The sequence below is a fragment of the Acanthopleuribacter pedis genome, assembly GCF_017377855.1.
Classification (GTDB): domain Bacteria; phylum Acidobacteriota; class Holophagae; order Acanthopleuribacterales; family Acanthopleuribacteraceae; genus Acanthopleuribacter; species Acanthopleuribacter pedis.
Window position 1 is genome coordinate 173,014 of record NZ_JAFREP010000016.1, and the last position, 115,343, is coordinate 288,356.

Genomic DNA, 115,343 nt, shown 5'->3' on the forward strand with positions numbered 1-115,343 from the left:
CTTTCGCTTTCATGGACAGTGCGACCCTTGCTGTTCCCTCGGACGGTGCCAAGGAGTGTTTCCGTGTCTGAATTACTGGGTATGGATCGCCTTCCACGCCGCATGGATGGTGCCGGTCTGATTGGCCTCGTGACCGTGGTGGTGTGTGTGCTCCTCACAAGTTATTGGGAAAACAACCACGGTCCCGCCGAGTTCTTCCTCTTCGCTTTGCTGGTTGTGACCCTGGCTGTTTTTGTTCAGCTTTCCCACATCTGGATGGGCCTGTTTCGCGATGAGCGCCTGGGGTTGGTCGTGCTTTACCTGGTGCAGGTCATCCTCTCCATGAAAGCGACCCATATCGAGTTTCTGGGCGACGACGCCGGCATGATTTGGGTGCTCAACATGCCGCTCATCGTGTTTATCTGCATGTTTCGTTTGCCCTTATGGCTGACGATCCTCGCCGTTGCCGGTTTGTTCGGTTCTTTTATGTTTGCGCACCTGACCGCACGCGGCCTCGTGCGGACCCAAAGGATGCTCGTTGAGCTGTTACCGCTCTACATCTTTATGACCGCCTTCGCCAAGGCGGTTGCCCGCGAAACCCGTTTGCGCCATGAGAAGGAACAGCTTGCTGAACAGTTGGAAGCCGCCAACCAACGGCTGCGCGCCTACGCTGTCGAGGCCGAGGCCTGGGCCGCCATGCGCGAACGCAACCGCCTTGCCCGCGACATTCACGATTCGCTGGGTCATTACCTCACCGCTGTCAACATGCAGGCTGCCGCCGCCGCGGCCGTATTGCCGACCAAGCCGGAGCAAAGCGCCGCCATGTTGTCCCAAATTCAGGACATGGCCAAACGCGGCTTGCGCGAGGTACGTGGGTCCGTCGCGGGCCTGCGCGAAGATCCCGTCACCGGCAAGTCACCCACCGAGTTTTTGACCGAGTTGGCCGAAATCACGCGCCGCCAAGGGGTGGTCGTGAACCTTTCCATCCAAGAGGGGATCCACGTCCTACCGCCCGTGCTAAACCAGGTGGTTTACCGTGCCGCCCAAGAGAGCTTGACCAATGTGCGTAAGTACGCCGATGCCGACACCGTATGGCTTGAGCTCCGGGCCGACGCCGCGACCTTGACCTTCACCTGCCGCGACAATGGGCGCGGTGCCGAAACCCTTTCCGGCGGCTTTGGTTTAACCGGCCTGCGCGAGCGCGCTAAAATGGTCGGCGGCGAGGTGCAGTTTGCCACCGCACCGGGCCAGGGTTTTACCGTCACTTTGTGTTGTCCGCTTGCGGAGACCGAGAGACAAGGAGAGGCGCCGTGATTCGCATCGTGCTGGTTGATGACCAACCCCTTTTTCGCGAGGGCCTTAAAACCCTCATTGGTTTGCAGGACGACATGACCGTGGTTGCCGAGGCCGCCGACGGCCGCCAAGCCGTTCTTTGTTGTGAGGCTGAGGCGCCCGACGTGGTGTTGATGGACATCAACATGCCGCAACTCAACGGCGTGGCCGCGACCCGACAGATTAAAGCGCGTTTTCCCAAGGTGCAGATCTTGATGCTGACCACCTTCGACGACAACGATTCTATTTTCGACGGCTTGCGCGCCGGTGCCGTCGGTTACCTGCTCAAGGACGCCGATTCAACCACACTGTTCGAAGCCGTGCGCTCCGCGGCGCGCGGCCAATCCGTGTTGGCGCCGTCTGTCGCCTCCAAGCTGATCAGTGAATACACCCGCCTGGCGCAAGCACCCGGCTCGGAGACGCCGGCGGCAACCGCGACGCCCGACCCGGCCCCGGCCCAGCCGGCTGTCGATCTTTCCAAACGGGAAATGGAAATTTTGCAACAGTTGGCCAAGGGTTCCGGCAACAAGGAAATCGGCGCGGCCTTGTTTATTGCCCAAGGCACGGTCAAGAACCATATCACCAATCTTTTTGCCAAGCTGGAGGTCAACAGCCGTTTGGCCGCCGTTACCAAGGCAAGAGAGTTGGGTTTGCTGTGAGGGTGGGCCGCTTTGCCTAAGGGGTCGTTGCTACATGGGAAAAACTTCCAGGGTGACGAAGAGGCTGTACCAGTGTTCCTGCATGCCGGAACCCGGGCGACCGGGGACCATCACTTCCGTTTGGAGCAGGTAGAAACCCGCCTCTGGAAACACCACCTCGAAGGTGCCGGTCGCGTCCGTTGTTGCTTCGATTTTGTCGCGTTGGTTGCGGTGTCGCGTACCGCCGCGCACCAACACCACCTCGGCCGGCTTGGCCAAGGGTTTGCCCGCGTGGAAAAGTTGGAAGGAAACCGCTTCCCCGACGAACAGGTCGTTGGGATGAGCGCTTCCCGCCAGTTCCAGCAGGTGGCCGGTGGGTTGGATCGCCGCGCGGTTGGCGTTGTTGCGGGTGACGAAGGTTTCTACCCGTGACGCCGTCGTTTTGCGCACCACCTTGGTGGCGCCCTCGGGAACCCGCGCCTCTTTTCCGAATGCCCGGCCGAAGGAACCGTCGGCTTTGGTGAAGGTCACCATCGGCGCCTCGTCGTGAACCAGGCTGATGCGGTAGGTTCCGTCCTGCTTGAGTTCCAAGTCACCGGCGGAAAACCGGCGGAACGACTGCAGCGCAAAACTTGGGTCTTTGCTACCGTCCGGCAGAATCACCGTGGTTTCCATACGGTCGAAATAAGCTTTGAGGCTGGGCGGAACCCAGCCCTTGCCGTTATCGCCGAGGGGTCGGTCGGGGTGGAACACGTCATTGGAAATGCTGGCCGTGAGCGAAACGCTTTTGGTTTTTTCACCCGACAGAATCGTGTGGCTCGGCACGATAAAACGGTCGTGTGCGAACCCGACACAGGTGGTTAAGGCGAGGAACAGCAGGCTCATGCGGGATACAAGGTTCATGATTTGGCTCCGTGAATATGAATCTGGATCTTGCCCAACTCGTTTTTTCCTTCGAGCTGGTAGTGTTGTGATGCGCCGCCGATGGTTATTTTTTGGCGCATGAACTCGCGGCCGCCTTCCTCGCGGGCCGCTTCAAAATTGAGGAAATAGTCACCGGGCGGGACCGCTTTACCGTCCGCGTCGCGACCATCCCAGGTGATGCGGTGCGTGCCCGCCTTGCGGGTTGCACCCGTGACGCCGTCGTAACGGGCGCTGTCGGCGCGGCCCAACTTGCGCCACCACTGGCGCATATCTTTTAGCCAGGTGTCTTCTTCGTACCAAACCTCAATCGTGTGAACGCCCTGGCGGTCCGGGCTTTCCAACCAGATCGCGACGTAGGGGCGGAAATAAGGACTTACATCCAGTTTGGGCAACTCGATGTGCATGGTGGCGGTTGGCATGGCGGCCGGTCCGGCCCAGCACAGGAAAAAGCAAAAAAGGCCTGTCATTGTGACATCTCCTTGGAAATTAGGCGCCGACCGAGGGCACCCACAAAACGTAAATCAACACCGGAAGCAGGGTCCCCGCCACAACCAACCACAATCCGGTGACGCGCCACTTGGCTTGCTGAAACAGGATCACCAGACCCGTGAGCGCCGAAAAGCCGATGATCAAGGCGGAGAGGTCGATCACCCACGACCAAACCGGGCCGCTGTGCCGCCCTTTGTGCAAATCGTTGAGGATTGCGATCACCGTGCCCTGTTGGAACTCGACTTCTACCAAGCCGTCCTCGATAAAAACCGTGGCAAAGGCATAACCCGCCGGCACCGCGTAATCAAAGGTCCATTCGCCCAGATCACGGTCTAACGAAATGGTGCGCGGTTCCACCAGCCCGGTGCGTGCCTCGATAAAGGCAAGCAGACCGGGCGGTGGTGTATCCGGCATGGCGCGCAGGGCGAGCGCGGTTTTCGCCGGCAAGCTGTGTTCTTCCCGCCAATGGTGGCCGCGGCTTTCGAACCAGTCGAGGTGGTTCAGCAAGATCCCCGTCACGCAGAAAAACAGCAGCAGCGTCAATGCCAAGGTCGAGATCAGCACATGCAGCCAACGGCACCAGGCGAAGATGCGCCGCCAAAGCGCCGTTTTGGTCCAATCCCAAACGGCACTCGGCTTGCGCTTTGCTCGGCGACCGAGGTCCTGCATTTGCGAACGCGGGGTGCTGCCGATCATGGTTAAAACGAATAAGCCAAGGTGGCTTTGATATTGCGCCCCGGCTCGTAGTCTTGCAAATAGAGTTCCCCAAAACGCGGGTGGAAGGAGACGCCGGTCCGCGACGATTGCGATGCGTAGAATCGATCAAATACATTGTCAATCCCGAGGGTTAACGCCAATCCCGGCAGGTTTTTGGGCGACCAACGTCCTGAAAGATTGTGGACCGCGTAGGCCTTTTTGCTGTTGTCGAGGGTGGGGCCGTCCAGGTCAGGCGCCGCGTCGACACCGGCCACATAAAGGCTGTCCCAGTGCAGTTTGAGCGCGGTATTCGGCACCAGAACACCCAGTTCCAATGCGATGGTATCGCCCTGGGTACGGTCGAGTCGGACCCCGTCCAATTCGGCGTAGCTGTCGAAGGCGTCCAGGTCGCTTTGCGCGGTATCGAAGGAAAGCAAGGCGTCCCAGATTTTGGTCTGGAAACCAAGCGTGAATTCGCCGCCGTCCAATCGCATATCGCCGATGTTGTCTTTCCAGTATCGGCCGACGGGGTTGGGGGCGTAGTCGTAGATGTAGTCGCTAAGGGTGGTTTGGAACAGGGTCAAACCCACCGTAAAGCCGGTGCTTTCGCCAAGGCTGGTGGTGTAATTAAAGCCGATTTCCGTGTTGAGCCCTGTTTCGGCGTCGATTTCGTTGTTGGCCGTTTCGTACAAGCCGGCGCCGACAAACACCTCGCCGATTTCCGGTGCTTTGAACACCTGGGTGCCGCTGAGACGCCAGGCGAAGGCCTCGTTGACTTGGTGGTGGAAGGCGATGGCGGCGGAAACCCCGTCGAAACCTTCGTCGACCAAGGTTGCGCCCACATCCGCGTGGTCGTAGCGCAAGCCGGGGACCAAGGCCATTCCGTTTTGAAATTCAATCCGGTCTTCTACAAACAGGCTGGTTTGGGTCAGTTCCTCATCCGACCGTTCGTCGGCGTCGGTGCGGTATGCCGTATCGTATTGGTTGTGGCTCACCCCGTAGGTGAGGTTGTGGTTGATCGCGCCCTCAAGTGCCGTGCGGGCGGTGATCCGCAAACCCGTGTTAAGGGCTTCGCCGCGAACATCCGTCGCGCCGCCGAATACCGCGGCCACCCCGGACTCATCACGCACCAGTTCGCTTTGGTTGCGGTACAGCGTTGATTCAATACGGGTGTTGTCGCCGACCACCAACTGATGGTTCAGCGCGATGGTATCGCGGGAAAACTCGGTGGGATAAACCAGCGGCAGGCCGAGGTTGTCGGCGATGGCGATATCGGTCGCCAAACCCATGTCGGGCCGATAGCTGTAATCGCCTTCGTCACGGTACTGCTCGAACGAAACCTCGAAGCGCTGTTCGGGGGAGGGTTCCCAGCCGAACTTAAACAAGGCGTTGCCGAGCTCACCGGCTAGGCCGCGCACCGTGCCGTCTGTACCGGGCACGGTTTCGCCTGCCGCGTTGCGAATGGTATCGCCGCCGACGCTGAAATTGTCGCGGTCCACATAGTGATAGTAGGCGAGGAAATCGAATCCCTGTTGGCCGCGGCCGTAGGCCGCCGCGGTGGCGCCCGCCCGTTCGTTATCGGCGAGGTGGGTTTGAACCCGTGCACCGAAGGACTGGCCGGGTTTCAGCAAGTCGGCGGCGTCTTTGGTTTCCATCTGAACCGAACCGCCCAGGCCGCCGTGAATAACCGAACCCGCGCCGACTTCAATGTCCACCGCCTTAAGGATGTCGGCGTGGATCTGCAAGTTGCCCATATGGTGGTACATGTAGGAATTCTGTTGGGCGCCGTCGATGGCGATGTGTAGGTCGCGGTCGCCCAAGCTGCGAATGGTGATGCGCTGGTTCAGCGAGTGTGCGCCGCCGACATCCACGCCTGGCACGGTGCGCAACAGGTCACTGATATGGTCGGGTTGTTTGATCGCCACCACTTGGTCGTCGAATTTGACGGAGGAAATGCGAACCTCCGTCGCCCAGACCGTTAGGTTCTCTTCAACCGTGGTGCCTTGGTCGTCGGTGGTGGGGTTCGCTGTTTGGGCCGTGAGTGACAGGGGAATCAAGAAACAGGCGAGCCAAAGGGCGCGCTGAAAGTGGGTCATGGTGCCTTCTTGCGTCTGGCTTGCGGCCGAGAGGGAGGGGAGCGAGGGGCCGGAAGCGGGATGGGTCGCGACGCGGTCGATTGTAGCTAGGTGTAAATTGAAATTCAATCTCAATTTAAACAAATGCCCCAATGACGCCTCTAATTGTGTGCGAAATGCGCTTTTTTGACTTTGTAGCCAGCGTTTATGGTCGGTGTTTGCGCCTCCTGCGTCGTCACCAGCATGATCTGGTCTATGGACTAGGACTTTTTTCCTAGTTCCGTTCGTGACCTTTTCGTGACCGTCGGCCTACTGACCCATCGCCTTTCAGAACCTATCTTTAGGGGTAACAGAACGGACGATGCCGCGCACGGCGGTTTCAGGAGGTGACCCGTGTTTCATGTAAAAGGATTTGCTTGGATGCTGCCCTTGGTTTTGGTGTGGACCGCCTGGTTCGGGTTGGTGGCGCAAGCCGAGGACACCGCTTGGCAGGCGATTGAGGATCAAATCATTTATGATCCCCAGGCCGCGCTCCAGGCTTTAAGCAAGGTCGAGAAAGACCACGAGCCCGCTCGTGTTTTGTTCCTGCGCAGCCAGGCCTTGCTTAAGATGGGACTTGCCAAGCAAGCCATTGGCGCCGCCCGCGAGGCCGTGGGTTTGGATGCCGGTGTTAGCAGGTACCACACCCAATACGCCAAAGCTTTGCTGCGCCGGATTTCCAGCGAAACCATGTTCGCCATGACCAATACCGGTCGCTTTTTGAAGGCCCTGGACAAAGCCATTGAATTGGATCCCAAGGATCCCGAACCGCGCTTGTACAAAACGCTGTTTTTGTTGAATGCACCCGCCATTGCCGGGGGCAGCCGCGCCAAAGCCGAGGCCGAGGCGGCCAAGTTGGCCGAGGTGAGTGAAGCCTATGGGTTGCTTGCCCAATTGCAATTCCTGCGGGCCGACAAGAAATCGGCCGAGGCTCAGCCGCTTCACGAGCGCTTGGTCTCGCTGGACCCCGACAACATCGCCTTCGCCTTTGGTTACGCCCAATACCTGCGCCGTGCCGAACAAATCGATGCCGCGCTGGCCTTTACCGAGAACAAGCTCGCCGCCCATCCCGACGCCATGCGGTTGGTGTTCGCCCGTGCCGTGGCGCAAATTCACGGGGAGCGCGACCTTGCCGCCGGGATCGCGGGTTTGCAGCGCTACTTGCGCGATCAAAAACCCTTCGCCGTCGGCCCGCCGCCCGCCAACGCCTGGTACTGGATCGGCGTGGCCCACCAAAAAGCCGGCCAAACCAAAGAAGCGCGCGAAGCTTTCGAAAAAACCTTGGCCGAGAATCCCAAACACCGTGCCGCTGCAAAACGACTCGCCGAGTTGAACGGTTAACCCGGTCGTTCCAGGAGGGAATCATGAAATCGTCCGTCTCTTTGAATCGTCGTCAGTTTCTTTCGTTGGGTGCCGGGCTCGCCGCCCTCGGTTTGGCGCCGGCCGGGTTTGCCGCAAAAAACCAAACCGGCGACGCCGCGCGGCTCCACAAGGCGACCCGCCAAAACGCCGGCCGTGTCGGTCGCAAGCGGATCACCCAGATAGAGGGTTCCATTCCCAAGGCATTAAACGGCAGCGTCTACCGCGTTGCGCCCGGCCTCAATAACAAGTTCGGCAAACCACTGCGCCATTACTTTGACGGCGACGCCTTTCTCAGCGCCTTCCACTTCGAAAACGGTCACTGCACCCACCACGCCGATTACCTGGCCACCCGGGAACGGATCGCCGAACAAAAAGCCCAAAAAATGCTGTACCACGAGTTCGGCACCGCCGCGCCCATGCCCGAGGACCCGTACGCCGATCCGCCCGCTTTCAAGAACGTGCCGAACGTCAATGTCATGCACCACGACGGCAGACTTTTGGCGTTGAGTGAAGGCGGCGCGCCCATCGCCGTGGATCCCCAAACCCTTGCGGTCCAGGGCGAATGGCGTTTCAAAGGCACTTTGCCACGGATGGCCTCGTTCACCGCCCACCCCAAATTTGACCATCGCAGCGGCGAAGGTTTCGCATTTGGTATTTATCAGGGGGATCCTTTGGCGCTGGTCGCGTTCCGCATGGAAACCGACGGGCGCTTGAAGGAATTACACCGCGTGCCGCTGCCATACTACGCCATGATCCACGATTTCTCGCTGACCGATCAGTACATGGTGTTCAGTGTGCCCCCGCTGTACATCGACATTGCCAAGCTGTTCCAAGGTAGCGCGAGCTGCATCGCTGAAACCCTGACCTTTGCTGAAAAAACACCGGTTAAGTACCTGGTCCTGCGTCGCGACGGCACCGGTGAACCCATCTGGATCGAGGACCAACCCGGCATGGTGTTCCACAACGGCAACGCCCGTGAGGTGGACGGAAGCATTGTGATGGACAGCATTGCCACCCCGGATGATTCCGTCATGAAATTGCTTTACAGCGCCGCCAAGAATCGTTTGCCGGAATACACCCAAAACCAGTTGATGCGCCTGCGGCTCGACCTCGTCAACAAAGGCGTGACGCGCCGCGACATCATCACACGCGGTTTCGAGTTTCCGCGTTTCGACGACCGCCGTGTCGCCGGCGACACCAGGTACTTATACGGATGCGGCGACCACGCCGTCAACCACATGCTGGCCGGTCGCCTTCATGCTATTGATTTGCATCGCGGTGCCGTCAAAACCGAGGCCTACCAACCCCACCAAGCCTTGGAGGAAGCGGTTTTCGTCCCGCGCGCCGCGAAAGGAGCGGAAAACGACGGCTGGCTGTTGCTCCAGGGTTACGACGGCCGGCGCAACGAAAACTTCTTCGACATCCGCGACGCCGCATCGCTCAAACGCCAGGCCCGCCTGTGGCTCGGCACCCACTTCCCACTGGGCTTCCACGGCAACTTCGTCCCCGCCGGCTAGCTCTGGTTCAAGCGAAAAGGCGGCACCGCGCGAACGGAGCCGCCTTTTGCTTAGAAGATCTCTTCCAGGTCCGTGCCGATGGCGCGGAACTGTTTGGTTTGGAACTTGGCGGGCAGGGTATCGTCCGCGTATTGGTTGGTGAACACCTCGGCCTCGTCCAAATGGTAGAAGGTGTTGGTCAAATCGGTGTCGTTGACCTCGATCACGCTGAAACCATTGACGCCGGAACGGGTGTAACGCATTTGTTTCTCGCCCGTTTCCTCATTGATGACCGGGCTGGCATCGATCATTAAGGCTTCCATGTTTTCGACGAAAACAGCGGCACCGGGAATCGCGTCAAAGGGCGGACCTTGAACCACGGAACGCATAAAGCTTTTAAAGGAGGATGAGGAAATTCCGGCCGCGGTGAACTCGAACACACCGTTGCCGTGGTTGGCCGCGTGGGCGTTGTGAATGTCGCCCGCGATCATCACCGTGTTGCCGATACCACCCGCGGCCAAGGTGCCCAGGAAGGTCGCGCGTTTGTTGGGACAGCCGTCCCACTGGTCAATGTTTAGATAGAAGTTTTGGCGGAACTGGTCGGGCAGGAAATCGATGGTCGAAAGGTCGAGGTTCATCGATGTCATTGAGGTTGAATTGCCGATCACGCGCCACGTGGTTGTGGATTGGCTCAGTCGGCCCAGTAACCAGTTTTCTTGGTCCGCGCCCCAGACGTTTTCGCTCTGACCTTGGGTTAATTGGAACAATAAACCGGCGTACAAATCAAAGGCGGACTTGACCACGAAATAGCGAGAACCCAAGCCGGAAGGCGAGAAGAAGTCCGCTTTGCCCAGCATGAAATAGGCGAAACCAACCGGCAGGCCTTCTTCCTGAATCAAGGGCAGCGGTTGTGGGGAAACCTCGTTGAAGGCGGTCAGCATGGCGTTGGCGACGAAGGTTGCGATGTTGCCCTGAATGGTGCCGACGGCGCGTTGCTGCGCTTCCGCCTCACCCAAGCCGCCGCCGATCAACTGCTGGATCAGCACGCCGGTCAGCACTTGCTTGTAGGGTGCCAAATTGGGATCGTCGATGTTGACATAAGGGAAGAAGTTTTGCGCGACGGCTTCGAAAGGAACACCTTGCGCCGCAAAGACACCGGTCAAAGTTGCTTGGTCGGCAACCACGGTGCCGGGGAACGCGTCCTCGGGAATGATGTGGTCGGGACGGTAGGTGCGGTAGTCGGTGACCAGTAGGTGCAGGTTGCTGCCAAACTGGAAGTCACGGTAGATGCGGGTATTGGGGTACAAGGCTTCGTCGCCGACGATCAATTCGCCGTCCCCGTTGAGACCATAATCGGCGGGCATGTATTCGGCCCAAACCCGTTCCGAATTACGCTTGCGGTCCACATCGCTTTCATCCAAAACAGCGTTGAAGTAGGTACCGGTCACACCCCAGGAATCGTTGCTGAATTCGTGGTCGTCCCAAATACAAATCATCGGGAATTGCTCGTGCACTGCTTGGAGCGCGGGGTCGGCGCGGTAGGTCTTGTAAAGGTCGCGGTAGTTGCTAATCGAACGGGCTGCCAAGGTCGATGCGTCCACGGGAATCGCGGTTTGGGGTTCGCTGAAGCTGATCACACGGCCGCCCAGGTCGTCGGGCGCATCGAACTGGCCGGTGGTTTCGTAGATGTAATCACCCAGGTGCACCACAAAATCCACATCGCCGATGGTCGACAGGTACTGCAAGGTGTTGTACCAACGGCCGCGGTAATCCTGGCAAGACATAAAGGCGAATTTGACGTCAGCGTTGTCTTCCGGGGCGGGCGCCGTTTTGGTGCGGCCGGTGCGCGAGGCCAAGGTGTCGGTGCCGTTGTCAAATTGGAAACGGTAGTAATAGGTGGTGCCGGGGCTTAACGCGCCCAATTTCAACTTGGCCACATGGTCGAATTCCGGCATCGCTTCCAATTCGATTTCGGCGATGATGTTGGTGAGTTCGGCGTCCATGGCGACCAACAAGGTCAGTGGCACCGCCTCGGTCGGCGCGGCCGCATTGACGGCCCGTGTCCAAAAAATGACGCTGTCTTGGCGGGGATCGCCGGTCGCCACCGATTGCGGAAACGATTCGGGGCTGACCACGCCCTCCGGTGGGCTGGGCGGGTCGGGATCGGGTGTGGTCGGGGTATCGTCGTCATCGTCGCTGCAGGCCGTTAGCAGACCGACGGTGAGCATGCCCTGTGTGGTTAATTTCACAAACTGGCGACGGTTCATCGCGTGGGGGTTCCGGCTCGGTTCGGAACGGTGGTCATCGCGAGACATGGAAGGCTCCTTGGTTCTAATTCAAGGCAATCCCGCCGGCTCAAGGGACGGGTTGCACGAAAAACGCGGGTGGCGCGCGGAGGACAGGGCTGTATCACCTAGGACCGGGTCGCCGGGGCCTCTCCCCATCATAAACGCAGCCCTAGCGGCGCGCGTATGACCTAACGGTTAAAGACCGACCTCTCGCCTGTACCTCTTTTGAGTGGTTCCTCATTTTCAATGCCGTACTTTAACAAGAAGTAGGGCCGTCGCCGGTAATTAATTGGTCTGACCGGTGAGATTTTCACAGGCGGATCTGCTTTCGCGGGTTTAGCCCGCATTTCTCACAAGGGATTCTGCTACGGGGCAAATCATGCGATTCCGAGGGGGCGGCCTTCCGCGGGGCGGCCTCCCGCATTACTCCGTTGAGCCGCCTTCGCCTCAGCTGCTACGCCGAATGGTCGGACCCCGATAGGTCGGACCCCGAATGGTCGGACCCCGAATGGTCGGACCCCGATAGGTCGGACCCCGATAGGTCGAACCCCGAATGGTCGGTCCCCGAATGGTCGGACCCCGATAGGTCGGACCCCGATAGGTCGGACCCTTATGCCGTCTCTCGGTCGTAACCTTCGTAATCACAAGGCTTTCAGCTTCTCGCGACGAACCCTTGTGAGAAATGCGGGCTACAGGGCCGGCGTGCGCTGATTAGCTTTGGGTCAAAACCCTTTCGATCAAATACCTTCACCCATAAAGTGATCGCTGGGTAGGGGCGCGTCCCCTTCGTCACTTGCCTCGGCCGCGGCTTGTAAATGTTCCGGGAAGGGGTTGTTTTGGGCCATGCAAACGCGGTTGCGGCCGTTGCCCTTGGCTTGATAAAGCTGCTGGTCGGCTTCTTGAATCATCGATGTTAGGTCGGGTCCCAGGAAGGTGCAGACCCCGATGCTGACACTCACGTGCAGGTTGCCCTGTTCGCTGGGGATCGGCGTGTCTTGTACTTTTTTGCGCAGCTTGTCGAAAAGGGTGAAGGCTTGGTTTGGGGCCAAGTTCACACAGGCGATGCAAAATTCTTCGCCGCCGAAACGCGCGATGATATCGCTTTCACGAAAGAACGCTTCCAAAATTTGGGCAATGCCGCGCAGTACTTGGTCGCCTGCCTCGTGGCCGTAGCGGTCGTTGACCTTTTTGAAGAAGTCCACATCGATCATGGCCAGGGTTAAGCTGAAATGGCGGCGCGCACAATTGGCGTACCATTTTTGAACCGAACGGTAGAAGAATCGGCGGTTGTAGAGCGAGGTCAGGTAGTCACGGTTGGCGTTTTCCTGGATTTCCTGGGTGGTCTCCCACATTTCAATGTTTTGAATCAAGCGACACTGGAATTCTTCACTGGTGAAGGGTTTTTGCAAAAAATCGTTGGCGCCGCTTTTGAGAAAACGCGCCGAGTTCTTGCCTTCCGACTGGCCGGAAATCCCAATGATGACGAGATCCTGGCGCGCATAGGTTTTGCGCAGTTGTGCACAGAGATCGCCGCCGTTGCCGTCGGGCAAGATGTAATCCACGATGACCAGGCGGATTTGGCGGTTTTTGGAAAGTATGCCTGTCGCGGCCCCGGCATTGTCACATTCAAATACCTGGAACTGCAGAATGTTGAGGTGATCGCAGATAATGCGCCGTGCCGCGGCGGAGTCATCGATCACCAACACGCCGATGGCGGGATTTCGTTTGAGCCGAATCAACAACCTGACGAGGTAATCCACCTCGTGGAGGTTTTTCTTGAGGAGGTAATCGACGACCCCCATCTCGATGTAGCGGTCTCGAACAAGCTCGTTGTCTTGGCCGGTAAAGATCACAACCGGGATCTGTTTCGCTTTGACCATCGGAACGACTTCACCGTTGGGTGCGTCGGGAAGCTGGAGGTCAAGCAAGGCGGCAAAATACTGACCCTCTTGACTTTCGAGTAACTTGGCGGCCTCAGCCATTGACGGGGCGATCTCAACTTCATAACCAAGCTTTTTGACGATGCGGTGCGCCAACATTCTTGCGATCACGCGGCTGTCTTCGACCAGTAAAATTTTTTCCAACGAGGCGCCTCCCGTGGTTTGGGTGCCTGGGATGGGTTGTCCGTCCTGGATTCGGGCACCGAACGCGCGGTGATGAAGCCTGTCTTCGGTGCCGAGCGACCGTTGATTCCCACGCCGTGGCTGAGCTATGCCACGGTCCTTTCGGGGAATATGCGGTTGATAGATGTGTCTCACTAATGACCTTACACTATTCTTCGGTATTATTTCCTATTCATTTAATTTCACTTGCATATCCGGCGGTTGCCCCGAGGGGCCGCGCTTGCTCCCGCAACGGGGTTATGCCAAGATGCACGACACAATCGCTTTTGCGGGAGAAACCGGCTTCAATCCGGGGAGGTACGTGATGGAATGGTGCTGCGGTTCTTTTCGGTTGGACTTAACGCGTGGACCGCTTTTGATGGCGATCATCAATGCGACGCCCGACAGCTTTTCCGACGGTTATCCCGATCCCGAACGGGCCTGTGCGCGGGCCGAACGCCTCGTGGCCGAGGGCGCCGATATTTTGGATGTCGGCGGTGAAAGTACCCGGCCCGGTGCTGAAGCGGTCCCCGCGGCGGAGGAAATCGCGCGGGTGGTGCCGGTGATCGAACGCCTGGCGGATCGTTTCGCGGTGCCTATTTCCGTCGATACCCAAAAAGCGGCCGTGGCCGAGGCCGCGGTGGCCGCCGGCGCTTCGATTGTCAACGGGGTTTCCGCCAGCTTGGATGTTGCCTCGATGAAAGGGCTGTTGCAGCGGTACGACGTGGGTTATGTCGCCATGCACATGCGGGCGCGCCCGGCGGTCATGCAGCAAGCGGTTCATTACGACGATGTGGTGGCCGAGGTCACCGATTCCTTGGGTAAGGTGCGTGATGAACTGACCGAGGCCGGGGTGGCGTCGCGGCGGGTGTTGTACGATCCCGGCATCGGGTTTGGCAAAAAGTTGGCGCACAACCTTGCCTTGTTGCGTGCCGCGCCGTCCATGGCCGACGCTTTGGGGCGGCCCCTGTTGATGGGCATTAGCCGCAAATCCTGGATCCGCGATCTGTTTCATCGCGACATGGACAAAAGCGCCGCCTCGCTGGAATGGCGCGACGCGGTGACGGCGATGGCTTCGCTCCTGCTGCCTTTTCCCGCGGTGGCGGTTCACCGCGTTCACCAAGTGGAATGGCTCAAAGCCGGCCTGACCCTGCGCGAGGAACTCGGCGAAACCGCCCCGGTTTTGTCGGAATAAGTGTCGCTACGGGGTTTCGTCCTCGCGTTGAAGGTACCGGCTGGGCACCTCGTCGGTCAGCCAGACGCCGTTGGCCGAACAAAAGAAGGTGTAGCCGTCGGCGGCCATGGCGGCGCTGTCCACCACGAGCATGGCGAGTTTGCCATGACGCCGCCCGACCGCGTCGGCGGTGCGCCGATCCGGAGACAGATGCACGTGGTGGCGTTTGGCCCGTTGGATGCCGTCCCGGAGGATGCCGGCCACGTTGCGGGTAGCGGTGCCGTGGAACAGTCGGGCCGGCGGCTGTTGGGGTTCAAGCTTGAGGTCGACCTTGACGGAATGGCCTTGGTTGGCGCGAATCCGCGTGCCGTCCTCGCTAAAGGCGAAGCGTTGTTTGTCGTTGTCGGCGACAACCCGGTGGAGTTGGTCAAGGGTGGGGGCTTGGCGTCCGTAACGCGCCCAATGTTCGAGCAAGGTGTCCACCGCGACCCAGCCGTTGTCGTCCAGGGTGAGGTTCAGGGTTTGCGGTTGGTGGCGGAGCACCAGGGAGAGAAACTTGCTGGTCCGTTTTGCATTAAAAGACATGGTTTTTCCTTTGTCAGGTGAACCGCGAGGTGCAAAGCGCGGCAGGCGAGGGTGCCGCGGAACGGGTTGTCACAACACAGGCGGGCTCCTGTGCTCTGATAACCGTTTCAACGGCGGGTTCAGCCGAATGCCTGTTTTCATGGCGCGGTTCAAAGATGGGATCACCGCGAAAAGCGGCGTAAGTGTCGTTTTGACACAACCGCAATCTAGGTCATTGTGTTGCCGGATGCAAGTGAAAAGTGTGTTTTTTACACAGTGTCGCTCAGAATGAATTCGCCGTGTAATACACCGCCGGGAAAAAGGTGAGCCACGCCAAGGTGAAATCCTGAATCGCCAACAGCCACGCGTTGACCACGTGGAACAGGAGCAGCCCGCACAGAACCGCCACCACAACGTTTGGCGGTAGGAACAGTACCAAGGGCGCGACCAGCTCAAAAGCGATCACCGTCCAGGCCGCCACGTGGCACCACGGCGCCTGGCACAGGCCGCGCGTCGCGGCGAGATCACGCAAAACGCCTACCTCGTGAAGTTGGCCGAACACCTTGCCGCCGCGCCAGTTTGCGTCGACCACCTTGGCTAGGCCGCCCGTTGCGTAAGAAAGCAACACCATCGCCGTAAGGAACCACAGACAAAGGTGGGAAACCTTTTCGTCGGGAAACCACCAGGTACCGAGATGGACCAGGGCGAGGCTACCCCATAACAGCATGTGCATTTGGTCGTTGCCGTTGACCGCGAAGGGATCCTGGCGCCATTTCCACAGCAGGGTAAGGCAAAACAAGGCCGTGCAAGCCAGGGCGCTCGCGGCGGCCGGCAGGGAAGGCCACATCGTGAATCCGGCAAGGATGACCCGCAGCGCTAACTGAACGAGCACACCGTGGTAGCCGACCAGCGGGGTTACCGCTTCCGTGAGACGCGGTCGCCGTCGTTTGGCCGCGCGCAAGCGCAGGACCGACCAGGCCAACAAGCCGGGTTCCCGAAACAGCTTTGCCTGGGACAGCCAGCCGAGGGCGACTTGGATGGTGGACAAGGCGCCCAGCCAGGTTGTCCATTGGAGTGCCGTCGTCGCGTCCATTAGCGCGTTTCCCGGACCGAAAGGGATGGAGAACAAAAAACCACGGTAAAGGATGGATTGGCGGCATTCACCGGGGCGCGCTGCAGGCGAAAACGGACTTGGGTCGCGCCCTGCCGCGCCGCCTGTTCTCGGCAAAAAGCAGACAAGGCCGCGTAGGGCGTCCAGAGCAGGGCCCGTTCGTGGTGTTCGGTAACCGGTACCTTTTCGGCGAGTTCAATGAGGCCCACCACGTAGGCGGTCACCAGGTGATCGCGGCGACTCGCGCTGTTCCAAAGTGGGGTCCACCAACTGAAGCTGTTGTAGGCGGGGAGGGTTTGCCAGTGGCGGCCCTCGGGATCGTGGCTCACCTGGATGCGAATAATGGATTCGGTTTCGCTAAAAAAACGGAAACCGGGAATCAGACCGAAGGGGTCGCGGCGGCGCAGGGCACGGATCATCCGGTGCCGTGGGAAAAGTTGCGCCGCGAGCGAAACGAGAAACCAGCCCGACCAAAGCGCGGTACAAACGAGGGTCCAGGGTGCTTGGGAAAAAGGAAGCGCCATAGGCGAGCGACTGCCTCCAAAAAAACAAATCATGGTTGGATCGTGCGCTGAAACTAACCGATTCACGGGGACGCGTCAATGGTGGTGAGTCGGCTGATTTTGGGCGAAGGCTCGAATTCTATGAATTGCTTGATGGCGGTGAGGGTGTGGGCTTGGATTGAAGAACGGCTTTGATTCGTGAAACCCGGGGTGACTTGTAGTACTCGAGGATAATTAGTAATATGCGGTATTTTTTGGGGGAACTGAATATCAGGGTGCTACTAAATTGTAGGTGTTGTGGTAAAATTCCGAAACCCAATCACGAAAAACCAACCTATGGAAACGAAACCACCATGGTCGTGGTCCCGGAACCGCCGTGGTAATTGAGGAGTTGTTTGATGGACTTTCCCACCCAACCGAGCCCGGATCGGACCCCGACGAATCGAGCCACATCGGCGAATTCCGGCAAAAAGCCCTGGGTTAAACCGGTGCTGATTCGCGAACCGGTTAAAAATACCGCCACAACCCTCGGTCCCTCGGTCTTTGACAGTTCGCTAACGAGCTAGCCCGCAACCATGAACCGGTACCACCTACGCCACCGGCAGGTTTCCGGTTGAACCCAACGCCCATGAAGTTTTGACGGCCGCTTCCGCCGGTTTTTGCTCGGGTGGCAGTTGCCGAGCGGCGTTTCGCGGAATCTGAGGGACTATGACTGAGCCCGGCCTTAGCGACTATACCTTACTGATGCGTGCCGACGCGGCGGTATGGACGCAAAACGGCCAACAATTGTTTTTCTTTGATACCCGTCAAGGGATGTATTACGGCACGGAGGCGGTCGGCACCCGTCTCTGGGAGTTGCTGGCGGAACCCCAAACGCCCGCGGAACTGTACCGACTTTTGGCTGCCGAATATGAACTTGAACCCGAGTTGTGGCGGCGTGACGGCATCACTTTTCTTGAAGAAGCCGTTTCCGTCGGTATTTTGGAGAAGCGCACACCGGTGCGTGGCGAGGATGGGTTGGTGCCGTGAAATCGAATCTCTTCTTAGGATCTCACCGAGCGGCGTTATGTTTGTCGGCGTTTTAGCCAAAAAGGCCGATTACCGGGCCGATCATTTGCTGCGCTTGATGCTGGCAGGGTCGGCTGTTCCCGCCACGACCTCATTCCACGAGGGTGACTTTGCCGCCGCACTGAACCCGGTCGGACGCATCGATGCCTTCCAAGACGATGCCGGTGTGGTCGTGCTTGGTTCACTGTTGCCGACCCGGCGCGCCGATTTGTCGGCCGCTTGCCGGCTCCCTGAAACCACCTCGGCGATGGGTTTGGTTGCCGCCGCTTACCGCCGCTGGGGCCCGTCCTTTGTCGAACATCTTGCCGGCGAGTTTGCTCTGATCCTTTGGGACCCCGCGCGGCGGCGGTTGATTTTGGCCCGTGATCGGCTCGGTTTGCATCAACTCTATGTGGTCGAAACGACCGACTTGGTCGCCGTTGCGTTTCAACCCCAACCCTTGTTTGCGTTGCCCGGTGTGACCTGGGCGTTGGACGAGGCCTTTTTTGCCGATCATTTGGCGCTGTTGCTGCCGCCCGGCGACCAGACTTTTTATCGGGACGTGCGCCGGCTCGGCGCGGCCGAGGTCAAGATTTTTGAGGAAGGAAGGGTGCAGACGCGGGTGTATTGGGAACCGAATCGCGAGCCGTTGAACCCGCTTACCCGCGAGGAAGCGCACGAGGCCTTTCGCGAGTTATTGCAGCGTGCGGTGGTTACGCGGCTTGATCCGGCAGGTGTCACCGCGGTTTTTCTCAGTGGCGGCCTTGATTCCACCGCGATCACCGCCGCGGCACTGGCCTCCAGTGATCGGCCTGTCTTGGGTTTGTGCAGCGTGCCGCCGGAAACCTTTCGCTACCGCGATGCGCCGGGTTGGGAACCGGAGGAGCGCCGCTATGTAACCGCCTTAAAAAACCGTTATCCGCGCTTGGATTTACACTGTGAAGTGACGGAACGGTTGCACCCATTTGCAGGCCTCGACGCTTATTTTGAAGCGGTGCCGCTGCCACCGCACACGCCCAACAACCGGCCGTGGATGGCGGCCCTTCTACAACGGGCGCAAACCGCCGGCGCGGGCACGGTGATGGTCGGTCAACTCGGCAACTTGGCCATGACCTTCGACGGCCAGGGTTATGTGCCGGATTTGGTGTTCCAGCGGCGCTGGGGTGCCTTGTGGGGCGAGTACCGCAACCGGATCGGTTCGCGGCGGGCTTGGTTAAAGTCGGAACTGGTGTGGCCGCTGATGCCGCACCGGGCCAGGCAATGGTTTCGGCGGGTCAAGCACGGCCAGGTGTTTTCGCCGCTGGGTTTTTCCGCCGTCGATCCCGATTTGGCGCGACGCGTCGACCTGGAAAACCGTTACCGCGATCAGATGAAATTGGCCGCCAGGGATTGGGGTGTCTACGATCCCGAATGGGTTTGGTACGGGCTGCGCCTTTACGCCGCCAATGTGTCGACCGTGTGGGCCCCTCTGGCTTATCAACAGGGGGCCGCGTTTTGTGATCCCAGCGCCGATGTGGACTTGGTCAATTTTTGTTTGCGCTTGCCGCTGTCGTACCATCAACGGGCCGGCCGCAAGCGCTTGCTGGTGCGCGAGGCCATGGCGGAACTGCTGCCCGCCGAAATTGTGCAGCGGCAAAAGCGCGGGCGCCAATCGCCCCACCTTTTGAGTTACTGTCGCTCGATTTACGAGGAACTCTGTGCCGCCTACCAACGTTATGCGCGGTTGGAGGTCACCGCCGGGTGGATTGATTGGCCGCGCGTCGGTGCGGCGCTACCGCGTTTGGCCGGCGATCAGGCCGGCTTTGGTGATGTGTTGTTTGTGTTGCGTGCGCTCACCGCCGCTGCATTTTTAGAATGGCACCAAGAGCGCGCCGGGGTCGCGGAAACCGTTAACTAGGGTGTTTTTTTCTAGCCCGTATTTTTCACAAGGGTTCGTCACAAGAACTGAAAGCCTTGTGAGTACGAGGCAAAGCGCCGGAAGCTTGGAGGCAAGCCTTGCCGAAATAGGTTTAATGGTTGGTTGTGTAAATAGTATATTGGAAAGTAATTAGATTTTGCATTGAGTTTTAATAAAAATATACTTAGGTAAATCCCTGATCAAGCAGTAGATAACAACTGGTGGTGTCGTTTGTTCATTTGCGCGAGCTTGCAAAAAGAATTGAAAAGTTGAAGTTTGTAGAAAGATGACCCCCGTGGATTTGTGTACGTGAAGGATGGGTAATGGGCAATGAAGAAGAAATTCAGAAGAAGCCGTTATCGCCTGAGGAAGAAAAACGTCTGAGTGAAGGTCTTAAAAAAGACCATGTCGTCCATCTGGTTCTGTCGGGTCACGAAAACAAAGTGGTGATCTACAAGAATAGTCGAAAGCTGACCATTGAGCTGGATTAAAAGCGCTTAAAGAATGACCAGCTTGTGCGGATCGCTGCCGTCGGGGTTGGCGGTGATGATGATTTTTCCGCTTGCCATCTCTTTTTCGATGAAGAGGAAAAGCTTTAGCGCTTTGCGAACAATCTCAGCATTGGAGCGGTTGCTGGAGTTCGACTTGATTTCTTGGAGATCTGACTTCTCTTCATCGCTTAGCGTGACTTGTAAATTCATGGTCACCTTTCCGTGGGCAAGTCTTGTGCTAGGAAAAGGCGCAAGAATTGCATAGGGAATTAGGAGGTCCCCGTTAGGATAGGGGATTGGAACATGTGTCAAATTTAGGTTTTTTTAGAAAAGAAATCAAACTTATAAGGAAAAAAACATGGGTTCTTAATGCTTCTTATATAAGGTGTTGGATTTGAATTGTTTGTGGGATGCTCTTCATTTGAGCGGCTTTAAGCATTGGCCGGCAACCTTTGCGTAGTTAGAAAAAGGGTGCTGGAACGGAACCCTACGAATCGTTATCCGGCATTGACGGTGGGTTTTCCTCTTGGGTTTTGGCCAGGTAGTCGGCGAGGGCGTCGAAACGGGATTCCCAGAACTTTTGGTAGAAGGTGATCATGTCACCCGCCGGCGTGAGTGCTTCCGGGCGCAGGTCACAGCGGAAAATGCGCCCTTCTTTTTCCTTGTGAACCAGGCCGGCCCGTTCCAGGATTTTGAGATGTTTGGAGATCGCCGGCAGGGACATTTGGTGCGGTTCCGCCAGCTCGGAGACGGTGCGGGTGCCGCTGCACAAGGCCGACAAGATGGCGCGGCGGGTGCGGTCGGCAAGGGCGGCGAAAATGAGGTCGAGTTGTTTCTCTTCTTGCGGCGTACGCGGTGGTTTCACAAGGATCCCTTCGTTGGTGGTGGGAGGCCTCCCGAGGTTCATGTTCGGGAGGCCCTGATCTTATGCCGAGGCTGCTTGACTGAGCAAGTGTTCCCACATTTGGTCGCGAGCCGCGACCGCATCGGCGATGATTGGGTTTTTCAGCATGGTTTCACGCCAGCCCGCCCAGCCCGTGAAGGTGTCGAGGGGACTGCCGCGTTTGGCCAGTTGAGCGCAGCGGTGGAGCAGATCCAACTCGAACAGGGCGGTTAAATCGGCAATGGTCATCTGTTCGCCCGCGATGTAGGGGGCGAAGGCGCACACTTGGGCGGTTGCGGTGATGACTTTGCCGGCCTCGGCAAGGGTGGCATCGATGAAATCAGCCTCGGCCGGGGCGCCGAAGAAACAAGGCTTGATCAATTTGGCGGTGTGTTGGAAGCCGTAGAGGTTGAGCAGTTGGTGGATTTGCAGGGCGCGGCCCGCGGCAAAGGCGTCGGCGGGGAACAAGGCCGGCTCGGGTTGCAGGCGTTCGGCGTACAAAGCAATCGCCAGTGATTCGCTCATCGCGCCTTGATCCGTTTGGATGCAGGGGATTTTGCCAAGGGGGGACATGGCCAAAAAGGCCGGTGTTTTTTCGTTTGGGTGCAGGGGAATTTCTTCAAAAGCGAGCCCTTTCAGTTGCAGCGCGACTTTGGCGATGTTGTAGAAGTTGCTGGCGGGAACGCCGTGTAATTTAATCGTCATAAGGTTCATTCCTCCGTGTGATTTGTGCCGCTTAGGGGGCTGGTGCATCCGCTGTTTGTTTGGTGACGAAATGGGCCAGGTTCTCGAAACAACCCTGCCAACCTTCGTTGTGTTTTTCGCGTGCATTTTCAGTAGCCAAACCTTGGTGAACCAGGGTTAAGCGGGTTTGCGCACCCAGATCTTCGAACGAAACCGTTACCAGCGTGTCACTGACCGAATCCGAGTTCCAGGTGAAGCTGATACGGCGCGCTTCGACGATGTCGCGGTATTCGCCGTGATGGGGAAAGGCCTGCCCGTCTCGACCGCGCATATCGAGACGGTAGCGACCACCGACACGGAAATCGCAGGTCGCGGTACAGAGCATGTCGCCGGGAAAAAACCAGCGGCTCATCATCGCGGGATCGCGCCACGCTTGAAATACAAGGTTGACCGGGGCGTCGAAGACGCGGCTCAGGGTGATATCGCTCATGGTGGGAACCTCCAAGGGGATGATAGTTAACCGATAGGTTAAGTATAGCGATGAAGCAGCGCGTTGCAAGCTAAAACTTAACTAGTTGGTTAAATAAATGCTAAGTGATTGACTGTGCTGTGTTTGTGCAATGCATTAACGCATGTAGCCGGTATTCACAGAGGCGTCTTACGCTTGTTGAAGACAGGGTTTCGAAAAGAGGGGAGTCCCTGCTTTTTACGCGGGCCAGGTGTCCGTGGTTCTGAAGTGGTATGACTTTTTATCCGTACATTGATCGATAAATATAAAACAACAAAGGCCGCGCTTAAAAAGCGCGGCCTTTGTTCGGAACCGGCATCCCTGTCATGAAAAAATCTGGGCTAGCTGTTTTCCATGCGTAACCCGATGCTCTGGTCGGCGAGGTTGATGTGCGCCACCGACAAAGGGATTTCCGTGTTCATCGGCCAATCGCCTTGGAGCGTAATGCCCGAATCCAGGGCCAACTCGGGAATCAGCACCGTGTAGCGTTTGTCGCGCTGGTCGACCAAGACCCCCAGCCCCCGCCAAGCCTCACGCCGTTTCAGATAAAGCAGCAACCAGTGGCGGTTGGAGAGTCGTTCTACCTGGCGTAAATGGCCGGTAACGGCCTCGCTGGCGCCGACCCGTTCGGTCATTTGCTGGTCGTTGAGAATGGGTTCTCCCCGCAAAAAGGCGCGTAACTGTTGGTGGACCACCAGGTCCAAGTAGCGGCGCAACGGACTGGTGGCGCGCGCGTAGCTGTCCAAACCCAGGCCGGAATGGGGTTCGGCCACCCCTTTGATTTGGGTGCGCTTGAATTTCTTGCGGTAGCCAAACATCGCGGCCATGTCCTCGGGCGTTTCGTTGGCGTCGGGCGGGGCTTGGCCGGCAAAAGCAAAGGGGATTTGGTGTTCGATGGCGAATCGGGCCGCCGCCTCGCCCGCGATCAACATGGCGTCGGTCACCATGTCGCGGCTTTTGAGGGACGCAACCGGTTTGATGCGAATTTCGCCGTCCACCACGTTGATTTTCACCTCGGGCAGGCTGATGTTGGCGGCACCGCGCTCAAAACGCCGGGCTCGGTAACGTTCGGTGATCGCGGCCATCTCGGCAAAGGGCGCTTCATCCATGCGCCCGTTCGCTTGCTCGTAACTCAGTCGCGTCACCTTCACCCAACTGGGTTTGATCTCAATGTCCTCAATCTCCCCGTGCTGGTTGAGCACTACCCCGAACGACAGCGCGGGGGAGGTTTCCGTCAAACCCAGCCCCAACAAATCGGTGGCCGTGGTGGGCAACATTGGGATGGTTTTTTCCGGCAAGTACAGGTTGGCGCCGCGGCTGCGTGCCTCAAGGTCGATATCACTGTCGGGCTTGATGATCGCGGCCACATCGGCCACATGGATCCACAAACGGTTGCCGTCGATGCTGATGGCGTCGTCCGGGTCTTTGTTGCCCTCGTCATCAATGGCAAAGGCCGGCAGGTGGGTGAGGTCGAGGCGGTCCTCCTCGGGCAGTTCGGGCAAGACCAACTCGGGCGCCTCGGTGGGCAGGCTGAAGCGCACCGGGTAGGGATTTTTGGTTTCATCCCACAGGCCGAGCTTGAGCAATAAGTGGTGGGCCGCTTCTTTGGTTTCCTGCAGACCGAGCTGTTGCAGGATTTTACTGCGCGGGTTTTTGCTGAGCGCAACCAGCTCCACACTTTTGAGTTGGGTGTGATCCTCGGGAAGGATGCGGTTCTCGCGCACGCGGCTGATGAACGCGCTCCAGGCTTCCTCCGCCTCTTTTTTGGCGGCGCGTTCGGCTTTGTCGCGGGTGACCTTTTCCTCGGAACGCGCTTCAATAACGCCCGGCGTGCCCACAAAATACAAACCGTCTTCCACGATTTGCCAGGTCGACCAGGCCGTGACCGGCGTGTACTCCGAGAAAATGAGTTCGGTTAATTCCGCCAAATCCGTGCTTTCCCCCAGCAACAACCCCCAAGCTTCCTCGAGGTTGGCTTCCTGGGGTTCGAGCTGAGCAAAGCTGTGCAACGGGCCGGGGTGCAGGCAAACGATGTCCTTGGGACGGACTTTTTGGGCTTTGCCATTTTCGGTTTTGATTTCCACCTTCTCGCCGACGGAAAGGACCCGGGCAGGGCCGTTTTTGTAGAGGACCAAGGCGTGGGGAGCGAGCGGCGGGGTGGGCATGCAAACCTCTTTCGTTGGGTCGGGTCAAATTCGCAAGATGGGCGCAACCGCGCGGCGCGGCCGACGGGCCGGGGTTGTTCTAAAGGAATCGCGATGCCGCGTGGGGTGTGGCCGTCGCGACGCGCGTCCGAATACGCCGTTTTGCGCGCTATTTTACCTGAGCCCGCATAGAACAGCGAGGGGTTTTGTAGGACAAGCCCCTCGCGATGCGGGTGAAAATGCAAAAGAAACCAGATGAATAGGTTCGGAGTCGTCTATTGACCCTGTCCCTTTGTGCGAATTGGTGCCGCGACGGACGCATCAAACAAAAACCCGCATTCCATAAAGCCGATAAGCTTTGAGAAATGCGGGTTTCCTGGGTGAATGAATACCGGGGTGCCGGTACGGCTTACATTTTGTTGAGTTCGTCAATGACCTTTTGCGTCAAATCAACGCGTTTGTGGGAGACCAACACCAAACCGTCGACGCGGTTCAGGATCAAATCGAAGTCGCCTTCTTTTTGGATTTTTTCCAAGACGGGACCCAGTTGTTTTTCAATCGCGGCCAGACCTTCCGCCTGCATGCTTTTGCCTTCGTTGCTTTTGTCGGTCTCGAAACGCTTCAGGGCGACGCGAATGTCGTCCAGTTGTTTCACCAGTTCGTTGCGTTTATCCGCGCTGAGGGATGCACCTTTTTCCTGCAATTCTTTTTGCACGCTAATGGCGCCGTCGGTCATTTTTTGACCTTCGCTGGTGATTTTGGAACGGAATGCGTCAATTTTCTTTTGCAGGGCTTTGCCCGCGTTGGAATTGAGAACCGCGTAATCGAGATCGACCACACCGATTTTTTGGACCTGCGCGTGGCTGAAAGGAACCAACACAAAGGCGGCTGCCAAACACAAGCCGATAAAACGGGAAGATGGGGCGAAAAGGGACATGATAGGTGCTCCTGAACAAGTTGATCGTCCACATAAAAGGGGCGGACGCTTCACAATGGGTGAAGAAAAAGATGGGCGGTGTTGCACGCCGGCTAGGGTAGGGGACGCGAACGGAGCGCGCGCCTTGTGGATAAGCGGTCGCGCGATCAACCGAGGAATGACTTAGGTTGATAAAGTTGAAAAACGGATCGGCGTCCTCCGTGGTTCCGGCCGCGCCCCGCGGGGTCGGCCAAAAGTTGAGCGCGGGGCGCTTGAGCGTCCCGGTCCCGTGCGTTTGACGAGACCGGGTCATCATAAGCGATTGTGTCCAAGATTGCCAGCCGTGAGACGGCGGAAACGCGTGACTAAGGGCCGTCAACCCCGGCGCTGTTTTGTACGAAATCGGTGTTGGTGGAAGCGCCGCCCTGGACCCGTCCCGTGTTGACGATGCTGCCGGAAAGACCCGGGTCTTGGGTGATGTCCGGCTCGAGTTCGTCCGGGTCCTCTTGGCTTTCAAGATCTTGGCGCCAGTGGATTACCTCGGGGTGCTCCACTTCTTGAAGGTCGCCGGTTACTTGGTCCTGTAGATCTTTAAATTCTTCGGCCTCATCGGTCCGCCCTTGGCGGTTCAGCAGACCGACCAAGCTGCTCATGGTGGCGACGGCCGCCGGGTCCTGAGCGCCGCCCGCGGCGGTGCGCCAGCTAAGGGCTTGGCGGTAAAGGTTTTCGGCTTCTTCGACTTTATCTTGTTGTTCCAACAAACCGGCCAAGCGTTCGGCACTGGCGATCGTGGCCAGGTTGCGTTCGCCGAAGGCTTGCAAGCGCAGGCGCATGGCGGTTTGGTAGTAATCCTCCGCTTCGACCAGTGCGTTCATTTTGACGTGAACCCGGCCCAACCCGTCGTAGATGCCGGCGGTTGTCTGAGGCAACACCTTGCCGCGTTCGTTCTGTAAGGAGAGCATGTGGCGGTAAATGCCGACGGCGTGTGTGAAACGCCCTTGGCTTTCGTAGGTTGAGGCGAGGCTTTGCATGCTGGGCATGAGCTTTTCGGGATTGCCGCCGTGGTAGGCGTAGCGGTTGTTGAGCGCGCGCCAGCGCAGTGAATCCGATTCCTCGAAACGGTTTTGGCTTTCCAGGTTTTGGGCCAAGCTGTCCATCGCGGCCGCGACCGCTTGTTGTTCGTCGTGTTGGGTGCGAATCGCAAGCGCGGCACGCAACGCCGACTCACTGTCGTGAACCATCCCTTTTTTGCCAAGCACATCGGCCAGACCCATGTAAATGTCGGCCACCGCGGTGTGTTGGTTGCCGTGCTCGTTAATCGCTTGATCCAAGGCCTGACGGTACAGGCTTTCGGCTTCGTCGTAACGACCTTGCGAACTCAGGGCCCAGGCCTCGTAATCCATGCGCATCGCGCTGTCTTCGCCGGGCGCGGCGAAAGCGCCGACACCGCCTGATTGCAGTGCCGTGCTGTCGCGGTGTGACAGCGCCTTTTGGGCGTTGTGCGCGGTACCGGTTGGATCGTACTGAAACGAAGTCGGCCCCGCATGCCGGGTTTGGATCTGATCCTGACTCAAGACGTCGTCACGACCGGGCTTCGGCTGATTCGATGTCGATGGTACCGGTAAACCGGGAGTCTCGGGGGTTGCCGTTGTCGCGCCATCAGGGCCGTTACCCGCGATCCAAAGCGGCCGTGTTTCCGGGCTTGTGATCGGCTGTTCGCCGGGTTGGCCGAGGAACAGGTGTTTGAAAGCCTGCAGCAAGCCCGCGGACGACGTTCTCACCTCACCGGGCACTTGCTGGATGCGCACGTTTTTCTGGGCGTACTGCAGCACCGCCACGCCGGAACCGGCCATCATCGCCGCTGTCAAGCCCGCGCGAGCCAGGTGACGACGGTTTTTGTGCCACATTTTTTGGAAGTTGTAGAAGCGTTGCTGGCGCCGAGCTGTCACCGGACGACCTTTGGCAAAGTGGTCCAAATCTTCCAGCAGGGCTTTGACGTTGAGATACCGTTCTTCCGGCTTCTTGCGCAGCATTTTGAGGATGATGCTGTCGAGATCGCCGCGCAAGGTGCGGTAAAAACTCCGGCGCTCCCGTTGGGTGTAACGCGCCGTCTTGCCCTCGTGGGGGCTCTGTTCCAAAACCACCTTGCTGGGAACGGGTGGTTCTTGTTCACAAATGACCTGATGGACCGTCACCGGTAAGCGATCCTTAAAATAGTAGGGGCGCCGTTCGGTCAGCAATTCAAAAAGCAACACGCCCAGGGAGTAGATGTCGCTGGAGCGGGTGACACGGATGCCGGTCGCCTGTTCGGGGCTGGCGTAGTCGGGTGTCATAAAGCGGCACTGGCTGTTGGTCGCCGTTTCGACACCGTAAGGCGTGGCCTCGGTGTGTTTGGCGATACCGAAATCGAGTAGTTTGGGGGTGCCTTTTTCGTTGACAAGAATATTACCGGGTTTGATGTCGCGGTGAATGATGCCGCGGTCATGGGCGCAGGCAACCGCCTCGCAGACCTTGGTAAACAGGTCGATGCGTTTGTAAAGCGAAAGGTGGTTCTGACGGCAGTAATCGACAATCGAGGTCCCTTGCACGTACTCCATGGTGAAGTAGGGCCGTTTGTCCTCGGTTTCCCCCGCGTCGAAAAGTTGCGCGATGTGGGGATGCTGTAAATTGGCGAGTGTCTGGCGCTCGCTTTGGAACCGCTGCTGCAGTTCGTCGCTGTCCAGTCCTTTTTTGAGGACCTTCAGTGAAACAGAACGGGTAATTGGGTAATCTTGTTGGGCGAGAAAAACGCTGCCCATACCGCCCTCGCCCAAGGTGCGCACAATGCGAAAGGGGCCCACGAAAGATCCCGGCGTAAGGTCCTCGTCATACAAGCCTTTTTCGATGAAGTCGAGGCCGCCGCAGGAAATGGAAATGCGCGACATCACCTGGTTGCGAAGATCGAGGTCGTCGCCGCACTGCTTGTCCAAAAAGACGGCCACATGTTCGTCGGGCACGTCCATGGCGGCGTCCAGTAACTGCATGATTCGTTGTTCTCTCGCTAGGTCCATAAGTTACCTCTCAACCTCGAAGGGGTCGGTCTGGTCGATTGAATCTTGGTAGTTACCGTGTTTTAGCTCGTGGGAGAGCCAGTGTTTGGCGGTTTCGAAGTCGCGTTTGATGGTGCGGGTACTTACTTCTAAAACGACCGCAATTTCTTCAAACTTTAACCCTGTGAAAAAACGAAGCTGGATTACTTGCGCTTTACGTGTGTCCACATTTTCAAGTTTCTTTAGCGCTTGGTGTAGGGCGATCAGGGTTTCGGGTTCGATGGCGCTTGGGGCGTCTTGGTTAAGGGCTTCTTCGAGCGGGAGGTGAACCCCGCCGCTGCCGCGTTTTTTGCTCAATTTGGCGCGAGCGTGGTCGATTAAAATACGCCGCATCAGTTGGCAGGAAGCGCGGAAAAAATGTTGACGGTTGGCGAAGTGGAATTGTTCGCGGTTGATAAGGTTGACGTAAACCTCGTTCAGTAATGCGGTTGGTTGCAAAGTTAATGCCGCCGACTCTTTACGCAAGTAATACCGAGCGGCCTGGTGCAGATCGCGGTAGACCAGCGGGATGAGTTGGTTGATGGCTTCGGGATCGCCACTGTTCCAGCGGGCCAGCAAACCGGTAATAGGAACCTGCGGCGCTGCTTCCATCGGCGTTGGGTTCTGGGTCGGTTTGTCGTCCATGGGGTTCAGGGATCCTTTCCGAAATAAATCGAGATGTTGCATCCAAACGAAGCCGGAAATTAAGTGATCCTACTTCCTAAAAGCACGAAATCACTAAATTACCTATCAAAAAAATGCAGGTTGCGGGGTTTTGTCCCGTCGGGGTGCGATGCCAAGACAGCCTCGCAACCGAATCAGTTAAACAATGAAGGGGGGGAGACAGAAACCAAAAAGCACCGCCGGAAACCCGGGAAATGTTGTGGGGCGGTGAGGCGATTTGGCGGTCTAGGACACCCAATAGATGGCGTCATTCTATGTAGAAAGTGACCGAAATGCAAAACCAAATTGAAGAAAAGGTAAAAATAACTATTTTTATACCCTCATTGGAGGGCAATTAGGATGACACGGGAAAAAACGGCCGGGTTTGGGAGCGCCGCGGCGCCCGTGAAGAAGGCGCGAACATGAAGCCCCTGGCGGGTGTCCGTGTCATGAAAACGGGGCGAAATTAGCGGGCGAGCACGCAACCAAACAGAACGCCGAACGAACCAACGCCCCACCCACGGCTTTTTCAAGATCACCCCGCGCCGATGCCGGGCGACGGACGGGTTCCCGACCAAGCTGGAACCCATCCCCGCTTTATTTAAATAGTAAAGCCGCCGTCCACCGTGTACACGCCGCCGGTGCAGTAACCGCCCGCGGGGGAGGCCAGCATCAGCGCCAGCGAGGCTACCTCGTCCGGTTGGGCGATGCGGCCCAGCGGCAATTGGCGTTCAAAGGCTTCGCGGTGTTCATCGTTTTGCCATAAAGGCTTACTGAATTTGGTTTGGATTAGGCCGGGACAAATCGTGTTGACGCGAATGTGGTTTTCGCCCCATTCCTTGGCCAACACCTTGGTCATGCTGATCAGTGCCGTTTTGCTCATGCTGTACACGCCCAGGCCCGCCTCGGGCGAAATGCCGCCCACGCTGCTGATGTTGATCACGCTGCCGCCGCCGCGCTCGCACAGGATCGGATAGGCTTTTTGGCACAGTTCAAAAGGTGCGCGCACGTTCACCTTCATGATTTTGTCAAAAATGGTCAGGCTGGTGCGAACCGCGGGACCGAATACTGGGTTGGTCGCCGCGTTGTTAACCAAAATATCGAGGCCGCCGCATTGTTCCACGACCGCATCGATTAAGCGGCCCGCCTCGTCGTCGCCGCCCATTTTTGCGGCAATTGCGGTGGCTTGCAGACCTTCAGCGCGGAAGGTTTCGGCGACCGCGTCGACCGCGGCCTGTTTGCGGCTGGACACGACCACGTGGGCGCCCGCCTGGCCCAAGGCACGGGCGATGGCTTCGCCGATACCTTTACTTGCGCCCGTAATCAGGGCGACTTTTCCGGTTAAATCAAAACGTTGTTGCAAGGCTGCTTGCGTCACGGTGACTCCTTCTTTCATTCACGGATGAGTAGCCCGCATTTCTCACCTGAAGTTCTGCTCCGGCGTTGAAATTGCTGCGATTACTTCGGTTACTCGGTTGCACCGTTGCAAAGCAACGGTGGGACAGCCTCGACGGTGCGCTGCTACGCCGAATGGTCGGCCCCGCTGCGTTTTCCTTCGGTCGTAACCTGTGTACTCACAGCGATTTCAACGCCTCGCGACGAATTCTGGTGAGAAATGCGAGCTAGAACGCCGCCATTGTAACCCAAGTCGCCTAACTAGCCCGCGGTTCTCACAAGGATTCGTCGCAGAATTCCTCGTGAGAATTGCGGGCTAACGTGCCTGGCTGTCGACCCCGTCGAAGTAGTCGGAGGGCACCAAAATATCGCGAGCCTTCGATCCCACGTTCGGACCGACGATGCCGTCGTCTTCCATCATGTCGACCAGCTTCGCCGCGCGGGCGTAACCCAAGCCGAGCTTGCGCTGGAGGTAGGACACGCTTGCTTGGCCGCTGCGCACCACCAAACGCGCCGCCTTGTCGTACATTTCGTCCGTGCCTTTGCCTTTGCTTTTGCCGCGGCCTTTGGCTTTGCCGTCTGAAGCATCCGCTTCCTGTTCCTGCTCCACCGATTTGAGGATTTGGTGGTTGTAAATCGGCGTGCCTTGGTTTTTGAGGAAACGCACCAGGTCCAAGACCTCGGTTTCCGAGATATAAGGCGCGTGGATCCGCACCAAACGCGCGGTGCCCGGACCCAAAAACAAACCGTCGCCTTTGCCCAACAGCGATTCGGCGCCGTTGGTATCGAGAATAATCCGGGAATCGTTGCGCTGGGCCACGCGGTAGCTGAGGCGCGAGGGCAGGTTGGACTTAATCACGCCCGTGATGATGTCGACCGAGGGGCGCTGCGTCGCCAGCACCAGGTGAATCCCGATGGCGCGGGATTTTTGTGCCAAACGGGCGATGGATTCCTCGACCTCGCCGCGCGCGACCATCATCAGGTCGGCAAGCTCGTCGATCAGCACCACGATCAGCGGCAACACACTGGGTGGGTCGGCGCCTTCAATCGCTTCGATCTCGCCCGCCTGGGCCGCCTTATTAAACAGTTCGAGGTTGCGGAACTTATACCCAGCCAGCAGCTTGTAGCGTCGTTCCATTTCGCCGACCGCCCATTTCAAGGCATTGGCCGCCTCGTTGGGGTCGATCACCACCGGCGTCAGCAGGTGGGGAATGTCCGCGTAAATGCCCATTTCGACCATCTTGGGGTCGATCATGATCAGCTTGACCTCGTCGGGTTTGGCACGCATCAGAATCGAGCAGATCATGGCGTTAATCCCCACCGATTTACCCGAGCCGGTTTGGCCCGCGATCAACAGGTGCGGCATTTTGGCGAGGTCGGCACAGAAGGGGGTGCCGTCAATGGTCTTGCCCAGGGACAGCAACAGCTTGGACTTGCTTTTGGAGAAGGTGTCCGATTCGATCATTTCACGGAAGGTGATCAATTCGCGTTTGTCGTTGGGTACTTCCATCCCGATGGAAGAGCGGCCCGGCATGCGGTCGATGCGAATCGATTCGGCGCCCAGTGCCAAACAGAGATCATCGCTCAGGTTGACGATTTTGCTGTATTTGATGCCCGCGTCGGGGCGGAACTCGTAGGTGGTAACCACCGGACCCGGGTGGATCTCTTTCATTTGGCCGGTTACCGAAAATTCCGCCAGTTTTTCTTCCAACGCTTTGGCTTTGGCCACCAGTTCGGCCTCGTCGATGCGCATGTCGGCATTGGCTTTGTTAAAGAAGTAACTGTTGGGGTAAACCCAGTCGCCCTCGATTTCCTGCACAAACTGGAACGATTCCTGGGTGTTTCCCGGCGTTTGTTTCATGGGGTTGACCACGATGCCGTCGGTCTGTTTGGGTTTTTTGGTGGGGGTGACTTGGTGGCTCGGATCCACCGCGGCCGGTTCTGATTCCGGCATTTCTTCAAACTGTTCGTCGAGCGCCAAGGCGTCCAAATCTTGCGAACGCACCTCAATGTCCGCATCGTCGTATTCCGGTTCCGGCCCGTCGCGCAGCAGATCGGGATCGGCCGCCAGCAGCATCGGATCCTCGCGTTCGGGTGCCAATTCGTGTTGGGGTTCTGGTTCTGGTTCTGGTTCGTTGGCGGCCATTTTCTTGAGTTCGCGGCGGATGATGCGTTGACGCGATTGTTTTTCGCGGTAGCCTTCCCACAGGGCACGCGCCATTTCCGCCAGGCCGCCGAGAAATCCTTGCAAGCGCCAAAACCCTTGCAGCAGACGCATGCCGATATCTTGTAAACGCAGTTGGGTGGCCACCAAAAAAGCCAGCGAAGCCGTGCCGAACAAAAATAGATAGGTACCGAAGGGGTTGAGGTAACCGCTGAAGAAGTGCCACATCTCGACCCCGACCAGGCCGCCGGGCATGGTGGAAGCGCCTTCGATCAAGATCGGGCTAAAACTACCCAAAAAGGTTTGCACCACAAACAGAATGGTGCCGCTGCCGACGATTTGAAAAAACCAGTCCTCGACCTTGCGGGAGCGGATGCACAGGGAACCCAAGTACATCGCGGTGAGCGGGAACATAAAGCTGCCGAACCCGACCAACTGATAACAGAAGGCCGCCACATTGGCGCCAACCCGACCGATCAGGTTGTCGGGAATGTGTTTGGAGGTACCTTCCTGGAGGAAGGAGGGATCGTTGGGGTCGTAGGAAATCAGCGTGAGCAGCCAGGCGATGCCGATGAGAATGGCAACAAAACCAACCCCGTCCCGCCAGATGGAGGGATCCTGGTTGCGTTCTTTTTTGGCCTTGCGGCGGCGTACCGTTTTGCGGTGCTCCTTAAGGCTTTCAGTCGCTTCGCCGGTTTCGTTGTCAAGATCCTTGGTCGCACGTGTCAAAGTGATACCCCGTTTTTTTCGCAGCAGTCCAGTTAAAAACATGCATGAATCGCGCCGGATCTACCGTGCCGCGTGAAGCCCCGTGCGCCAAGGGCCGTCCCCGTGTCTCTCGGCTGTATACCACCCGGACCGTCGCCCTGATTCGAGGTGCGATGCGTTGCGGGTCAAAGTTTCCGGGGCGGGGACAGATCGTTGGCGGATAGCGCCCCAAATCCTTGGCGGAAGCGTGCTTTTTTGAGCGCTTTTTTAACCCAATCGTTCGACCCGAAACGGACGATTCACGGCGGCGCAATCACACAAATTGTTGGGCTGCAACGCTCAGTGAACATGCTCACCGTACTTTATTAAGTACGCTTCCGCTTTTCTCTAGCCGTTTCGCCTCAATCCTTTGCGCGATTTCATCCACCTGAATCGACCTTTTCAGGTTATGCTGCCTATGCCGCGCGTGTCGTCTGGGGGGATGACGCGATGCGAGACGGTCTGATTCCAAAGGAGTTCTCTTTGGTTTGCGTCCGCGTGACGCGCTGACATCGATTTGGGGGGCCTTCATGTCCAATGAAGGAACAGGCATCCGTGCAACCCTGCCCGGGCTGGGTCTGGTTGTCGGCATCGCCGTATTGATTCGCGGGGTCCACGGGATCCTGCCCGACGCCGTGGCCACCGTCTTGGGCGAGGCCGTGCTCGGCATGGCCGTGGGTTTGGCGCTCGGCAATTTTTTGACCTTGCCGGCCACGCTGGAGCCTGGCATTCGCACCGCCTTCGGGACCGTGCTCAAACTGTCCATCATCTTGCTCGGGGCGCGCTTGTCGCTGCAACAGATCGGCCAAATCGGCGGCGACGTTCTGATGCTCATCATCGGCCTCATTCTCACCGCCCTCGCGCTCACTTGGCTGCTCTCACGCTGGGCGGGGATTTCGCCGAAATTGGGATTGCTGATCGGGGTGGGGACCTCGATCTGCGGCAACACCGCCATCACCTGTACCGCGCCGGTCATCGCCGCCCGCGACGAGGAAGTTTCCTTTGCGATTGCCACCAACACCTTGTTTGGGACACTGGCCGTGTTTTGCTATCCCTTGCTCGGTCACATGCTGCACCTGTCCGAACCCTTTTTCGGCGTTTGGGCCGGCACCGCCGTGAACGATACCTCGCAGGTTGTCGCCGCCGGTTTTAGTTACGGCACCGTCGCCGGCGAATTGGCGACCACCGTCAAACTCACCCGCAACGCCCTGATGGCTTTTGTGATTGTTGCTATCGGGCTGCTGGTTAACGGTGGCGGCGCAACCTCGCCGTGCGGCAAGGTCAGCCTGTTGGCGAAATTCCGTAGCGCGGTACCCGGTTTCGTTATCGGGTTTCTGGTGATGACGCTGGCCAACACCCTCGGTTTCTTCGACCTTCTTTCCGATCAGCTCGGCCGCAATGTGGTCGGGGATTTTACCTGGGTCGCTAAGTTTCTGATTCTCAATGCCTTAATTGGGGTGGGTTTGAACACGCGGTTTGACAAGCTAAAATGTCTGGGTTGGAAACCCCTGGTTATCGGATGCGCCGCCTCCCTGGTTTCGGCGGTCGCCAGTTTTAGCTTCATCCGTTGGGTGCTTCATCTATAAACCACGAGGAAAAAGGGGTCGGATTTGGATATCGTCACGCTAACCCAACAATTTGAACAACTTACCGAATACTGGTCACCCCGAGTCGTGGCCGAGTGCAACGGGCAACTCGTCAAAGTCGCCAAGGTCAAAGGCGAAATGGTGGCCCACGACCACGAAAACGAGGACGAAATGTTCCTGGTCGTCAAAGGCCGACTCCATCTGGAAATGGCCGACCGCGAGGTGGTGCTCAACCCCATGGATGTGTTTGTTGTTCCCAAGGGCGTGCGGCACCGGCCCCATTGCGAAGAGGAAACCTGGATTGTGCTGTTTGAACCGCGAAGTACGGCTCACACCGGCACGGCGCAATCGGAGCACACCAAAACCCTGGCAGAGCAGTACGGCCACCATGCCGACTGACCGCGAGCCACCCGCGGCGCGACTGGTTGCCCTCCACGACCGTGTCAACCAAAAAGCCGATGCGCTTTACCAACACCACGGCGCCCGTTTGTTGTGCAAGCGGGGATGCCACGATTGTTGTGTCGACGAACTGACCGTGTTTGCCGTGGAGGCCGACCGCATTCGCGATTGGGCCGGCGACCAGTTGCGCGGTGCCGCGCCCGCGGCCCCCGGCCGGTGCGCCTTTTTGGATGGGGAAGGCGCCTGTCGTATTTACCCGGCGCGACCCTACGTGTGCCGCACCCAGGGTTTACCGCTGCGCTGGATGGTGGAGGAGGATTGGGAATGGGTCGAGTACCGCGACATTTGTCCGCTGAACGAGGCCGGTCCCCCGCTCGAAACCCTGGAAGAAGACGCCTGCTGGACCATTGGCGAAGTTGAGGGCGAATTGGCCGCGCTCCAGGCGGAACGAACCCTGGCCGATCAGCGCATCGCCCTGCGCGATCTGTTTGCGGAACTGGCCGCGCACAACACCGAGGGAGAACGCTGAGATGTTGCCTTATTTTGCCTATGGTTCCAACCTACTCGATGCGCGCCTGAGCGCACGCACGCCCTCGGCGCGTTACCTGTGCAACGCGCGGTTGGCCGCGCATCGCCTCGCGTTTCACAAGGCGGGCAGCGACGACTCAGCCAAGTGCGACGCATTTTTTACGGGTGACGCGGCGGATGTGACCCACGGCGTGCTGTACCAAATTTCACCGCAAGACAAAACCGTGTTGGATGCGATTGAAGGCGTGGGTCACGGCTACGAACTAAAAACGGTGGCGGTGCGTACCGAGGCCGGCATGCAAGAAGCCTTCACCTACGTCACCCAACCCGAATACATCAATCCCAAGCAAAAACCTTTTGCTTGGTACCACCGTTTCGTGTTGCTCGGCGCGCTGGAGCGGGGGTTCCCGCCGGCGGTGATCGCCGCCATCGAGGCGGTGGAAACCCAAGCCGACCCGAACCCGGATCGCGCCGCCGCCAACCGCGGCATCGGCGGCTAGGCGCCTCCCGGAATACCGCGATCAGCGGCAATGGCCTTGACCCGGCGAACCCGAACGGGGTTCGCAAACCGCCATGACGAAAAATATGGAAGGGCATTGACCCGGCGAACCCGAACGGGGTTCGCACACCGGCATGACGAAAAAAATGGAAGGGCATTTTCCGGCGAACCCAAACGGGGTTCGCAAACAGGAATGGCGAAAAATATGGATGGGCATTGATCCGGCGAACCCAAACGGGGTTCGCACACCGGAATGGCGAAAAATATGGAAGGGCATTGATCCGGCGAACCCAAACGGGGTTCGCAAACCGGAATGGCGAAAAATATGGTCGGGCATTGATCCGGCGAACCCGAACGGGGTTCGCACACCGGAATGGCGAAAAATATGGACGGGAATTGATCCGGCGAACCCGAACGGGGTTCGCACACCGGCATGGCGAAAAATATGGAAGGGCATTGATCCGGCGAACCCGAACGGGGTTCGCACACCGGAATGGCGAAAAATATGGAAGGGCATTGATCCGGCGAACCCAAACGGGGTTCGCAAACCGGCATGGCGAAAAATATGGAAGGGCATTGATCCGGCGAACCCAAACGGGGTTCGCACACCGGAATGGCGAAAAATATGGATGGGCATTGACCCGGCGAACCCGAACGGGGTTCGCACACCGGCATGTGTGGGCCACCACTGATTTAAACGTGAGCCAAAGGCGAACCACCTCTGGTTGCTCTGAAGGAGCTTAGGCGCCGGCGGCGCCGGTGATTTCAGCCCAGATCAAATGGTTGTGGAACAACCTAAAAGAACCAAGGTTAAGTAGTTGAATTTATTTCGCTTATAGATGTCTTGAAGCTCGTTGCCGACATTTTTTCCTACATCTCGTCAGTTTTCACTGAGTTGATTGTTTTACACAATGTTTGCATAGATTGTGGCGTGCCGGGAACATTTTCGTTAAAGATGGGTAGGTGATTACCTGGAAATGGCGGTTCTAGGGGAAATGCGGAACCTTTTTAATCCTTCGGTTGCCTGTCAGTTGATGGTTGTACCGATGACTCAGTCTCGCCCCGTGACCGCGCGACGCCGGTCAGTTCCGCGCGCTTCCGTCCTCCCGACCCCGAACTTTTTTGGAGGAACCCACCGACTTAGCGGTAGAACTCGGCCCCCGCCAGTGCTATTCCTGAGCTGTGGCGAGCCACGCGGCAACCGTTGCTTGGCCGGCGCAAGTGTTCGGTTCACCAAGGTGCTCGTTAGCCGCGAACAGCGAAGCCGCAATCGTCGCTTGGTTGGCGCGAGCGCCCGGTTTAACCCTGTGCTCGTGAACAGCGACGCGTCACCCTGCGCCGGATGCGTCCTCGGCGCGATCACGCGGTAAAGTGGGGTACCCGTGAGCGCGACACCGGTCGGTTCGATGCGCTTCCGTCGTCTCGGCCCCGAACTATTGTAGGTGGAAGCCACCGACTCAGCGCTTGGACTCAGCCCGGGTCTTAGCAATTCATGAGCAGTGACGCGCCACCCGCCACCCGTTGCATTGACGAGCCACGCGGCAACGGCCGCTCGGTCGGCGCGAGTACAGGGTTGACTACGGTTTTCGTTATCAACGACCAGCCCTCGGTTTACCACGGTGCTCTTGAATAGCGACGAGTCACTCGGCTACGGCCGCTTCGTCGACGCGAGTGCTCGGTATATCCTGGTGCTCGTGAGAAGCGTCGCGTCACGCGGCACCGGTCGCTTCCTCGGCGCGATTGCGGGTTAAAGCAGGGTACCCGTGAGCGCGACACCGGTCGGTTCGGCGCGCTTCCGTCGTCTCGGCTCCGAAATGTTATAGGCTGAAACCACCGACTCGCCAGTGGAACTCGGCCCCGCCGTTGCTATTCATGAGTAGTGACCCGGCACGCGGCAGCGAGTGCTTGGTCTACGCGAGTACTCGGTATATCCCGGTGCTCGTGAGAAGCGACGCGTCACGCGGCACCGGTTGTGTCCTACGCGCGATTGCGCATTGAAGAAGGGTACCCGTGAGCGCGACACCGGTCGGTTTGACGCGCTTCCGTCGTTTCGGCCCCGAACTGTTTTAGGTGAAAGCCAGCGACTCGCCAGTGGAACTCGGCCCCGTCGTTGCTATTCATGAGCAGTGACGCGCCACGCGGAACCCGTTACTTGATTGACGCGCGTACAGGGATCACCAGGGTGCTCGTTACCAATGACGAGCCAGGCGGCAACGGCCGCATAGTTGGCGCGAGTGCTCGGTTTACCACGGTGATCGTGAGCAACGACCCGGCACGCGGCAACGGTCGCTTCCTCGGCGCGATTGCGGGTTAAAGCAGGGTACCCGTGAGCGCGACACCGGTCGGTTCGGCGCGCTTCCGTCGTCTCGGCTTCGAACTGTTTTAGGTGAAAGCCAGCGACTCACCAGTGGAACTCGGCCCCGCCGTTGCTATTCATGAGTAGTGACCCGGCACGCGGAATCCGTTACTTGGTTGGCGCGAGTACGGGGATCACCAGGGTGCTCGTTACGAACGACGAGCCACGCGGCAACGGCCGCTTGGTTGGCGCGAGTGCTCGGTTTTCCAGGGTGGTCGTGAGCAACGACCCGGCACGCGGCAGATGGTGCTTGGTCTGCGCGAGTACTCGGTATATCCCGGTGCTCGTAAGAAGCGACGCGTCACGTGGCACCGGTTGCGTCCTCGGCGCGATTGCGCGTTGAAGAAGGGTGCCCGTGAGCGCGACACCGGTCGGTTCGACGCGCTTCCGTCGTTTCGGCCCCGAACTGTTTTAGGTGAAAGCCAGCGACTCGCCAGTGGAACTCGGCCCCGTCGTTGCTATTCATGAGCAGTGACGCGCCACGCGGAACCCGTTACTTGGTTGACGCGCGTACAGGGATCACCAGGGTGCTCGTTACCAACGACGAGCCAGGCGGCAACGGCCGCTTGGTTGGCGCGAGTGCTCGGTTTACCACGGTGATCGTGAGCAACGACCCGGCACGCGGCAGCGGGTGCTTGGTCGGCGCGAGTACTCGGTAAATCCCGGTGCTCGTGAGAAGCGGCGGGTCGCGCGGAAACAGCCGCTTCCTCGGCGCGATTGCGCGTTAAAGCAGGGTTCCCGTGAGCGCGACACCGGTTGGTTCGACGCGCTTCCGTTGTCTCGGCCCCGAACTGTTTTAGGTGGAAACCACCGACACACTAGTGGAACTCGGCCCCGGTCGTTGTTATTCGTGAGCAGCGACGAGCCACGCGGCACCGGTTACGTCCTCGGCGCGATTACTCGGCTCATTCCCGTGCTCGTGAGACGCGATCAGCCGCGCGGCAGCGGGTACCTGGACGGCGTGAGCACGCGGTTCAACAGGGTGCTTGTTATCAGCAACCAGCCGCGCGGCGCCGGTTACTTGGTTGGCGTGAGCACACGGTTCACCACGGTGCTCGTGAGACGCGTCGAGCCGCGCGGCGCCGGTTACTTCGCCGGCGCGAGTACTCGTCTTGTTCCGGTTTGGGAAAGGCGAGGAACCACGCCGCAACGGTCAGTTCTCGGCTTGATCGTCATCCCGGCCCCGCCCGTTTCGAGGAGAAAACCGCCGATTTGCCGGTGGAACACCCCGCCCAGTCGTTGGTATCGCCGCAAAAGCGAGGCCGAGGCCCCGCTATCCCAGGTAAAGACCACCTTTTTGATGGCCAGGCCCGTACATTGTCACTTAATAGAAAAGGATTAGGATGATATCCCACAGCATGATCAGCACGATAAAGGAGACCATGCCAACAGGCAGTAAATAGTCAATGAATGAGGATGGGGCGATCATTTCCCAGTCGCCGGTCATCCCTTTCTGAAGAATGCGACCAATGAAAAATGGGGAAATCATGCGGTAACAGCCAAATGTAAAAAACTCCAGTAAAAGGTATTTGAAGAACGGGATAACCATAAGCTGGTAAAGGAGATAGAGCGGGCCAAAGATAAAGAACATCGTCATGGGGAGCGTGAATTCACGTTGAAGATTGGCGTCTCGGTTCACAAAAATCATGATTGCACCTCGAAAAAGGGCGGACGCGGCCGCCCTGCTTTGGTTAGGCCATATGCCCGAAAAAAGGTGATCGTTTAGCAGCGTTGGGGAATGGGATAATGTTCGGGTTAATGGTGGCCGCGATGAGTTCCTGTTCATCGAAAAGACAGGGCTGTGATTCGCTTGCGAAGGTCATCGACTTTGCTTCCTTGGGTTTACGTTTAGCTTGCTTGGGCTTGGTCTTGGTCTTGGTTTTTGGCTTTTGAGGCAGTTGGGAGGCCACCACAACCGGCTTTGGCGCAAACGCTCGTTTCTTTGAGGCCGCAACGCTTTGGGCGGCGGTCGCCGTATTTTTGACGGGTTGGGGCGGTGCCGGGACAAGGCGCAGCTTGGAAACGGCACGGTTCCCAGAGGCCCCCTTTGGTGTTTCCTGTTCTACCCGCGCGGGTTCCTCGACGAGGCGAAGCTTGGCACTCGACTTTTTGCGCGGTGCCACCGGTTTCGCTTCTTTTTCCGCCGTCGCGTTCACTTTCGCCGCGCAAGGTTTGACCTCTTTTGGAAGCTTCGCCGGTGTTGGTTCTTGCTGCGCCATGACAACCTTTTTTTCGGGTCGATGAACGGAACCGATCAATGTCGGTTTCTCGGTCGGTTCCACCTGCTGTTTTGCCGGTTCGGTCACTTCTATCGCGGGAGCAGCCGCGCCGATCAGTTCCGGTTTCTCGGCCGGTTCCACCTGCTGTTTGGCCGTTTCGGTCACCTCAACCGCGGGAACCGCGGCGCCGATCAGTTCCGGTTTCTCGGTCGGTTCTACCTGCTGTTCGGCCGGTGCGGTCACTTCAACCGCGGGAACCACCGCGCCGATCTGTTCTGTCAATGCGGCCGGGTGTGCTTTGCTCGCTTCAAGCGCGGCGGCTTGATCCCCGTTCGTCCCCGTTGCTCTCGATTCGGTATCGATGACCACCAGCTTTAAGGACGGCCCCGAGGATGCCGGCGCAAAAATCGTCGGCTGATCCCTTGCCGGGCACACATCCCCAAAAGTCTCGGGGAACGTCGGTAACGTCTTAAATAACTCGGGTTTAAGGTAGCCTCCAAGTTCCGGGAAATGCCAGGACATCAGCCCATCGCCATCCACGTTGATGGTAAAGGCGTCCGTGCTGTCGCCCATGTACGACACCTCGTTAAAGCTGGTTAAAGCCGTGTCATCCTTAACCCATCGTGTCCAATTCTTGAAGCGTGCCCGGTCTTTGATGCGTGCATCGTGCAGGAACGCCAAGGCTTGAACCCGTTGAATCCCTTCAGAAACAAGGTTTTCCGGGAGGAATTCCAGCTTTTTCAGCTTGGCTTCATACCGTTGCATGATTTCCAGGGCGGTTGTGCGTGTCTGGGGATTCGCGAATTGCAACAGGGTGCGGAACAGTTTTTCCGCTTTATTGGCCTGCTTGACGAGTTCTTTGTCGCGACGACGTTCTCTCAAAACTTCTCGAATTTCAGCCGGATTCAGCGCAAGCGCACATAAAAACTCATCATCCAAGGGATCAGAGAAAACACCTTGATCCAAGGTGTTTGATTGCGTCTTGCGAAGAGCGTCACCCCAGTGGGTTTTGTTAGAAATGGTCAAAAAGCGGTAGTCGTCGGTACTCCCCGAAAGCAAGTAATAGTAGACAAAAACCCGGTCGTTGCGGTTCCCCTGGCGGATTAAACGCCCTTTCCGTTGGTGAATGGTGCCGCCTTCCCAGGCCAAGTTAACGAAGTGCGCCGCAATCGTGTTTTCTTGTAAATCGATGCCTTCAGAGATCACCTTGCCGCCAATGGCAACGCGGTATTCGCCGCGGTTGAAGGCTTCCTGAATGGCTAGGCGGTCGCTTGCATCGGGTGCCGTATCCGCGTTGATAATAACGATCTGTTCAAGGGGAACCCCTTGGGCTACAAGGCGGTCGGACAAGGCTTGTTGCACGTCTTTCTGATCGGCGAAAATGATTTGCTGACCTTCGTGACTTTGGTAATGCTGCAACACATTGCGCGCCACCTGATCAAATTTAGGGTTGCTTTTAATGCCGCATTGAGGCGGGAAGCAGGCCACCTTATCGAGCATGCCGATAATGCGCAGCATGCCCACCGTTTCAACCGTGTCTTTGTCTTCCTCGGCGTCGTCGGCACCATGACAGAAACCTTCAATGTCACCTTTTTTGATAAGCTTGTCTAACATGCTTTTCCAGTGATCCATATATTCCTTGATGGCTTCCGTGGGTTCCACCCGCTCAATGATTTCTTGGTACGCGGGTAAGGGCAGGTTAACGTCTTGGGCGGTTTTGGAAATCATGCAGCTATCCCACATTCGCTGTAAGGCGTCGACATTGCGAAAGCCGGTAATGGTTTGGCCTTGCTTGACTTGGCCGGTCAATGAAACCGTGGTGATGGGCTCAATGGTGCAAAAATAATCCATTAACTGTTGTGTGTTCTTGATACCGCGATGCTTCAAAGCTTGCGGTGCGAACACCCGCAGCATGTTGTAAATCTCGGCCACGCTGTTGTTGATCACCGTTGCCGTCAAGGCGAGGGTTTTGCCGCCGCGCGCCCGCACAATGTCTAATTTGACCTGCATATCATAGGCACGGCGGCTTTCCCCGCATTGCCCGGCCATGATCAGCGATTCACCCCAACCGCTGTAGGGCATCCCAAACAAACCCTTGTAGTTATGTGCTTCGTCCACGACCACCAGCAGGCCCTTGGGAAGATCGGAGAAAGTAATCTCGCCGCCGTTGTGGTAGGTTCGTTGGCCTGCTTGTTTGATGAAGACGGCGCGCGCTTTGACGGCGGTTGGGTTGGTATCGGCGCCAAGCTGATCAAAGGCGTTTTCCATGTCGGCCTGTAACTTATCGGCGTCAGTAACCTTAAATTCGCCAAACACTTGATGGCTGGTGAGAATAATTTGAATAGCCGGGTCAAAAAAGAGTTTTTTTGCTTCCTCGGTCAGCTCGGTGCGGGGAAGACGCGTAAGTTTGCCCTTACTGTTGGTTCGAAAACCCAGGTTTGCCCAAGCGATCCCGGGGAAAAACCGTTCAAGGGTCGCGCCCCATTTGGAAAGGACTTGCTTGGGTACGGTGATAATGGCCTTGGCACCCGTGGTGCAATGGGCCACGGCCGCGCGTAAGGCGGTGAGGGTTTTACCAAGCCCGACGTCAAGGTTAGAGATGGTGGCCCCGGAAAGGTAAAAGTCAACATCATCGACTTGCCACTGATGCAGCGGTAAAGCGGCGTTTATGGGTTGAAACGCTTCCTGAACGCGCTGTTTCGGCGCGTTATGAACCAAATAATGCGCGTGGATTTTCGTTCGATTCAATTTAGAAGCAATGGAATCATGGTTGTTGACGCGGACCGCGAAATGTTGGCTCCACAGCTCGAACACTTCCTGATCGTTTTCATTGATGATGCTTCCGTCTTTGCCATAATTCAGGTAACGAACAATGCTCCGGTTGTCGCCGACGAAAAGGCCTTTTTTGTCGAGTTTATAGCCCAAAACATCGGCAATGATTTGCCTAGGTATCCAAGGAGAACGAAGGGTAAGCTTATCGGCGGGAATGTATTGGTTTCGGGTCGCGGTTAAGGTCTGCTCGTGAACCCATTGGGGTAGAACCTCATGATCAATGCAAAGATACAACTCACACGCTTGGGCATCACTCAAGGTTCGCCGGTGAACAAGATACTGACCGATCCGTTGAATATCGGGATGAGACACGGCAAACGCTTGTTCATCACAGGCCAGCATGCCCAAAGTTTCAAGGTCTTTAACCATTGGGCTTTGAACGACAGGACCTTTCTTTAAGAGTGACAAGAAACTAGCGGCGGCAATCTTTTTATATTGTGCTCGTAACCCTTCAAGGTCGATATTGGCCAACAGATGGTAAGCCGTGTAAAGGGCACCTCTTTGAAGATAAGAAAATGCCTTCTTTGCAGTATCAAATTGTTGGTTAACGGGTAAGCCGTCCGCGTAGCCTTGACTATTGGCGGGAACCCAACCGTGTTCACCAAGCTCATAGACGGTTCCTTTACGGTTCCACAGTTCACCAATGGCTTTCGGTTGAGGTTGCCAATCAAAAGAAAAAGTCGGTTGAAAATCAGCTTGATATTCATCACAGGGCTGAAACGAAACAATCGTCTCAAGATTTTCGGATAGTTTCCCTTTACCGGTCTTTTTAGGGAGCAAGTAACCGAACTTGGGACCATGGGCGCCTTGCTCAGTGGTTATGACAACTTTTTCAAACAATGGTTGAACGTTATTGCTTTTGATCAGCTCAAGAGCAAGCGAAGGCCAGTTTTTAACCGGTTGACGATCAAAGAAAAGAAATGACATTTCTTCTAGTGCGTTATAACAAGCGTCCAAAGGCAAAGCTCGGATGTCGGAAAGGTTCCAGCCAGAAAGAGCCAAATGATGCATAACGCCTTTGGCTTCATCTTTTGAGAAGTATGAATTGGGAACGATGAAGGCCATGTAATGTTTAGCGATTCGAGACGAAGCAAGGAAGAACAGCGATTCGAAGAATTGAAGATCAGGAAGGAATAAACTAGAAAGGTCCTCGCCTAGATCGGAAAATCCAAGACGTTTGTTGAATGGAGGATTAGAAAAAACCAGATCGTATTTTTCTTTTTCCGCGTAAGTAATGCACCATTCTTCAAAGCTCATCTGGTAATAGCCAATGTTTCGCTTGAGTCGTGAAAATGGCTTATCGTCGGAGTAAGGCGGAAATGGTTCAATCATTGAAAGATCTGGATTGGCATAATGAAAACCTTCGCGAACACCTTGCAATAGATGCCCAATACCACCAGCGGGATCGAGAACAGATTTAAGGTTTTTGGTGATTGCCTTTGATTCAATAAGCGAAGATAACGCGGCTGATAGATTGTAATTTGTATAGTATGCTTGTATTCCGCGTTGACGATTCTTCTTTGATGCCTTTTTTCTTGAGGCGCTTGATTTAGACTTACTCATGACTTCGGCGCTCCTCCCTTGCTTAATCATTGAGTTATTATACCATTTTTTGTGGCTATTAGATACTATTGAACTGAAAATTATAACCCTGTAAGTTGTATGGATTCAGTGATTTGTGAAATACATCGATAGGTATTCAAGTCGTGGTTTATGGTGTTTTAGACGGTTATCTGGGGCGATGAAATAGTGTTTCTATTGCGAAATAGCTTTGTTTGCAAAAGGCAGGAATAAAAACAGAAAAGTAAGCCATTTGTTTCGACAGGCTTAACCAACCCTGGTGACAGGGGGAAGCGTAGATGTTTGCACGAGGTTCTTGGGGTGGAACACGGCGCGAGAAGGTAGGGTTCGCCCTTTAGACCAACAGCCAGAGAAGAAGAACTCGGCCGCTCTTCCCCTCAACCCGGAAAGCCGCTGGGAAGACGGAGCGGTCGGTGCTGGCTGCAAGCACGCGGGGACCACGGGGCCATTCTTGGCGGCACGGTTACAAATGGGGCACGGCTACACAAGGGCACGGCTACACAAGGGCACGCGTTCACAAGCCGCGCACGAGCACACGCCCCGCGGGTGTCTTAGTTGGCCTCTCTGTTCGGCTTGTCCCTCTACTCGCCCCGCACAAGTGGCTTCGAGCGGGGCCGGCGTCGGCGAGCCGAACTAGCGACCGAGCTTGGCGGGGCCGAAGGCGGCGAACCGAGACCCGACCGGGGCTCAAGGGCGAATGCACCGAGGCGGGAACGGGGCAAGGGACGGGCTGTGCACCACGAAATGGAATTTGTACACATCAAAACCCGTGTTTTTACGCTTATGAGGAGCAAGGAGGGTTTTGTTGTGGACAAAACGGAAAATTCCCCCGGGGAATTCTGGCGACACTCACTACGTTCGCGTCGTTTGGGAGGAATGGTTTGTGGCATGATCAGCTAATACCGCATATTCAAAAGGCAAGACGTTACCGCCAACAAGATGTTCTGGACATACTGAAAAACTTGAAGTTGAGTAGGCGGCGACTTCCGAGCGCATTCCTTAAAGCTGTCGGTTGGGAAAACGGCAATCGCGCGATTTCCGGTTCTGATTTGATTGCCGGGCTGCAAACGTATAAACCAAGCCGCGGTCGTCGATCAATCGCGCGGGAGGAGCGAAAGAGTATCTCCTGCCAGGTTCGCGTTACAGAGGAGGAGCACCGCTTCATAAAATTTGTTGCAGGAATCCATCATTTGTCCGTGAATCAGTACGTCCTGGCCTGCATCTTTGATGAACCTTTGCCTGCTCCTCAGCATGGATTAAACGTCGAAACATCCCACATTCTGAACCATATCGGCGATGACCTGAGACTTATTGAGGCGTGCATGCGTGATGGGAAAATCGAACCAATATCTGTAGGTCTTTTTACGAACCTATACTCAAGAATAAAACAAGTCCAAGCCGCATTAAATCAAACCGTCCTGTTAGAGCTTGATGTGCCGAACTTAAAAGGTCCACGAACAAAACGGCTACATCTTGTTTTTTCTCCTGAAGATATGAAGGCAATAACAAATAAGAGAAAATCGACACCCCTGTCTCGTTTTTTTCGAGGCAAAGTTCTATCAGTAATAAATATTGAATTTATTGGTCGGATTTCAAAGACAACATACAAATCATTTCGATTTCGCCAGGGGGAATTGAGCAAGGCGGCTCAAGGTTTCTTGGAAGATGAAAACATTAATCTAGGGTTTGTCGTAAAAGAAATACTCTCATTTCTAGAATACGTAAATAGCGAAATTATTGAACAGCAAAAAAGCATCAAGCATGCTTTGATTAAGAGGTAGAAAAATAAATATTTGACCATTTAGTCGCAAAAATCAACACCGTGCTAGTTTATTTATTCGGAGAAGAGAAAAGATGTGTTTTATTCTGTGAAGTATTGCGACTGTTTCTGGAGCCTTTATGTTTTTGATGCTTTGCTGGTCTTTAAGTTTGTTCAAATAGGTCAAAGGGCTGTGAGGTGATTGAATTTTGTAATTTTGTAGTAATTGTGGTTAGAAAATTTTTCGTTATTTTTCGATGATTATATGTTTCTATCGTACGAGATATGAAAGGGGATTTTAACTCGGAATATAAGCATTTTGATATAAACCAAGGTCGCATCGTTTTCGTTTTGAAATGTTTGCTTTTAGATTTTCAGCCATGAGTCCATGAAGTAACTGTGCAAGTCTTGGATTCTATGCCGTTTAGGGTTTTTGAAATAAAGTTATGTTAGAAAATGCTCTTTAGGTCGTATCGACCCCTCCTTGGTTGGAGGTCTTTGCAAGTTATGCGTTTCAAGCCCCCCTGCTGTTGGAGATCGTTTCGATCCCTCCATAGTTGGAGGTCTTTGCAAGAGTCTCGTCAGGAGGCCCTGTGGCGCAACGGGGTTCAAGGGGGTTTTCACGGACCTGTTCCCATTCTCCAATAACCGGGAAAGTTTTGACAATCAAAAATAGCCAATTATCTCCTTTTGAATGCCTAAGTATCTGATATGGTTGGTTTTCACATACCGCCGGTTGTCAAAACTCAATACAACAGAGCGTTAAGGTTATTGTAACAAGCTGTTTACGGCGATGGGAAGATAAGCCGCAAGGTTGGTGGTTTTTTGGGCACAGTTTTCCTTCTTCGACCAAGACGTCACCGACAGGGTCGGCGGGACTTGCCCCATAAATTCAGAGAGTGGCCATGTGGATTAGGAATTTGCCAGCCTAATTTGAGTCAACGAGCGTCTGTTCAAACAGTATCTAACCAGTTCAACATGACTATCCTTAAGCGAGGCCTTGTCCAAATTCAAGCACTGACCCGGGCCTCCGTGCGACTGCCACGCGATTTCACGGCACCTTCGACTCCCGCGCGGATGAAATGGTTCCGGTATTTTGTTCGCGAGCGCGTTGGGCGCGACCAAAGCCGCGCCATTGGGTAAACCCAGGTTAAGCTCCGGGTGGCATGTTTTGAGCTGGCTGGGTCGGGGCCGGTGTGACAGTCATCAGACCACAGCCAAACCCTTTGGCCGGACCAATGCCGTTGCACAGCAGGTCGGCGAAACGTGCCCCGTCAACAACCGACACCAAACCCTGGAATAGCACCGGCTGAATACAGCCGCGCCGGAAATCCTCACGTGGCTTGCGGAAACGAAATGGCGGCAATACCTGGGAACGCACCTCGATCACCTCGGCCGCGCCGTCGACCTTGCGGGTTAACCAACGGTCACGGGCGCCGGCCTCGGTCAGGGGACGGCGGGCACCATGCCTGCGTCCCGAGGCCCGGCGCGAATGGGTGCGCACCGGATTGGCAACTAGGATGAAACGACGGAACCCCGGTTCGGAAACCGCTGCCAAGGGCAGGGTTTCCAGGGTGGCCACCTGAGCCAACGGCCCACTCACCGGACGACGTCGCGATTGGACCAGCAGCCGTACCGTTCCCGCCGCGTCGGGTGTTTCCAACCGATACAAAAAATCACGACGGGCGTCGGCCGGGCCCGGAAACAAACTCCAAACGGCTTGGTGGACACCGTAGTGGTTTCGGAAGCCGCCGGTAACCCTGATCTCACTTTGGTACATCGCGTCCCTCCTTCGCGGACAGCAGCGCTTTGACAGCCGCCACCTTCACTTTTTGTTTTTCACTCAGCTTGCCAAACCACTTTTTTTCGCGCGCTTGGTAAAAGGAACGCAAGGTGAGCCCTACGAGAACCTGTTCTTCCTGGGAAAGGTCCTTCGCTTTGGTGAGCCAGGCCATCGCCAGTTTCTCCGCTTCGGGACCGGCGAGATCGTCGTCTAGTTGTCGTTGCAAGGGTGACTTGGTTGCCTCGGCAGCAGCCTTTTCAGTCTCCGCGAGGCGAGCGGCCTCTGCTTGGTGCCACTGCTTCCTCGTGCAACGATGAAATAGGTCACGGTCCGCGACACCCTCAAAGGGTGCATAGGGCAACAAGGCGGAGCGTGGGTCATTACTTTGCCGCCCTCGTGCATTGAGGAATTGGGGCAACCGCATATTCGCCAATGAACCTGGCTGTCCGGGCGCAAGGGCTGGGTTGGCCATCGCGGTCAACTGCACCAGTTGTTCACTCACGGCCCAACCTGCGCGGGCGCGATCAGCTTCATCTACCTTGCCGTGTAAGATAACGGCGGCGCGGTAAGCACGCTCCATTTCATCGGTGAAGAGACGCATGCAGGTTTGGGCATCCGGCACCTGACCGCCGTCGTTGCGCGTCAAGTCCCCCGGTTCCCAGGTAACGGAAATCGAAACCGAACCCAATCCGAAGGGTTTTCCCATGCCCAGACCGTGACGCAAATCGCCGTTACCGCCCCAGGTCAAGCACCACAGCAAAGCACCCAATTCTACCGGGCGTAGGTTGTGCAACCGCAAGCAGCCCTCGAATACTGAACCGGCGTCGAGCGGGTGCAACCTGGTTTTGACTCTGTCGTTGTTGTAATCGTTTCGGCCGCCAATACCTGCTGAATTCGTACCAAACCCACCAATGTGGGATCGGGCCGGGTAACGTTTCCAACCGCGTAATTCGGCCTCGTCGTCCATCATGGTGGTGTAAGACTTCAGAAAACCTTCCGGGTCGTGGTCTTGGTGAATGTACGACGGGAAGTAACTCGGTTTGGGTCCGTTGAGGATGGTCAGGATCGGCGAAAGATCGCGCCGTTCGCCCACCAAACGTGCGGTACCAAAGGAGGCGCGTCCGGCCAGGCTGTCTTTTCCTTCGTGCGCGTCGCCAAACACCACCGCGGTTAAATCGCGTGTGGCCGGATCAAGGTGGCCAAAATGGGTGTGGTCCAGCGTGGCCCCAATACTGTGACGGTATGCTAAGCGAAACATCATCGCTAGGCCGATTTCCGTTGGGTGCCCGGCGTGGGCCAAATAAAACACGGGTACGCCGAGATGCTCATGGAAGCGTTTTTCCCAATAGCGCCATTCATCCGTCTCGCCGTGAATGTGCAGGAAGGCACGCATCACGCGCTCGTCAACGATCATGGGTGACCCGGGATCGTAAAACACAAACTCTAGATGTTTGGCCCCCCGTTGATTGCTTCGCGCATCATTGGGTTGCCCGGTGAAAACAAGCCGTCCGGGGATGTCACCACCATCCAAGTTATGAGCTTTTTCATGTTCCTGGGTAACCTGCCTCGAACGTCTCGCTACCGGTTGTCGCTTCGAGAAGGTGGTATCCAACGAAGCCGGCAGCCAGCGTTCGTACTTGGCCACGGCACCCTGGCGGTTGCGCAGTTCGTTGGGATCCGGCACCCCGCGTTGCGCGGCTAAATCGAGCAATGCATTGTGCTCGACACGCAAAAACCGACAGGGGGTCAGTTCCCAGGCGAAACCGTCCTTGTCGACAACCGGTTTGAGGTAGCCGGCCTTAACCCTTGGCGTCAGGTTGGGGTTCGTTAGGCGTTCGCGATAGATGGCTTTTGCGGCATTGGTTAAATCGCGGATACTCAACCATTGGTCGTCGACCCCGTCCATTTTTCCAAAAGTCGCGATGCGCATGACATTGCGAATCATGCCCTTCAAACTGGAGCCGGGTATGGCGGGATGACCGTCGTGGTCCAGGTAGGGCGCAACCATACTGTATTCCCGCCCAGGCACGGGTTGCTGTCGGCCACCGACCAACAATGGCGTGTGGCATTTCAGGGTCAAGCTCAAACTTCCATTAAGCCCGTCACGAAATGGTTGGTCGCGGCGAACGGCCGATGCCCATTCGGGTTGGTAAATAAAAGCCGAAAGCGGCACGAAGTTATAAGGCGCGTGCACGGGTTTGGGTGTATTCGACATTACGGGGTTACCTCCAATCCTTCAAATCCGGTGAATCGGGTCGCGGCGGGGAAGAATCCCCCCGGTAAGGGCTCAACTTCGCGATCCCAGTAGACGCGGTACAAAAGGTTCCTGACGGCCCCGCTATCGTCCGGTGCGCGCGGCCGACCAAGATGGCGGTGGGTTACCGCGATAAAACGACGCCCTGCACGTTCCTCAAAGGTGATCCAACGTAATCCACCAGCGCCATTGGGTCGAAGTAACAGGCTATGGCGTTCATCCCCCGCCAATTCTCCATACTGAACCGGCGCGGGTTCCGGCAATTGGCCTGCATGGATCTGGATCACGTCGCTCTGCCGGCACAACCAACCGTTTGCATGGGGGAAGGCTTCCGTATAGGCGATCAAAGCCTTTTGCACCTCCGTCTGGTCGATGATCTCGCGCTCAACGCGTTCCAGATCGCAAACCCCGCCAATGAGACCGGCGGGTTTCAGCAGGTTGGGATCAATTTGGTTCATTGCTTCAAAAATTTTCTGAACGTTCATGCAGCACCTCCAGCTTGGGGGCAAAGGGTGTCTAATCCCTCGATCAGTCCCTGGAAAACACCATGGCCACGACCGGCACCGGCACCAAGCGCGAGACGACCTGAGACCAAATCGTTTAAGGCGCGGCGGAAAGCCGTGACGGTCGTTGTGGAAAGGCCGGCGGCGTCAGCTACAGCCAAGGTCAAGGTAAGCGGTTGGACAACCACTTCTTCGCTGTAAAGGACATGCCGCCGCACCCCACCCGTGAAGGGATCAATCCCGTTGTGGATCAGATAATGGACGGTCTCGGGTTTAAGGTAGAGATCGTTGAAGAAGATACGCCCGGCGTGTCCAAGGGCCTCGTCACCGTCGCTATCCGCGGCCGCGCCAAAGAGTTCACGCACGGCCGGGTTATCGGACAGATCCTCCATCTCAGGCCCCTTGTCCGTCTGGTGCTCGGGATCGGCATCACACGCGGCCACTGCCGCATCAAAGGCAGGCACAGCCACAAAGCATCCACGTAAGATATGGTCGTGATAGGCGACACGGTGGCGTAACGCACCTTTGACGGCTGACCCGGGAATGACCAATTCGCGCGGGCCTAAGACACCGCGACCCTCTTTCCACAACACACGCCGTTCGGTAACGGGGACAAGACGTGCTTCCATCGCCTCGTCTTGACACAAAGGTGTCAAGCCGCCACCAAACCGGAAACCTTCTTTCGGGTCAAGCTGGAGCCTAATGAGCGACGCATCGGAGGCGGGAAGCGCCGTAGGCTCAAGATTCTCAATTACACCCAGATCATTGGACAGGCCGGCGTAACGTAATAAATCCTTCTTGCGACGAAAATCAAAGGTCGTTTGATGGAGTCGAACCAGACGTAAGGCGCCGTAACCGGCGCGGGTACCGCCGCCGAGGCGAAATGCGGGGCTGACCAATAAACCCAAAAGGTGACGCCAGGTCTCATCCGCCTCGCCGTCGTGGCGCAAGCTCAGTTCAATACTGAAACGATAACCCGCGCCAAGGGCAACGCGGTGAAACAGGCCCTGATCGGAGGCGCTACCATATTCATTCAGGTGTACGCGGCTCCGTTTGACAGGCGCGGTGAAACAGGCCTCGCGCAGAACCTCATCCTGTAAACGCGCCCGCTCCTCACCAAGTAAAAGTCCGACAACGGGTCGGTCGTGGCTATCGTGCAGGCAGCCCCAAGAAACATGAAGCCGCGACGCCCCCTCAATGAGGTGATCGCCGCCCCGTCTTCCGAACAATTTTGCGGTAGTCACCTCGCCGTGATCGCGCCGGAAGAGCCCGCGCAAAACGCCGGCAAAGGAGCTCCCGGGAATGGCAGGACACCCATTGGCGTCGCGTACAATCAGGTGGTCGACCTGACCGTCTCCGAATCCTTCGCTGATGGAAAGTGGAACCCGGGTTTCCACCACCAATCGGGCTAAGGACAAAAAGGGATGATTGCTGTAGTGATTCATGGTGCCACCTCCGTCAGCATGCGTTGTTGTTTGGCGCGGTCGGCGGCGACACGGGCGAAGCGCGCGAGCACGGCGACGCGTCGTTGGTTCGACAGTATTCGCCCTTGGTCGGTTTGGACCGCCGCGTCACCTTCCAGCTTGGCGCGCAGCCAGGATCGGAATGTGGGTGGTTGGCCGAGCCGTTCCTCCAAGGCGTCGTGAAGTACGGGGGTATCCCAATCGGGATCACCCGCTTTACAGATTCCGGTTTGATTATCGAACAAGACGTGGTGTAGGCGGGCTGTATCGACAGCCCCGGCTAACTCGTGGGCCGCGGCCTCGGTGATCCGCCCCCATTGGGTTGGCGACGGTCCTACGGCGATGTGCGACGCTAGGCCGCCACGCACGCGCGCGCCGTCCAGAAGAAGAATCAATTCGTCGTGCCAGGCCTCTGCCTCGTGTTGCACCACATCTTCCTCGTGACGGGCTGCCTGCCGATCCAGCAACCAATGGGCCAGTGGCAAATCGGGTAGCGGCGGTGCCGCTTTCCGGGTCACTCTCGGTAGCTCGCCAAAATGGGGTACCGCGGTGTTTAGAAAGGGCGGATTGAGCCAAATACGACCAAATCCCCGTTGCCGGAATAAGCCAACCCAACGCGTCGGCGGCTTGTTCAAGATCTCTTTCGGGTTTTCCAGTTTGTAAGCCAAAACCGAGCCGCGCTGGATGAGGGTAAGGTCACCTTCGAAAGCACAGTATTTGCTGTTGTAGGCGCGGTGCCGACCGTGGCGCACAAAGCAACGCTTGGCGTCGATTTCCGCGGCGGGTAAACCCAAATCTTCACCAAGCGGCAGCGGACAGGGCACGCCCCTTGAATCCTCCACGACCAGATCCGAAAGCAAAAGTACATTGAGTACACCGTCGTCAGGAAGGGCCGCCAATTCGGCTGATGCAGTCGCAACCGGCACCAAGCGGCACCGGCCGTATTCAGTTGACCGCGAACGACCGAGGCGTAAAGTCCCGGTCAGCGCGTTCACAATTTGCGCAAAAACCACTGCCGGTACGTCCTCATCGGCTTCCAAAACGGCGCGAAAGGTCTGGCCGGCGGCCAAGGCGTGGTATCCGTAGAGCTGACGCGACATGGATACACCGGAACGAGGATCGACGGCGGTTTTAAGACGGTAATGGGCCTGAGGCTTCACCAATTCACCGGCCAGACTAAGGTAAGATCCCTTGAGTTCCTTCCAGTCCGGCCGCCGTTCTTGGTACGCGGCATTCCGCCATGACTCGTGCCCGGGGTCTTTGTGAATTCCGCCTTGCTTGGGTGCAATCAAACAACGCGGCATCGGTACGGTTGGGCGGCCACTGGGCGACAAGGGTAAGCCGTCGCCAAAACGTACCTTTCCCGTATGGAACACGGTCCAAGCCGCCTCGCCGAGTGTGTTATAAAGCCGAGCGGCGGTGGCCCCCATCAGGAGTGAACCGCACAAATAGTCCAAACTGTCGCGGCCCCCGTGAATCGAACCCGGTGAACCAACAGCAGTCTCGCTCTCCAGTACTATATTAAACGATTGTTGCCTCATGGCTTCTCCTCCAAGGTGACCCTGCAACGGCCTAAACCGCGGGTGCGCCCAATTCCCAAGCCGCGAATTAGCGGCAGGCAAAGACCCAGCTTTTCTGCGAAGTCCTCCCCGGTTCCCCTTGCTTCGGGTTTTAGCGTAAGCGGGGCGACCAGGTTGAGTGGCACCACGACTTCCATGCCACGTAGACTGCCGGGCAGCGCGGTACCGCGTTCAGGGTGGAGGGCGGTGGCGTAAAGGTTGCGGTAGAACTGGTCACGCAAACCGGTTTCGTCGACGCGTAACCAATTACGCAACGCACCAGGCAACACGGCGTTGTCAAAAATCAGCCACCCGGCTTGCGAGTGGTGGCGGTCGATACGGTTTGGGTCATCGTCGCGCGTTTCTTCGTTCGGTTCCTTGGGATAATGGCGAGTATCTGTACCGAACCAGTTAGCGGTCCAGTTATTGGGCAAATGCCCCCAGTCCTCGGCGCGCTGGGCGGCGTCACGCACCAAACCACGTAACCCGCGACCCGGCAGCTCAGGTAATCCATCCGCGTCTTTGTGAACAACGGAATCAATGGCTAGCCCACCACCCCGTCCGCTACCGATTTGCCAATAACTCTCAATGACAACATGCAGGGAATAACGACTCATGAAACCCTCCGCTTCACATCTTCGACGGCGGCCAAAGCAACGGCATCCGCCACCGGCGAACGACCTTCTGCGTCAAACAACGGGAGCCGGTCGTTAGATCCTTTTCCGTCATTGGTGCAGCCGGTGAGCCGCGCCAACAGACCTTCCAACTCGACCAAAGTACCAGGCGCGTTTTTGGCAAGGTTTTCACGCCAGCGGCGTTGGGCTTTAAGCGTGTGGTGTTCACCCATATACAGTGCTTTTTGTAGCTCCCTCACCGGACCACGCCCTAGGCGCCCAAGCAGGTCGGCCAGTTTGTAGAGGTCATCCAAATGGGGTAACGGTCCATCGGGTGCGGCGTCAAAGGCATAAGGCTGCATGGTCAACTGCCGACCGTCGCGGGGGGTTTTTTCAAACGCGACGACCGTATCCCAATCATCGATCATGGCGGTTGTAATGCGGTGGAACGCCAAGGTGGCGGGCGCGATCACATCGCCCAACTTAAGCTTGGTTGCTTTGGCGTGTTTTTCGGCCGCCGCCTTGGCCGCTTTTTTGGCGGTTTGACACAGGGACTCAGCCAAGTGGTATGCCATATGGAAAGGTTGCTTCGGTTTGATAAAGGCCACGCCCGCCGCGGCGCTGAGATGATCCGGCAGGGGAAATCCCGACAACTTGGCGAATTCGGTACGGGTCTTCTCTTCGAAGGCCTCTTGGAAGCATCTGGTAAAATCCAGCGCATCCGCGGCACGGGTCACCAGCGTGATATCATCCCCACCGAGCACCAGAAAACGCACCGGTGCCACGTATTTGTGGGGCTTGGCGATCGAGGCCGCCAAACCGGACTTGAACAGTTCGATGCAAGCGGTGTGTGCCGCTTCACGCGTTGCATTCTCGACAGCTTCGGAAAAGGCGGCCGGCAAACAGGGAAATGATGCGGGTTTTTTCGCCAGGGCCGCGTTTAGGCGTTCGACAACAGCGCCCAATCCGTTGCCGTCAATGTGGATCACGGCGATGTATTGGTCATCTTCACTTTCACTTAGTAAAGCGTCGTCGGTAGTGCGTTTTTTATCCGGTACAAAGGACAGAGGAAAAACCAGTATGTCGGCGTCTTCTAACGCGAGTTTGTCCTCAAGGAAAGCGCCACCAAGCGCTGCTGCTTGTTTGGTGCGACAAAGTGCATCGGCCAAGCGACCCTGTGTCATGACAACGGCGGGATCACCGGTGAGGGGCGCACGTCTGGCGAGTGGCGATCCCGCGGGAAGGTAAGGCATGTGACGGTTACGGCCTTCATGCAAGCCGTCAGCCAAGGCTTTGCGGGTAGCCGCGTTGTACGCCTCCGCCTCGTGCAAAGCATGGCTAAATACAAGACCCGGTATTTTATGGGCGACATAAAGCGACCAGAGGTCTCGCAGTTTCCGGGCATCTTCAGATTTGCGAATTTGCACCAAAAAAGAACCACCGGTACGGCGGGCAAAATCCTCGTCTTCTATCGAAAGTTCCAAGGCCTGGATCACGCGCGTCAAATCGCCGCGGATTAGTTGGTCGATCAGCGCACTGGCGCCGACCATCTCCTTCAAGCGGTCGGTGGCGAAAATGTAGGATTGAATGCCATGCACCCTGAATTGGTAAAAAAACATAAATCCTCCGGGGTGAGATTGAACCCAATTCCGCGGGCTCACCTAGAGGAAAGGATGCTTTTAATTATTTTTTTCGGTATTTATCAATCTTTTTGAAAGAAGGTCAAAAACGGTGTTCATGCCGTGGGCTGGTCATTGCAAGAAACAAAGCATCAAAAAAGGCACCTTCCTGAGAATTCACAAGTCGCATATTTAGAAACACTTGAGAAATCACTTAAACGTTGTGGGCGTTTTTTTTAAAAAAAACGACTTTTCCCGCGAAAAAAAACTCAAAACCTTCCTTTCATGATGACAGAACCCAATTTATGAATTCGGAAGGGAGAGCCATTCATGTTTTTTCGTGACTTTGTCGTGACCGTGAAACCGCTGTCATCCACCCGCACGCATCTGTCGTTGGCCAGAGCGCTTGAAGAACCGCTGGAGGAGAAAGTCGAACAGCCGGAGATCCTGAAGACGATTTTGGCCGATGTGGATGTTTTACTGAAAAAGCCCGCAAAAAAAGTCCACGGCAAAGCGCAGGAGGCGCAGGAGGAAAAGGAGGCAAAGAAAAAGGCGTTGGCCCACGCGCTGTTTACCACCTTTTTCCCAGGCACTTTCGCCGATGAGTTTAAACGTCGGCGCCTCGAAAACGGTAATTTACGGGTGAAAATCCAGCCGGCCGAGGCCTGTAACGAGAAAGCTTTCAGCCACTGGTTTTTCCAAACCCCCTGGGAACTCATGATGGCACCGGGCGAATTTAGTCCGCTGTGTACCACGCATGAAATCTCAATGGTTCGTCAATGGATCCCAAAGGAACACGCGCACCAACCAAACCCACTCCCGCTGCCCAAAGAGCTGAGAATTTTGGTGCTTACCGCCAATACTCCCAATCCCAAATTAAAGAAAATTGACGCAACGCGCTTTAATCAACCGATTTTGGACGCAATAAAAGACAATCCCAACTTCAAGATCACGGTGCTGGATCAACCAACCTTAACGACACTTCAGAGCACCATCGCAGAAACAGCCCCGCACATCTTGCACATTACCGGGCATGGCTCGCCACCGAGGCAACGCAATACCGTTGAAAACCTCGTACCTTACGACGGACTGGGATTATTGCACTTGTGCAAAGGCGACGGAAGCAGGCCGACCATCATCAGTGCGCACGAATTGTTGGCCGTGCTCACACCCTGTTTGGATTCACTGCGTTTGGTCACCTTGGCCTCCTGTTTTTTGGGACGCGCGAGCAGGCGCGACCTAGATGGTAGTTTTGCGGCGACCTTGTGCGCGGGTGGGGTTCCCGCGGTGGCGGCATTCCAATTTGTGCTGTCCTATGACGGTGCCGACGCCTGGATCAAAACTTTTTACGAACACTTGGCAAGCGGGGATCGACTCGATACAGCTATGGTTCACGCTCGCGGGGCACTCAAAGCCGGCGGTACCGTGGGTCGTATCCGAGACCTGGAATATGGCTCCCCACTGCTAATTACCCGTTTGCCGGACGGACGCTTGTTCCGACGGTCACAGACCGTTGCTGTCGTTTCTCGGGCGAAAACGCCGCCAACCACCCAAGATGAGGATACCGATATACTCGACTTAACCCCCTACTTCCAGGGGCACGGCCTTAAAGCCCCACGGCTGATGCCTGGCGTAGATTGGGACCAAACACTTTATCCACTGCTCACCAACCTCACCTGCAACTTAACCGAAGCACTGCCGGTTACTTTCGAAGGCCCCATGCACCAATCGGTTGCCGTGGCCTTGGGCTACATTTTTAACGAAACCCGCGCCATGGATATCCGCGTTAACCAAGTCAATCAAAATAGCGAACAGACCGAGACCTGGCACGCTCGGGGTGAAATCGAAATCATCGAAGTCTCGGAAGATATCCAAGCGGGTCACCCCGAATCCGAGGATTTTATCGCCTGCGTCTCAATGGCCAACCGCACCCGCCATGGTGCATTGGCTTTCATCAAGCAGCACCCTGAACGCTTCCCCCACGGTTACCAAACCTGCGTGGAATGGTCTCCCCCGAACGGCGCCGACAGAAACAGCATTCCCCATCAAGGCGTTGCTCGGTATTTGGCGCGTCACATCGGTAGCCGCATCAAACGGCTATCGCAAAGTGGCGAAACCCCCATCAAACGTATCCACCTCTTTTTCTCCGGTCCCTCCGCGATGGTTTTGTTTTTGGGCATGGGGTTGAACGCCTGCCGCGCGGTGCAGTTGTACGAGTTCGTGGCGGGGGAAAGTGCCTATGTGCCGTCCTTACGCCTGCGCTAATCCAATCAATCACAATACGATTTCAATCGATGGGGTAGAATCATGACACACATTCAAATGAACGAGGTGTCCGCGCGCATGGCGTCGGAAGAATTTGGGGAAAAACTAAACCAACACCGCAAGACGTTAATGGCGTTTTTTCGGCGCCGAAATTTTCGTCCCGAAGAATGCGAAGACCTGACCCAGGACACCATGACTCTCGGCCTTCAGAAACAAGACAACTATGAGGAAGAAGGCAACATGCAGGCTTGGTTGCTCACCCTCGCCAAAAGCAAGATCAGCAGTTTACAACGCTACAACCACGCCAAAAAACGCCAAAGAGTCACAGTTCCGCTTTCAGAAGCGACCCTCGAAACCGATCTGCAAAAAATATTGGATCAAAGCGAGACCCAGGATCCAGCCCTCGCCAAGCGACTTTGGGCATGTGTCGAGCGGTTACCGCCCGAACTGAACCACGCCCTGGTGTTGCGGCTGCAAGGCCACACGCTTGAAGACTGCGCGCTCCTGCTTCAAACCAAGATCGGCGTGGTCAACCGTCGTTATAAAAAGGCCCTCAAGCATCTGGCCGAGGAGTGGCACGCATGAGCTTGCAATCAACGGGAACGCACCGGACAGACTCCGAATCGCCGGCTCAAGCCTCGTCGTTCCTGAGTTACCTAGAGGCCAAAAAACAAAGCACCGGCGGCTGTCCCGACCTGACCGACTTGCTTGGATACGCCAACGAAACACTGTCCCAAGAGCGGCAACAGCGGGTACGTGAGCACTTGGTGGTCTGTGCTGCCTGCAGCAGCAAGGTACTTAAGATCGCCAAAGCGCCTCCCAAACGGAAAACACCGTTCGCGTCGGCAATCGCGCTGTTGCTGATCCTCGGCCTTTCCGCAACGGTGGCGTCACTTTGGCCCGACCGACACAGAGCCGACACCGATTTCGCCCGACTCGAACCCGTCGGCCGGATTTCCCGCAACGCATTACCAGTTCGAACGTTGAAACGCGATCCCAACAAACCGCTGTTCCTACAACTCAATACCGACGACCTCCAAGATCACACGACCTACCGCATTGAGCTGTTGCAGGGCGATCCGCCGAGGGTCGCGTGGCAGGAGGTGGGTCTGGCGCGCCAACCGGATCGCAGCTTCATGATCAACCTACCGCGGCAGTACAGCAACGGGGTGCTGCATTTGCGGCTCCTTGGGGATGACCGCATCATCGCCGAATACCAACTGCACCTGATTGATCCCTAGAACGGAGACAACCCATGAATCGCCTTTTGCCCCTGCTTGGGCTCGCGCTGCTGTTTTTCGGCTGCGAACAGGAGATCTCTGTTCGCGAGGCCGAACCGCCGGCGATCCCATCCGCACCACCGGCCCAACCCCTCGCGGGCCGACACCAATTTACCCTGGCTCCCGGTGAAACCCTGCGCTTTAACCAGCCCCTTGCGGCCGGCCAGGCCCTGGTCTTGATCCTCCAACAGGAGGGTGTCGACCTGCGTTTGGCCTTGCATTCTGCCGAGGGTGATCTGTTGGCGGCTGCGAATCAGCGCATCGGCGCCTTCGGCCCGGAAGAACTGTGGTTTCAGGCCGAACGCGCAGGCGTTTACCAAGTGACGGTGACCGCGCTCGGCCGCGCCGCCGGCAATGCCGAATTAACGGCCCGCCACCCGGATGTCGGTGAACCAAGGTTTCAAAAAAGGCTGCATGCCTTTGCCTTCGGCTGGAACCTTCATAACCGAGAAACCAAAGCAACGGTGCCTGAATTAGAAGAAAGCCTTGCGCATTGGCGCCAAGCCGACCACCCCCGGCAAACGGCGGCGGCGCTTTACGCGCTGGCTGAGGCAGTCGCACCGTCCCAACGCCCACGCGCCGTCGCCCTGTTGACCGAGGCTTGGGTATTGATGCGCGAGCACAATGCTCCCTTTTGGGCAATGGTCGTCGGCAACCGGCTCGCCTTCCACGAACACCTTAACGGTGAACCGGAACGCGCCGAACACCTGTGGCGGGCTACTCTCGACCTGGCGGAACTTCACGACAATGGCTGGTGGCAGGCCTTCATCCACAAACAAATGGGTCGTGCCGACCATGACCGCGGCCGCCACGTTGCAGCGCTAGAAGCCTTCGTGGAAGCGGCGGCGAGATTCGAAGCCGCGGACGACTGGAAACAAGCTGCCCAGGTGCTGGTTCTGAAAGCGGAGACCTTGATCGTCGTGGGCCGCTTGCCCGATGCCGCGGATGCGCTGGACCGCGCCGAGGCGCGCAACGCACGTGGCAAGCATCCCACCGTGCGGACCTCGATCCTGCTTCAACGCGGCTGGTTGTGCCAACGTCGCAAGGACTACGTCGGCGCGGAAGCTATGATTCGGGATGCCTTGGCCTTGAAAACCGAGGTGGCGGGTGAAGCCGCAACCGCGGGCATTCTCGACCGTCTTGGCACCGTGCTGCAACAACAAGAACGTTGGGCCGAGGCGGAGCAGGTTTATCAGCGCGCCCTGGCCTTGTTAGCCGACGGCAGGAGACCGGACCACGCGGCGATCATTCGCATCAACTTAGCGCGTTTGTTCCTTCGTCAAGGTCGCCTCTCGGAAATCGAGCTCGACACACCTTTGGCCACGCTCAACGCCCTGGGCGACGCGGAAAGCGCCGCGCGAGGTTATGTGGTCCTCGCCGATCAAGCGCTGGCCCGCGAGCAGCCCTTGGCCGCGCTGGAACATCTCGAAACAGCCCTGGCCGCCACGGAACAGGCGCGCGGCGACGCCCACCATCCACGCACGAGCCGGCCCTACATCGCCGACCGCTTCCCTTTGATCACCCAATTGCGCGACCTCTTGCTCCAACTGGATCGCCAAGATCCAAGTGCGGGTTACCGCGAACGTGCCTTGATGTTGATGGAGCGGGTGCGCGCGCGAACCTTGCGCGAGCAGATCCACGCCGGGCCGAGGGGTACCGATTCAGCTACCGCGGCACGAACGGGGATTAACCGTTTGGAACAACAGCGCCTCGCGGCGGAAGCCGCGGGTGATGCGACCGAGGTAGCGCGCTTGTCAGCCGCGATTCGCGAGCAACTGCTGGCGCTTTCGCTCCCAGCACCGCCACTTGCCACGGTGCCAACCTACGACCTAACGACCCTTCGCGCCGAACTTCTTAACCCAGAACGGCGTTTGGTGGTGTTTGCCCTGGGTGAATCGCAAAGCCATGTGTTGGTGATTGGCCCGACTTCGTTTTCGGTCCACGGCTTACCACCGCGCGAGATCCTTCAAAACGGCTTTGACGCCCTGGCCCAAGCCGTCACCGTCCACAATCCGGTGCAAACCAAACTGCTCTCACGCAAGATGGGCAAGCTGCTATTGGAACCTTGGATTGCCGGGGTCGCCGGTAAAACCTTGCTGCTTGTTCGTGACGACGGTTTGCACACCCTGCCTTTTTCCATACTGCGCCATCCCGTCAGCGACCGCTACCTAATTGAGGAACACGCGCTGATGGATGTGCCCTCAGCCTCCGTCGCCGTCGACTTATTGCGTCGTGCCCATGCGCGAGGCAAGGCCGATCTGCCGGTGGCGGTGTTTGCCGATCCGGTTTATCCCGAACAGGTTGTTGCCGGCGTCGACGACCTTCAACAAACTTATGGCGGCAGGCTGTTCGAGCCCTTGCCGATGTCGGCCCGCGAGGCAGAGGAAATCCGCCGTTTGGCGGCCGGCACCGAGCTGTTTCTCGGCCGCAACGCATCACCCACGCGACTGACGATCCCGGAAGGGCAACGCCGACCCTTCCTTCACTTCGCCGTTCACGGTTTGTTGCACGAGGATGAGGCGTTATCGGGTCTGGCACTCTCGGCGGGGGCGGTCGGCGGCAACGCCGCGGTGGATGAAACAGGAATTCTCCGCTGCCACCAATTGGAACAGCTGTCCTTGCCGGTCGACCTGGTTGTCTTGAGCGCCTGCCGCACCGCCCTCGGCGCCACCTGGCGGGGCGAAACACCGATCGGTCCCGGCCGCGCCTTCTTGGCGGCGGGCGCAACCCACGTAATGATGACGGCATGGGAGATTGACGACCACGACGCCACCGTGACCTTCATGACCCATTTCTACACCTCGCTGCTCCAACAAGGACAAACACCCACCACGGCATGGCGGCACGCTCAGCGCGCCATGATCGCCGCAAACAGCGACCCCGGTCACTGGGCCGGGTTTCTACTGAGCGGACCACCACCCTAAACACACCAAACCACCTCTGGGCTAAGCCCCATTTGTCCCCGCATAGGCACACCCCGCGGACCCGTCAGAGACGCGGACATGGCCGTGGTTTGCCATCGTTCGCCCGCGACATTGCCGGTGAATCGATACCTCATGCCCAGCCGAATCCGTGCGAAACGGCCGTGTTGCCGACGCAACCCCATCCCAGGAGAAACCATGTTGTTTTTGTTGACCCTCGCCCTACTCAGTCAAACCACCTCCAACCCCGAAACACCCGCGGCGAATGCTGCATCGGCGAAGCTTACAGCCATCGACCAAAAGCTCGCCGTTGTCACCCAACAGCAGAAAGCGCTTCAGACACAGCTGGCGCAAGGCGACGCCAAACTCGACACCAAAATCGATAAAGAGATCGTGAAGCTGGAACGCTCGGTAATTACTTGGAACACCTTTGTGGGTTCCTCGTTTTCCCTGCTCGGCTTCAACCTGCTTCTCCTCTTGGGGGCTTTTTGGCAAGCAAGGAAACTTTTCGTGAAGAACTCAAAGAGACCATGCGCGGGGAGGCCGAAACCCTCTATAAAGTGTTGGACGAACGAGATTTACAAGACACCTTGGTGGCCGAAACCCGCATTCTGTTGCTGTCCTCCGCCGAAACCTCGGCGACCAAGGCCTGGTTACGTCGCTGGGGCATGACCTTGGCCGACGCGCAGGATACCGACAGCTTCCTAACTACCCCAACAACCCAAGAATACGACCTCATCCTGTTTGATCAGGTCGAGGCCGCGACCGTCAACGCGATCATGGCGGCCCAACCTCGTCTGTATTGCGTGGCCTATGCGCCAAATACACGGCTGAAATTGGATTACCAGGACCGAATCAACCTGGCCAACTCACCCATCACCCTGTTTACCCGCATCCTGGAAACGGCGCGGTTCCGCAAGGTCCAAATCCCCCAGGATTAACCAAATGGGTTGCGACGCATCGGCTTGGAACCACCGAGCTGCGGTTGTCATGACCCCGGCCAACCCCAATCGGGCCCTAGGTCCACAACGTCCCGCAAAGGAGATCCCATGCACCAAAAACAAAACGAAGAACAGGTCCCCCAAATCCAGGCTGTTGATGCCAACACGGCCAAGGTTAACCCGCAAGAACCCGACCCCGACGAGCCCAAGGCCGACCTGAGTGGCGACGACGGCGCCGTCTCCTTTGCTCTTGGAACAAACGAGGCGGCACCGACCGTGACTCAATCTGCCGACCCTGATGAACCCGGCGCCGACGACCCCAAAGCAGGTTCTTTGGACGGGGATGCCGATGCGATCAGCCACGCTTTGGGTACCGAGCAAAATCATCATCCCTAGCAGCGGCGGGGCGGGGGCATCCCTTGCCCGCGTCCCCGCACTGATAGCCGCGCGAATCAGTAGCCGGGAGGAGCAATCAGATTTTGTTGACTGCCGATGCGCTCGAACCCCGTTTGCAGCATATCGCGGGCCTTCCCCCGCAAACCCAAAATTCTATCTGAACCATCGAAAGCGTAAGAGGTGTGGTTTATGGGACCGACTGATTTTTTTCTACTGCGGCTTGATTGGGAAGTCCTCAAGCCGATTCTCCGTGTACCGCATTTCCAGGGCATGCTGTGGTCGGCGCTGTTCCGTCACGCTTATAACCCTTGGCTAAAAAACGGTGAATCGTTTCACCATACGGGGCTGGTCCTGGAACCCGCGGACTTTGGTGTCGCCGAATACGCGCCGGGCGACCGTATCGCGCTGGGTTTGTTGGTACCCGTCCCTGAAGCCGAACGGCTGTTCCAAGTCTTGTCGGGCCTTGACCAAGCGCCCGGTATCCACGGCCAATTCGCACCTGGCCACACCGTCCGTCTCAGGCATATAACCTGCCGTTTCTCCGGCGCCCCTTGGCCGGGACCCAACACACAACCGCTTGGCCTTGCCGATTTACGCCCCTTGGTGGAACACTACCGCCAGGAAGAAGAATTAAAACTTTGGTTCCACGCACCCCTGCGTTTAACCAAGCCACCCCACTGTAAAAACGGGGGACGTTATTGCGGTCCAACCTTTTTCCAAGAACATCCTTTGGCCGACGCACACCTCACCCGAGCGCTGGGCCTCGAGGCAGGGGTAACGCTTGTTCGCGAGGCCTGCCACGGTCTTTGGCTGGACACCGCTTACGGACGCGGCACCCAAAAAATCATCGGCGGGTTCTGTGGCGTTTTGACGATGCGTCGCCCCGCCTCCGATACGGATTTGCTGAGGCTGATCACGGCGAGTTTTTCCGGAATTGGCAAAAATCGCGGATTCGGCCTAGGCGTATTCAATTTGGAAAAGCGCGATCACCTACTTGACCTGGTCCCCTTAATCAAACAACGCCCCTTGTTGAGCGCCCTGTTGGACTGCGATGGTTTGGGTACCACCCTCGAAACCCTGTTCGATGAAGACATCTGGCTTGACGGGATTACCTCGGTCGACCTTCACTTAGCGGGCAACAGCACCTTGGATAACTTGTGCGCGGCGGTACAGGAAGGGCGGTATCGGCCAGGAGAGGGAACAATGAGCCACGACGATGAAGCCGATGGCCGTGAAGGTGGCATCCCGTTCGGGGAAGGGGTGGATCGGTTGCTTCAAAAACGTGCCGTCGCGTTACTCGCTCCCGGCATCAACCCGTTCCTTTCTGAATCCTGCTTTGCCTTTCGCAAGGGCTTCGGTCGCCCACGTGCCCTGACGACTTTACGCGCTGCCATCGCCTCAGGTTATCGATATGGGATCACAGCCGAAATCGACACACTTTTTGGGGCGGTCGACCGACCCCGTTTGTGGTCGTTGCTTCGGACCCTTTTTCCCAGGGAACCCCTCTTGGATCTACTGGCCTGTTGGTTGGCTCCCAAGCCAGGCGAACAGGGTCTCCCCAGGAACAATCCCCTCTCCCCCATACTCAGCAATCTATACCTGGAAGCCTTTGAGACCCGGTTGCAACGCCGCGGCCTAAAGTTAATTCGTTATGCAAGCACCATGGTTGTGCTCTGCCGTAAACCTCTGCCGGCTGGGCGTTTGCAAACGTGGATCGCGGAGGCGCTAAAACCGCTCAAATTAACCCTGGCTGAGAACAAAACGCAAACCATTCATCCTGGTCGCGAACTCGTTTTCCTGGGACGCCCGATTATCAACGGCCATGGTGGGGAAAGATGCAATCAACCAGATGTAGTTCGATGCTAATCCGTGCTTTCAAGCGCGTTTTGAATCAAATGAAATCAGGTCTTGTTAACGATAACGGTTCCCTGAGCCGAACCCATTGTACGGAATTGGGCATCAACCTGGATCCCGGCACACAAAATGTTCGCATGGGGCTGCTGAATAAAATCAAAGACAGCTTTCCAGGAGATTCCTCGCGAACCGACCAAGCAAAATGGTTATGTTCCTTCTATGCCGGCTTCGATATGATTCGTCAGCAGAGAATTAGCTTGATCCGTCGCGGCACACTGGAAGGACATTGGTCGCCCGTTTTGATGTTTCTGTGTGATAACAATCCCGCAGTGGCGGAACCATCCCCGATCCCACTCATCTTTACCACCTGGACAAACGCGGCGAAAGAACTGGGTTTACAAAGCTGCTTCCCAAGCCCGGGAAGGTTGTGGCCCGCCATTTCAGAAAGCATGGTTTCATCAATCGACAGCTTCACCTTTGATGCCTGTTCTTTTCGCCTAAAGGTTTGTAAATGAAAATGTTAACCAAGGTTTCATGGTTGGTTGTTGTTGATGGAGGTTGGTGAAGTCATTTAAAGTGAAGTTTTTAGAGTGAGGAGCGTATGCAGTTGCGGCGTATAATTTCCCAAAAAGAGGTAAAATTCCGTTGCGCTTGTGGATGTATGTGAAAACCACCTCTGTAACCCTTGTGGCACAAGGGTTGACCAAGGGTCTGTTGCAAAGACCTCCAGTTGTGGAGGGATCGAGACTATCTTTTATGTTTAATACCGAATGGCGTTCCATGTTGCAAAGACCTCCAGTTGTGGAGGGATCGAGACTTTAACTAGTTTTCGTTTCGGCCTCGGCATCCAAGGTTGCAAAGACCTCCAGTTGTGGAGGGATCGAGACTTTTTCTTGGGTTGTGACGAGCCTTTCCGCGATCAGTTGCAAAGACCTCCAGTTGTGGAGGGATCGAGACAGTGTGTCCGGTTTTCCTTTTTCCCGAATGCTATGTTGCAAAGACCTCCAGTTGTGGAGGGATCGAGACGACTGGGCTTTCCCAGTTTTCCCAGCCTTGTAGTTGTGTTGCAAAGACCTCCAGTTGTGGAGGGATCGAGACTTTTGTAGAATCACCTTTAGCTTGGAATCTGGGTTTGTTGCAAAGACCTCCAGTTGTGGAGGGATCGAGACTTACAGGATTGGACTTTACCGACCCCAATACTCAGTGAGTTGCAAAGACCTCAAGTTGTGGAGGGATCGAGACGCTGAATGTCCCATGGGACCTCCTCCTTATCGTTGAGTTGCAAAGACCTCCAGTTGTGGAGGGATCGAGACGTAAAAAGGCGTTCGTTTGAGGGAGCCCGAAAGGCCTTGTTGCAAAGGCCTCCAACAGTGGCGGGATTTTTGTTATCATCCTCGGTGAAACCCGCTGGGGTTTCCACGGTAAGTCGGTTGCCAAAGCAAACGATGCCCGACTTGGTACGTGTCGCGGTTCATCCCGCGCTTACGCAAATGACCTTTCGGGCCGCCGTGCCCGGAAGGGGTGTGGTTTATGATGCCGTCCGCTTTTTTTCTGCTTCGGCTTGACTGGAATGTCCTCAAACCGATCACCCGCGTGCCCCATTACCAGGGTATGTTGTGGTCCGCCCTTTTGCGTCACGCCTACAATCCTTGGCTCAAACACGGCGAATCCTTTCACCAAGCCGGGCTGGTTCTTGAACCCGCCGATTTCGGTGTCCCCGAATACGAAACAGGTGACCGCATCGCCCTTGGTCTGTTGGTTCCCGTGCACGAGGCCCTGCGGTTGGCCCAAGTTCTGACACGGCTGGATCAGGCGCCCGGTACCCATGGGCAATTCGCGCCGGGCCGCACCATCCAGCTCACACGGGTCACCTGTCGCTTTTCCGGTGACCCTTGGCCCAGCGCCGCCTCACGCCCCCTTGAACCCGCCGATTTGCAGACCTTGGTAGAACACTATCGCGATCTACACGAAATGAAGCTGTGGTTTCACGCTCCGTTGCGGTTGACCAAACCGCCTCGCTGCAAATCCGGTGGACGTTATTGTGATCCCGCCTTTTTTCAACAGCATCCCATGGCCGCCGCCCACCTCACCCGCGCCCTGGGCATACAGGCAACGGTCACGCTTCACGGCGAGGCCTGCCACGGCCTTTGGCTTGACACCACCTACGGTGGGGAGCACCAAAAAAAACCATCGGCGGTTTTACCGGTGTCTTAACCATCAGCCCACCCGCCTCCGATGCGGATCTGCGAACCCTGCTGGTCGCGAGTTTTTGCGGCATCGGCAAAAATCGCGGTTTTGGCCTGGGTGTCTTTCGTCTGGACGGGCGGGATCACCTGCTCGGCCTTGCCCCTTTGCGCAAACACCGCGGGCTATTTGGGTTTATGTTGGATCGCGATGCCTTGCGGGCAACCCTCGAAACCATGGCTGACGCATCACCGGGTCCTGACGGCATCACGCCGGCCGACCTGCTTCTTATGGGTCGCGGCGTGCTGGATACCTTGTGCGTGGACTTACAGGAGGGCCGCTATCAGCCAGGCGGGGAGACGACCTACCAGGTCTCCAAGGCCGACGGGGGGTACCGTCGCCTCAACATCGGGAATGTGGTTGATCGTTTGCTGCAAAAGCGTGCCGCCCACCTGCTCACGCCTTGTATCGATCACTTTCTTACCGAGGCCTGTTATGCCTACCGCAAGGGTTTTGGCCGCGAACGAGCCTTGGCCGCCCTGCGCGGGGCACTTGCCTCGGGATACCGCCATGGGATAAAGGCCGATATCCAAGCCTTTTTTGATACGGTCAGCCGGCCGCGCTTGTGGTCGCTGCTCACGGCGCTTTTTCCTCGTGAGCCGTTGTTGGACCTGCTCGTCAACTGGCTTCCGGCGGCGCCCGGCAAAAGAGGTCTCCCCCAGGGCAACCCGCTTTCACCGATGTTAAGCAACCTCTACCTAGAAGCCTTTGACACCGCCTTACAGCGTCGGGGCTTGAAACTGATTCGTTATGCCGACGACTTCGTGCTGCTCAGCCGTGAACCGCTTGCGCCGGAAACATTGCAAGAATGGGTGACGGCGGCCTTGGGGCCGCTTAAGCTCACGGTGGCCCCGCACAAAACCCAAGCGATCAAACCCGGTCAAGCATGGGTGTTTCTGGGATACCAGGTCACCGACGGTGAGGCGGTCGAAAAACGCGCGGTGCCGGATGAAGCGCAATGGTACCCGGTGCAGCAGAGTCCTTCCCTGCGTGGCCAGGTGGTTTACCTCACCGCGCGCCATCACAGTACCTATAACCATGGCGGCAACTTGGTGATCACCACGGTGCAGGGTCGCCACACGGCGATCCCTTGGGCAAGTATTCGCACCATCGTCAACATTGGGCGTCATCGACTGTCCGGGTCGGTGCTCCGGCGTGCCCTCAACCAAAAAGTACCGGTCTTTTTTCAGAAGTTGCTGGGCGGCATGGAGGGCATGTTGGTTCCCCAGCCAGGCCTGCATCAGGCACCGCTGATCGTTTTGCAGCAACAGCGTTTCTCTGAGGAGGCCACCTGTTTGGCGTGGGCACGGGGCATCTTGGCTGCCAAAATATGTAACCGCGCCGTTGTTCTCAAGCGTCATGGGATCGATCCCGGTTTTCGAAAAACGGCCGTGGTCCAGCGCCTCGAAAAGGCGGGGGATGCCGCCGCGTTAAGAGGCGTTGAGGGTCATTATGCGGCTGCCTATTTCGCGGCATTCGCCCAATTGGTGGACCCTTTTCGGTTTACCCACCGCGTGTACCGACCCCCGGATGGTCCGGTTAACGCCATGCTCTCCCTGGCCTACATGCTGCTTTACCACCGTGTCAATGCGGCGTTGATCCGGGCCGGGTTAGACAGTCGCCACGGTTTTTTCCACGAGGGGCGCGGCAGTCACGCGGCCTTGGCCTCGGACATGATGGAGGAGCTGCGCTTCCTTGCGGATCGCACCGTGGTGGCGGTGATTCGCATGGGCATGATCCAACCCGATGATTTTGAACCCGACCAACGTGGGCAACGGGCCCGGCTCACCCAAAAAGCCTTTTCCGTTTTCGTAAAACGTTTTGAGCACGTTTTGGCCGGCACCTTCCAAAATGACAAAACCGGCAAACCCCAAGATTACAACGCCTATATCGAAGACATGGCCGGCAAGGTCGGCGCCGCGCTAAAACTGGGGGTCATTTACGAACCCCGCTGGATGAGGTGAACCATGGCCAAAAAATTTAGCTACTTGGTCAGTTACGACATATCGGAGCCCAAAACCCTGCGAAAAACCGCGGCTTATTTGGAACGCCGGGGCGTACGTCTGCAAAAATCGGTGTTCCTGCTGTAATTACCACAACACCAGATTAAAGGGGTGAAGGCGGATTTGGCGGCAATCATCGGCGACCACCATCACCTGATGTTGACTCCCTTGTGTACGCGCTGCTTTGAACAAAGCATGGTGCTCGGTAAGCAGCCAGAACCCTGTGTGGTTATCTAGAAAACCTTGGTTTTAATGGGTTTATATGGTTTTCTAGGGCTGGTTATTTTTGTTGATGTCGGTGAAGTTCAACAGATTTAAATACTTAGAAGCCAAGAAGCAGGAAACATCACTCAAAATACGACCAAGACGATCACTGTCTTCGACTTGCTCTTGAGGTTGGTGAAAACCGCCTCGAAAACCCTTGCCACGCAAGGGCTCTGGAAGGTACTCTTGCAGAGACCTCCGACCGTGGAGGGATCGCGACGTAAGCCTCGGCCATTCGGCGCCGAGCAGTTGTCTTGCAGAGACCTCCGACCGTGGAGGGATCGCGACATACGATATTCCCCCCTCAATATCTAGGAGCCACCTTTCTTGCAGAGACCTCCGACCGTGGAGGGATCGCGACAATTGCCTCTGTACTGAGGCAGGGAATCCTGGGATCACTTGCAGAGACCTCCGACCGTGGAGGGATCGCGACATTTCTTCTAACGTATTCTCTATTTTATGACTTGCAGAGACCTCCGACCGTGGAGGGATCGCGACATTTCACTTTTTCTTTTTTCGGTGGGAGTGGAGCTTGCAGAGACCTCCGACCGTGGAGGGACCGCGACTCTTTGGTCCTTATGTCTCCGAATTCTTGAAACCTTGAAGAGACCTTCGAACCTGGAGGGATCACGGCCTATGTCTTGCTCGCAAGTGGTCGGTTTCGTTGGGATGCCGCATAGACCTCTACTTGCGAAGGATCTTTGTCTAAATTGAAACTTTGCCTGCTGGGGTTTCAGCAGTTTGTTGGCTGCCAAAGCAACCATTGGCCGCCATTTAACGTGCCGTTGTTCATCTCACTTTTACCCAAATGACTTCCTGACCACCTTGTTCGGAAGATGCGTGGTCCACCGTGGCATTTAGTTTTTTGAGACTCAATTGAGCAGTCTTCAAACCCAATACCCGCGTGTCCCCCATTTTTGTAACATGCTGTGGTTGGTCCACTCCCCGCCACGTTCTGACTAGGAACCCCGTAGCCATGGAAATCGCTCGCCGGGCTGCAGCGTTCAGCGCTCACAAGCCGCATTCCATGCAACCCAGGAGCCGGTTCTGTATTTCACTCAATGCAACGCGTTGATTTGCAGCCCCTTGGAAACAGCGACGTAAGGTGAACCGACCGAAGCCTTGGTTTCACGCCCCATCTCAGCTTATGCAAAATCGACCACGCTACCGTGTCGTCGCCTTTAAACAACGCTGCTTTCCCGAGGTCCATTTAGCAAAAGACCTGGGCCCCCCATTGTCTTGACGATTTTGCTGAAAGCCAGACCTTGTACTGGGCCCGTTAGCCGGCCCCGTTCTTTACCGCACGCCAAGCGCAACGATTCTTAGAGCTCGAAAAAGTAACAGGCGCCGGAGTCGCGACCGTGATCGTCATCGTAAGGCGCCCCCACCAGCACCGAACTGCCGCTCATTGAGACCGAATAGCCAAACCAATCTTGGCTTGCCCCCTCCGAGGCCGTCAGCACCAAAGCCTTGCCCCATGCTTGGGTTCCACCGAAGTGGCGTTGGAAAACCGAGACGCTCCCAGAAGTTGCAAGAACCTCATTCGACCAAGGGGTCGCCACCACAAGCGTTTCACTCGCTTCATTCAACGATATGCTATGGCCAAATCGGTCATTGTTGCCCGGGCTGAGCAAGAACAGTTTTCTTACTTGTCCCCAGGTTTCCAACCCGCCATGATCGCGCTCGAAAAGATAAACCGCGCCCGCGTTGATGCCGCCGGCAACATCATGACGGTCCGCGCCAATCGCAATCGTATCTTTGCGAATGGTGACCGACCAACCAAATCGGTCGGTGACCAAACCATCTGAGGCAATCAGCTCTTTTATTTCATGCCATTGCAAAGGGTTGCCCTGGTCACGCTTGAAAACATAGGCTGAACCGGCGTCAACTTCTGATCCGTCCCCGTTGTAGGCGCCGACAACCAGAGTATTTACATCAATAGCAACGGAACTCCCGAACCGATCATCGAGGTTGCTCTCTGGGCTCGTCACCTTGAGCACCTCGCCCCAGGCTTCCGTTCCGCCGAAATGGCGTTCGAAAACATAGGCCGAGCCGGTTCCCTCAGCCATGGGGGCGCCGAGCACCGCGGTGTTTCCTTGGAGTGCCACACTAAACGCCAAATGATTGCCCCCGCCGGCATCTGAAGCGGATAGTTTTGCGACTTCACCCCAGTGATTCAACCCACCATGGTTTCGTTCGAAGACATAGGCCGCGCCCGTGTCAGGTTCGCCACCATCGCTCAGGTAGGCACCGATAAGCAGGGTGTCGCCATCGATTGCCACGGAAAAGCCGAAATGATCCGTTGCGGAAGCATCTGAGGCAAAGAGTTTTTTGACGAAAAGCCAGGAATTCGGATCGCTCGGATCACGTTCAAGAATATACGCGGACCCCGAGTTGTAGCCATAATCGTCGTCTTGGTAAGCACCGATAACCGCCGTGTCCCCGCTAACGGCCACGGCATAACCCATTCGGTCCAACTCCGCGCCGTCAGACGGGGCAAACTTCAAAGTTTCGGTTACGGTTGTCGCGGGCGGGGTCGAAGCCGTAACCAGATCGATTTTTGTTGCCACATCCGATAGGGACCCGTCGGAGATGGTTAGCGTAACCGTATAGGTGCCCGGTGTTTCGTAGATGAACATGGGGTCCCGGCCCGTGGCATCGATGATTCCGTCATCGTCGAAATCCCATTGCCAAGAAGTGATTGCGGTATTGGTTGCGGTCGAGGTGTCGGTAAACTGAACCCTGAGAGGAGTATCGCCACTTGTGGTGTCAGGGGTGAAATCGGCGTTCAAGGAGGCCGGGTCTTGTGGGCCTAGCTCGCACAGCGCCTGAATTTCGGAGGTGCTCATCGCTTCGCCCACCAGATGCACCTCGTCGATCATCCCGTTCCAAGCATAGGCGACGCTACCGCCGGTACCTTTACCAATCAGGAGGGGGGCGGTGGCGCTTGGGTAATTGATTGGCAGGGCATAATCCCGAAAAGCAACCTGCTCGCCGTTGAGGTAAAGCCTGATTGCTGACCCGTCATAGGTTCCCGCCACATGAGTCCATTGGCCGGAAGGAATGGGTGCAACCACGCGGATGTTGTAGTGGTTGATGTAAAAGTTAATGCCCGCATTGGATCGGTAATAGATGCCATAGCCATCCGACCATCTACTGGTGGAGGAATGCATTAACACCGTGTCCCAGGTGCCGGTGTTTTCCGGGTAAACCCAAGCGGCAACGGTGAGTTGGTCGGGCTGTAGACTGGGATCGGCGGGCACCACAACACGATCATCGTAACCGTCGAAACGAAGCGCGGCATTCGATGCGCCGGGAACCCAAGTCGGGCTGTTTTCGGAGCAGGCCGGCAAAAGGGTACCATCATTGGCCCCTGTTGCATCAAAGGCAATGCATCCCGTGTTTTCATCGAAGGGCCAGGTGCTGTGATGCCGCGGTGGGGCCGTTACCAAAATAAACTCGGTTTTGGTTTCGGTGTCTGACTCCATACTATCGGAGACGGTCAAGCTGACGGTGTATTGACCAGGCTGGGTATAGGTCCAGACGGGGTGTTGATCGACCGAATCGGTAATGCCGTCGCCGTCAAAATCCCATTGCCATGAGGTAATGGTTGTGTTTGTTGCGGTAGAAGAATCGGTGAACTGAACGGTGAGGGGAACCGTTCCCGCCGTATCGTTGACAAGGAAATCGGCATTGAGTACCCTGCCGTTCAGAGCTTCAAATAGGTAGACAGATCCCGAATTTTCACCATTATCGTTGTCGTGTCGAGCGCCAACCGCAACGGTGTTCCCGCTAATCGCGAGAGAAATACCGAATTGACCGTAATTAATGGGTTCGCTGTCTGAGGCTATGAAGTGAGCGTGGGTACCCCAATTATCGGCCCCTCCGAAATGTCGCTCGAAAATAGGAACCTTTGCGTGCACGAAGTCCGATGCAACCAAGGCATCGCCATCTAGGGCGACACTCGCACCAAAATTACCATAGGTATTAACCAAGCCATTCACGGGTGTCAATTTTCGTATTTGTCCCCAGTTATTGATTCCACCTTGGTCTCGTTCGAAAATAAAAACGGAACCCGAGCCTTCATTGCCAAAGTGCTCCGTGGGATTGCTTACGACAACCATATCGCCACTGATCGAAACCGACTTGCCAAACTCACCACCATCCAGCGTTGAAGGAGTGCTATCGAGTAGCCTGCTTACTTGTCCCCAATTGTTGGCGCCCCCTTCATTGCGTTCAAACACATAAGCCACGCCATTCCGGGTACCTAAGCCAAACTCATCATTCGCGCCGACAACCAAGGTGTCCCCGCTAATGGAGGTGGAAACGCCAAATGAGGAACCATTGGTCGAGTTGGACCCGATGATTTTTTTCACTTCTCCCCAGTTACCTTCTCCACCATAATTGCGTTCAAAAATGTAGGCAGAACCGGCGCTATCTCCAAACGCATCATTTCCAATGGCGCCAACAACCAAAGTATGACCATCGATAGAAAGAGCATATCCAAAAAGATCACCATCGACTCCATCAGACGAAGTGATTTTGATGGTTAGTTCCCAGCTTTCGGTGCTTGGGTTTTGGCGCTCGAAGATATAAACCGATCCGGTCCGGGTCCCGGAATTAACATTCCCCGGGGCGCCTACAACCAGGGTGTTGCCACACATTGAAACCGAGCGTCCAAATTGATCGAAGTTGGCACCATCCGGGGCTATGAGGGTAGCCACCTCGCCCCAGTTCTCAGACCCACCAAAGTCACGTTCGAAGATATAGGCCCCACCATAGCCGACATCGTTGGCATTTTTTCCTTTCAGTGGGGCGCCCACAACCATCGTGTTCTCGCTTAAAGAGACACTTGCACCAAATTTCTCACCCGGCATCCCGTCGGAAGCCATTATTTTTTTCTGTTCGTAGACCAAGGGCTGCCCGATTGCGAAGCTAATGCCAATAACACAACAAAAAAACAGAGAAATGATCATAAATGGGGCGCGAAACTTTGGTTTTATTATCATTGGATTTTATCTCCCAGCCATTGGTATCAAAAGAAGCATGGTTATAACTACCTTCAAGAAAAAACACCCTGTTTCAAGAGGTAACCACCTTCGTTTATTTCAATGAGTTCAGGTCGGGAATTTAATGGCTTCATGTTCATAATAGTTTGTTCGTATGTGAAGAATGCAGGGACAGATCGTCTAACACGGAAAAAGTCCGCTCGATGAAACGAGATTGTGTTTTGAGAACCTTCATTATTATATGCGAAATTCCATTGAAAATTGGACCAATGAATCCAGAAAATCCTTCTCAGACGGAGCGAACTCCGAAACCAGCGATATCCTGAACCAAACCACAGGAAGGCTTTTTTTGATGAGGGAGGTTGACAATCGCGGAACGGTGACAGCGGAGGAGGACGGCGAAATTTTGCCTTGTCGCCTTGGGCCGGCCTAACAACCGGCACAGTTTTTTCCACGAGGGGTGCGGCAGTCACGCGGCCTTGGCCTCAGACATGATGGAGGAGCTGCGCTTCCTTGCGGGTCGCACCGTGGTGGCGGTAATTCGCATGGGCATGATCCAACCCGATGATTTTTAACCCGACCAGCGCGGGCAACGGGCCCGGCTCACCCAAAAAGCTTTTTCCGTTTTCGTAAAACGTTTTGAGCACGTATTGGCCGGCACCTTCCAAAATGACAAAACCGGCAAACCCCAAGTTTACAACGCCTATATCCAAGACATGGCCGTCAAGGTCGGTGCCGCGCTAAAACTGGGGGTCATTTACGAACCCCGCTGGATGAGGTAAACCATGGCCAAATAATTTAGCTACTTGGTCAGTTACGACATATCAGAGCCCAAAACCCTGCGAAAAACCGCGGCTTATTTGGAACGCTGGGGCGTGCGTCTGCAAAAATCGGTGTTCCTGCTGCAATTGCCACAACACCTGATTAAAAAGGTGAAGGTGGATTTGGCGGGAATCATCGGCGACCACCATCACCCGATGCTGATTCCCTTGTGTACGCGCTGCTTTGAACAAAGCGTGGTGCTCGGTAAGCAGCCAGAACCCTGTGTGGTTATCTAGAAAACCTTGGTTTTAATGTGTTTACATGGGTTTTCAGCGCGGGTGGTTTTTGTTGGTGTCGGTGAAGTTCAACAGATTGAAATACTTAGAAGCCAAGAAGCAGAAAACATCATTCAAAATACGACCAAGACGATCACTGTCTTCGACTTGTTCTTGAGGTTGGTGAAAACCGCCTCGAAAACCCTTGCCACGCAAGGGCTCTGGAAGGTACTCTTGCAGAGACCTCCGACCGTGGAGGGATCGCGACTGACATTGAGGGCTTCTTGTTGATTGGGGTCTTGCAGAGACCTCCGACCGTGGAGGGATCGCGACTTTAAGCTCGTCGGCCTGGCTCGAAGAGATAACTTGCAGAGACCTCCGACCGTGGAGGGATCGCGACTTTTTATCAGGTTTTCCATTTTCTTTCCTCCTGGATAAAGACTTGCAGAGACCTCCGACCGTGGAGGGATCGCGACAAAGCCTCCCCGTAATTCACCTTAATTTTCTTGCAGAGACCTCCGACCGTGGAGGGATCGCGACAATGCCCAAGAACCTTCGCCTCATCATCTTTTTTCACTTGCAGAGACCTCCGACCGTGGAGGGATCGCGGCAATCTCCACTCCAAAGCGAAACAAGCCTACTGTTACAGCATCAAATTTCCTAAAGACTCATCTGACGCGCCATCAAGCTACCGGGGTTCACCCTGCTTCCCGCCGGCACGGCCTTTCTTGGCTTGGTGCCGGGTCTTTTTTGTCCCTGAATTCGTCTCCGCGGGATGCTCACGGTGGCTTTGGCGTTGCTTCCATCGTTCAGCTACAAGGCTGTTCCACGCGGCGCACAAGACATCGAGTGGCCGTGGGTCGGGTGGGGCCAACAAGATACCGCGCAGCCGGGGGCGAAACGCCTCGGGAACCAGATTGAGCCGGATTTCAAACCGAAGGTCCCCCTTCGCAAGGATGAACGCGGTCATGCCTTCCCGATCCGCAAAGACATGCCGCGCCATTCCCTCGATAATTGGGCCATGTTGCGATAAGGCTTCGTTATGAAGTAGCTGATTTAGGAAGGCCTGTTCGAGGGAGTTCAAGCGAAGCGGTTTCCCTTGTCGTCTGGGCGTCGACGCTCGGGGCGACCCGGCTGTTTTGGCTTCCGGGCCGGGTGGGGTTAAGTGTCCGCGCAACCGGTCAATGGGAACATCGACCGCATCAGCCGTCCGCCGGAGGTAATGTTCCGAAAGTACGGGATCGGTGACGGCACGCAGCGGGTTGGCCAGGGTTGCGACAAGGCGTCGCCGTTCGTGGGGGCACCCTAAGTCAAATCCAGCAAGGCAATGGTCAAAAAAATCGGGGGCTCCGTCTAACGCCTTGCGGTAGGTGTCGCCGCCATGTTGGCGAATAAACGCGTCGGGATCGCCCTCTACCAAAAGCACGCGGACCGGCAGTTCGGCCGCCAACAAAACCGGTAACGCGGCGACGACCGCCTTTTGGCCCGCGGTGTCACCGTCAAAATTCAGCGTTGCTGAAGCCACGTGCCGCCGTAGCAGGGCGGCTTGGTCCGCGGAAAAGGCGGTGCCCAAGGGGGCCACCACACCCCCGATCCCCGATTGGTAGGCCTGAATGACATCCAGGTAACCTTCGACCACCACCGCCTCGGGTCGGCGGCGAAAATACGCTTTGGCAAAATCGAGGTTAAACAATAGGGACTGTTTTTTGAAGATCGCCGTTTCGGGCGAGTTGATGTACTTGGGACCCTCTCCCTCAAGCAGGCGCCCCCCAAAACCCACCGTGCGCCCCATCCCGTTGCGAATGGGAATCATGATTCGGTCGCGGAACAAATCGTAAGGCCCGCGCCGGCCCTTATTGCATAAACCGGAACGCAACAGATCACGATCCTCAAAATCCTTTTTGAGATGATGGTACAAGGCGTCCCACGTGCCGGACGGACAAACGCCCAATCGGAACAGTCGGATGGTATTCTCTGAAAAACCGCGCGCCTTCAGGTAGGCCTTGGCCCGCGCGTCACGGTCCAGGTGTTTTTGGTAAAAAGCAACCGCGCGTTCTTGGATGGCATACAAGGTGTCGAGGTCGCCACGGTTGGCCCCGGCCCGGCGCGGTAGTTCGACGCCCGCGACCTCGGCCAAATGGTCCAGCGCTTGCGGGAAACTCAGGCGTTCCTTTTTTTGGACCAGGCTAAAAATATCGCCGCCTTCACCGCACCCAAAACAATGGAACCGGCCCTTTTGATCGTCCGCGTGGAAACTCGGGGTTTTTTCCTCGTGCAGCGGACAGCGGCCGACCCAGCGCGTGCCTTGTTTTTTGAGCGGGGTGTATTGCCCGGCAACTTGGGAGATGGGTAAGCGAGCTTTGATTTGGTCTTTGGCCTCCATGAGCACCTCTCGAACAACGCTTTCTCCGTGTGCGGCCTTCGCCCTGAACGGAGCGAGTCAAGGTGGCGCCAATGGACTTCACGTGGTTTTTTTTCGGACGTTTTTTACGCTGGTGGGCGCCGGGAGACAAGCGGCCAAACCCAAAGTCGCAAACGCTTTTCGCGGGGTGCCCGATCTGATAGAGTTTTCAATTCCACCCTTTGGATGAACCCGGCAATCCTGACCGTGCCCCGTGATTGGACGGAACCCATGCGGTTCCCGCTGGAACACGGGCAAGCCCAACAACAAGGCGGTAGGCATTGAATTTCGAATACCTTAAGCAAACGCGCGCTCTTCCCACGGCCGATTTGGATGCGGTCCTCACGGTGCCGCATCCTGATGAGACGGAAACCCTGGTGCTTCGCGCCCGCGTGTGGCACGCCACGGCAACGGTTATGGTTTCCGACCTTGGCCTTGGTGATCCAAGCAGTTTTCCCTGGCGGCAAGGCCCCTTGTCCTTGACGCAAACCGTCGCGCAAGCGTTTCTGCTCAAGGATCGCAACTGGACATGGTTGACCCACCGTTACCCCGAACCGGTCTATTCGGGTCAAGGAGACGGTGACGAACAATTCCGCCGCGTGAGTTTCGACGAAACCGAACAACCCTTTGTGCTGCTTTCCGACGTCTCCTCCTTCTTGCCGGCCCAACCCGCGATCACCGAAACCCACATCCCCGACGGGCGCTGGGCCTGGATTGGTTACGAGGGGCTCGGGCTTTCGCGACAACGCTTGCATTGGGTCCCTCCGGCCTACGGCGTTTTGTTTTTTGATGGCAACCAAGGGCACCTCGTGCATTACGTGCGCCAGGAACCCGACGCGGTGGAACCGTCCCCGCCCGAGGTCGCAGGGGCGCGGGAAGCCTTGGCAGCGCGTTATGACAACCTGCTGCAACGGGACCACCTGGACGGCATCCTGCTTGAGCCGACCCGCGCGGGTTGGGTGAACCGCTCGCGTGCCAACCTTACCGCGCCAGACCAAATCGTGCGGCCAGGCGACCTTGTCCCCATGGCCATGTTTGCCCATTGGGACCCGCCGCTTTCAACCAAGCCGTTGGAACGGTGGACCGCTTTTTTCCAAGGCGATTCATAACCGCATCCGGTGGTTTTTGCCGTTGGGTTCCAGGTGGTGCGGTGGTTCAGGAGGCAACGGCCCGTCTTGTTGGCTTCCGTTCAGCAGCCTCTTTGGCCGTGGCCGCCGCTTCAGCCCGCGTTTGCAATACGGCCGGTTTATGGATGAGCGGCACCACGGCATCGTGTTCGGCCAACAGTTCGCCGTTTGGCCCGGAGAACCGCTGTTGATAGGGGGTTTGGGCCATCTCCTTAATTTTGTCGCGAAACACGTCAGGCGTCATTTCCTCATGGTCTTTTTGGATATCGGCCCAGTTGCTAAAAAAGACCTGGTCCTCGACTTTACACGCGGCCCCGACAGCCTCGAACGCTTGCACGACCAGGTAATTGTCGTCTTGGTCCAGGTGGGTAAAGGCCTTTTCAAGTGAATCCCCGATAAAACTGAAAATTTCATGATTTTGATTGACCAGCCAGGTTTCTTCATCCATGGGTAACTCCTTCTTTTTGAAATGGAACGGTGTTGTCGCGCGGCGACAGGTCAACCAACCCCGGCCCTCGGACCCTGCTTCACGCCTGGTTGGAGTGGCGAGGCCGGCGACCCGGCCCGGCGCTTTACGACGCGGCGGCGGTGCGCGGGATTTTGGGAAACGGCCGTTTCAAAGGCGCCGGGCCACAAGCGGCCGTCGTCCGGTAGGTGCGTTGAAACCGCGCGCGGCATTTTTGGGGTAGCCAGAGTTTGCCGACTTGGTGAGGCTGGAACTGCAACCCGGCATCAAAACAACCTTGGATCAGCAGGTGGTCGCCCGTTGCAACAACCCGACGGCAATAAGCGGCCAATTCGCCATGGAGGGAAAGGGACAAGGGAAGACCGCGGGGGGCGGTTTGAAGTGCCACACCCATCGAAGGGGGTTTGTCAGGGTTTTGGGAAAGGGGATTCAGCCCAACCACGCGCCCGGTCACCGCACCAAAGTGCAGGTCGTTCTGGTTTTGGGCCGTTAGATAAAGTGCCTCCGCTTGGAACCCCCGCGGATTGATCCGACCCAGCAGGGTCACCGGTGCGGCCGCGGGCGGTGCGAGCGCGCCGTGGTTTGGCGGTAAAAGGAGGGGGATCTGGAGGCGGCGCGAAGCATCGGCGCCCAGGGATTGGGTAAGGGTGAGGGTACGGTAGGTTTGCCCGCCTTGCGAACGTTTTAGGGCGGAAAGATCTTCAAGCCGACCACTTAAGATTGCATGATTTTGGTACAAGGTTGCCTCCTGTCTGGATGATTGGGGTAACGGGGGTTGATCCATGAAAAAGCGTTGCGGGGTTTCTTGATTGACGGCATGGCGTGTGGCGCGTCTCCGCCTGGCGAACCATGCCGTGCTGATTGAGAGCCGGTGTCCCCACCAAGCTCAGGATGCCTTGCGCCGCTGCTTCAGCCAGTTCAAGCCGCGGGTCACCAGAGGTTGCTCCCGCGCCATACGCAAATCGAGGCGGATGCTGTGAACGCCGCTTGAAACGGTGCGGGTGATCGGTAGGCCGGCGTTGGCCAAAAGATGAAGCGAGGGATGGTTGCCGTCGATGACCTCGGCGGTCAGTGTGTCGAGACCGGCCTGCCGCGCTTGGTCGATGAGAAAACCAAGCATGGCTTTGCCAATCCCTTGGTTTTGGTAGCTGGGGTGAACCATCAACGCGAGTTCAGCGCGCTTGCCTTTGGGTTCGATGAAGTAGCAGCCGGTGGCCAGGACTTCGTTTTGGGTCCAGTCGTTGGGGGTTGCCACAACCGCGTAGTCCGGCCCGTAGTTGGTGTTGCACAGGTGGATGGCATTTTGGTCCGACAAGCTGGTTACGCCGGCGTGGAAACGAAAGTAAATATCTTGAGACGACATTTGATAGAAGAGCCGCTGCAGTTCCGGGAAATCGGAACATTTGGCCGGGCGAATGTGGATGTCTTGGCCGGACTTGGTGGTGACGGTGCGCAGGTGTTCGATGGGGTAATGCGCGCGGTTGCGAATGGCCCAGAGGCGAGGCAGCAAGCCGTGTTCATGGGCCTCGCGCATCAACGGTTCCCGGTAACGCGGGTGTGCGATTTCAACCATGGTCGCGGCGCGTTGCGGCAAGCTTTTGCCCAGCAGGTTGGCGAAGCCGTATTCGGTCACCGCGAAATGAATGTCATTGCGCGGGATGGAGACGGTCTGGGTTTCGGGGATTCGGAAACGAATATTCGAAGAGCCGTCCGCGTGGGTTGAGGGCAACCAAACAATGGATCGGCCCATGGGCGACAGCGCGGCCCCACGCAAAAACTCGGGAAAACAACCGAGGCCGCCCCAAACCAAATTACCAGACCGCCGTGCAAGGCTTGCTTGTCCCGAAAGATCCATCACCGTGGCCGGCGCGACGGCGACAAAGCGGGGGAGCGCCGCCGTCCTTCGCAAACAGGCAAGGTCCCCCACCGCGTAAAATTGGAAGGGATCGTCGCCGATTTGATCGAACAAGGCACGGGTTCCCCGAGCGAAACTACCGCGAACGCCCGAGGTAACCACGCCGCGCGCCACAAGGTTACCGACCTCGTCGGAGATGACATCCGTGTGAATGCCCAGTGCTTTGCCACCCTGAAGAAGTCGGAGGAATTCACGCGCCACGTCATCGTCGCTACATTGAATGGTGTCACCGTCTTCGATCAAGGAGGCGAGGTAGCGAGCGATTTTTTTCGAGGCAGGCCCGGCCAAGACCGGCGGGGTTTCAAGTGGTGGCTGATCGCATTCAAAAACCTTTGCGAATTGGGTGATCGGCACCTGGGGCCCTTGGGTTCTTGGCATTCGATGGTTGATTACGCCGAAGCATTTGGTTGCGTGGGCCAGGACGGCTGGATGCAATCCCGTGGTGAGCCCGTGGGAACTCATCCCTCTCTGATCCGGCGGGGAGATTGAAATAATGCCAAGGTCGAGGCGGGCCCGGCCCGCCCGTATGTCGTTTTGGAACTGGGGGAGGGTATTGGAGAGGTAATTCTGGAGAGGAACCCAGGGTTTGCGGTCACCAGTAATGCGGGCATCCAAACGCTGAAGCTTGGCATGTGCGTGGGCGGATGGTGGCAGGTTCAGCCCGATCATATAGAGGTGGTTAATCGGCAGGGTTTCCCAATAGGAAATAAACGTGGATGATCCAAGGTGGTCATCGAGGAACACTCGATCACCTGGTGAACCTTTTTTCACGATAGTTTCAACATTAAGTCGGTCATTTTCAAACATAGTCAACCTGCTTTAACATGCTTTATTAGTAGGGTTTTTTAAGCATTCCCTGTAGAGTGAATATACGCATCTCTGCTGATGAAGTCTTGTTTTTTCTTTGATAACATTGTCGGTGTTTGTTCTTGCAGTTTATAGCACTTAAAGTGCGCGTGCGTTCTGAGTAAAAGCAGGATCAACTTAGTTAATAAATCATCCCGGTTCTTCAGGGGTAAAACTTGAAGCGTTAAGAAAAATGGCCTAAACTGTTTCAAGTGATTAATGATGGAGAGGTTATAGACGATAACAGATGCGGTTGTGCACGATTTTGGCTTTCGTTTTTTAAACCATTTTGATCTAGCCTTTTAGGCGAGCGCTCTTGCGATTGGCATGTCTCTTGGGTTGAGTGATGCCTGAAAGAAAGGTTACAAAGCTATTGATATTCTTTGCGCCAGTCTGTCTCAAAAAGATGCAAGCACGATAGAGTTAATGACGCCTTTGTTTGGTCGCGAGTTTAATCTTTCAAGAACGCTAGAATCTTCAAAGTAAAAATACCTAAGCTAAAGCATCTGCAATAAAACAAAAAGAGATCAGCCCTGACAATGAAGACCATAAACCCAGGTCGATGAATTTCTGTTCCGTTTTCACCGGGCGTCCTTTTAACCAGGTAATATGGCTGAAAATGATAAGTGGGGACGGCTCCTCGACGGCATCAAGCGAGACATGGGGCCGGAGCCCCCTTGGATAAGCAGGCTTGTCCAAGGGCGGTGCAGTTGATTTTCATCCGAGGAGGATAGGGACCATGGCAACCTGAGCAAACAGAGGCGGCGCAGCCAAAATGATGCCATCGCGCTCGATGTGCGTCCCCGTCCCGGCATCAACTTACCGCGGCGCAAAAAAAACCAAAACTCATGTAGTTGGAAATACATGCGTTGTGTGACCTAGGGTCCGGCCTGCCGTCATCCAATCCGGCGGACCCGAAGTTTCAAATAGGGTACCAAATGGTTTTAATCCAGAGCTTTAAGTTGTCCGCGCACAAATAAACAAGCGAATATTTCTTATTCGTTGATAACGCTTAATGTCCGTTGTAAAATATCCCTCACTTTCCAGAAAACAAAATCAATTTTCACTAAATACACCGACTGATGTTTTTCAGACATGGGTAATGTTCTGTACGCCTGTGCCTAAAGAAACAGCAGCTTATCACCCAAACCTCTTGTCTTTAGTTTTTGATCGGACCACAAAAAACCTTGAAGTTTATTTTTTTGAGATGATTTTTATTCGCGAATCAGCGATTGAAGTTTTACCGCTTGATCTTTGCTTTTGTACTTCCTTTCTTTCACGGAACCGAGCCCGAAGGCTTGGGAGCTTTTGACCCGAACTTGCCTGCAACAACCCAACAGCCGGAGTTGACCATGCGCCATTTCTTCGCGATTTCCTTCCTTCTACTGACCAGTGTGGTGTTTTCCCAGGAGGTGGTTCCTGATGAAGCTCTGGCGCGCACGCGGTTCATTTTCGAAGCGGCCGGCTTGCGGGTCACGCCTGAATCCGCCACCGTCCTGCTTGATCCAGAAGGGCTGCCGGTCACCTTCCAATTGGTTTCCGACCAACCCCTACCGCCAAGTGGGTCCTTTGTGGGTGAATGGGTCACGCCCGGTCAAGGCGATGTTTTGACCCTACAAGTTCCGGTAGCGGAAGCGCGTTTCATCATTCCGCGTTCCCAGTTACCCCGCGCCGGTCTCTACCAACTCCGCAACATTCGTTTGGTGCAAGGCGACACCGTTGTTGGGTTTGCAACCCCTCGTGCGGTGCGGGTCGAGGTCGTCGACGACTTTGTGGTAGCGGAAGCAGAGGTTCGGCCTTTAACCGAAGCCGAATTGGCCGAGCGGGGTTTTTTGTTTAATGAGGATGATTACCAGGCCTTTTCCTTTAGCTTCGCCTTGGAAATAGGCGGTCCGACGCGGGAGCAGGTCACCATCGATGCTGTTTTTCCCCGCGCCCACACCTACATGGAACTCCCACCCGGTCGGACCATTTCCGACCCATTCACTCAATCCCCCCTCAAGGTTTTGTTTCCCCAAGCACGTGGCGGTGGCGGCTTTCGCGTACCGGAACCCTTGTTGCGCGGGGGTATTGAGCGGCCGTCTTTCACACCTTCGATGGTGATCATGCCCGGCGGCTACAGTTACCTCAAATCGTTTTTTGAAGTGAAAGCGTTGGTGCTCAATCGTGCACCCGCCGGTTTTCAGGTCACCCTTGAGAACTTGTTGGCACGCGTGGAACTGCCCAACCCGGATCGGTTCGGTCTGCCGCTGCAACTACGCGACGACGGCATTCAAGACATGGTGAATCCCGGCCCCGACGGCGATCTCAACACGGCCGACGATCCGCGCGAGGTGTCACCGGGCGAGGAAGCCCAAGCCGCTTTTATCGTGCGAGCGGAGCGCGAGGGTTCTTACCCGATCAGCCTGGAATTACAGGGAGATGTCGTGCTTGGCGGCGAACGCACCGAAATGCGCACCGCGGCCGATACCTTTGTCCATGTGCGCGCACCGGATTACCTGCTGACCTTCGATCACCCGGAACGGGTCAGCGAAGACACGCCCTACGACCTGGTGGCCCGACTCACCAACCAATCGAATGTGCCGCTTTCCGGTTTTCGCATCACCCTGCCGCCTGAGTCCCTGTATGGATGTCGCTTGGTTGACGGCAATCCCACCCAAAGCTTTCCCGAGCTGGCACCGGACGCTTCAGCCGAGGTGGTCTACCGCCTGCGCGCCACACGGCCAGGCGTGGTGGAAGCCGGTTATTATCGGGTACGTGAGGACGCGCCTGGCAGCATGCAACTGCGCGTGGCTGTCGGCAACAGCGATGTCGTCGCTCCCACCAGTCTTGTTTTTCCAAACTCGTTTCAGGTTTTCCCAGCCGACCTACGCACGGCGCTACGTCTGGCGACCCAACAAGCCTACGACCTCTCCCACCTGGACCCCTCCGGCTTGCCTGCCGGCCAGGACCCGATTGGCTGGAGCGCGGCCCAAGCACTGGCCAAAGCCTATGCGGTTCATGGTTTTAGTCGATCTGCCGGGGCCTCGGAAGCCGAAAGTTTGGTCCGCTTGTTAGCTACATGGGTCCGTGGTGGCAACAACCCGTTACCGCTCGACCAGTTACGCCGTCGCCGCTTAACTCAAAACAGCGATCCCCTTGAACAGCTATTTGCCCGAGAATTACAAAGACTGTTTAGCGAAACCAACACATCGGGGTTTCGTGCGTTACGTGCGATTGCGCTGGAGAATGAGGAATGTAGTGAACAGTTTGGGGTGGTCATTCATTCGGATCAGCCGATCACCTTTCAATTACGGAACGCCGACGGCGGCGTACTGGATAATGCCGGAGTACGAACCTTTCCCTTTGGGACTGTCTTGCCGCTTTCGGAACGGGTGTTTTTGGTTTGGGTTGCCAAAATCGACGAACTCCCTTCGCTTCAATTAACCACCTCCGCTGCAACCAACATCACTATCGGCGGTGTCTTCCCCCGCAACGGCGCACGTGATTTGTTTACCTTCGAAGCCGGCCCAATCGGCCTGGCGCGATCTGCGCAATTCACCTGGGACGGCGATAACGGGGAGGTTACCCTTCAGCGCGACAGCAACCCGCCCGTCATCTTGGAAGGTGTGCGTTTGCCGACCAAACCCTTCACCTTGCGACGGGTCGCGCAAGTCTCCGATGAGAACCTTGGGGACAGCGGCGATCCCTTTGGCCGTGCCGTGCTTTTTCATTTTTCCAAAGCCCTGGATTTGAGCACACTCGTTCCGCTACGCGAACAAATACGCATCAACGGCACGCGGGTATCCTCGGTTGAACTGCAGCCGGACCGTCGCACCCTGGTGGTGGGAACCCGGTTCCCCATCGGTCCCTACCGCGCCAATAGCTATCGCCTCGAAGGTATTCGCGCCTATCAAGGCGAAAACAGCGGTGTATTGGAAGGCACCTTCCAAGGCAGCAACCGATTCACCGGTATTCGTGTGAGTGGCCGAGTATTGGACGGGAACCGCGAAGATTTTAGCGACGGCATGGTGGCTTACGGACTGGTCCCCACTGAACGGGAAGTCATTGTGCGGGAGGACGAAGAGCCCAATTTTTCCTTTCCCATTATGGGAAAAATGAAACAACAATTCACCGTGCCGATGGCCGCGGACGGCAGCTTTGACATCGATTTTTTGCCCTTTTCCAGCTTCTCGAGCGACACGCCGAAACAGTTTTATATGATCGCCATGTTGCCGGACGGACGCCGTCGTAGCGAACAATTCACCATGCGCGGAGAAGGTCAGCACTTCCAAATTGACATGGTTTTTTCTGCGCAAGGCACGGTGGTCGGGCGCGTTTTTGAAAACAACCAGCCGGCGGCCTTCGTCACCGTTTTTGCTGATAACCCGGAAGTCCTTAACAGCGGCGTCCGGGGTCAAACCGACGCGAACGGATTCTACCGTTTGGAAGGCCTCCCGGTCGGACCCATTCTCATCAAAGCCGGCGGTCAAGGCCGCCTGGGTTTGGCTTCTACTTTTTTGACCGAAGCCAACTCACCCCAAACCCGCGACATCAACATCACCTCGGTATCGGCCACGATTAGCGGCCGCATTACCGCCCAAACCGAAGACGGTCGGATCGTTCCACTGGCAGAAATTCCTGTGTACCACGCGGCCCTCGGGGTTCCCACTGCCAACGCACACGGCATTCCTTACAACAGCTTGGCTTTTACGGATCAGAACGGGTTCTATCTAATGGAGGACGCGGTCGCGGGTGCCGGCCAAATCGCGGTCGATCCCATGGATGGGCGCACTGCCCGGCTCCAAATTCCCTTTAACCCGCAACCCGGCGAAAATACCTTTGACTATACATTTGCCTACCAGAGCCCACCGAACTATACCGGGACGGTGCGCGGCAGGGTCCGCGACGCCGACGGGCGGGGTCGCCAGTACGGGGTGCAACTCAACGGTGGCTCGATCCGGGGACCAACCGACGCCTCCGGCCGTTTTGAATTCACCTTTTTGCCGCTCAACAGCAGCCAAACGATTAACTTTTACCCCTTGCAAGAAGGCACGGGTCCAACGTTTTTACGCCGCATCCGTCTCACCGAAAGTGAACCCACCCTGGATTTAGAGATCAGCCTTCCACGAGAACGCACGATTTCCGGCACGCTGGTAAATGCGGCCGGCGAACCCATTCCATTCGTTCCCCTTTACGCCCCCACGCATTTCGGTGGCGATCAGGTCACCCGAAGCGACGCCGAGGGCCGCTGGCAATTCCAAGTAACGGAACCGGGACGCTATCAAATCACGGCGGGTACCCATCCGCGCATCGCCGAAGCCATGGTCTCCATCGCGGACAACAACGTGCTGGACGTTGAACTTCGCACCCTCGCACAAGGGTCGGTGACCATTCGCTTGGTAGACGCAGACGGGCAAGCAGTAATGGGTCGCATCGAAATTGACTCGAACCGCCCCAGTACCGCGACCGCGACCTTTGGCATTGGCAGCTTCGGGTTTTCCCATTCCCTCTATACCGACACGGACGGGCACGTCCAAATCGACGACATTAACTACGGCCTTTTCGAGGTGCGCGGTTTTCATCCCTTGTTGGGCCAAACCCAACGCTTTTCCGGGCAAATGAACACGCCGGATCACGCCGATTTGGTGTTGAGCTTCCCGCCGAATAACAGCTACGACCTGTTTGGCACGGTTGTGTCGGCTGACGGTGCACCAGCGGCCAATATGTTGGTGCAACTTCAATACAATGCAGAGGGCCGAAGGCAACGGCGCACGGTTCGCACCAACGCGGAGGGAAATTACAGCTTCGGAACCCTGCTTCAAGATATTACCGGCGCAACAACCACCCTGATTGCTTATGACCCGGACTCCGGTGATTTCGAAACGGCCCAAGTGGATGTTCGCGACGGTGTGCGCTTCCGCCAGGATTTCCAACTCAAAAAGGCGGCAACGCTGCTGGTCGCGGTCCAATTTGCGGACGGCGCACCAGCCGAGTTTGCCAACCTTGCCGCGCGTTTTGATACCCTTACGTCCACGGAAGTGCCCGAGGAAGAACACCCGGCCCTGAATTTTGAAGCCATGGGTAATCCGGCCTTGGTTTCCGGGTACAGTGTGGTGCGCGAGCAGACGGGTGCCGGTCTGTTTCGCATTTCCGGCGTGCGAACCGGTCCGGTCGTCCTTCACGCCGTTACCGGCAATGGCTTGGTGGCACAACGACGGTTGCTGCTCAACGGCGATCACGACGAGATCCCGATTACCCTCACGCTCGAACCGGAGTCTAGCATTCGCGGAACCTTCGTCGACGGCGCGTCGGCACCCATCCCCGGTGGCGAGGTCCAGGTCCGCCAAGGCGACGCGCTTTTGCAACAACGCGCGACCGGGCGCGACGAAAACGACCTCGGTCGATTTAGCTTTCAGTTGATGCCGATGGGTGCCTATCGTCTGCGCGGTCGCAATCCGAGCAATGCCTTTATCGCGGAACTGGATGTGGTGACCTCACCCTTCCAACCGGAGGCTGACGTGGTCCTTGCGACGGCGCCGGTGGCCGACATCGGCGGCCTGGTGCTTAGCGACGGCGAGGCGGTACCGGGTGCGCGCCTGTGGATTGATGACGGCAGCAGCCGCGGCAAAATGACCGGTACCGATGCAGCAGGCGCTTATCTCTTTCGAAACCTGCGCGCGGGAACCTACCCGATTAGCGTGGTTGACTTGAGCGGCGGTCGCGTCGGCCGCATCGAGGTCGTCCACGATCCCCGTCAAGGTGCGACGAGCGCCGACATTCACCTTTCGCCAGGGATCAACCTGACCTTAGCCATTCAGGAAAGCAACGGCGAGCCCGTCACCAACCTGCCGGTATCTCTGGTCGTAGAACAAGAAGATCGTTCCGTCTTGGTCGCGCCCGGCGCGGGTGGCGTCAGTGACGTCGTCGGCTTGGTACGGCTCACGGCGGTTCCCGCGGGCATTTATCAGGTCAATGCCACCCATCCCGACGGACGCCGTCTCATCCAGCAGATCGTGGTCGACGACAGCCTCGATCCAGAAACTCCGGTTTTAGTCGCCTTTCCCGGTTATGGCGAGGTTCGGGGCCAAGTCCTTCAAGCCGACGGCACCCCGTTCACTCAAACCCTGTCGGTGTATTTGCAGCGTGGTTTGGACCGGTACGGCAACTTTGAGCGTGCAACGCGAACCTTTAACAACGGCGATTTTTCTTTTACCCGTGTTCCGCTCGGCGAACCCTGGGTCGTGGCCGCCTACCATCCCGAAACCAACGGCATCGCGGCCTTCAGCTTCCAAATCAACACGCCGGGCGAGGTGGTCGAAACAGATCTTCAAATGGCCCCGACCACCTTTATCAGTGGAACCATTTACCTGCCGGATGGTTCGCCGGCACCTTTCGCCAAGGTGAATATGGAGGGCCCGCCGCTGCGAAGTTTCATTTCCGACGGCGGAGGTAACTTTTTCATCGAACCCGTCCTCGCCGGCCCGGAGCAACTGATCGTTTTCGAATCAGCCGGCCTGGAACTGGGGTTGGTTGATATCGAGATAACGACGGATGACGCGGGCGTTCCCCAACCCCTGACCAACCTCCGCATCGACCTCAACGGACTCAGTTTCCTCAACGGAACCATCCGCTACAGCGACGGCAGCCCGGTGCAACAAGGACAACTCTATTACCGACCGGAAAACGGCCGTGGCAAAAGCGTAGCCACCGACGCGGGCGGCAATTTCAGCATCCCGGTCCTGTCCAATACGGATTACATCCTGCGTGCTTTTGACAACGCCACCAAACACTACATGGAAGAGGTCCCGTTTCGCGCCTCGGCCGCCAACGCACGGGATCAAATCGAACTTAGGTTCCCAGCCGACCTGACTTTTAGCGGTCGTGTACTCGGCCCGGACGGCTTCACCCCCGCCGCGGGTGCAACGCTGGAACTCTATCGTAGGGTGCGACTACCCGGCGCATTGGCCGCGAGCAGCTACCTTTCGGTGCGCACCGAAAGCGACGGCGGCGGTGCCTTCTCGGTGAACCGCATCTTTCCCGGCGACTACCTACTACGCGCCTACACGGCCAACTACGAGGCCTTGATTGAACAAAGTATCACCTTCACGGAGAACATGGATCGCGAGATTCGTTTGGCCGCGACCGCGACCATCTTGGGTCGGGTCCGCGACGGTAATGGGCGCATCTTCGACAGCGGTCAAATCTTCGTCCAACCCGATTTGGTTAATACCCGCATTCCCATCGGCAGCGACGGGAGCTTCATCATCGACCGTCTACCGGTTACCACGGTGACCTTGACCGCCGTCGTCGCTAACGCTACGCTGCGGGTTCCGCGGGAAGTCGTTTTGGTGCCGGGCGTGAACCTGGTAGACATGATCTTGCCCAACACTATTGAGGTGACCGGGACCGGCGTGGTCACCGACGCCAATCCCGGTATTGCCTCGGCGCGCCTGGAACTGGATAACGGTTCCTTTAGCACCGTCCTGCCGAACACCGGTCGTTTTGCGTTTCCCCGTGTCATCGCCAACCGTCCGTTTGAGGTAGTGATTTCCTCCGGCGGTGGTTGGCGTTCTTACACTTACGAGGGGTTTACCGCCGATACCGAGCTGGGCGATTTACACGTGGACCCTAGCCCACCGGAACTCAACCTCACCATGCCCAGCCTAAACGTCACCCAACTTCCCCTGGAAATCACCTTCAGCGCGCGGGACAGCACACCTTTTTCCGGCATCGACCCGTCGCGGTCTCGGGTTTCCATCAACGGCCGTGATCTAAGCGGAGCGTTTCATTTTGATGAAAACGGCGGTCGCGCGCTGCTCACCCGATTACCGGACGGTATCACACGCGGTGCCAATGAAATGCTGATCGAGGTTGCCAACACCTCGCGCCTCGCCACCCGCGCCACGTTTGCCCTGCAAGTGGATGTCAGCGACCGGGTCCTTTTGGTGACCTTGCGCGACGGCGTGTTGCCCGTCGTGGGCAACTTGCAAATGCCCGACGGCACCCTGTATACCGCCGATAGCGAAGGGCGGGTCGCCGTTTCCGATCTGCCGCCGGGCGATTACGCGGTCACGGCCTGGAACCCGGAAGGCACGCGTGGCTTGCGAGCCACGGTTTCCGTCGGTGCACCTTCCCGCACGGAGATCACCCTCAACATGGTTCCCGTTGGGGAATATGTCGGCCGCGTGTTGGACCTTCAGGGAAATCCAGCCGCCGGGATTCCGGTAACTTGGCGCGAATACCAGGTCGTCAGCGATGAAAACGGCGGCTATCGTTTCCCCGTCATGGCCCTTGGCCAATCCTTTGACTTGATCGCCCGCGCGGGCCAAACCATCGGCCATACCGCCACCGCGGCGCTGGACCTGGCCGGCGCCGCCGCGGTCGCCGATATCCAACTGGAAGGCTTGGGCCGTGTCGAAGGTTTGGTGCGCCAAGCCAGTGACGATAGCCTTGTTGCCGGGGCCCGCGTCAGCCTGGAAGGCGATGACCTACCGCGAGCGCTGCACCAAACCATCACCAGCGACGCGGAAGGCGCTTTTTCCTTTGAGTCGGTGATGTTACGGGCCTACACCCTTACCGCCGAACACCCCGAAACCGGTCTCGGCGGCACTGCAAGCGGGCGCCTAACCCAAGTCGGGCAAACCGACAGCCAAACCATCCGTCTCGAGCCAACCGGTACGGTCACCGGGGTGGCGGTGTTTGCGAGTCAAGCCGCCGCGGGTGCAGTGGTCGAGGTCACCGGACCGCGCGACCGTACCCTGACCACGGACGAAAACGGGGGCTTCAGCCTCGCCGACCTCCCTTACGGCGATTACGATTTTTCCATTGAGGACCGCGCCCGCTTTGCGTACCGCACTGGAACTTTTAGCTTAAATCGCGAACAACTCGCCTTGGGCGACCTCGAACTCAGCGCGGATAACCCGCCTCAAATCAACGCCTTTAGCTTGTCCCAAAACCAATACGATCCTTTGGAAACACCCCGTATTCAATTTGAATTGGCCGATGACCGCGGCATCCAGGCATGGCGAATCAACCTGACGGGGGCGATTGAGCGAAGCTGGTCGTCCTCGCCTCGCGAAAACCCGCTCACCCTGAGCGACACCTATTTTGTCCGCAACGAGGAACCCGAACCCGGCGAGGTCCAGGTCCAATTCGAGGTCGAGGACGGGCTCGGCCAAATCACCACCCAAAGCACCACCTTTACCGTCGCCCTGGACGCGACCCCGCCTCAAATCGCGCTGCTGTCGCACGACGACGGCGCGGTGGTTTTGGAATCGGACAGGGTTGACCTGCGTTTCGATATCAGCGACAACTTGGCGGTCAACCAGGTGGCGTTGTACGTGAACAACAGCCTGTATGTGGAAGGGACCTCGCGCAACACCCCGATTCTCTGGAGTCCGCCGGACATCAACCAACCTACCGATTTCGCCATGCGCTTCGAGGCCGCCGATATTCGGGGCAACCGCGGTGTCTTGCCCTTTACCTTGCGCGTCGAACCGGTCAACAGCGAGGGTGCACCCGAGCTGACGATCACCGCCCCCGCCGACGCCATGCCGCTACCGTTGTTTCTCCCGGAAGGCTTGGTGATCCCGGTGCGCGCCGATGTGCGCGATCCAGACGGTCTTGGCACGTGGCGGGTTCTGGTTGACGGCATCTTGCAGGAAAGCGGGACATTTGCCGAAGGTCAAACCACCTTAGCAGTCGACATCAGCGTTCCCGCCGAATGGCGCGACCGCGAGCAGCTCACGCTGCGCGTGGAGGCGACCGACCGCGGCGGTATCCTCGCGGTGCAACAGCACACCGTGGTCGCGGCGGGCGGAGAGGTCTTCACCGATCTCGTCATCGCCGCCGAAAACCGCGACTATGAGGATCGCGCGTTGATCCTGCTCGGAAACAACAACCGTATTGAAGGTGCTCACCGCTTTGCTTCGCTGACCTTGGTGAACGGCGCGGTTGTCAGCCAAGGTGCCGCGGGCAGCGTTGCCGCCGCTCCCACCGAACTGGAACTCAGCGGCGATTTGGTAGTTGACGCGCGCAGCCGCATTGATATGAGCGGGCGCGGCTATAGCGAGGGACCGCCCAACTTATTCACCCATACCGGCAATGCTGCCTATGCCGGTTTGGGGAACGGTGATGATCCTGGCGACAGCAGCCAGATTTACGGCTCACCGATCCGACCCAATCAAGCCGGCAGCAACAACGGCGGTGGGTTCCTGCGTCTGCGCGGCGCGCGGATCTGGCTGGACGGTGCCATCCACGCGGACGGCGGGCAAACGCCTAGCGGCACAAGCCGCTACGGTTCGGGGGGCGCGCTGGACTTAGAAGCCGGCCAGTGGTTGGGCTTGGGACGGATTACCGCCAACGGCTTCGACAGCAACAACCCGGAAACTCACGACAACGGCGGGTCCGGCGGGCGGATCGCCATTCGCGGCGCCTTCGCGGGTCAGGTTCAAGCCTACGGCGCGCGCAATTGCGGGCACGGCACCTTGTACCTGCAAACCCCCGACACCAATTTGCCCGACGGCACGCTGGACCGCCTCGTCGTCAACGGTCCTAACATCGGCAATCGCGATAGCAACAACCTGACCTGGCTGCCAGGATTGGGGGATCTGTTGGTCGGCACCCATGTACGTATTCGCGAGGAACAGGTGGACAACGCCGTGCATCAGGTGTTGACCGTGACCGTGACCGACACCGTCAACGGTGCCAACCGCGCCTACAACCTCAACCAAGGCGCCTTCGAAGGCCTGCATGTCATCAGCCAGGGCCAACCCTCGGTGCCTGTCTGGCGCCAAAACGGTAACGAGCTCTGGTCCCCGCCGGACCAGCCCTTCGCCACCTTCACAGAAGGGGACCGCGTCGATGTGGTTATGGCCCTGGATCGTATTGAGATCGGTGGCAAAGCCCTGGTGCGGGTGCGCGGCAACCCCGCATTCCCGTTAAACGCGGGTGAGGCTTGGATCGGCAATGAATTCGGCCGCTGGGATTTGCGCGCGGGTTTTGCCAGGCAAGCGCCCGTCGAACTGACCGGCAACCTGCGGTTCGCCGATGTGCGGGTGAACGGCCCCAATGGTTTAACCCTGAACGGTGACCTGATATTCGACAGCCTTACCTTCGAAGACGGGACCCACATACTGGGTGGCTCACTCCAAGGCGACCTTTTGCGCATTGAAGCGGGCGCGGTGGTAACCACGCCCTCGGGAACTTCTGCTCGTCTTAGGGTGGTCGTCCGCGAGGCAACCATTGCCGGGGAACTGGGCACCCTTGGCGCAACACACCCTTACCCAACCGGTGACCCCCGTTTCCCGCACCACGGTGGGCTCGCGGCCGGCGCCCAACCCGGCGACCAAACCCACGGTAGCCTCTACCAACCGACCTCTACCGGTGCGAGCGGTACATTATACATAGAAGCCGCGGAACAACTGACGGTCGAGGGTTCCTTGCACGCGGACAATAGCGGCGATGCGGCCGGCTCTCTTTGGCTGGAAACCGCGGCGTTGACGGGCAACGGGCGGATCAGCGCCGACAGCGTCGGCGGCGTGGCGGGACGGATCGCCGTCTATGCCGATTCCGTTACGGGTTTCGGTGGTGCGGTGCAAGCACGGTCGACCCGACAAGGCGCCGGTGCAGGCACCGTTTTTTACCGTACCAACACTTGGCCTCTGGGCAAGCTGGTGGTGGACAACGGTGACCTCGCCACACCCGCCGGCTCCACGCCATTGCCGGGGATCGGTGCCCGTACGCTGGAAACCCCAGTCGACGGGACAGCCTTAACCTTGCTTGCCGGCGATCCCACCCCGTTCCCCGATAACTTGGCCGGGATGTACCTGGAAACAGAGGGCGAACCCCCCGCGCTGATCGCCGCGAATGACGCACTTCGGTTGGAACCGGCCGACCGTTTTCCCACCCTGAGCGTCGGTACCGGCTACCGAGGTTTACACCGTTTTAATGTCGTCGAACTGCGCAACGGCTCCATCGCTTCGCCGGATCGCATTGAAATCACCGACGAACTCATCCTCGCCGGCGGCAGCTTGGATGCGGCCCAGGTGGATTACCCACCGGGTTTCGCCCTTCGCGACGGCGCACTGGAAATTTTCGAAGACCTGGGCATTCCTGATTTGGTGCTCGACAACTTCACTTTGACCAGCCACGTCCCCTTGCAATTGGACAGCCTTACCCTGCGCAACGGTGCCCACCTCATTTACCACCAACCCATGTCGGCGGGAACCGTAAGTTTGGATAACGGCCGCTTAAGCGCGGCCATTGTCGACCGCGACGCCGTCTTTGCGGCCGAATCCGTCAGCCTGAGCAACGGTTCGCTTTGGGCGGCGGCGCCTCTTGGTGACAATGGCACCCGGTTTGCCCTGCGTGCGGAGGTGAACGGTGCCGTCATCGTAGATGCAAGCTCCCGCATCAGCACCGGCGAACCGGGTAGCCACGCCCCCACCTACCGGGAATGGAACGGCACGCGTTGGGCGGTCTCAAGCCACGGCGGCAGTGGGCGCCTGCTGGGTAACCGTAACAATCCTCGCACCGCACAACCGGTCTTTGGTTCCTTTAAGCAACCGGTCGATGACGGCGGCTACAACGGCGGCGGCGCCTTGTTCCTGCGCGCCGCATCGCTGGAACTTGCCGGCGCTCTGCGTGCCGAGGGTGGTGATTCAGGCGCGGGTGGCTCCATTTGGCTGCAAATTCCCGTGATCACGGGCAACGGCCTGATATCCGTGGCCGGTAACAACGGCGGCGGAGGCCGCATCGCGGTGGAATACAGCAGTGCTCGAACCTTCCTCGACAGCCTGCAATTCCAACTCGGCGGCGACAGCCCGAGCGAACCTTTCGAAGCCAACGGCGCCGGCACCTTGTTCGTAAAAAGTGCGGCCCAAAACCACGGCGAATTGTTGGTTGATCAACAACTTAGCGCCAATCCCGAAACCTATACCCAACGGCGTCGCTTAACCGGACTCGGCGGAATAGATCGGCTCACCCTACCCGCTACCGACAATGACACCGACAACCCGCGACGCTTGAACCTACCCGGCGGATTGTTACCCCCTGACTTGGTAGGGCTCACCCTGCAACTCGGCAGCGCCGAGGGCGCCCCGCGATACAACGTGACAGACTCCGGGCCGGATTTCATCGAGCTGGACCGTGATTTGAACAAACCCATCGCGGCCGGTACCGAATTGACCTTTGCCGTGTTCCTTGATCGCCTGATCCTCCGCAATGGTGCCCAGCTCCAGGTGCCGGGCGTCTTGCACTGCGACGAGCTCCTGTTGGAAGGGAGTGCGGTCACCAGCCTCTGGGCAAGGGACTGGGTTTTGTCCACCAACACCTTCCGCCTCAACAACCGCCTTTTCCGACTGATTCTCGACGAACCCACCTGGTCACAGCGTGACCTTGTTCTCGACGGGGCCACCCTTTTCCTAGACCGTCCCCTCGAATGCAACGATCTCACCCTCGTCAATGCTACCATCAGCCACTCGCACCACGATCATCACTACGCCCCCTACCAACCCGTGGTTGACATTATCGCGCGCACCGTCGACGGCAGCGGCCTCTCGGCGATTCAGGTGAGTTCATCGGTCTCCGTGCCCGGTAGCGGTTATGACGGCCACGGCGGGGTACGCAATGAGGCAGGGACGCGCACCTACGGTTCACCGCTTTATCCCGACCAGTTGGGGATCGGTTCGGCCGCCGGCGGTGCCTTGCGGTTGCGCGCCGACAGTTTGCGCGGCGTCGCGTTGCGCGCCGACGGCAACAACGGCTCCGGCGGCTCTATTTGGGTCACGGTCGATCACTGGCAAAACGAAGGCGTCGCCATCAGCGCCACCGGCGGCTTGGGCGGACGTTTTACGGGTAGCGGCGGCCGAGTCGCTCTGCGTTACCGGACCCTCTCCGGGGCATCCCCGACGGCGGTTGCACACGGCAGCTTCTCCGCTGGAACCGTGTTGATCCAACACCTCGAAACGGAACCCTATGGAACCCTGTTCATCGACAACAACAGCGGTGCCGCCAACCAACGCACCCCACTGCCGGGTTTCCCACGGACGACTCTGCCAGCTGGCTTCAGTCAAACGTTCGATGCCGACAGAAACCGCACCACCCTGCTGGTCCCGAACCTCGTCTTGGAGGAACACTTTCGGGACTATGTCTTGATCGCCAACGAGAACAGCGGCAGTGCCGCCCGAATTTTGGAAGCGAGCAATGAACAAAACAGCGCCCGTTTTCTTATTGACGGCCCCCTGACATTCCTCCAACCGGGCGACCGAATCCAGCCCGGTCTGCGCATTAACCGGCTCACGATTTCCCCCAACTGTGTCGGCTGTATCGTCGGCGGCTCCGACGTTTTGCTCCTGGCCCAGCCTCGCCTTGAACAGCTGACAGTCGCGCCCTTAAACGGTGGGCGCGTGGCACCAGGTCAACCCTTTACCGTCACTGCAAGCGCCGTCGGCAATGCGCGCCTTGTGTCCGCCGAAGCCGTGTTTAACGGAGAGACGCAACTCCAAACCGGTGCCGGCCCCTACCAGTTCGCCTTCATCGCTCCCGTTCCCGAGGGGGACAGCGACCTGCCGGCCGTGTTGCGGTTCACCGACGCGGACGGCAATGTGGGTGAGCACAACTTCATGATCGGCGTGAGTGGACCGGATCGTCAAGCCCCCGAAGTCGTGGTGCTTGAACCCAGCGAAGGCCTGGACATCTTCCCAGGCGGAATCCTAAGCGTTACTGTCCAAGCCCGGGACAACCGGCTCCTCGAAAGCATTAGCGCAACTTTTAACGGGGAGACTCAACGGAACGAGATTCCCTCGGAAACCCAGGAAACCCAAACAAGCTTTAGCTTCACCATCCCGTCCTTGGGCGCCAATCAAACCATGACGCTTGAGGTAAGCGCCAGGGACGACAGCGGCAACCAGGGCCAAACTCAGGTTTCGCTGAACTACCTGAACGAAGACCGAGCCGGACCCAATGTGCACATTGTTGGACCGCGCTCGCTTTACGCCCACACCGGTGAAGGTTTGACCGTAGAGGTCGCCGCGGACGATCCGTCCGGCATTAATCAGGTTAGCATCCGTTATGACGGCGAAACCCGTACGGTGACGACGCCGCCTTACACCGCGTCCTTCCTCATCGATACCCCGGTGGCTGAGCAAAGTGTCACGGAAACCATCAGCGTTACCGCCGAGGACAATTTGGGCAACCAAACAAGCCGTGATTTTGTCCTGACCTTATTACCCCTGAACGAACCCGTGTTGTTCCTTGGGCAAAGTTACCCGGATACAGGCGAACCCGTCACCGCCTTTGAAACCATTCCCTTGCAGTTGGCCGTGTATTCGCTCTTCGAGGATTTTGAAAACGGGCCGGGTACCTGGCGGGACGAGGATCCTACCGGCGGCGACTGGCGACCCTGGGCGGAAAACACGGACGCCCCCTTGCGCGGCAACCGCTCGCGGCGGCTTCAAGGCGACCGGGTCAACGGCGAAACCCGCCTGGTCACACCTTTTTTCTTCGTTCCTGCCCGTTCTTCCGTGCGCCTTGAATTTGTCCATTCCGGCAACCTTAACAGCCGTCGCGACGGCATTATTGTCGAAAAACGGATTGCCGGTTCCGACACCTGGCTGCCCCTGTACATCCGAGGTCCTGCATACGTAAGAACCATCTCCGACCGCGACAGCGCACTCTACAACCAATATGCCTACACCGGTTCCTTTTCACCCGGCTTGGCGCGGGTCGGTCTTTACGATACCAGCGAGCAAATCGTGCAGGTCGCCTGGCGCTACGTCGGTAACGATACCCTCGACAACGACAACCGCTACAGCATCGACGACGTGCGTTTGGTATGTGAAGACGGCTGCGGACTGACAAGCGTCCAACTCGACAACGGTCTTACACCACCGCAAACTTTCGACCTCGACACAACTTGGCTAACCTATCAATTCCCCAGTACGTTAACTACGACCTCACTCAGTATCGAAGCCGTCGGTGAAACTGCAACCGGCCGCCAATACCCGGGCGTGTTGTCTTTTCAGCTTTCGCCCGATACGGTTCCGCCGTTGGTACAGGTCACCGAACCGCCGCGTTTTGCGCCAGTTACCGCCGCTAACCCGGTCCCTGTCACCGTGTCCGCCTCGGATATTGCCCCGATACACGGCTTCCCCTCGATAGAGCCGCCCTTCTGGTCGACCCAAACCGTTCGTGGCCCTTCCGAATACCAATGGGAACGGCAAGAGGCCGTCGCTTCTATCAGCGGGTCGGCGGGTACGGAGTCCCTCCGCGCTGAACTCACCCTCGGCCCGTATCAAATGCCCGACAGCGGCAGCCGCTTCAGCTTTTCCTCAGAATTCCAAAACGACAATTTCGACCAGCGCGACCTGGCCGGCGGGTTCATCTTACTCAGTCGCGACAACGGGGCCACCTGGGAAACGGCGGAGCCCTTCCTGCCCGGAGATTTTTACAGTGGTCCTTACGCGGGCAACGATCCCGCCGAAAACGGTACCCCCGTGGTTTTTGACTACGCAAGTGGGGACTTCACCATGGATCTTGATGGGTTTGACGGGGCCGCGTTGTTGGTGAAATTTGTGTTGCTCAACAGTGGGCAAAACAGCGCAACCTGGCGGATTCGCAACCTCATGCAGAGCGGTATGAAGCGGGTCCAGGGCTCCGGGGTGAACGAGATCCAGTTAAACCTCGGCGACAGCCAAGCCACCTTGCAGGAAACCCCTTACCAGGCGTCGCTCACCGCGCCGGCCTCCGCGTCGATTACCCAGGTCCCCATTCAGGTGAGCGCGACCGACGGACGCGGGAATACAACCCGAATCGAGCACCCAATCCTCACCGTGCCCACGGATGTCGTGCGCGGCGAGGCCCTAACCTTAGCCGCCGACGATACCAGCTACGAGGGACGCAACCTCATGTTGTCCGCCGGTAACCACGTCATCGACGGTAGCCATCGTTTCGCGTCGCTCTATTTGTTGCCGGGCGCCGTGCTCACCCAAACCCCTAGCCCCGACAACACCCAGCCCGCGCTTACCGACCTCACCATCGACGGAACTTTGTACGTGTTCGAAGGCGCGCGCATCGATGTGAGCGGGGCCGGATATCCGCGCGACACCACCCATCCCGATACGGGGTTGGCCGCGGGTCACGGCTATGGCGGCACCGGGGCGGGGGAGACGGGTGGAACCTACGGAAACCTGTTCCAGCCCAACGAGGTCGGTTCCGCAACCGGCGGTGGTCGGCTGCGCATACAAGCGCAAAACATGCACCTAGACGGTGAACTCGCCGCGGACGGCCGTGTTTATCAAGGCCGTTATGGGTCCGGCGGTTCGATTGCCGTCACCCTGAGCGAAGGATTGAGCGGCAATGGGCGCATCCAGGCCGACGGCACCAACGGAAGCGATCTAAGCATGCCGGGCGGTGGTGGCGGACGGATCGCCGTCCGAGCCCGGAGCATCAGCGAATTTACCGGTGCGTGGTCTGTCGGCGGCGGCCTCCAGGCCGGTACAGGTACGATTTTCGTCGATGCGGACGGGCAACAACGAGTGTGGTTGCAAGGCACGCCCCAAGATCAACCTGGTCAAACCGACCTCAGCGGGATCGGCACCAATCCCCCGGACGTGTTGCGCGCCGTCGCCTCCCGTTTTCGTTTAGACAGCGATCTAGCCGCCACGCGTTTGGAACTAGCACAGAGCTGGGTGACCTTTGCCGAAGAACTCGGCCAAGTCGATTTGCGGGGACGGACCCAGGCCCACCAATCGCGTTTTATTGGCTCGTTTTTCATCGGCAACGATTTGGTCAGCCCCGGAAACCGCCCGGATCGCGAGGTAGAATTTTTCGGAACCGTCACTGCCGGCAACCTCAACATCGACCGCGATACCGGTTTCGCGGGAACCCTGCGTGCCGATACCCTCAACCTCGCCGAGGGCAGCCAGGCAACCCGACTCTATGTGCCCGTAGATCTTGAGAACGAACCCTTATCGATTGAGGTAAGCAACAGTGTTCAATTGGCCTTTAACACCTTTATTGAAGCGCTCAACGGGGCGGGGGTAGACGGCAACCGCGTCTCCCACGGCGGTTTGGCGGCGGGGTTGGCCGCCGGCGACGCCGGCACGCCCTACGGCAACCTGTACCGCCCCAATACGCCCGGTGGGATGGGCGGTGTCATCCACCTACGCGCCGCCAGCCTCTACCTTGACGGCACCATTCGTGTCGGCCTTGGCCAAGAGTACAACGGTGCCTTCCCTTATTTCTTCGGTTCGGGCGGTTCTCTCTTGGTCGAGGTGGACCGCATAGAAGGCTACAGCGGCATGCTCAATGCCTCGGGTGCTTTTTCCTACTTAGACGCGATACCCGACTTTGCGCCGTCCGGTGGCCGCATCGCCCTCCATGTGGCGCAGCCCGACGGCGACCAGTTCTTCGGCCAACTGTTGGCCCATGGTGCCACCGTGGGTCGCAATATCACGTTTGAGATGCTGGGCAAAGGGGCGCCCGGTACCATTTACCGTCGCAACAGCAACTACGCCAACGGTCATTTGTTGATCCGCGACGAGGCTTATTGGCTGGATGACGGCAGTATTGCCACGGCCCCGACACCGATGGTGTCACTGGGGGCAAGGACCGCAAGCGTCGCGGACAGCGATGGCGACACCCGCTGGCAGGACCCGGGTCATAGCTTCCCCGCGGCTTTGGCGGGCCGTCAACTGGTCCACCAAGAGGTTGCGCTCGGCATTATCACCGACAACGACGCCGACAGTATCACCCTGGATCAACCCTTACCCACCGTGAATGCGGGCGACACCTTGATCGGCCGCCACAACCTGTCCGCACTCACCATTGCCTGGGACGTTACCTCGCTTGATGAAGTCGTTCCTCAAGCCTACACCCTCGAAGGCGGACGCTTCACCGCCCCCAATTTCACCCCGCCTTCTGGGAAAACCTTGGCCAACCAAAGCATTCGCCACACACAACTTCGCGAGGACAACCCCCTTATTTTGCGCGGCACGGTTATGCAGGTTGAAGGCGACGCCGTCCTGCAAAACTTGGTGCTGGAGGAGGGGGCCGTCCTGGAAGTCGGGGCACGGGGTGACGGCACCCAACCGACGCTGATCGCCAACCGCATCGTCTTACGCAAAGGTAGCCGACTCGCCGCCGACCATATTCGGGTCGCCGGTTCCGTCAGCGTCGAAGCCGGCGCCGTGATCGAAGGTGCCAACCGCCACGAACGCTTCCAGTGGCCCGCCGGTAGAACCTGGGAACGGCCCCGTCGCGCCGATTCCTACGGTGGCGCCGCTGCCGATGAACGTCCCGGCCGCACCTTTGGAAGTCCTTGCCGGCCAGACGCACCGGGCGGCGGTCGTAAAGCCGTGCGCCTCACCTGCGCCACCCTTCAACTCGATGGTCGCTTGATGAGCAGCGCCAACCCCGCCCAGCTCGGCAACGGCGCCGTTTGGCTGGAAACCAACGTCCTCAGCGGTAGCGGCGGGATTCATGCCGACGCGGACGGCCGCGCCGCCGAGTTGGGACAGGGCGGCGGTCGGATTGTGATTCATGCCGCGCGCCTTGATCGCTGGCAGGGGGACGTCACCGCCTACGGCAGCCCCGCCGATCCCGCCAACAACCGACCTGAAGCCGGGGCCGGTACCATTTTGATCAAAGGTCCCGATGCACCCAACGGACGGCTCGTGATTCAGGGTCGCGAGGATGCAGGGCGCACCCCGCTCCTTGGAACCGGCGCCTTCCAGTTGGCGCAGGACGACAGTGACGGGGATCATTTGCTCACGCCGGGCATCGCCTTACCACCCGGCTTAACCGGGGCCGTCCTGCACATCCAACTCGGCAACCAACAACTTGAGGTTCCCGTTCTCGGCCACGACCACCAAACTTTGCGCTTGGCTTGGCCCTTGCCACCCTTGCCTGCCGGCACCAACATCAAACCCCATTGGCACCTGGACAGCCTTACCCTCGCAGGCGGAGCGGAACTCAGCACGCCGGACGGGATCGTCATCCACCGGCATTTCGAGGTGACCGCGCGAACCCAAGCCCCAGCCTTGTTAGAAGCCGCATCACTCAAATTACCCAACAACCTTTGGTCGCTTGGCGGCGCACTCGAATTACGCGTCGCCGACGGGCTCGCCGAAACCGAAATCGTCCTGGAACCCGGCGCCGAACTCATCTTGGCGCCGGATGTCGCCCTCGGCGGTTTGTCCGTGGCGGAAGGCGCGCTGGTGCGGCTGCCCGAGGACGACGGCGGCGTGGTTCCCCAATGGGGCAACCTCATCCTCCACGGCGGTATCCATCGCTACGCCCGCCTGCGTACCAACGGCCGCATCTACCTCAACAGTGCCGTCTTAGAAGTCGATCAGTTGTTGCAAGCGCGAGCCTTGATCCTCAATCGCGGCGCACGGGTGACCCAACCGCCGCGCGATGTGACGCGTCCCTATCCAACCCTAATCAACCTTACAGAAAGCCTTGAAGTCAGTGCCGACAGCCTGTTGGATTTTGACGGGGTCGGCTTGAGGCAAGATCCCAGCGACGCCGGCTTCAGCGCAAGCCATGCCGGGCCGGCTTCGGACGAGGGCGATTTCACACCACGCGGCGCACTTTTCCAACCGAGCCAACCAGGCGGCGGCATCGCCGGCGGCGGCGCGGTTCACATTGCGGCGCCCGCTTTGCGCCTAGACGGTATGCTGCGCGCACGCGGTATCGGCTTCAGCGCGGGCGGTTCCCTGTTGGTGCGGGTCCGCGAGTTAAGCGGCAACGGCCTCATCGACGTGTCTGGCGGCCGAGACCGCAATCGCTTCGGCGGCGGTGGTCGTATCGCCTTGACCCTGCAAAGCGCCCACCGCTTTGGCGGTCGCATCACAACCGGACCGGCGCCCCACCATGGTTCGCTGCTGTGGGAACAAACCGGCAGCCGACGGGTCCTCGTCGACTATGGTGGACCGCCCCAAGCCACCCCGCCGCCGGTTCATACCGCGCCCGCGCTTTTGCTTACCCCCGACATACTTAAGCCGGTTGGCCAAACCCATGTTGCCTTGGTGACCCAAGACCTACGCGACTATGTGGGTATGTGGTTGCGCGCCGAAAACAACAGCGTCCGGCTGCTGGCGGTTGAACCCGCCGACGACCGGCAGTGGCGCCTCACCCTTTCTGCCCCGATTGACGCGTCGCCCCACACCGTCATCATCTTGGCCGAAGAACCCGTGGCAACCTTACCCAGCCAGGTACCGGTGGTGCTGCCATGAACCGACAAAGACACAACCGCAACCATGCCAAAAATGCGAACGCTGCGAGGTGGATCGTGAAACAAATGTTATTGATTTTTGGGTTTCTTGGAATCGCAACACTTTTGGCGCAACCCGAACCCCGCCTCGCGCCAACCGACTACCCAGAGCTCCAAGCCCAAATGGCCGTACCCGCCGATTGCGGTGGCGACGCCTTGACCCTTTCCGGCGAGACGGTTTTTGACTTCAGCGGCGCCGAGCCCCGTGTCTCCGATGCTGCCCTCGAACCTTTCGTGACCTTCTCCCGCAACGGCGACAACCCCGCCAACTGGCGGGCCGTGGTTGCGTTCGGCAACCGTGCCGTCACCCTTGCTGCCGGCGCTCGGATGCGCACCTACGCCGGCGAGGGCCAACCCGCGCCCGCTTTGTCTCTGACCACCCAATGTCGCTTGACCGTTGCCGCCGACGCCGCCGTGCGTCTCGACGCCGACAACGCCGCTATTGGGAACCTGACCCTCGCCGCCGTCGCCGGCATCACCATTAACGGTGAGGTGGGTCTGGTCATTGGCGGCACCTTCGGTCGCTCCGGGGACTTGACCCTCGCCACCGGCTCCGGGAACCTTCTCTTGGGGCCTACCGGCCTTCTGCGGCAACAAGGTTCCCAGGAAGGCAGCGGCGATGTTCATTTGCTTGCTTTTTCCGGCGGCGATCTTGAACTCAACGGTACCCTCGACGCCGTCCATATTGCCAACCGCGTCGCGAACATCCGCGTCGCTGCTTTTGCCGGCGCCGTCACGATCAACGGCCGCACCGAACGCGTTTTAGCCGGCGACGGTTTTGGCTTTCAACGGGAGACCACCGGCCTGCGCATTCGTGGCGAAGGCGTACCCGCCAAAGCCGAAATGATCCTTCAAGCCGCCGGCGACCTTCGTGTCTTGGGACCCGGTACAACAGTTGCCGCCGGTGCCGATGAAGCCGAGTTCACGCTTAACTTGGAAAGGGACGATCTGCCCGGCACGCCCGTGACCGCGCGGTTCCGGCAAGTCGCCGCGGATACCGTCGCCCTCAGCCTCCAGGTTCAGGGCGCCGCGCCGCTCACTGCTTTGATGATGAACCTCGCGGAACATATTGCGATTGATAACTTGCAAATTGCCTCCGACCAACTTACCGACCAGCGCTATGTCGTTCGCGACGGGGTCGGCGGAATATCAGGTGCTTGGATGGCGCCCCCCGGCCCCTGGGATATCGGGCTGGGTCTGGACGGCACCGCAAGCGCGGAACTCAGGTTCACCGCTCCCGGCCTTCGCTATGCCGACCTGCTCGTTCCCGGCTGGGAGGGATTCGTGCTCGGCGTGATCGTTGCCCGCACCGACGAAACCGGTAAAACCGACAACTTCGCGCGCCTGTTGCTACCCGATCCGAATTTTAGTCCTAGTCAGGGTCGTGGCGCCTTGAGCATCTCCGGCAAAGGCCCCGGCGGCGATATTCATCTTCTTTCCCTGGAAGGTCGGGTGACTTTGGTCGACCACGCGATTGATAACCGCAATCCCGACAACCGCGACGCGCGCATTTCCCTCCACGCCCAAGGCGACATCCTGCTCAGCGCCGGCGAACGTCCGGCGGTGGTGATTAACCATCCGCTGGGTCAAACCAGCGCGCGCAGCCACGGCGGTTCCGTGCTTGTGGGACAAAGGGTTAACCTCGACGCCGTGGGCGGCGGCCACGAACTGGCGGCCTGTACCGGGGTCACCGTGGAAGGAACCGTGAACCCAGCGGATACCGACACCAGCGACGACAACGGCCCCTGTAGCCTGACCCTCGCGCTGACCTTCGACGAACCGGTCGAGGACAGCCGTATTTACCAATTGCCCCTTGCCGTCTCCGGCACCGTGGCGCCACCCAATGCCGCCGTGACCGTGGCGGGTCAAGCGATGACCGTCTCCGGCGACGGTTCTTGGCAAGGCCGCCTGAGTCCTGAACAAGGCAACCAGACTTTAACTGCCGTCGCGGTCTTGGGGACACGGCGACTTGAGGTGCAGCGGAACCTCTTCATCGATACCGAACCTCCCGTGGTCTCGATTCTTGCCGCCGATCCCTTGGTTCGGGGCCGCGTCGCCCCTATCACCGTGACCGCCGTCGACGCTTCACCGATCAGCAGCCTTCAACTTTCCGTAAACGGGTCGGCCCTGCCCGTGGTCAACGACAGCAATCAGGCCGTTTTTTCGGTTAATGTGCCCAGCGACGGGGTTGCCTCGCTAACCTTTGAAGCCGTCGCCACCGATGCCGGCGGCGCCGTCGGCCGTGCCGCCTTGGCACGCGACTTGGTGAACCCCGACGACCTGCCCGAGGTTACCCTCATCATCAGCGAACCCGAACCCAACCAAGTCTTTCGCGATCCCGACATCACCCTTGTCGGCCGGGTCGAACCCGCCGACAGCCGCCTGCTGATTAACGGTCACCCCACCGCGCTGGACGCCGCCGGGGTTTTTCGCGCCCCGCTTCGTTTGAACAGCGCGGAAAACGACGTCCTCTTTCGGGCTGAACGAGCCGGCTACCGCGCCGCCCAAACCAACCGTCTTTATTACCTCGACGACGCGCCGCCGCGCATCAAAATCAGTCAGCCGGAAAATCCCGCCTACACCCATCTCAGCCCCATCGAAGTTGTCGGCCGAGTGGTGGACGAAAGCCCCGGCACCGTAGACCTCACCCGAAACGGTGAACCCGTTGCCTTAGACGAAACCCTGTTTCGTGAACGTGTGAGCTTAACACCCGGCGAAAACACCTTGGTCTACCGCGCGGAGGACGCGCGGGGTCGCAGCGCGGAGGAAACCGTCACTGTTTTTTACCGTGGCGAGGGACCCGACGTGGTTTGGGATCATCCGGCCACGTTAATACCCGGAGACACCTACAGCTATACCGTTCGCCCCGAACCCGGCGAGGACGTCACCCGTTTTGAAGTGTGGCAGGGTGCTGAACGGGTGCATCGTGCCGACAACGGGCAACCCTTCACCCGCGAACAACAGCATGACGGTTATACGCCGAGCGTCGACCTACGCGCCGTCGTCATCGACCGCTTTGGTAACCAGCGGGATAGTACCAGCCGCATCGAGGTGGTCGGCGCCTTCCGTGTCCATGGCCGCCTCCGCGATGACCACACCAGTTATGCGCTGCCCGATGTGACGCTTCGCTTGCGCACTCAACACCAAAGCATCGAGGCCGTCACCGACGCCGAGGGCCGCTACGATGTGTACCTTTTTGGCGATAACTTTGCACTTGAGGTCAATCACTCGGATTACCTGCCCCAGCACCACGCCCGAAACCTCACTTCACCCAGCACCCGCATCGCTGATATACGCCTTACCCCACGCGGCCCAGCCGACAGCAGCGCGGGCACTGTGCCCGCCGGATTTGCCGACTTTCGGCTCGGCGGCGCGGGCGGTGCCATTCGCATCACACCCTTCTCCAGCCAGGCCTTGCCCTGCCTGCTGCCCGTTGGTTGGTCGCCGCTTGCCGGTGCCGAAATTAGCGGCCTCAACGCACCAGCCGACTTAACCATCACTTGGTCCAACCCACCTACGGTGGGCGACGCGGCCGTTGTCCTTCGTCGCGAAGGTCCGGCGTGGCGGGTTTTGGCACCCTTCGCCGGCCACATCGCCGCCGTTACTGTGCCCGATGCTGACAACGGCGCCTATTTGGTAGCGGTCCGCGATACCTGGCATCAAACCGAGCCGCCGGCCCTGGACAGCTTGCTCCAGCGCACAACCTTTCCGCGGGTTCCCCCTAACACCCTCGCCGGCGCCACCTGCGATCCCGAGCGGGTCAGCTTACTGGAACAAGCCGAAACGCAAGTCTCCACCTGGGTTGCCACGCGTGGGAACCTTCCCGCCGGCGCCCTCGCCACCATCACCGTCGCCGAATATCATCAGCGCTATAACGAATCACTGGAGCTGCCGGAGCAGCCTCTGGACGTCGTCCTTTACAGCCCCGCTTATGGACCTGTCGACAGCCCGCACCGTATCGGCGGCACGCTGTCCGTGCGTGCCGTCGCCGAGGTCGCACCGGACCTCACCCAGCACGGCAGCCTTTCTTTTACGACTTTTCCCGGTCGCACCGACCCCACCGGTTTTATCGCCGATCAGCCCGTCCAACAACTCGGCCGACTCAGTCTTGATTTCACCAACAGCAGCGACGCACCCCGCGTGGTTGGTGCGCGCTTAACCGCCGTCACCGACTTGGCCTACCTCGCGGGGGTCACCACCGTGGCCGGGTTCCAAATAGATGTCGGCGGCAGCCTGGACACCGGTCCCGTCGTGCGTTTCCCGGCCCCGGAACCGGGCGTCACCTTACTGCTGCTGGAACGCAACGCCCCCAACCGCTGGTTCTACCGCGCAACGCTTAGCGCCGACCCGGCCGAACCAGGCGTCGTGCGTGCCACAAGCAACGCTATGACTGACGGGGGCACCTTTGCCGTGATCGCCGTCCAACAAGCGCTTTGCACTGTCAGCGGTCGGGTCAGCGACGGCGGCAACGGCCGCGCCGACGTTCCTGTTTACAGTTCCCACCACACCTGGGCCGCACAAAGCGACGGCGACGGCCGTTTCCAACTACCGGTATTCCAACGGGAGGACGGCGGTTTCTTGCGCGCGGCGGCAACGGTCGACCGTCGTGTTGCCCGGCGTGACTTACCGACAACGCGAGGTCGGGAACAGCTTGTCGATCAGGACCTCCAACTGGGAGCGACCGCTTTTATTGTCCGTGAAAGTATCCCTGAGCATGACGGCATTCGTGTGCTCACCACCACCCCGATCACGCTTACTTTCAGCGAACCCGTGACCCGCGACACCGACAACCTACGCACCGCACTGCGCTTGGAAACCGAGGCGGGCGTCACTGTGCCCACCACGCCGCTCGTTGAACCGGGCCGCAACCTGGTGCAACTGCTGCCTGACCGCGCCCTGGATCCTCTCACCAGGTACCGTCTGCGCGTTACCACCGCGCTTCTGAGTCTCCACGGCCAAAACCTGGACAGCGCCTACCAGATCCTTTTCACCACCGCCGACAACCGCCCGTTTGAGGTCGACTTAACCCGTTTTTATCTGGAGCAAACAGGCACGCAGCTGTTCCTTGTGGCACCAAGCGACACCCTTCCCGCGGGAACCGGCCTGCGCATCACCAGTCGCGCCAGGCAACGATTCGTGGACGTAGAACTGGACGGAGGCCCCGTGCGTGTCGCCGTCGACGCCTCACCCGGAGAGCAAGTGATGCTCGACGCCGCCTTACCCGACGGGACAAGGCGCCGCCACATGGTCAGCGCGGTTAACCGCGACGGGGCCTGGTTGCTCGGTCCCGATCCCTTAACCCTAACCCTCGACGCCGACACCGAAATCACCCTCGACGGCCTGGAAATGAACAATCCACCGCCCGTCCGTATTCTCAGCCTAGCGCTTGATGACGCGATTGCCGACCTGGCCCAAGTCCCTGCCCTAGAGGCCCTTGCCGACGGTACGCCCCTCCGCCGCATTCGGTTCGAACAGGTCGAAGGCACTCCCCGTCATGTTCCTCTAAAAGGGCGATTGCGTTTAACCCCACCCGAGGAACTCGGTCCCGGCGGACCTATCTTTGGTGCCATGATGTACCGACCGGTGATGGCGCCCGCCGATCCCACTGAACCCAATCAGCTCAGCCCCCAGTACACCGGTTCCGTGGTGGACTTGGTTTCAGTGGACGAGCAAGGCCTTGACCCCGCCCGCCTCGATGATGAAGGCCGTTTGGTCATGCGTTTTGATTTCAGCAACAGCCCGGACGACGTGCTGCCTATTGCGCAAACCGGCGATCTTCGGAACCTGGGCAAACGTGCCCTGCCGGGTTCGCGTGCCATCGGTGGTTACCAGGTTATGAGAGGTGGAGAACATCCAGACACCCCTCGGTTCATGAACTTTGACGGTTCTAGCCTACCCCATCCAGACATCACCCGGCCGCCTTATGAGGATGCCCCTTTCCAGGCGGTACCGAATAACCCCGACGCCAAACCCGTGGTCGGCGCCATTTTGTACACGACCTTTGGCACCTTACGCATGGTGGGCGCCACCAACCGCTTTGGCCGGGCGACCTTTACAGAGGTCGGTCTCCGCCAGCGGCCTGTCCTCATGGACCCAGCCACCGGTGAGCTTTCCTCCGGCATCGCCTCAACGGGCATGGGCATCATTAACGATTCGTTTAACCTACCCCTCGCGAGAAGCATTAAGTACACCGTCGTGTTTGACCCGGTTACGACCCTCGCTGACCGACAAAGTGGTGATCGCCCGCCCCGACTCAGCTTGCGTTGGCAAGTCTACGATACTGAACAAGACGGCGCTGTTTCCCTCAACCCGGAGGAAAGCGAACGCCTGCAAGAAAATCTCATGCTTGCGCGTGACGGCCGCTTCATCCGTCTAACGGTCGACACCGACCAGGCAATCAGCGCCCAGAACTTCGCCGTCTCCGGCAGTGGCACGGTAATCCCCGACGAGGCGGAAAGCAGTTCAACCCACCTGGTCTACAACCTACCCGCCACCCTAACCGCGAACCAAAACCTGCTGCAATTGCGCCTGACAATCACCGCCGGCAATGGACTCTCCAGCGTGGTAGAACGCTCTATTCTGGTTCGAGAGCAAGGTACTTCCGCCCGCGCCATCGACGGCCAGGCCCCGCTTTTGGTAAGCCACGATCCCGACGAAGATGCGACCGATGTCGCCCGCGACACCACCCTGTACCTCGCGTTTAGCGAGCCCGTTCTCGGTGTCGGTCCCGGTTCCATCAGCTTGCAGGGTGGTGGCGCCACCGATCTTTTGTTTTTCGATCAAGTCGGCCTGGAAATACAGCCCGACCAGCGGGTTGATCAGGTTTTTGTCGTGCCACATGGTGCACTTGATCTGGACACCACCTACACCCTGAGTTTGAACGGTCTGCGCGACACCAACCCTGACGATCCCGCTTTTGAAGCCACCTCTTTTTCATTTACAACCGCCGGTGTGCAGGTCGATGAACCTTACACTCCCGACGTCTACAGCGAACGCTGGCCGGGTCTCGGATTGACGTCCCAGACCGCATTGACCGCCCACCGCAACCTGATCCTTTTTTTGCACCTGTCCGAAAGCGATCAAACCAACATGGTTCTGGATGTTTTTGACGCCCGCAATTCCGGCGCGCCCATGAGCCGTATCGCCTCCCATTTTCTGCCGGTCCTTCACCCCACCGAACACTGGTCGATCAACAACTTCGCCATGCAACTGTTCTTACCCGACGACCTCGAGGAAGGGCCCGCTGAGGATCTTGACTTCACCAACCTTGAGGACCGTACCCGCCAACCGCTGAACGACATTCCCGACGGCAGTGTGCTGGCGGTTTCCCTCATCGAATGGCCCGTGGAATTCACCTTGCGCGCCTACCCCGCCTTAAGGCTCTACCGCTATGAAAACGGCGCCTTTAGCCAAGAACCGGTATTGCTGCCCTTGGCTATTTCGGGGTTTCCCTCCGTCTCCGCCAAAATCGGACCCTACCTGTTACAGGGTTTTTACCGGACCAATGGCATGAACGGCCAAACCAAGGCCTACGACATCCGCACCTTGATCCGCAACGATTGGCGCGACACCATCGATCCCAACGATCTGGTCCCCGAAGTTTTCCGCAATACCGCGGTGGTGGCCGAGTTCCCGACGCCCGGCAACATTCTCAGCTTGACCGCCTTTTCCCGCAACCAAGACGGCAGCCGCCGACCCACCTTCCTCGCAAGCGGTATGCAGTTCCCCGCCATCTACGACTTCGACCCCAGCGCGGTACCCCGCAACCTGAGTTTACCCCCGGCGGAGGAACTTCGTTACGACGAGCGTCTGTTGGCGCAAACCCGTTATCCCTCCGACGTCGACGCCATCCAGCGTCGACCGATGGAAACCGCCGCATTGGAAGATCTGACCTTCCTTGATCCCGCCACGCGTCGCCCCACCACCCGTGATATCGCCCTATTCCTCGACGCCACTCAAAGCAGCCTCAATGCGCCAACCGTACTTTCTGTATACCTGGTACCCCGCGAACCGCAACCCGATACCCTGCTTGAACCCAGCGCCACGCTCAACTTCCCAAGCGGGGCCGTGGCGCTAGAAGCCGACACCGCCACCGGGTTACTCGCCGTGCAAGGTGCCGGCGGAATTTATAGTGTGATGGATGTGCGTCGTTTGCTGGAGGCCGATCCCGCCGATGTCGACTTGGGGTTTGAACACCCCGCCTTTTTATTCCCACCCCGAAGTGGTTCCTTCCACGACCTTTTATTCCACGAGGGCAACCTGATCGGCGTCGACCGCACCAGCTTGCAACGCATCAACGTCGGCGCACGACCCTACCGCATGATCGGTTGGGAAACCCTCGACCTCAATCGTTTCACTCGCGCGGCCCGCGAGGAGGTTGACCTTGAAACGGTGACCTACAACCCGCACATCGTGCTTCACGCCACCGACGAGGTTTTTGAAGCCGACACCGACCTTGCCATGCACATGGAAATCGGCACCTTTGCCGTGCAGTTATTGCAAGCCGGCAAGGTGTTTGTCACCTTTGAGACGCCGAACGGGGACGAATTGGAAGAACGCGAACGGGTCTCCCGTCAAAACACGGCGACGCTGCATCACTTTAACAGTTTGGATATCGCCGAGTTTTACCGCGATGAATCGGCACGCGAAGCGCTCCGCACCAACGGGTTCCAGCCGTGGTCCGTCCGCTACCGCATTGAGGATGAGCGTGGATTTGTGTTGCAGCGCGATGAACTGCCGTTTTTGGTGGCCTACCATCCGCCGAACACCCGCTTCATCGATCCTAACCGCACCATCGAAGGCCTCGACGGTTTGAGTTTAATGCCGGACCTGGCCGTGATGGATCGGGCCGAATCCAGCGTTGATCCACGCCTCGATATCTCGCTGCGCCGGATCTACAACCACCACTTCGCATTTGAAGGGCTCGCCTTGGGGAACGGCATGGCCAACGGCGCCTTGCTGTATTTCAGTGCCCCGCTGTGGTGGAACCTTGAGGTCGAGGGGGATTTTCGCGAGCAGGTTTTTGGCGCCGACAACGCCGTGCCGCGTTTTGTCTTTCACCAGCCCGGCCTGTTCCGGTTGGATGCTGAATGGGACACGGACAACAACAGCCTCAAACCCCGCAATGATTTACAAGCCGAGATCCTGCGCGAGAACAACCGCTGGGTGGTTCACCACGGCCGC

Annotated in this window: 65 protein-coding genes, 1 pseudogene and 2 CRISPR repeat arrays (1 of these 68 running past the window's edge); of the genes and pseudogenes, 32 read left to right on the top strand and 34 right to left on the bottom strand. The window is 57.9% G+C overall.

Annotated elements, in window-relative coordinates; translation table 11 throughout:
• Positions 1-63: 63 nt before the first annotated feature.
• A complete protein-coding gene (locus tag J3U88_RS35045; protein WP_207860236.1) occupies positions 64-1,293 on the top strand; it encodes a histidine kinase in 1,230 nt (409 codons plus the stop codon).
• Positions 1,290-1,970: a response regulator gene (locus J3U88_RS17555; protein ID WP_207860237.1), complete on the top strand. Its 681-nt coding sequence runs from the start codon at positions 1,290-1,292 to the stop codon at positions 1,968-1,970. Before J3U88_RS35045 ends, J3U88_RS17555 begins: the two co-directional genes overlap by 4 nt.
• Positions 1,971-2,000: 30 nt before the next feature.
• Here J3U88_RS17555 and J3U88_RS17560 read toward each other — a convergent pair whose 3' ends face one another.
• The 4 genes from J3U88_RS17560 to J3U88_RS17575 are packed head-to-tail and all read right to left on the bottom strand — an operon-like array spanning position 2,001 to position 6,154.
• On the bottom strand, positions 2,001-2,852 hold the full coding sequence (locus J3U88_RS17560; RefSeq protein ID WP_207860238.1) for a DUF4198 domain-containing protein: 852 nt from the start codon (positions 2,850-2,852) through the stop codon (positions 2,001-2,003).
• Complete coding sequence (locus J3U88_RS17565) at positions 2,849-3,340, bottom strand: DUF2271 domain-containing protein (RefSeq protein ID WP_207860239.1); 492 nt, start codon at positions 3,338-3,340, stop codon at positions 2,849-2,851. The genes J3U88_RS17560 and J3U88_RS17565 overlap by 4 nt, the downstream gene beginning before the upstream one ends.
• A gap of 19 nt (positions 3,341-3,359) precedes the next feature.
• The gene (locus tag J3U88_RS17570; protein WP_207860240.1) at positions 3,360-4,058 is read right to left on the bottom strand and encodes a PepSY-associated TM helix domain-containing protein; all 699 of its coding nucleotides are present in this window, start codon (positions 4,056-4,058) and stop codon (positions 3,360-3,362) included.
• 2 nt (positions 4,059-4,060) lie between these two features.
• Complete coding sequence (locus tag J3U88_RS17575) at positions 4,061-6,154, bottom strand: TonB-dependent receptor domain-containing protein (RefSeq protein WP_207860241.1); 2,094 nt, start codon at positions 6,152-6,154, stop codon at positions 4,061-4,063.
• A gap of 372 nt (positions 6,155-6,526) precedes the next feature.
• On the opposite strand from J3U88_RS17575, the gene J3U88_RS35050 reads away from it, so the two are divergent.
• The gene (locus tag J3U88_RS35050) at positions 6,527-7,513 is read left to right on the top strand and encodes a tetratricopeptide repeat protein (protein ID WP_207860242.1); all 987 of its coding nucleotides are present in this window, start codon (positions 6,527-6,529) and stop codon (positions 7,511-7,513) included.
• Positions 7,514-7,536: 23 nt separating this feature from the next.
• On the top strand, positions 7,537-9,051 hold the full coding sequence (locus tag J3U88_RS17585; protein ID WP_207860243.1) for a carotenoid oxygenase family protein: 1,515 nt from the start codon (positions 7,537-7,539) through the stop codon (positions 9,049-9,051).
• Positions 9,052-9,101: 50 nt separating this feature from the next.
• Here the strand turns inward: J3U88_RS17585 and J3U88_RS17590 are convergent, their stop codons facing one another.
• The 3 genes and pseudogenes from J3U88_RS17590 to J3U88_RS17600 form a co-directional block, all read right to left on the bottom strand.
• The gene (locus J3U88_RS17590; protein WP_207860244.1) at positions 9,102-11,345 is read right to left on the bottom strand and encodes an alkaline phosphatase D family protein; all 2,244 of its coding nucleotides are present in this window, start codon (positions 11,343-11,345) and stop codon (positions 9,102-9,104) included.
• A gap of 427 nt (positions 11,346-11,772) precedes the next feature.
• Positions 11,773-11,913 (bottom strand): annotated as a pseudogene (locus J3U88_RS35345) (pentapeptide repeat-containing protein); the annotation flags it as partial.
• A 142-nt stretch (positions 11,914-12,055) separates the two neighbouring features.
• The gene (locus tag J3U88_RS17600; protein WP_207860245.1) at positions 12,056-13,402 is read right to left on the bottom strand and encodes a GGDEF domain-containing response regulator; all 1,347 of its coding nucleotides are present in this window, start codon (positions 13,400-13,402) and stop codon (positions 12,056-12,058) included.
• 343 nt (positions 13,403-13,745) lie between these two features.
• Between J3U88_RS17600 and folP the strand changes: the two genes are divergently transcribed.
• Positions 13,746-14,615 carry a dihydropteroate synthase gene (folP, locus tag J3U88_RS17605; protein ID WP_207860246.1) on the top strand — a complete coding sequence of 290 codons (870 nt, stop codon included), beginning with the start codon at positions 13,746-13,748 and terminating at the stop codon, positions 14,613-14,615.
• A 6-nt stretch (positions 14,616-14,621) separates the two neighbouring features.
• Here folP and J3U88_RS17610 read toward each other — a convergent pair whose 3' ends face one another.
• The 3 genes from J3U88_RS17610 to J3U88_RS17620 all read right to left on the bottom strand — a co-directional run bounded on the left by J3U88_RS17610 (position 14,622) and on the right by J3U88_RS17620 (position 16,793).
• Complete coding sequence (locus J3U88_RS17610) at positions 14,622-15,179, bottom strand: RNA 2'-phosphotransferase (RefSeq protein ID WP_207860247.1); 558 nt, start codon at positions 15,177-15,179, stop codon at positions 14,622-14,624.
• Between the two features lie 262 nt (positions 15,180-15,441).
• Positions 15,442-16,251, bottom strand: a complete 810-nt coding sequence (locus J3U88_RS17615) for a hypothetical protein (protein ID WP_207860248.1) — start codon at positions 16,249-16,251, stop codon at positions 15,442-15,444.
• Positions 16,251-16,793: a hypothetical protein gene (locus J3U88_RS17620; RefSeq protein WP_207860249.1), complete on the bottom strand. Its 543-nt coding sequence runs from the start codon at positions 16,791-16,793 to the stop codon at positions 16,251-16,253. The genes J3U88_RS17615 and J3U88_RS17620 overlap by 1 nt, the downstream gene beginning before the upstream one ends.
• Before the next feature lie 687 nt (positions 16,794-17,480).
• On the opposite strand from J3U88_RS17620, the gene J3U88_RS17625 reads away from it, so the two are divergent.
• From J3U88_RS17625 to J3U88_RS17635, 3 genes are all read left to right on the top strand, one after another.
• Complete coding sequence (locus J3U88_RS17625) at positions 17,481-17,801, top strand: PqqD family protein (RefSeq protein WP_207860250.1); 321 nt, start codon at positions 17,481-17,483, stop codon at positions 17,799-17,801.
• 37 nt (positions 17,802-17,838) lie between these two features.
• A complete protein-coding gene (locus J3U88_RS17630; protein WP_207860251.1) occupies positions 17,839-19,716 on the top strand; it encodes an asparagine synthase-related protein in 1,878 nt (625 codons plus the stop codon).
• Between the two features lie 323 nt (positions 19,717-20,039).
• A complete protein-coding gene (locus J3U88_RS17635) occupies positions 20,040-20,207 on the top strand; it encodes a hypothetical protein (protein WP_207860252.1) in 168 nt (55 codons plus the stop codon).
• A gap of 6 nt (positions 20,208-20,213) precedes the next feature.
• Here the strand turns inward: J3U88_RS17635 and J3U88_RS17640 are convergent, their stop codons facing one another.
• From J3U88_RS17640 to J3U88_RS17685, 10 genes are all read right to left on the bottom strand, one after another.
• A complete protein-coding gene (locus tag J3U88_RS17640; RefSeq protein WP_207860253.1) occupies positions 20,214-20,417 on the bottom strand; it encodes a hypothetical protein in 204 nt (67 codons plus the stop codon).
• Positions 20,418-20,694: 277 nt separating this feature from the next.
• The gene (locus J3U88_RS17645; protein ID WP_207860254.1) at positions 20,695-21,072 is read right to left on the bottom strand and encodes a metalloregulator ArsR/SmtB family transcription factor; all 378 of its coding nucleotides are present in this window, start codon (positions 21,070-21,072) and stop codon (positions 20,695-20,697) included.
• Positions 21,073-21,132: 60 nt separating this feature from the next.
• The gene (locus J3U88_RS17650; RefSeq protein ID WP_207860255.1) at positions 21,133-21,795 is read right to left on the bottom strand and encodes a glutathione S-transferase family protein; all 663 of its coding nucleotides are present in this window, start codon (positions 21,793-21,795) and stop codon (positions 21,133-21,135) included.
• A 31-nt stretch (positions 21,796-21,826) separates the two neighbouring features.
• Complete coding sequence (locus J3U88_RS17655; protein WP_207860256.1) at positions 21,827-22,264, bottom strand: SRPBCC family protein; 438 nt, start codon at positions 22,262-22,264, stop codon at positions 21,827-21,829.
• 359 nt (positions 22,265-22,623) lie between these two features.
• The gene (locus J3U88_RS17660) at positions 22,624-24,447 is read right to left on the bottom strand and encodes a ribonuclease catalytic domain-containing protein (protein WP_207860257.1); all 1,824 of its coding nucleotides are present in this window, start codon (positions 24,445-24,447) and stop codon (positions 22,624-22,626) included.
• 388 nt (positions 24,448-24,835) lie between these two features.
• On the bottom strand, positions 24,836-25,363 hold the full coding sequence (locus J3U88_RS17665) for an OmpH/Skp family outer membrane protein (RefSeq protein WP_207860258.1): 528 nt from the start codon (positions 25,361-25,363) through the stop codon (positions 24,836-24,838).
• A 344-nt stretch (positions 25,364-25,707) separates the two neighbouring features.
• Positions 25,708-28,392 (bottom strand): serine/threonine-protein kinase, encoded by a 2,685-nt coding sequence (locus J3U88_RS17670; RefSeq protein ID WP_207860259.1) that lies wholly within the window; start codon positions 28,390-28,392, stop codon positions 25,708-25,710.
• Between the two features lie 3 nt (positions 28,393-28,395).
• A complete protein-coding gene (locus J3U88_RS17675; RefSeq protein ID WP_207860260.1) occupies positions 28,396-29,055 on the bottom strand; it encodes an ECF-type sigma factor in 660 nt (219 codons plus the stop codon).
• A 619-nt stretch (positions 29,056-29,674) separates the two neighbouring features.
• On the bottom strand, positions 29,675-30,451 hold the full coding sequence (locus tag J3U88_RS17680) for a glucose 1-dehydrogenase (protein WP_207860261.1): 777 nt from the start codon (positions 30,449-30,451) through the stop codon (positions 29,675-29,677).
• A gap of 333 nt (positions 30,452-30,784) precedes the next feature.
• Positions 30,785-33,361 (bottom strand): DNA translocase FtsK, encoded by a 2,577-nt coding sequence (locus J3U88_RS17685; RefSeq protein WP_207860262.1) that lies wholly within the window; start codon positions 33,359-33,361, stop codon positions 30,785-30,787.
• Positions 33,362-33,909: 548 nt separating this feature from the next.
• Here J3U88_RS17685 and J3U88_RS17690 point away from each other — a divergent pair.
• From J3U88_RS17690 to J3U88_RS17715, 6 genes are all read left to right on the top strand, one after another.
• Positions 33,910-34,965 (top strand): YeiH family protein, encoded by a 1,056-nt coding sequence (locus J3U88_RS17690; protein ID WP_207860263.1) that lies wholly within the window; start codon positions 33,910-33,912, stop codon positions 34,963-34,965.
• Between the two features lie 24 nt (positions 34,966-34,989).
• Positions 34,990-35,364 carry a cupin domain-containing protein gene (locus J3U88_RS17695; protein WP_207860264.1) on the top strand — a complete coding sequence of 125 codons (375 nt, stop codon included), beginning with the start codon at positions 34,990-34,992 and terminating at the stop codon, positions 35,362-35,364.
• Complete coding sequence (locus J3U88_RS17700) at positions 35,354-35,893, top strand: YkgJ family cysteine cluster protein (protein ID WP_207860265.1); 540 nt, start codon at positions 35,354-35,356, stop codon at positions 35,891-35,893. Before J3U88_RS17695 ends, J3U88_RS17700 begins: the two co-directional genes overlap by 11 nt.
• Position 35,894: 1 nt before the next feature.
• Positions 35,895-36,392: a gamma-glutamylcyclotransferase family protein gene (locus J3U88_RS17705; protein WP_207860266.1), complete on the top strand. Its 498-nt coding sequence runs from the start codon at positions 35,895-35,897 to the stop codon at positions 36,390-36,392.
• A gap of 2,118 nt (positions 36,393-38,510) precedes the next feature.
• Positions 38,511-38,705, top strand: a complete 195-nt coding sequence (locus tag J3U88_RS17710) for a hypothetical protein (RefSeq protein ID WP_207860267.1) — start codon at positions 38,511-38,513, stop codon at positions 38,703-38,705.
• Between the two features lie 506 nt (positions 38,706-39,211).
• Positions 39,212-39,406: a hypothetical protein gene (locus J3U88_RS17715; RefSeq protein WP_207860268.1), complete on the top strand. Its 195-nt coding sequence runs from the start codon at positions 39,212-39,214 to the stop codon at positions 39,404-39,406.
• Positions 39,407-40,071: 665 nt separating this feature from the next.
• On the opposite strand, the gene J3U88_RS17720 is transcribed toward J3U88_RS17715, so the two are convergent.
• Both J3U88_RS17720 and J3U88_RS17725 read right to left on the bottom strand, forming a co-directional pair.
• On the bottom strand, positions 40,072-40,395 hold the full coding sequence (locus J3U88_RS17720; protein WP_207860269.1) for a hypothetical protein: 324 nt from the start codon (positions 40,393-40,395) through the stop codon (positions 40,072-40,074).
• Between the two features lie 43 nt (positions 40,396-40,438).
• Complete coding sequence (locus J3U88_RS17725; protein ID WP_207860270.1) at positions 40,439-45,361, bottom strand: helicase-related protein; 4,923 nt, start codon at positions 45,359-45,361, stop codon at positions 40,439-40,441.
• 899 nt (positions 45,362-46,260) lie between these two features.
• Between J3U88_RS17725 and J3U88_RS17730 the strand changes: the two genes are divergently transcribed.
• Positions 46,261-47,160, top strand: coding sequence for a hypothetical protein (locus J3U88_RS17730; protein ID WP_207860271.1), 900 nt, complete (start codon positions 46,261-46,263; stop codon positions 47,158-47,160).
• Positions 47,161-48,288: 1,128 nt separating this feature from the next.
• Here J3U88_RS17730 and cas6e read toward each other — a convergent pair.
• The 7 genes from cas6e to J3U88_RS17765 are packed head-to-tail and all read right to left on the bottom strand — an operon-like array spanning position 48,289 to position 56,933.
• Positions 48,289-48,918 (bottom strand): type I-E CRISPR-associated protein Cas6/Cse3/CasE, encoded by a 630-nt coding sequence (gene cas6e / locus J3U88_RS17735; RefSeq protein ID WP_207860272.1) that lies wholly within the window; start codon positions 48,916-48,918, stop codon positions 48,289-48,291.
• Positions 48,905-51,136, bottom strand: a complete 2,232-nt coding sequence (locus tag J3U88_RS17740; RefSeq protein WP_207860273.1) for a TIGR03986 family type III CRISPR-associated RAMP protein — start codon at positions 51,134-51,136, stop codon at positions 48,905-48,907. The genes cas6e and J3U88_RS17740 overlap by 14 nt, the downstream gene beginning before the upstream one ends.
• A complete protein-coding gene (locus J3U88_RS17745; RefSeq protein ID WP_207860274.1) occupies positions 51,136-51,660 on the bottom strand; it encodes a hypothetical protein in 525 nt (174 codons plus the stop codon). Before J3U88_RS17745 ends, J3U88_RS17740 begins: the two co-directional genes overlap by 1 nt.
• Positions 51,657-53,123, bottom strand: coding sequence for an RAMP superfamily CRISPR-associated protein (locus tag J3U88_RS17750; protein ID WP_207860275.1), 1,467 nt, complete (start codon positions 53,121-53,123; stop codon positions 51,657-51,659). The genes J3U88_RS17745 and J3U88_RS17750 overlap by 4 nt, the downstream gene beginning before the upstream one ends.
• Positions 53,120-54,682, bottom strand: a complete 1,563-nt coding sequence (locus tag J3U88_RS17755; protein ID WP_207860276.1) for a hypothetical protein — start codon at positions 54,680-54,682, stop codon at positions 53,120-53,122. Before J3U88_RS17755 ends, J3U88_RS17750 begins: the two co-directional genes overlap by 4 nt.
• Positions 54,679-55,317, bottom strand: coding sequence for an RAMP superfamily CRISPR-associated protein (locus J3U88_RS17760; RefSeq protein WP_207860277.1), 639 nt, complete (start codon positions 55,315-55,317; stop codon positions 54,679-54,681). Before J3U88_RS17760 ends, J3U88_RS17755 begins: the two co-directional genes overlap by 4 nt.
• A complete protein-coding gene (locus J3U88_RS17765; protein WP_207860278.1) occupies positions 55,314-56,933 on the bottom strand; it encodes a Cas10/Cmr2 second palm domain-containing protein in 1,620 nt (539 codons plus the stop codon). Before J3U88_RS17765 ends, J3U88_RS17760 begins: the two co-directional genes overlap by 4 nt.
• A 330-nt stretch (positions 56,934-57,263) precedes the next feature.
• Here J3U88_RS17765 and J3U88_RS17770 point away from each other — a divergent pair, with 330 nt between their 5' ends.
• The 11 genes from J3U88_RS17770 to cas2 (J3U88_RS17820) all read left to right on the top strand — a co-directional run bounded on the left by J3U88_RS17770 (position 57,264) and on the right by cas2 (J3U88_RS17820) (position 70,924).
• Positions 57,264-59,198, top strand: coding sequence for an SAVED domain-containing protein (locus J3U88_RS17770; RefSeq protein WP_207860279.1), 1,935 nt, complete (start codon positions 57,264-57,266; stop codon positions 59,196-59,198).
• A gap of 42 nt (positions 59,199-59,240) precedes the next feature.
• On the top strand, positions 59,241-59,783 hold the full coding sequence (locus J3U88_RS17775) for an RNA polymerase sigma factor (protein ID WP_207860280.1): 543 nt from the start codon (positions 59,241-59,243) through the stop codon (positions 59,781-59,783).
• Positions 59,780-60,439: a zf-HC2 domain-containing protein gene (locus J3U88_RS17780; RefSeq protein WP_207860281.1), complete on the top strand. Its 660-nt coding sequence runs from the start codon at positions 59,780-59,782 to the stop codon at positions 60,437-60,439. Before J3U88_RS17775 ends, J3U88_RS17780 begins: the two co-directional genes overlap by 4 nt.
• 14 nt (positions 60,440-60,453) lie before the next feature.
• The gene (locus tag J3U88_RS17785) at positions 60,454-63,402 is read left to right on the top strand and encodes a CHAT domain-containing protein (protein ID WP_207860282.1); all 2,949 of its coding nucleotides are present in this window, start codon (positions 60,454-60,456) and stop codon (positions 63,400-63,402) included.
• Between the two features lie 485 nt (positions 63,403-63,887).
• Complete coding sequence (locus J3U88_RS17790) at positions 63,888-64,340, top strand: NARF domain-containing protein (protein ID WP_207860283.1); 453 nt, start codon at positions 63,888-63,890, stop codon at positions 64,338-64,340.
• A gap of 108 nt (positions 64,341-64,448) precedes the next feature.
• Positions 64,449-64,736 carry a hypothetical protein gene (locus J3U88_RS17795; protein ID WP_207860284.1) on the top strand — a complete coding sequence of 96 codons (288 nt, stop codon included), beginning with the start codon at positions 64,449-64,451 and terminating at the stop codon, positions 64,734-64,736.
• Positions 64,737-64,925: 189 nt separating this feature from the next.
• The gene (locus J3U88_RS17800; protein ID WP_207860285.1) at positions 64,926-66,602 is read left to right on the top strand and encodes a reverse transcriptase domain-containing protein; all 1,677 of its coding nucleotides are present in this window, start codon (positions 64,926-64,928) and stop codon (positions 66,600-66,602) included.
• A 20-nt stretch (positions 66,603-66,622) separates the two neighbouring features.
• Positions 66,623-67,105 (top strand): hypothetical protein, encoded by a 483-nt coding sequence (locus J3U88_RS17805; RefSeq protein ID WP_207860286.1) that lies wholly within the window; start codon positions 66,623-66,625, stop codon positions 67,103-67,105.
• 198 nt (positions 67,106-67,303) lie between these two features.
• Positions 67,304-67,903: a CRISPR direct-repeat array (repeat unit 35 nt; unit sequence GTTGCAAAGACCTCCAGTTGTGGAGGGATCGAGAC).
• A 217-nt stretch (positions 67,904-68,120) separates the two neighbouring features.
• Positions 68,121-68,804, top strand: a complete 684-nt coding sequence (locus J3U88_RS17810; protein ID WP_207860287.1) for a hypothetical protein — start codon at positions 68,121-68,123, stop codon at positions 68,802-68,804.
• A gap of 167 nt (positions 68,805-68,971) precedes the next feature.
• On the top strand, positions 68,972-70,798 hold the full coding sequence (gene cas1 / locus J3U88_RS17815) for a CRISPR-associated endonuclease Cas1 (protein ID WP_207860288.1): 1,827 nt from the start codon (positions 68,972-68,974) through the stop codon (positions 70,796-70,798).
• Positions 70,799-70,801: 3 nt separating this feature from the next.
• On the top strand, positions 70,802-70,924 hold the full coding sequence (gene cas2 / locus J3U88_RS17820) for a CRISPR-associated endonuclease Cas2 (RefSeq protein ID WP_207860289.1): 123 nt from the start codon (positions 70,802-70,804) through the stop codon (positions 70,922-70,924).
• A 1,499-nt stretch (positions 70,925-72,423) separates the two neighbouring features.
• On the opposite strand, the gene J3U88_RS17825 is transcribed toward cas2 (J3U88_RS17820), so the two are convergent.
• Positions 72,424-76,077, bottom strand: a complete 3,654-nt coding sequence (locus J3U88_RS17825; RefSeq protein WP_207860290.1) for a LamG-like jellyroll fold domain-containing protein — start codon at positions 76,075-76,077, stop codon at positions 72,424-72,426.
• Positions 76,078-76,604: 527 nt separating this feature from the next.
• On the opposite strand from J3U88_RS17825, the gene J3U88_RS35350 reads away from it, so the two are divergent.
• The 3 genes from J3U88_RS35350 to cas2 (J3U88_RS17835) all read left to right on the top strand — a co-directional run bounded on the left by J3U88_RS35350 (position 76,605) and on the right by cas2 (J3U88_RS17835) (position 77,168).
• Positions 76,605-76,685, top strand: a complete 81-nt coding sequence (locus J3U88_RS35350) for a hypothetical protein (protein WP_423842063.1) — start codon at positions 76,605-76,607, stop codon at positions 76,683-76,685.
• A gap of 75 nt (positions 76,686-76,760) precedes the next feature.
• Positions 76,761-76,892, top strand: a complete 132-nt coding sequence (locus J3U88_RS35355; protein ID WP_423842062.1) for a hypothetical protein — start codon at positions 76,761-76,763, stop codon at positions 76,890-76,892.
• 24 nt (positions 76,893-76,916) lie between these two features.
• Positions 76,917-77,168, top strand: coding sequence for a CRISPR-associated endonuclease Cas2 (gene cas2 / locus J3U88_RS17835; protein WP_207860292.1), 252 nt, complete (start codon positions 76,917-76,919; stop codon positions 77,166-77,168).
• Between the two features lie 212 nt (positions 77,169-77,380).
• A CRISPR array of direct repeats spans positions 77,381-77,756; the repeat unit is 33 nt; unit sequence CTTGCAGAGACCTCCGACCGTGGAGGGATCGCG.
• 79 nt (positions 77,757-77,835) lie between these two features.
• Here cas2 (J3U88_RS17835) and dnaG read toward each other — a convergent pair.
• Positions 77,836-79,530 (bottom strand): DNA primase, encoded by a 1,695-nt coding sequence (gene dnaG / locus J3U88_RS17840; RefSeq protein WP_207860293.1) that lies wholly within the window; start codon positions 79,528-79,530, stop codon positions 77,836-77,838.
• A gap of 299 nt (positions 79,531-79,829) precedes the next feature.
• On the opposite strand from dnaG, the gene J3U88_RS17845 reads away from it, so the two are divergent.
• Complete coding sequence (locus J3U88_RS17845; RefSeq protein WP_207860294.1) at positions 79,830-80,657, top strand: hypothetical protein; 828 nt, start codon at positions 79,830-79,832, stop codon at positions 80,655-80,657.
• A 46-nt stretch (positions 80,658-80,703) separates the two neighbouring features.
• Here the strand turns inward: J3U88_RS17845 and J3U88_RS17850 are convergent, their stop codons facing one another.
• The 3 genes from J3U88_RS17850 to J3U88_RS17860 all read right to left on the bottom strand — a co-directional run bounded on the left by J3U88_RS17850 (position 80,704) and on the right by J3U88_RS17860 (position 83,800).
• A complete protein-coding gene (locus tag J3U88_RS17850) occupies positions 80,704-81,123 on the bottom strand; it encodes a hypothetical protein (protein WP_207860295.1) in 420 nt (139 codons plus the stop codon).
• Between the two features lie 124 nt (positions 81,124-81,247).
• The gene (locus J3U88_RS17855; protein ID WP_207860296.1) at positions 81,248-81,880 is read right to left on the bottom strand and encodes a hypothetical protein; all 633 of its coding nucleotides are present in this window, start codon (positions 81,878-81,880) and stop codon (positions 81,248-81,250) included.
• A 147-nt stretch (positions 81,881-82,027) separates the two neighbouring features.
• Positions 82,028-83,800 (bottom strand): GNAT family N-acetyltransferase, encoded by a 1,773-nt coding sequence (locus J3U88_RS17860; protein WP_207860297.1) that lies wholly within the window; start codon positions 83,798-83,800, stop codon positions 82,028-82,030.
• Positions 83,801-85,254: 1,454 nt separating this feature from the next.
• Between J3U88_RS17860 and J3U88_RS17865 the strand changes: the two genes are divergently transcribed.
• The gene (locus tag J3U88_RS17865) at positions 85,255-106,122 is read left to right on the top strand and encodes a hypothetical protein (RefSeq protein WP_207860298.1); all 20,868 of its coding nucleotides are present in this window, start codon (positions 85,255-85,257) and stop codon (positions 106,120-106,122) included.
• Between the two features lie 65 nt (positions 106,123-106,187).
• Positions 106,188-115,343, top strand: the 5' portion of a protein-coding gene (locus J3U88_RS17870) for an Ig-like domain-containing protein (RefSeq protein ID WP_243436015.1). 5,649 nt of this gene lie beyond the right edge of the window; 9,156 of the gene's 14,805 nt are visible here — the first part of the coding sequence; it begins with the start codon at positions 106,188-106,190; its stop codon lies beyond the right edge, outside the window.

What these genes read in the sequence shown, in the direction of transcription:
- J3U88_RS17780 (WP_207860281.1), top strand. Translation starts at nt 59,780, where the DNA reads ATGAGCTTGCAATCAACGGGAACGCACCGGACAGACTCCGAATCGCCG.
- cas2 (WP_207860289.1), top strand. Translation starts at nt 70,802, where the DNA reads ATGGCCAAAAAATTTAGCTACTTGGTCAGTTACGACATATCGGAGCCC.
- J3U88_RS17635 (WP_207860252.1), top strand. Translation starts at nt 20,040, where the DNA reads ATGGGCAATGAAGAAGAAATTCAGAAGAAGCCGTTATCGCCTGAGGAA.
- J3U88_RS17720 (WP_207860269.1), bottom strand. Translation starts at nt 40,395, where the DNA reads ATGATTTTTGTGAACCGAGACGCCAATCTTCAACGTGAATTCACGCTC.
- J3U88_RS17560 (WP_207860238.1), bottom strand. Translation starts at nt 2,852, where the DNA reads ATGAACCTTGTATCCCGCATGAGCCTGCTGTTCCTCGCCTTAACCACC.
- J3U88_RS17660 (WP_207860257.1), bottom strand. Translation starts at nt 24,447, where the DNA reads ATGCCCACCCCGCCGCTCGCTCCCCACGCCTTGGTCCTCTACAAAAAC.
- J3U88_RS17590 (WP_207860244.1), bottom strand. Translation starts at nt 11,345, where the DNA reads ATGTCTCGCGATGACCACCGTTCCGAACCGAGCCGGAACCCCCACGCG.
- J3U88_RS17740 (WP_207860273.1), bottom strand. Translation starts at nt 51,136, where the DNA reads ATGTCGAATACACCCAAACCCGTGCACGCGCCTTATAACTTCGTGCCG.
- J3U88_RS35350 (WP_423842063.1), top strand. Translation starts at nt 76,605, where the DNA reads ATGGAGGAGCTGCGCTTCCTTGCGGGTCGCACCGTGGTGGCGGTAATT.
- J3U88_RS17640 (WP_207860253.1), bottom strand. Translation starts at nt 20,417, where the DNA reads ATGAATTTACAAGTCACGCTAAGCGATGAAGAGAAGTCAGATCTCCAA.
- J3U88_RS17620 (WP_207860249.1), bottom strand. Translation starts at nt 16,793, where the DNA reads ATGGCGCTTCCTTTTTCCCAAGCACCCTGGACCCTCGTTTGTACCGCG.
- J3U88_RS17810 (WP_207860287.1), top strand. Translation starts at nt 68,121, where the DNA reads ATGATGCCGTCCGCTTTTTTTCTGCTTCGGCTTGACTGGAATGTCCTC.
- J3U88_RS17615 (WP_207860248.1), bottom strand. Translation starts at nt 16,251, where the DNA reads ATGGACGCGACGACGGCACTCCAATGGACAACCTGGCTGGGCGCCTTG.
- J3U88_RS17725 (WP_207860270.1), bottom strand. Translation starts at nt 45,361, where the DNA reads ATGAGTAAGTCTAAATCAAGCGCCTCAAGAAAAAAGGCATCAAAGAAG.
- J3U88_RS17665 (WP_207860258.1), bottom strand. Translation starts at nt 25,363, where the DNA reads ATGTCCCTTTTCGCCCCATCTTCCCGTTTTATCGGCTTGTGTTTGGCA.
- dnaG (WP_207860293.1), bottom strand. Translation starts at nt 79,530, where the DNA reads ATGGAGGCCAAAGACCAAATCAAAGCTCGCTTACCCATCTCCCAAGTT.
- J3U88_RS17655 (WP_207860256.1), bottom strand. Translation starts at nt 22,264, where the DNA reads ATGAGCGATATCACCCTGAGCCGCGTCTTCGACGCCCCGGTCAACCTT.
- J3U88_RS17850 (WP_207860295.1), bottom strand. Translation starts at nt 81,123, where the DNA reads ATGGATGAAGAAACCTGGCTGGTCAATCAAAATCATGAAATTTTCAGT.
- J3U88_RS17670 (WP_207860259.1), bottom strand. Translation starts at nt 28,392, where the DNA reads ATGGACCTAGCGAGAGAACAACGAATCATGCAGTTACTGGACGCCGCC.
- J3U88_RS17710 (WP_207860267.1), top strand. Translation starts at nt 38,511, where the DNA reads ATGAGCAGTGACGCGCCACGCGGAACCCGTTACTTGATTGACGCGCGT.
- J3U88_RS17650 (WP_207860255.1), bottom strand. Translation starts at nt 21,795, where the DNA reads ATGACGATTAAATTACACGGCGTTCCCGCCAGCAACTTCTACAACATC.
- J3U88_RS17765 (WP_207860278.1), bottom strand. Translation starts at nt 56,933, where the DNA reads ATGTTTTTTTACCAATTCAGGGTGCATGGCATTCAATCCTACATTTTC.
- J3U88_RS17795 (WP_207860284.1), top strand. Translation starts at nt 64,449, where the DNA reads ATGCACCAAAAACAAAACGAAGAACAGGTCCCCCAAATCCAGGCTGTT.
- J3U88_RS17630 (WP_207860251.1), top strand. Translation starts at nt 17,839, where the DNA reads ATGTTTGTCGGCGTTTTAGCCAAAAAGGCCGATTACCGGGCCGATCAT.
- J3U88_RS17745 (WP_207860274.1), bottom strand. Translation starts at nt 51,660, where the DNA reads ATGAACGTTCAGAAAATTTTTGAAGCAATGAACCAAATTGATCCCAAC.
- J3U88_RS17865 (WP_207860298.1), top strand. Translation starts at nt 85,255, where the DNA reads ATGCGCCATTTCTTCGCGATTTCCTTCCTTCTACTGACCAGTGTGGTG.
- J3U88_RS17785 (WP_207860282.1), top strand. Translation starts at nt 60,454, where the DNA reads ATGAATCGCCTTTTGCCCCTGCTTGGGCTCGCGCTGCTGTTTTTCGGC.
- J3U88_RS17575 (WP_207860241.1), bottom strand. Translation starts at nt 6,154, where the DNA reads ATGACCCACTTTCAGCGCGCCCTTTGGCTCGCCTGTTTCTTGATTCCC.
- J3U88_RS17750 (WP_207860275.1), bottom strand. Translation starts at nt 53,123, where the DNA reads ATGAATCACTACAGCAATCATCCCTTTTTGTCCTTAGCCCGATTGGTG.
- J3U88_RS17705 (WP_207860266.1), top strand. Translation starts at nt 35,895, where the DNA reads ATGTTGCCTTATTTTGCCTATGGTTCCAACCTACTCGATGCGCGCCTG.
- J3U88_RS17570 (WP_207860240.1), bottom strand. Translation starts at nt 4,058, where the DNA reads ATGATCGGCAGCACCCCGCGTTCGCAAATGCAGGACCTCGGTCGCCGA.
- J3U88_RS17800 (WP_207860285.1), top strand. Translation starts at nt 64,926, where the DNA reads ATGGGACCGACTGATTTTTTTCTACTGCGGCTTGATTGGGAAGTCCTC.
- cas6e (WP_207860272.1), bottom strand. Translation starts at nt 48,918, where the DNA reads ATGTACCAAAGTGAGATCAGGGTTACCGGCGGCTTCCGAAACCACTAC.
- J3U88_RS17585 (WP_207860243.1), top strand. Translation starts at nt 7,537, where the DNA reads ATGAAATCGTCCGTCTCTTTGAATCGTCGTCAGTTTCTTTCGTTGGGT.
- J3U88_RS17775 (WP_207860280.1), top strand. Translation starts at nt 59,241, where the DNA reads ATGACACACATTCAAATGAACGAGGTGTCCGCGCGCATGGCGTCGGAA.
- J3U88_RS17625 (WP_207860250.1), top strand. Translation starts at nt 17,481, where the DNA reads ATGACTGAGCCCGGCCTTAGCGACTATACCTTACTGATGCGTGCCGAC.
- J3U88_RS17700 (WP_207860265.1), top strand. Translation starts at nt 35,354, where the DNA reads ATGCCGACTGACCGCGAGCCACCCGCGGCGCGACTGGTTGCCCTCCAC.
- J3U88_RS17715 (WP_207860268.1), top strand. Translation starts at nt 39,212, where the DNA reads ATGAGCAGTGACGCGCCACGCGGAACCCGTTACTTGGTTGACGCGCGT.
- J3U88_RS17825 (WP_207860290.1), bottom strand. Translation starts at nt 76,077, where the DNA reads ATGATCATTTCTCTGTTTTTTTGTTGTGTTATTGGCATTAGCTTCGCA.
- J3U88_RS17675 (WP_207860260.1), bottom strand. Translation starts at nt 29,055, where the DNA reads ATGGACGACAAACCGACCCAGAACCCAACGCCGATGGAAGCAGCGCCG.
- J3U88_RS17760 (WP_207860277.1), bottom strand. Translation starts at nt 55,317, where the DNA reads ATGAGTCGTTATTCCCTGCATGTTGTCATTGAGAGTTATTGGCAAATC.
- J3U88_RS17755 (WP_207860276.1), bottom strand. Translation starts at nt 54,682, where the DNA reads ATGAGGCAACAATCGTTTAATATAGTACTGGAGAGCGAGACTGCTGTT.
- J3U88_RS17690 (WP_207860263.1), top strand. Translation starts at nt 33,910, where the DNA reads ATGTCCAATGAAGGAACAGGCATCCGTGCAACCCTGCCCGGGCTGGGT.
- cas1 (WP_207860288.1), top strand. Translation starts at nt 68,972, where the DNA reads ATGTTGGATCGCGATGCCTTGCGGGCAACCCTCGAAACCATGGCTGAC.
- J3U88_RS17565 (WP_207860239.1), bottom strand. Translation starts at nt 3,340, where the DNA reads ATGACAGGCCTTTTTTGCTTTTTCCTGTGCTGGGCCGGACCGGCCGCC.
- folP (WP_207860246.1), top strand. Translation starts at nt 13,746, where the DNA reads ATGGAATGGTGCTGCGGTTCTTTTCGGTTGGACTTAACGCGTGGACCG.
- J3U88_RS17770 (WP_207860279.1), top strand. Translation starts at nt 57,264, where the DNA reads ATGTTTTTTCGTGACTTTGTCGTGACCGTGAAACCGCTGTCATCCACC.
- J3U88_RS17610 (WP_207860247.1), bottom strand. Translation starts at nt 15,179, where the DNA reads ATGTCTTTTAATGCAAAACGGACCAGCAAGTTTCTCTCCCTGGTGCTC.